96 protein-coding genes (1 of these 96 running past the window's edge) are annotated in these 115,343 nt (G+C 61.7%); 48 read left to right on the top strand and 48 right to left on the bottom strand.

Annotation, left to right across the window (positions count from 1 at the left end; all coding sequences use genetic code 11):
• A partial coding sequence (locus ACILSE_RS07930) for a plastocyanin/azurin family copper-binding protein (RefSeq protein WP_395716837.1) occupies positions 1-618 on the top strand: 618 nt, incomplete at its 5' end.
• A gap of 86 nt (positions 619-704) precedes the next feature.
• Here ACILSE_RS07930 and ACILSE_RS07935 read toward each other — a convergent pair.
• From ACILSE_RS07935 to ACILSE_RS07950, 4 genes are all read right to left on the bottom strand, one after another.
• Complete coding sequence (locus ACILSE_RS07935; RefSeq protein ID WP_395716838.1) at positions 705-1,613, bottom strand: anti-sigma factor domain-containing protein; 909 nt, start codon at positions 1,611-1,613, stop codon at positions 705-707.
• Positions 1,597-2,175, bottom strand: a complete 579-nt coding sequence (locus ACILSE_RS07940; protein ID WP_395716839.1) for an RNA polymerase sigma factor — start codon at positions 2,173-2,175, stop codon at positions 1,597-1,599. The genes ACILSE_RS07935 and ACILSE_RS07940 overlap by 17 nt, the downstream gene beginning before the upstream one ends.
• Positions 2,176-2,286: 111 nt before the next feature.
• On the bottom strand, positions 2,287-5,460 hold the full coding sequence (locus tag ACILSE_RS07945) for a UvrD-helicase domain-containing protein (protein WP_395716840.1): 3,174 nt from the start codon (positions 5,458-5,460) through the stop codon (positions 2,287-2,289).
• Positions 5,461-5,506: 46 nt separating this feature from the next.
• Complete coding sequence (locus ACILSE_RS07950; protein ID WP_395716841.1) at positions 5,507-6,388, bottom strand: DMT family transporter; 882 nt, start codon at positions 6,386-6,388, stop codon at positions 5,507-5,509.
• Positions 6,389-6,641: 253 nt separating this feature from the next.
• Here ACILSE_RS07950 and bamA point away from each other — a divergent pair, with 253 nt between their 5' ends.
• From bamA to ACILSE_RS07980, 6 genes are all read left to right on the top strand, one after another.
• Complete coding sequence (gene bamA, locus ACILSE_RS07955) at positions 6,642-8,987, top strand: outer membrane protein assembly factor BamA (RefSeq protein ID WP_395716842.1); 2,346 nt, start codon at positions 6,642-6,644, stop codon at positions 8,985-8,987.
• 63 nt (positions 8,988-9,050) lie between these two features.
• Entirely contained in the window at positions 9,051-9,680 is a 630-nt protein-coding gene (locus ACILSE_RS07960) for an OmpH family outer membrane protein (protein WP_395716843.1), read from the top strand.
• Between the two features lie 81 nt (positions 9,681-9,761).
• A complete protein-coding gene (gene lpxD / locus ACILSE_RS07965) occupies positions 9,762-10,823 on the top strand; it encodes a UDP-3-O-(3-hydroxymyristoyl)glucosamine N-acyltransferase (protein ID WP_395716844.1) in 1,062 nt (353 codons plus the stop codon).
• 73 nt (positions 10,824-10,896) lie between these two features.
• On the top strand, positions 10,897-12,123 hold the full coding sequence (trpB, locus tag ACILSE_RS07970; protein WP_395716845.1) for a tryptophan synthase subunit beta: 1,227 nt from the start codon (positions 10,897-10,899) through the stop codon (positions 12,121-12,123).
• A gap of 18 nt (positions 12,124-12,141) precedes the next feature.
• On the top strand, positions 12,142-12,765 hold the full coding sequence (locus tag ACILSE_RS07975; protein WP_395716846.1) for a methyltransferase domain-containing protein: 624 nt from the start codon (positions 12,142-12,144) through the stop codon (positions 12,763-12,765).
• Positions 12,766-12,832: 67 nt separating this feature from the next.
• On the top strand, positions 12,833-14,995 hold the full coding sequence (locus ACILSE_RS07980) for a tetratricopeptide repeat protein (protein WP_395716847.1): 2,163 nt from the start codon (positions 12,833-12,835) through the stop codon (positions 14,993-14,995).
• A gap of 63 nt (positions 14,996-15,058) precedes the next feature.
• Here the strand turns inward: ACILSE_RS07980 and ACILSE_RS07985 are convergent, their stop codons facing one another.
• The 6 genes from ACILSE_RS07985 to recF form a co-directional block, all read right to left on the bottom strand.
• A complete protein-coding gene (locus ACILSE_RS07985) occupies positions 15,059-16,645 on the bottom strand; it encodes a ribonuclease E/G (RefSeq protein ID WP_395716848.1) in 1,587 nt (528 codons plus the stop codon).
• 32 nt (positions 16,646-16,677) lie between these two features.
• Positions 16,678-18,960, bottom strand: a complete 2,283-nt coding sequence (gene mrdA, locus ACILSE_RS07990) for a penicillin-binding protein 2 (protein ID WP_395716849.1) — start codon at positions 18,958-18,960, stop codon at positions 16,678-16,680.
• The gene (locus ACILSE_RS07995) at positions 18,950-19,519 is read right to left on the bottom strand and encodes a hypothetical protein (protein ID WP_395716850.1); all 570 of its coding nucleotides are present in this window, start codon (positions 19,517-19,519) and stop codon (positions 18,950-18,952) included. The genes mrdA and ACILSE_RS07995 overlap by 11 nt, the downstream gene beginning before the upstream one ends.
• A 51-nt stretch (positions 19,520-19,570) precedes the next feature.
• Positions 19,571-20,422: a rod shape-determining protein MreC gene (gene mreC / locus ACILSE_RS08000; protein WP_395716851.1), complete on the bottom strand. Its 852-nt coding sequence runs from the start codon at positions 20,420-20,422 to the stop codon at positions 19,571-19,573.
• Positions 20,423-20,502: 80 nt separating this feature from the next.
• Positions 20,503-21,534, bottom strand: coding sequence for a rod shape-determining protein (locus tag ACILSE_RS08005; RefSeq protein ID WP_395716852.1), 1,032 nt, complete (start codon positions 21,532-21,534; stop codon positions 20,503-20,505).
• A gap of 214 nt (positions 21,535-21,748) precedes the next feature.
• Positions 21,749-22,807, bottom strand: coding sequence for a DNA replication/repair protein RecF (recF, locus tag ACILSE_RS08010; RefSeq protein WP_395716853.1), 1,059 nt, complete (start codon positions 22,805-22,807; stop codon positions 21,749-21,751).
• A gap of 105 nt (positions 22,808-22,912) precedes the next feature.
• Between recF and hisS the strand changes: the two genes are divergently transcribed.
• From hisS to ACILSE_RS08025, 3 genes are all read left to right on the top strand, one after another.
• Positions 22,913-24,202: a histidine--tRNA ligase gene (hisS, locus tag ACILSE_RS08015; RefSeq protein ID WP_395716854.1), complete on the top strand. Its 1,290-nt coding sequence runs from the start codon at positions 22,913-22,915 to the stop codon at positions 24,200-24,202.
• Positions 24,203-24,296: 94 nt separating this feature from the next.
• Complete coding sequence (locus ACILSE_RS08020; RefSeq protein ID WP_395716855.1) at positions 24,297-24,878, top strand: GNAT family N-acetyltransferase; 582 nt, start codon at positions 24,297-24,299, stop codon at positions 24,876-24,878.
• Positions 24,879-24,916: 38 nt separating this feature from the next.
• Entirely contained in the window at positions 24,917-30,400 is a 5,484-nt protein-coding gene (locus ACILSE_RS08025) for a PVC-type heme-binding CxxCH protein (RefSeq protein WP_395716856.1), read from the top strand.
• Between the two features lie 50 nt (positions 30,401-30,450).
• On the opposite strand, the gene ACILSE_RS08030 is transcribed toward ACILSE_RS08025, so the two are convergent.
• A complete protein-coding gene (locus ACILSE_RS08030; RefSeq protein ID WP_395716857.1) occupies positions 30,451-31,296 on the bottom strand; it encodes a sugar phosphate isomerase/epimerase family protein in 846 nt (281 codons plus the stop codon).
• 141 nt (positions 31,297-31,437) lie between these two features.
• Between ACILSE_RS08030 and ACILSE_RS08035 the strand changes: the two genes are divergently transcribed.
• Both ACILSE_RS08035 and ACILSE_RS08040 read left to right on the top strand, forming a co-directional pair.
• Complete coding sequence (locus ACILSE_RS08035; RefSeq protein WP_395716858.1) at positions 31,438-32,415, top strand: PmoA family protein; 978 nt, start codon at positions 31,438-31,440, stop codon at positions 32,413-32,415.
• A gap of 2 nt (positions 32,416-32,417) precedes the next feature.
• Positions 32,418-32,864 (top strand): SufE family protein, encoded by a 447-nt coding sequence (locus ACILSE_RS08040; protein ID WP_395716859.1) that lies wholly within the window; start codon positions 32,418-32,420, stop codon positions 32,862-32,864.
• 1 nt (position 32,865) lies between these two features.
• On the opposite strand, the gene ACILSE_RS08045 is transcribed toward ACILSE_RS08040, so the two are convergent.
• Entirely contained in the window at positions 32,866-33,126 is a 261-nt protein-coding gene (locus ACILSE_RS08045; RefSeq protein ID WP_395716860.1) for a hypothetical protein, read from the bottom strand.
• Between the two features lie 136 nt (positions 33,127-33,262).
• Between ACILSE_RS08045 and rpsT the strand changes: the two genes are divergently transcribed.
• A complete protein-coding gene (gene rpsT, locus ACILSE_RS08050) occupies positions 33,263-33,529 on the top strand; it encodes a 30S ribosomal protein S20 (RefSeq protein WP_395716861.1) in 267 nt (88 codons plus the stop codon).
• A 96-nt stretch (positions 33,530-33,625) separates the two neighbouring features.
• Complete coding sequence (locus ACILSE_RS08055; RefSeq protein ID WP_395716862.1) at positions 33,626-34,546, top strand: aldo/keto reductase family oxidoreductase; 921 nt, start codon at positions 33,626-33,628, stop codon at positions 34,544-34,546.
• A gap of 21 nt (positions 34,547-34,567) precedes the next feature.
• Here the strand turns inward: ACILSE_RS08055 and ACILSE_RS08060 are convergent, their stop codons facing one another.
• Both ACILSE_RS08060 and ACILSE_RS08065 read right to left on the bottom strand, forming a co-directional pair.
• Positions 34,568-35,041, bottom strand: coding sequence for a hypothetical protein (locus ACILSE_RS08060; protein WP_395716863.1), 474 nt, complete (start codon positions 35,039-35,041; stop codon positions 34,568-34,570).
• 3 nt (positions 35,042-35,044) lie between these two features.
• Entirely contained in the window at positions 35,045-35,905 is an 861-nt protein-coding gene (locus tag ACILSE_RS08065; protein ID WP_395716864.1) for an MBL fold metallo-hydrolase, read from the bottom strand.
• A gap of 148 nt (positions 35,906-36,053) precedes the next feature.
• Here ACILSE_RS08065 and gltB point away from each other — a divergent pair, with 148 nt between their 5' ends.
• Together gltB and ACILSE_RS08075 are read left to right on the top strand one after the other, a co-directional pair.
• Positions 36,054-40,640 carry a glutamate synthase large subunit gene (gltB, locus tag ACILSE_RS08070; RefSeq protein ID WP_395716865.1) on the top strand — a complete coding sequence of 1,529 codons (4,587 nt, stop codon included), beginning with the start codon at positions 36,054-36,056 and terminating at the stop codon, positions 40,638-40,640.
• Positions 40,641-40,708: 68 nt separating this feature from the next.
• On the top strand, positions 40,709-42,187 hold the full coding sequence (locus tag ACILSE_RS08075) for a glutamate synthase subunit beta (protein WP_395716866.1): 1,479 nt from the start codon (positions 40,709-40,711) through the stop codon (positions 42,185-42,187).
• A gap of 7 nt (positions 42,188-42,194) precedes the next feature.
• Here the strand turns inward: ACILSE_RS08075 and ACILSE_RS08080 are convergent, their stop codons facing one another.
• Positions 42,195-43,136 carry a ThuA domain-containing protein gene (locus ACILSE_RS08080; protein ID WP_395716867.1) on the bottom strand — a complete coding sequence of 314 codons (942 nt, stop codon included), beginning with the start codon at positions 43,134-43,136 and terminating at the stop codon, positions 42,195-42,197.
• Positions 43,137-43,305: 169 nt separating this feature from the next.
• Here ACILSE_RS08080 and ACILSE_RS08085 point away from each other — a divergent pair, with 169 nt between their 5' ends.
• Entirely contained in the window at positions 43,306-44,733 is a 1,428-nt protein-coding gene (locus ACILSE_RS08085; RefSeq protein ID WP_395716868.1) for a hypothetical protein, read from the top strand.
• A 61-nt stretch (positions 44,734-44,794) separates the two neighbouring features.
• Here the strand turns inward: ACILSE_RS08085 and ACILSE_RS08090 are convergent, their stop codons facing one another.
• Complete coding sequence (locus ACILSE_RS08090; protein ID WP_395716869.1) at positions 44,795-46,240, bottom strand: DEAD/DEAH box helicase; 1,446 nt, start codon at positions 46,238-46,240, stop codon at positions 44,795-44,797.
• Positions 46,241-46,398: 158 nt separating this feature from the next.
• On the opposite strand from ACILSE_RS08090, the gene ACILSE_RS08095 reads away from it, so the two are divergent.
• The 5 genes from ACILSE_RS08095 (at position 46,399) to xylB (ending at position 54,263) form a co-directional block, all read left to right on the top strand.
• Entirely contained in the window at positions 46,399-48,819 is a 2,421-nt protein-coding gene (locus ACILSE_RS08095; protein WP_395716870.1) for an FHA domain-containing protein, read from the top strand.
• An 89-nt stretch (positions 48,820-48,908) separates the two neighbouring features.
• The gene (locus tag ACILSE_RS08100; RefSeq protein WP_395716871.1) at positions 48,909-50,399 is read left to right on the top strand and encodes an FHA domain-containing protein; all 1,491 of its coding nucleotides are present in this window, start codon (positions 48,909-48,911) and stop codon (positions 50,397-50,399) included.
• A gap of 112 nt (positions 50,400-50,511) precedes the next feature.
• Positions 50,512-52,179: an ABC1 kinase family protein gene (locus ACILSE_RS08105; protein WP_395716872.1), complete on the top strand. Its 1,668-nt coding sequence runs from the start codon at positions 50,512-50,514 to the stop codon at positions 52,177-52,179.
• Positions 52,180-52,233: 54 nt separating this feature from the next.
• The gene (locus ACILSE_RS08110) at positions 52,234-52,689 is read left to right on the top strand and encodes a hypothetical protein (RefSeq protein ID WP_395716873.1); all 456 of its coding nucleotides are present in this window, start codon (positions 52,234-52,236) and stop codon (positions 52,687-52,689) included.
• 77 nt (positions 52,690-52,766) lie between these two features.
• Positions 52,767-54,263 (top strand): xylulokinase, encoded by a 1,497-nt coding sequence (gene xylB, locus ACILSE_RS08115; RefSeq protein WP_395716874.1) that lies wholly within the window; start codon positions 52,767-52,769, stop codon positions 54,261-54,263.
• A gap of 17 nt (positions 54,264-54,280) precedes the next feature.
• On the opposite strand, the gene trpS is transcribed toward xylB, so the two are convergent.
• The 6 genes from trpS to ACILSE_RS08145 all read right to left on the bottom strand — a co-directional run bounded on the left by trpS (position 54,281) and on the right by ACILSE_RS08145 (position 59,779).
• Complete coding sequence (gene trpS / locus ACILSE_RS08120) at positions 54,281-55,246, bottom strand: tryptophan--tRNA ligase (RefSeq protein WP_395716875.1); 966 nt, start codon at positions 55,244-55,246, stop codon at positions 54,281-54,283.
• A gap of 141 nt (positions 55,247-55,387) precedes the next feature.
• Positions 55,388-56,218 (bottom strand): metal ABC transporter permease, encoded by an 831-nt coding sequence (locus tag ACILSE_RS08125; RefSeq protein ID WP_395716876.1) that lies wholly within the window; start codon positions 56,216-56,218, stop codon positions 55,388-55,390.
• A complete protein-coding gene (locus ACILSE_RS08130) occupies positions 56,215-57,066 on the bottom strand; it encodes a metal ABC transporter permease (RefSeq protein ID WP_395716877.1) in 852 nt (283 codons plus the stop codon). Before ACILSE_RS08130 ends, ACILSE_RS08125 begins: the two co-directional genes overlap by 4 nt.
• A gap of 100 nt (positions 57,067-57,166) precedes the next feature.
• Positions 57,167-58,075 (bottom strand): metal ABC transporter ATP-binding protein, encoded by a 909-nt coding sequence (locus ACILSE_RS08135; protein WP_395716878.1) that lies wholly within the window; start codon positions 58,073-58,075, stop codon positions 57,167-57,169.
• A gap of 6 nt (positions 58,076-58,081) precedes the next feature.
• The gene (locus ACILSE_RS08140) at positions 58,082-58,981 is read right to left on the bottom strand and encodes a metal ABC transporter substrate-binding protein (protein ID WP_395716879.1); all 900 of its coding nucleotides are present in this window, start codon (positions 58,979-58,981) and stop codon (positions 58,082-58,084) included.
• Positions 58,982-58,987: 6 nt separating this feature from the next.
• Positions 58,988-59,779, bottom strand: coding sequence for a transporter (locus ACILSE_RS08145; protein WP_395716880.1), 792 nt, complete (start codon positions 59,777-59,779; stop codon positions 58,988-58,990).
• Between the two features lie 130 nt (positions 59,780-59,909).
• Here ACILSE_RS08145 and mntR point away from each other — a divergent pair, with 130 nt between their 5' ends.
• The 6 genes from mntR to ACILSE_RS08175 all read left to right on the top strand — a co-directional run bounded on the left by mntR (position 59,910) and on the right by ACILSE_RS08175 (position 66,439).
• On the top strand, positions 59,910-60,359 hold the full coding sequence (mntR, locus tag ACILSE_RS08150) for a transcriptional regulator MntR (RefSeq protein ID WP_395716881.1): 450 nt from the start codon (positions 59,910-59,912) through the stop codon (positions 60,357-60,359).
• 88 nt (positions 60,360-60,447) lie between these two features.
• Positions 60,448-60,753 carry a hypothetical protein gene (locus ACILSE_RS08155; protein WP_395716882.1) on the top strand — a complete coding sequence of 102 codons (306 nt, stop codon included), beginning with the start codon at positions 60,448-60,450 and terminating at the stop codon, positions 60,751-60,753.
• A 118-nt stretch (positions 60,754-60,871) separates the two neighbouring features.
• Complete coding sequence (locus ACILSE_RS08160) at positions 60,872-61,384, top strand: hypothetical protein (RefSeq protein WP_395716883.1); 513 nt, start codon at positions 60,872-60,874, stop codon at positions 61,382-61,384.
• A 51-nt stretch (positions 61,385-61,435) separates the two neighbouring features.
• The gene (locus ACILSE_RS08165) at positions 61,436-61,942 is read left to right on the top strand and encodes a hypothetical protein (protein WP_395716884.1); all 507 of its coding nucleotides are present in this window, start codon (positions 61,436-61,438) and stop codon (positions 61,940-61,942) included.
• Between the two features lie 99 nt (positions 61,943-62,041).
• On the top strand, positions 62,042-63,277 hold the full coding sequence (locus ACILSE_RS08170; RefSeq protein ID WP_395716885.1) for a TolC family protein: 1,236 nt from the start codon (positions 62,042-62,044) through the stop codon (positions 63,275-63,277).
• A gap of 12 nt (positions 63,278-63,289) precedes the next feature.
• A complete protein-coding gene (locus tag ACILSE_RS08175) occupies positions 63,290-66,439 on the top strand; it encodes an efflux RND transporter permease subunit (protein WP_395716886.1) in 3,150 nt (1,049 codons plus the stop codon).
• A gap of 76 nt (positions 66,440-66,515) precedes the next feature.
• Here the strand turns inward: ACILSE_RS08175 and ACILSE_RS08180 are convergent, their stop codons facing one another.
• From ACILSE_RS08180 to ACILSE_RS08200, 5 genes are all read right to left on the bottom strand, one after another.
• Positions 66,516-67,592, bottom strand: a complete 1,077-nt coding sequence (locus ACILSE_RS08180; protein ID WP_395716887.1) for a putative zinc-binding metallopeptidase — start codon at positions 67,590-67,592, stop codon at positions 66,516-66,518.
• Between the two features lie 194 nt (positions 67,593-67,786).
• Positions 67,787-69,079 carry a DUF1501 domain-containing protein gene (locus ACILSE_RS08185; protein WP_395716888.1) on the bottom strand — a complete coding sequence of 431 codons (1,293 nt, stop codon included), beginning with the start codon at positions 69,077-69,079 and terminating at the stop codon, positions 67,787-67,789.
• A 10-nt stretch (positions 69,080-69,089) separates the two neighbouring features.
• Positions 69,090-71,957 (bottom strand): DUF1549 domain-containing protein, encoded by a 2,868-nt coding sequence (locus tag ACILSE_RS08190; protein WP_395716889.1) that lies wholly within the window; start codon positions 71,955-71,957, stop codon positions 69,090-69,092.
• Complete coding sequence (locus tag ACILSE_RS08195; RefSeq protein ID WP_395716890.1) at positions 71,954-72,529, bottom strand: RNA polymerase sigma factor; 576 nt, start codon at positions 72,527-72,529, stop codon at positions 71,954-71,956. The genes ACILSE_RS08190 and ACILSE_RS08195 overlap by 4 nt, the downstream gene beginning before the upstream one ends.
• 60 nt (positions 72,530-72,589) lie before the next feature.
• Complete coding sequence (locus tag ACILSE_RS08200) at positions 72,590-73,150, bottom strand: septal ring lytic transglycosylase RlpA family protein (RefSeq protein WP_395716891.1); 561 nt, start codon at positions 73,148-73,150, stop codon at positions 72,590-72,592.
• Between the two features lie 425 nt (positions 73,151-73,575).
• On the opposite strand from ACILSE_RS08200, the gene ACILSE_RS08205 reads away from it, so the two are divergent.
• Entirely contained in the window at positions 73,576-73,827 is a 252-nt protein-coding gene (locus ACILSE_RS08205) for a hypothetical protein (RefSeq protein WP_395716892.1), read from the top strand.
• On the opposite strand, the gene ACILSE_RS08210 is transcribed toward ACILSE_RS08205, so the two are convergent.
• From ACILSE_RS08210 to ACILSE_RS08230, 5 genes are all read right to left on the bottom strand, one after another.
• A complete protein-coding gene (locus ACILSE_RS08210; RefSeq protein ID WP_395716893.1) occupies positions 73,790-77,545 on the bottom strand; it encodes a protein kinase domain-containing protein in 3,756 nt (1,251 codons plus the stop codon). The two genes, ACILSE_RS08205 and ACILSE_RS08210, sit on opposite strands and share 38 nt — an antisense overlap.
• 91 nt (positions 77,546-77,636) lie before the next feature.
• Positions 77,637-79,517 (bottom strand): formylglycine-generating enzyme family protein, encoded by a 1,881-nt coding sequence (locus ACILSE_RS08215; RefSeq protein WP_395717012.1) that lies wholly within the window; start codon positions 79,515-79,517, stop codon positions 77,637-77,639.
• Positions 79,418-81,004, bottom strand: a complete 1,587-nt coding sequence (locus ACILSE_RS08220; protein WP_395716894.1) for a serine/threonine-protein kinase — start codon at positions 81,002-81,004, stop codon at positions 79,418-79,420. Before ACILSE_RS08220 ends, ACILSE_RS08215 begins: the two co-directional genes overlap by 100 nt.
• 69 nt (positions 81,005-81,073) lie before the next feature.
• Positions 81,074-81,784, bottom strand: coding sequence for a prolyl oligopeptidase family serine peptidase (locus ACILSE_RS08225; RefSeq protein WP_395716895.1), 711 nt, complete (start codon positions 81,782-81,784; stop codon positions 81,074-81,076).
• 30 nt (positions 81,785-81,814) lie between these two features.
• Positions 81,815-82,510: a zinc metallopeptidase gene (locus tag ACILSE_RS08230; RefSeq protein ID WP_395716896.1), complete on the bottom strand. Its 696-nt coding sequence runs from the start codon at positions 82,508-82,510 to the stop codon at positions 81,815-81,817.
• Between the two features lie 88 nt (positions 82,511-82,598).
• Between ACILSE_RS08230 and ACILSE_RS08235 the strand changes: the two genes are divergently transcribed.
• From ACILSE_RS08235 to ACILSE_RS08245, 3 genes are read left to right on the top strand one after another with little or no spacing between them, the layout of a single operon-like run.
• A complete protein-coding gene (locus ACILSE_RS08235) occupies positions 82,599-83,615 on the top strand; it encodes a hypothetical protein (RefSeq protein ID WP_395716897.1) in 1,017 nt (338 codons plus the stop codon).
• A gap of 38 nt (positions 83,616-83,653) precedes the next feature.
• Complete coding sequence (locus ACILSE_RS08240) at positions 83,654-84,472, top strand: hypothetical protein (protein WP_395716898.1); 819 nt, start codon at positions 83,654-83,656, stop codon at positions 84,470-84,472.
• Between the two features lie 20 nt (positions 84,473-84,492).
• Entirely contained in the window at positions 84,493-84,885 is a 393-nt protein-coding gene (locus tag ACILSE_RS08245; RefSeq protein WP_395716899.1) for a polymer-forming cytoskeletal family protein, read from the top strand.
• Between the two features lie 54 nt (positions 84,886-84,939).
• Here ACILSE_RS08245 and ACILSE_RS08250 read toward each other — a convergent pair whose 3' ends face one another.
• The 6 genes from ACILSE_RS08250 to ACILSE_RS08275 form a co-directional block, all read right to left on the bottom strand.
• Positions 84,940-85,728, bottom strand: coding sequence for a succinate dehydrogenase/fumarate reductase iron-sulfur subunit (locus tag ACILSE_RS08250; protein ID WP_395716900.1), 789 nt, complete (start codon positions 85,726-85,728; stop codon positions 84,940-84,942).
• Between the two features lie 18 nt (positions 85,729-85,746).
• Complete coding sequence (locus ACILSE_RS08255) at positions 85,747-87,663, bottom strand: fumarate reductase/succinate dehydrogenase flavoprotein subunit (protein WP_395716901.1); 1,917 nt, start codon at positions 87,661-87,663, stop codon at positions 85,747-85,749.
• Positions 87,664-87,708: 45 nt separating this feature from the next.
• The gene (locus tag ACILSE_RS08260) at positions 87,709-88,413 is read right to left on the bottom strand and encodes a succinate dehydrogenase cytochrome b subunit (protein ID WP_395716902.1); all 705 of its coding nucleotides are present in this window, start codon (positions 88,411-88,413) and stop codon (positions 87,709-87,711) included.
• Between the two features lie 90 nt (positions 88,414-88,503).
• A complete protein-coding gene (locus ACILSE_RS08265) occupies positions 88,504-89,646 on the bottom strand; it encodes a thiolase family protein (protein WP_395716903.1) in 1,143 nt (380 codons plus the stop codon).
• Positions 89,643-91,103: an acyl CoA:acetate/3-ketoacid CoA transferase gene (locus tag ACILSE_RS08270; protein ID WP_395716904.1), complete on the bottom strand. Its 1,461-nt coding sequence runs from the start codon at positions 91,101-91,103 to the stop codon at positions 89,643-89,645. Before ACILSE_RS08270 ends, ACILSE_RS08265 begins: the two co-directional genes overlap by 4 nt.
• Before the next feature lie 68 nt (positions 91,104-91,171).
• Positions 91,172-91,930 carry an SDR family oxidoreductase gene (locus ACILSE_RS08275; protein ID WP_395716905.1) on the bottom strand — a complete coding sequence of 253 codons (759 nt, stop codon included), beginning with the start codon at positions 91,928-91,930 and terminating at the stop codon, positions 91,172-91,174.
• Between the two features lie 68 nt (positions 91,931-91,998).
• On the opposite strand from ACILSE_RS08275, the gene ACILSE_RS08280 reads away from it, so the two are divergent.
• From ACILSE_RS08280 to ACILSE_RS08290, 3 genes are read left to right on the top strand one after another with little or no spacing between them, the layout of a single operon-like run.
• The gene (locus tag ACILSE_RS08280) at positions 91,999-92,376 is read left to right on the top strand and encodes a VOC family protein (RefSeq protein WP_395716906.1); all 378 of its coding nucleotides are present in this window, start codon (positions 91,999-92,001) and stop codon (positions 92,374-92,376) included.
• A gap of 18 nt (positions 92,377-92,394) precedes the next feature.
• A complete protein-coding gene (locus tag ACILSE_RS08285; protein WP_395716907.1) occupies positions 92,395-92,673 on the top strand; it encodes a BrnT family toxin in 279 nt (92 codons plus the stop codon).
• A 17-nt stretch (positions 92,674-92,690) separates the two neighbouring features.
• The gene (locus tag ACILSE_RS08290; protein ID WP_395716908.1) at positions 92,691-92,981 is read left to right on the top strand and encodes a CopG family antitoxin; all 291 of its coding nucleotides are present in this window, start codon (positions 92,691-92,693) and stop codon (positions 92,979-92,981) included.
• A gap of 20 nt (positions 92,982-93,001) precedes the next feature.
• Here ACILSE_RS08290 and ACILSE_RS08295 read toward each other — a convergent pair whose 3' ends face one another.
• On the bottom strand, positions 93,002-93,280 hold the full coding sequence (locus ACILSE_RS08295; RefSeq protein WP_395716909.1) for an HU family DNA-binding protein: 279 nt from the start codon (positions 93,278-93,280) through the stop codon (positions 93,002-93,004).
• Positions 93,281-93,414: 134 nt separating this feature from the next.
• On the opposite strand from ACILSE_RS08295, the gene ACILSE_RS08300 reads away from it, so the two are divergent.
• Positions 93,415-93,939 (top strand): gamma carbonic anhydrase family protein, encoded by a 525-nt coding sequence (locus ACILSE_RS08300; RefSeq protein WP_395716910.1) that lies wholly within the window; start codon positions 93,415-93,417, stop codon positions 93,937-93,939.
• Positions 93,940-93,993: 54 nt separating this feature from the next.
• On the top strand, positions 93,994-94,644 hold the full coding sequence (locus tag ACILSE_RS08305) for a bifunctional nuclease family protein (RefSeq protein ID WP_395716911.1): 651 nt from the start codon (positions 93,994-93,996) through the stop codon (positions 94,642-94,644).
• Positions 94,645-94,657: 13 nt separating this feature from the next.
• Here ACILSE_RS08305 and ACILSE_RS08310 read toward each other — a convergent pair whose 3' ends face one another.
• The 3 genes from ACILSE_RS08310 to ACILSE_RS08320 all read right to left on the bottom strand — a co-directional run bounded on the left by ACILSE_RS08310 (position 94,658) and on the right by ACILSE_RS08320 (position 99,378).
• Positions 94,658-96,973, bottom strand: coding sequence for a cytochrome c3 family protein (locus tag ACILSE_RS08310; RefSeq protein WP_395716912.1), 2,316 nt, complete (start codon positions 96,971-96,973; stop codon positions 94,658-94,660).
• 51 nt (positions 96,974-97,024) lie between these two features.
• Positions 97,025-98,503, bottom strand: coding sequence for an OmpA family protein (locus ACILSE_RS08315; protein WP_395716913.1), 1,479 nt, complete (start codon positions 98,501-98,503; stop codon positions 97,025-97,027).
• An 86-nt stretch (positions 98,504-98,589) separates the two neighbouring features.
• Entirely contained in the window at positions 98,590-99,378 is a 789-nt protein-coding gene (locus ACILSE_RS08320; RefSeq protein ID WP_395716914.1) for a M23 family metallopeptidase, read from the bottom strand.
• A gap of 257 nt (positions 99,379-99,635) precedes the next feature.
• Here ACILSE_RS08320 and ACILSE_RS08325 point away from each other — a divergent pair, with 257 nt between their 5' ends.
• From ACILSE_RS08325 to ACILSE_RS08340, 4 genes are read left to right on the top strand one after another with little or no spacing between them, the layout of a single operon-like run.
• Positions 99,636-100,439, top strand: coding sequence for an undecaprenyl-diphosphate phosphatase (locus ACILSE_RS08325; protein ID WP_395716915.1), 804 nt, complete (start codon positions 99,636-99,638; stop codon positions 100,437-100,439).
• 1 nt (position 100,440) lies between these two features.
• Positions 100,441-101,010, top strand: coding sequence for a DUF2062 domain-containing protein (locus tag ACILSE_RS08330; RefSeq protein ID WP_395716916.1), 570 nt, complete (start codon positions 100,441-100,443; stop codon positions 101,008-101,010).
• Between the two features lie 27 nt (positions 101,011-101,037).
• Positions 101,038-101,571 carry a TPR end-of-group domain-containing protein gene (locus ACILSE_RS08335; protein WP_395716917.1) on the top strand — a complete coding sequence of 178 codons (534 nt, stop codon included), beginning with the start codon at positions 101,038-101,040 and terminating at the stop codon, positions 101,569-101,571.
• Positions 101,568-102,749: a serine hydrolase domain-containing protein gene (locus ACILSE_RS08340; protein WP_395716918.1), complete on the top strand. Its 1,182-nt coding sequence runs from the start codon at positions 101,568-101,570 to the stop codon at positions 102,747-102,749. Before ACILSE_RS08335 ends, ACILSE_RS08340 begins: the two co-directional genes overlap by 4 nt.
• Here ACILSE_RS08340 and ACILSE_RS08345 read toward each other — a convergent pair whose 3' ends face one another.
• The gene (locus ACILSE_RS08345; protein ID WP_395716919.1) at positions 102,750-103,631 is read right to left on the bottom strand and encodes a right-handed parallel beta-helix repeat-containing protein; all 882 of its coding nucleotides are present in this window, start codon (positions 103,629-103,631) and stop codon (positions 102,750-102,752) included.
• Between the two features lie 74 nt (positions 103,632-103,705).
• On the opposite strand from ACILSE_RS08345, the gene ACILSE_RS08350 reads away from it, so the two are divergent.
• A complete protein-coding gene (locus ACILSE_RS08350; RefSeq protein WP_395716920.1) occupies positions 103,706-103,861 on the top strand; it encodes a hypothetical protein in 156 nt (51 codons plus the stop codon).
• Positions 103,858-105,369, top strand: a complete 1,512-nt coding sequence (locus ACILSE_RS08355; RefSeq protein ID WP_395716921.1) for an arylsulfatase — start codon at positions 103,858-103,860, stop codon at positions 105,367-105,369. Before ACILSE_RS08350 ends, ACILSE_RS08355 begins: the two co-directional genes overlap by 4 nt.
• 6 nt (positions 105,370-105,375) lie before the next feature.
• Here the strand turns inward: ACILSE_RS08355 and ACILSE_RS08360 are convergent, their stop codons facing one another.
• The 4 genes from ACILSE_RS08360 to trxB all read right to left on the bottom strand — a co-directional run bounded on the left by ACILSE_RS08360 (position 105,376) and on the right by trxB (position 108,402).
• Positions 105,376-106,350: a magnesium transporter CorA family protein gene (locus tag ACILSE_RS08360; RefSeq protein ID WP_395716922.1), complete on the bottom strand. Its 975-nt coding sequence runs from the start codon at positions 106,348-106,350 to the stop codon at positions 105,376-105,378.
• Between the two features lie 72 nt (positions 106,351-106,422).
• Positions 106,423-106,767: a rhodanese-like domain-containing protein gene (locus tag ACILSE_RS08365; protein WP_395716923.1), complete on the bottom strand. Its 345-nt coding sequence runs from the start codon at positions 106,765-106,767 to the stop codon at positions 106,423-106,425.
• An 18-nt stretch (positions 106,768-106,785) separates the two neighbouring features.
• Complete coding sequence (locus ACILSE_RS08370; RefSeq protein ID WP_395716924.1) at positions 106,786-107,400, bottom strand: L,D-transpeptidase family protein; 615 nt, start codon at positions 107,398-107,400, stop codon at positions 106,786-106,788.
• Positions 107,401-107,469: 69 nt separating this feature from the next.
• Positions 107,470-108,402 carry a thioredoxin-disulfide reductase gene (gene trxB, locus ACILSE_RS08375; RefSeq protein WP_395716925.1) on the bottom strand — a complete coding sequence of 311 codons (933 nt, stop codon included), beginning with the start codon at positions 108,400-108,402 and terminating at the stop codon, positions 107,470-107,472.
• Between the two features lie 122 nt (positions 108,403-108,524).
• On the opposite strand from trxB, the gene ACILSE_RS08380 reads away from it, so the two are divergent.
• The gene (locus ACILSE_RS08380) at positions 108,525-109,754 is read left to right on the top strand and encodes an MFS transporter (protein WP_395716926.1); all 1,230 of its coding nucleotides are present in this window, start codon (positions 108,525-108,527) and stop codon (positions 109,752-109,754) included.
• 63 nt (positions 109,755-109,817) lie between these two features.
• Here ACILSE_RS08380 and ACILSE_RS08385 read toward each other — a convergent pair whose 3' ends face one another.
• Positions 109,818-111,938: a M3 family metallopeptidase gene (locus ACILSE_RS08385; protein WP_395716927.1), complete on the bottom strand. Its 2,121-nt coding sequence runs from the start codon at positions 111,936-111,938 to the stop codon at positions 109,818-109,820.
• Positions 111,939-112,065: 127 nt separating this feature from the next.
• On the opposite strand from ACILSE_RS08385, the gene gcvT reads away from it, so the two are divergent.
• The 4 genes from gcvT to gcvP form a co-directional block, all read left to right on the top strand.
• Positions 112,066-113,181, top strand: coding sequence for a glycine cleavage system aminomethyltransferase GcvT (gcvT, locus tag ACILSE_RS08390; RefSeq protein WP_395716928.1), 1,116 nt, complete (start codon positions 112,066-112,068; stop codon positions 113,179-113,181).
• Between the two features lie 19 nt (positions 113,182-113,200).
• Positions 113,201-113,581, top strand: coding sequence for a glycine cleavage system protein GcvH (gcvH, locus tag ACILSE_RS08395; protein ID WP_395716929.1), 381 nt, complete (start codon positions 113,201-113,203; stop codon positions 113,579-113,581).
• 98 nt (positions 113,582-113,679) lie between these two features.
• The gene (locus ACILSE_RS08400) at positions 113,680-114,504 is read left to right on the top strand and encodes an aspartyl/asparaginyl beta-hydroxylase domain-containing protein (RefSeq protein WP_395716930.1); all 825 of its coding nucleotides are present in this window, start codon (positions 113,680-113,682) and stop codon (positions 114,502-114,504) included.
• Positions 114,505-114,555: 51 nt separating this feature from the next.
• Positions 114,556-115,343: the 5' end (the start) of an aminomethyl-transferring glycine dehydrogenase gene (gene gcvP, locus ACILSE_RS08405; RefSeq protein ID WP_395716931.1), read on the top strand. 2,044 nt of this gene lie beyond the right edge of the window; only the first 788 of its 2,832 coding nucleotides appear in the window; the start codon lies at positions 114,556-114,558; the stop codon falls past the right edge of the window.

Raw genomic sequence — 115,343 nt, forward strand, 5'->3', positions numbered from 1 at the left:
CCGGAGGCCTTGGAGGCCGCGCTCGATCTGCTGAAGCACCCGATGGACCCTTACCTCACCTACGCGCTGCGCACCTCGCTCGACAGCCACACGCTGCAGCCGCTTTGGAAGGGCAACACCGCCTTCTTGGCGAAGCATCCCGAGCTCGAAAAGTTCCTCAAAGACAGCGAGCCCACCAAGCCCGCCCTCATGGCGAAAAAGAAGAAGCCCGAGCCGCCGAACCCCTTCGACGCGCAGCCCGGCCTGCAAACCATCACCATCAAGACCATCCCCGAGCGCCTGCTCTACGACCTGCGCGAATTCAAAGTCGCTCCCGGAGCCCCCGTGAAGCTCGTCTTCGAAAATCCCGACGTCACCCCGCACAATCTCCTCATCGTCCAGCCCGGCGCAGCGGACGAAGTCGGCCTCGCCGGCAACGAAATGGCCAAAACGCCCGACGGCTTCGCCAAAGGCTTCATCCCCGACTCCCCGAAGATCCTGCACAAGACCAAGATGCTCAACCAAGGCGACCGCGAGGTGCTGCGCTTCACCGCGCCGACCGCGAAAGGCCGCTATCCGTATATCTGCACGTTCCCGGGGCACTGGCTGGTGATGAAAGGGGAGATGATCGTGGAATGACGAAATCCGAAACCAGAACGACGAATGAAGGCCGAATGACCGAATTTCTTGTCAGTTCGGACTTCGTCATTGCGATCCAAAACGGCTCATGGCCCCATCATCACGACCGGTCCGGCCTTCTTCTCCACGCCGCCCTTGGCCTCCACGCTGATCGCGAATTTTGCGGCGCTGCTCACGGAGGCGACGGGTTTGAAGGAGGTTTTGGCCGAGCCCTTGTCATCCACCTTCACCACGCCGGCGCTGACGGGCTCAGGGCTTTTCGGATCAACGACCCAGAGCTGGTAGTCCTTCCCGGCCTCCACCTTCGGCATTTTGTCCAGCATCAGAGCACCCTGGCTGCGGCGGGCATCCCAGACCACGATCATCTCGGCACGGCGGTATTCCCAGACCTCACTTTGCAAGGTGGCGATCTGGAGCTGTGACTGAGCGTCCTGCTTTTTCATCTCCTCCGCCTCGGCGACGAGTTGGGCGATCCTGGCCTGCGCCTCCGTCTCGCGTTTGCGCAGCGTGTCGATCTCCGTGGTCAGCGCGGCCTGCTTTTTCTCAAAATCATCGCGCATGTTCTTGAGCGTCTGCTCCAGGGTTTGCACCTGTCCCTTGTTCGTGTCGGCGGCCGGCAGCACCTTGGCGATCATGTCCGAGGCGTTGGCGAGCTCGCGCTCCAGCTTGCCGCGTTCATTCCACAGCCAGACCGAGGCGACGGCCAGCGCCGCCGCCAGACCCCAGCCGAGGGCGCCGGTCATCACGCCGGGCGAGACCGATGAGAACCTGCCGCTGCGGGCGCGGATTTTCGCGCGAATCCGGCGTTTCATGTCCGCAGGCGGCTGCACATGCGCCACCAGACGCCCGAGTTCTGCGGCCGTGGCCTCCAGTTCGGCTGTAAAGGCGCGCAGATCCTTGTCCGTCACGCACGAGCCGTGGAGGACGCGTTTTTCATCGCTCTCTAGCATGCCGAGCGCGTTCAGCGCGGCCAGTTCTTCAGAGCGTTCGTCCATCGGAGCCTCCTTTCAGCAGTTCGCGCAGGCGCAGCAGCCCGCGGCGGATGTTGGTCTTCACGGTGCCGAGCGGAAGTCCGAGCGACTCCGAGATCACGTGGTGGGTCAGGCCTTTCAAAAACGCGCATTCGATCAACTGGCGTTGATCCTTCGGCAGCTCGTCCAGTGCGGAGCGCACCACGCCACGGCGCTCGTCGGCCATCACGCCCTCGTCGGCGGAGGGCGGCTGCGCGGACAGCGCCGCCTGCTCCAGCGCGGCGCTTTCCACCAGACGGGTGCGGCGGCCCAGCGCGCGCATGCGGTCGATGGCCTTGTGGCGGAACAGCATCACCGCCCAGGTGAAGGCACGGCCGCGCTCGGGATCGAAGCCACCCGCGCTTTCCCACAGATGCACAAAGCTGTCCTGCATCACCTCCTCCGCTTCCCGCTCATCGTGCAGCATCTGCCGCAGCAGGCCGTACAGCCTCGGGGCCAGCGCGTCGTAGAGCTGGTCGAAGGCGCGCGTGTCCTTGCGTGCCACACGCAGGAGCAGGTCTTCTTCGCTGAGTTCGGTTTGGGGCATGGGGATTGGCGCGCATCGCGCCGCAGGGCCGATGAGAGGCGGATTCCATGCCAGAGCCAGCGCGATCACACAAGTTTTTGCGTCGCCAAACACGCCCTGGATTCAAAAAAATCATCTAATCTCCGCCAGCCGTCCGTTGCGCAGAAAAAGCAGCGCGCACTCGATGTTTTCCGGCTTCAGGCCTGTCAGTCGCGCCAGCGCCTTCCGATAAAGAGCGATCTGCGGCCGGTAACCCGCGATTTTTTCCTCCAGCGCCGCCTCATCGGCCACCTCGTCCGTTTTGAAGTCAATCAGCCTCACCGCGTCCGGCAGCACCACCACACGGTCAAACACGCCGCTGATCCAGTTCCCCTCATGAATCAGGTCAAACGGCCGCTCCCGCCACGCCACGGCGTCCGGCCCGGGTTTTGCAAACGCGAACGCCGCCGCTTCCGAGCGCAAAACCTCGCGCACCATCGAAACGGCGGTCGCCTCGATCGCCTCGCCGCGCAGCAGCCCCGCCGCCTTCCAGCGTGATTCGAGCGCCGCGAAATCCGACCGCGTGTCCCACCACTCGACGTGTGCCAGCAGCTCGTGGACGAGGCTTCCCAGCCTGCGACCCGGCTCGCGGCCCTCGCTGAACAAAACCTTGCCCTTCATGCGGAATTCCTCCTCGCCTGAAGGCGTCACACGCTTCGCCAGCGGCTGGAACTCCCGCAGCAGCTCACCCAGCGGACGCGAGACAATCTTGATACCCGGCTGGTTTGGTTCTTCGCGAATTGAGTCCGCAAACCACGCCGGATCACCCGTCTGCCACTCGATGGAGTAGGACGGACATTCCTGTCCGGCATCCGACGCGCCCAAAGTCCTCCGCAAAAACTGCGCCTCCTTCATCGCCGCGTCCTCCTTCTTAGGCGGTGGCTGCGCGATCAGATACAGGCCGCGTTTCACCCGCGTCATCGCCACATACAACCGGCAGAGCGACTCAAAACCCGCCTGCTGCCGCGACAGCTCCAGTTCCGCGCTCAAACCTTCATGCAGTGGTGTGAATTCACTCCGCGGCGCCTGCAGCACCCACGAAATCCGCCCCGCTTCGCGGTTTACGATCAGCGAGCGACGCCGCACCTCGTTCATCGTCGTGCCATTCAGGTCCGGCAGGATCACCACGTCGAACTCCAGGCCCTTCGACTTGTGAATCGTCATCACCTGCACCGCGTTTGAAGCACCCCGCACCTTCATCGGCGTCTCGCGCGCATGCTTGATGAAGGCGTCGATGTCCCGCGAGCCGCCCGCGTCGAACTCGGCGGCGATCTCGCCGAACTGGCGCAGCCGCAGCTCGTGAAACGCGTCCATCTCCGGCAGCAAGGCGCGCAGATGCCGCGTCCAGACCTCTGTGAAGCCTACGAAGCCGTGCTCAAACACCTCATTGCGCACCTGACTCGCGGTCAGTGGCCACTTTTGTTCACCAGACTCGATCTGCGGCCACAGCGGCGTCATTTTCAGATGCTCCAGCGCCAGCGTGTCTCCCGGATGCGCGGCTAGTTGCAGCAGGGAGAGCAGGGAAAGAGTCACCGCGTTGTCCGTGGCCGGATGCTGCTGGGATTCGCACACGATCTCCATGCCCGTCTCCGCGCGCAGCTCCTCGGCGATCTCGTTCGCGTCCTTGTTCCCGCGCACCAGCACCGCGCACGACAAACCGCGCTCCAGCGGGCGGATTTCCCTTAACAACGCGACGATTGCGGGCGTGGTCGATGGGTTGCGCACGCCTTCCTCATGCGGAACACCGAGCAGCGCCGCGTAGCCCGAAAGATGCTCATTGCGCTCCGCCGCCTGATGTTTTTCAAAAGCGAAACCGTTCGTGCAGCCGGGCAGCAGCGCTTCGATCGCGCCCTTGTCCGCGAACACCGCGTTCACCATGTCCAGAACGGCCGGAGCGCTGCGGAAGGACTGGCTGAGCGTGTCCATGTGCAGGCCTTCCGCATCATGACGGGGCCAGTTTTTCTGAACTTCGTCGAACAACCCCGGCTCCGCCTGCCGCCACAGGTAGATCGACTGCTTCGGATCACCGACGGCATAAAAACTGCGTCTGCCGGAGTCGTCCTGCATCACCTCGTCCACGAGTCCGCGCACGACGTTCCACTGCACGCGGCTGGTGTCCTGAAATTCGTCGAAGAGCCAGTGGTCGTGGCGCCCGTCGAGCCGGAACCACAAATCGCCGCTCTCATTGTCGATCCACTCCGCGCTGCTGTCCGTCGCCTCGGCGAGCAGACGCTGAACATCGGCAAAGGAAAGCCTTCCGCGCGAGCGCACACGCCGCGCATACTCGGATTCATAAAGTTCCATCAGCGCTGCCATCCCGCGCGTGCGCTGCGCGCGGCAGCGAAGCTCGCGATTCAGCAGCGCGGCGGCCACGCGGACCCAGGTACGGGCCGTTTCGCCGCAGAGTTCGGTTTTTTTGCCGCGTCCCCAGGCGATCTCGGCTTTGCCAGCATGCAGTTCCTGCCAGACCGCTGCCGTCTTCTCCAAAAAATACACCACACGTTTTGGCGGCGACGTTCCCGCCTCCCATCCCGCCGCCTGGATCAGCAATTCCTCAAAAAAGCGGGCACCTTCATCCGTGCGCGGCACAAAACGATCCCTCAAATCATCCAACGCGGAGGCGAGATCGTCCTCCTTCGCGAGATCAACGCCGGGAAGCATGCCCCAGGACGAGACGCCATCGCCGTCGAGCCAGGTGGTGTGGTGTTCCTTGATCCAAGTCTCGAGGCTGCTCACCGCACTGCGTTCCTCGACGCCGAAGGTGGCCTGCTTGAAGCCTTCCAACAGGGCACGTGCGGCGGCTTCATCCCGCGAGGCGTGGATGCGCTCCAGCAGCGCGTCGAGCGCCTCATGGCGCGCCTGCGCGGTCTCATCCTCGGCCATGACCTTCGCGCCAAGCGGCAGGCCGAGCTCTAGCGGGAAGCAGGCGGCGATGTTGGCGAAAAAACTGTCCATCGTGCCCAGCCGAAGCCGGTGCAGCCGCCTTGTGACCTGCCGCAGCAACGTGGCGAACTCCGGCCACGACGCGGGCAGCGGAGCCATGCCTCCAAAATAGTTTTCCGGCTTCTCGCCGTGCTGCGAGAGCACGGAAAGCCGCTGCAGGATGCGCTGGAAGAATTCGCCTGCCGCCTTGCGCGTGAAGGTCATGGCCGCGATGCCCTCCGGCTTCTGCCCGAGCGCGAGCAGATGCAGATGCCGCCGCACCAACTGGTATGTTTTGCCCGAACCGGCGGAGGCGGAGACGAGGATGTGGCGGAGGCGGTTCACGCGTGGGCGTGATGCAAGCGCACGCGGCGCGGCGTGTCCAGCGCGGTCATTTCTCCACCCTGCGGCGCATCCAGGGTAGCGCTAGGACGACGGCGATGATGATGCCAGCGCCAACATAGAAGCCCCCGCTCATGAACTCGGCTCTGCCAAACACGAGCGCGGCGAGGAGGATGCCGTAAACGGGCTCCATGTTGTATATGACATTCACGGTGAAGACACTGACGCGGCGAAGCACGTCCATGAAGCCCGCGTAAGCCGCGACGGTGCAGATCATAGCGAGAACGAGGAGCCAAAACGCCGAGGAAGCGTCCGGCAACGCGGGCAGGAGGCCTTTTTCGAGAAAGGGACGCGATATCAGCGCGGCGAGGCATGCGCCCGACATTTGAAAAAAGCCGATGACGCTCCAGTGGGTGTCCTTGGCGACCTGCTGCTTGCTGAATGTGGCGAAAAATGCCGCAAATACGGCGGCGGCGATGGCGACTGAGAATCCGAGCCAGTAGCGGAACTCAACCTCGTAGATGAGCCACACCGCTCCGACCATGATGACACCGACCAGCAGCTCTGACGGCCGCCAGCGCCGAGAGCCGTCGATCAGCGGCTCGATGATGGAGCACCAGAGCATCGACGTGGGCATGGCGGCGAGGCAGACCGAAGCGGTGGCGAGCCGCGCGGACCAGAAGAACAAAATCCAGTGCATGCCGAGGATGGCGCCAACGCCGACCATCCCGAGCATGCGCGTTCGCGGGATGCGCAAACTTCGCCGCGAGAAGCGGGCGAGCAACGCAAAACCAAGCGCCGCCAGCGCTGTGCGTCCCACGACGAGATCCACCGGGGCGAGGATGATGAGCTTCCCCAAAATCGCGGTTAAACCCCACGCCAGCACGACAAGGTGAAGCTGGAGATAATCACGGGTGAGGATGCGGGGCATGCGAGGGGTGGGGTGATTCTCTTTTTACCCTGCAGACCCTAAACTCCCAGTGGTTTCCGAAGAAGGTTTGCTTGCTCACGCAATTTTATGAGGCGCGGAATGCTCTCAACTATGCGAAAGCAGGCAGGAATTCGGGAAGAACTTACACCTTGACGCGAAGCCCTCAGGAAGCAGTAATGCGGCTTCCGGTGCCCACAGGCTGTGACCGTCGATTTTGACGGCTGCCCCTTTTCCCAAGTCCCTACTCTAACTCATGAATCAAGGCCTTTTCTCCAAGTCGTGTCTCGCTCTTTTCGTCACGACAGCCCTCAGCCTGATGATTGCCGCTCCTTGTCGTGTTCAGGCCCAGAGCGTCATCCCGGTGGCACCGGACATGAAGAGAATCGTCAAGGATGTGCAGATCATCCTCAAGGGCGGTGTGAAGTTGGATGAAAACCGGGTGCGCAGCCAGCTTTCGACGCGTGTGGGACAGCCATTCACAGACGAGGCCGTGGAGCGCGACATCCGCGCCCTCTACAGCACCGGTGCCGTGGAAAATCTCGACATCCGCGCTGTGGACGTGGCCGGCGGGGTGAAGGTCATCGTCGAGATCACGGGTCGAGGCGGTATTGGTGACATCGCCTTCCTGGGCAACACCGTTTTTGACAGCAAGGATCTGATCAAAAAGAGCGAGATCAACATCGGCGATCCTGTGGACGATGGAAAACTCACCGCCGGACAACAGAAGATCGTCGAGGCATATGAGAAGAAGGGTTACTCCGATGTGATCGTGAGCTATGAGATCGCCCAGTCCGCACGCGAGGGTTTCTCCAGCGTGGTGTATAAAATCGACGAAGGAGCCCGCGGCATCATCCATGACATCCGTTTCGAGGGCAACACCGCCATCAGCGCCCGCAAGCTGCGCGCCAAGCTCAAATCCAAAGAGCATCACTTCTGGAATCTTTGGGGCAAAAAAGGCAAGCTGAACAACCAGGACCTTCAGGAAGACATCAAAATCATCGAGCAGTCATTCCAGGACGAGGGCTATGTGTATGCCAAGGTCACGGAAGTGCGTCGCGAGCCAGTGTCCGCGAAGGAAATCGACATTGTTTATGTGATAAGCGAGGGGGCGCGTTATGATGTGTCGGGCGTGACCCTTTCAGGCAATACCATCTATTCGCAGGACGAACTGATGAAGGGTATCCGACAGGAGGCGGGCTTTCCTTATAAGGGCAGTTTTGTGAAAGCCGACGAGAAGATGATCCAGGATTATTATGGATCGCGTGGTTATGCGGACGCACGCGTCGAAACCAGCATTCTCGAAAGCGCCCCCGGGCAGGTTGCGGTGGCTTACAGCATCACCGAGGGTGCCAAATCCTACATCAGCAAGGTCAACATCTCGGGCAACTCCGTCACGAAGGACGAGGTCATCCGCCGGGAACTGCCCTTCGCGCCCGGTGAGGAATTGAATACGGTGAAGATTGAAGCCGGCAAAAACCGCCTGCAAAACCTGAATTACTTCAGCGCCGTCGATGTGCGCAACACGCCTTCCCTCAACGAAGGATATAAGGATGTGGACATCAACGTTGTCGAGCAGAGCACTGGCACGGTGAACTTCGGTGCCGGCCTCAGCTCGATCGACAGCCTGACCGCGTTCATTGCCGTCACGCAGACCAACTTCGACATCTCTGACTGGAAGGACTTCCGTGGCGGCGGCCAGCGTTTCAATGCCAACATCCGCGCTGGTGCCTTGCGTCGTGACGCGAGCGTGAGTTGGACCGAGCCGTGGTTCATGGGGCGTCCGCTGGCCCTGACCGTCGATCTGTTCTACCGGAACTTGTTTTTCATCTCGAACAGGTTTGACCAGACCGAGGCGGGGGCTGCGGTCAGCTTGCGCAAGCAGACCGGAGAGCATTCGTTCATCGACGGAGGCATCACGTTGCAGCAGGTGCAGATCGATAACATCGACCCGGCCGCAACTGCCCTCATCAGGCAGGAGGCGGGTTCCTATATGCAGAGCAAGCTCAATGTATCCTGGTCACATGTGACGATAGACAATATTTTCCTGCCCCGCACGGGTCACAGATTCGAGGCCGGGGTCTTTGCCTCCGCGCTGGATGTGGAGGCATATGGAGCATCCGTGACCGGGCAGCAGTTCTTTAACTTGGTCGGAGATACAATCTTGAGTTTCGAGGGAAGTTTCAGAGCAGCTCAGAATTGGGGCGGCACACGGCTGCCAATCTTCGAGCGACTTTTTCTGGGCGGTGCGAACAACATGCGCGGCTTTGATTTCCGTGAGGCCGGCCCCAAGGACAACACAGGCGAGCCCCTCGGTGGAACCACTGCCATCTTCCTCTCCGCTGAGTATACGGTGCCGGTAAACATCATGGGGGCTTCGGCTGACAAGGCACCACGGGTGGCATTCTTCGGCGATGTCAGCAGCATCAGCGGAGCCACGGGTGCCTTTGTGGGCAATGGCGATATTTATTCCGATATCGGCATCGGCCTGCGTCTGTTCCTGCCCATCGGTCCTATCCGCGTGGATTATGCTATTCCAGTGGACACAGATCAGTTTTCTGATTCTGGCCGGTTCCAGTTCAACATGGGCTACAGGTTTTAATCCCATTGTGTCGGACATTTTGTTTGTCCGCCGGATCAATCCCATTCAAACTCCAATTCCATTATGATTCGTACAGCGTTCACCGCAATCTTCCTAACCACGGCATCCATTCTGGCCGCCGACCTCAAAATTGGCGTCATTGACATGTCCAAGGTCTTCCAAGAGTTTCACAAGACCAAGACTGCGGCCGAGAAGTACAAAGGAAACTACGAGAAGGCCGCCCAGGAGATGCAGGAGCGCCAGACAGTTTACAAAAACCTCGCCAACGAAGCGGCCAAGCTTCAAAAAACGGCCCAAGACCCCATCATCACACCAGAACAACGCAACAAATATGCCGCTGAACTTGGTGAGAAGGTGAAGGAAATTCGCTCGATGGAAATGGAGATGCAGGAGTTTGCCGAGCGCCGGCAGACCCAGTTGAAGCAGGAGGACATGCAGATCCGCAAGGGGCTCTATGAGGAGATTCTCGTTGTCGTGCGTGACAAATCCAAGGCCGAGGGCTTCGACCTCGTCTTTGACAAGACCGGCGTCAGCCTCTCCACCATCCCGGTTATTTTGCACGTCAAAGAAGGCGCGGCCACCGACCTTACCGACCAGCTTATTGTCGAATTGAACAAGAACGCCCCGCCTCCCGGCGCCGAACCGAAAAAGCAGGAGGCTGCCACGCCCAAGGCTGAGGAAGCGAAGAAATAAGCCGGCGCAGTTCTTTCCAAGGCACGTCGTGCGTGATTGCGGCGTGCCTTTTTGCTTTTTCAGCGCCATTTTCCAACAATCATGAGCAATTCGATCAATCTGCAAAAACTGGCCGAACTCGTCGGTGGCAAACTTGCCGCCGGATCTGCTGAAAGGCTCATCACCGGCCTGAATTCCATCACCGATGCCGTCGAGGGAGAGGTCACGTTCCTTGGCAACGTGCGCTACCTCCCGGCGCTCAAAACCACCCGTGCTACCGCAGCGCTCGTCCCCGACGATCAGGACATTTCGGAAGCGCCGCCAGATCTCGCGTTAATCCGTGTCAAAAACCCGACGCTTGCCTTCTCCAGCGTCATCCGCTTCTTCGGCCCGCCTTCCGTCGCTTTCGTGCCCGGCGTTCATGAGACCGCGGTGGTTGCCAATGATGTGTTGTTTGATCCGCAAAGGGTGAGCATCGGCCCGAATGCCGTCATTGAAAGCGGCGTGGTTATCGGCGCTGGCTGTGCCATTCACGCGGGTGCGTTCATTGGTCGGGGAGTCAAACTCGGCACGGACTGTGTCATTCACGCGAACGCGGTCATCAAAGACCGCTGTGTTCTCGGCAACCGAGTCGTTCTGCACAGCGGCTCGGTCATCGGCTCGGACGGTTTTGGTTACGAACTCGTCAAAGGCCGCCACCAGAAGATCGACCAGGTTGGCATTGTTCAGATCGACGACGACGTTGAAATCGGCTCCTGTACCACCATCGACCGCGCCCGATTTGGCCGCACATGGATCGGGGAAGGCAGCAAGATCGACAACCTCGTCCAGATCGGCCACAATTGCGTGATTGGAAAGCACTGCATCATCGTCTCGCAGACCGGCATCTCCGGCAGCACCCGCCTAGGCAACTACGTCACCATGGGGGGGCAGGTCGGTGTCGCCGGTCACCTTGAGATCGGTGACCAGGTCATGTTCCTGGCCAAATCCGGCGTCACCAAAAACGTGCTGCAGCCCGGTGCTTACACTGGCTACCCGGCCCGTCCGCTCATGGAAGGACGCAAAATGCTCAGCCTGCCCGCCCGCATCCCAGAATTGATCGAACGCGTCCGTGAGCTGGAGAAAAAGCTCGCCGCGCTCGAAGGCGGGGCCACGAAGGAGTGATCGGGAAGGTTCTGCAGGCGTATTGCAGGGTGGACGTTGCCAAAAACGGCATCCGTTCTACTTTCGCCACCCCATGACCGCCGCCTCGATCCTTCCGCTTCCTGTGATGCCAGACACCCACGGCCACTTCGGTCCGTACGGCGGCATGTTTGTGCCTGAAACGCTCATGGCGGCCCTCACCGAGCTTTCAGACCATTACGAGAAGGCCAAGGCCGATCCTGCGTTCCAGAAGGAGCTCGACCGCCTGCTCCACGAATACGTCGGGCGGCCCACGCCGCTCTACCTTGCCGAACGCTGGACCGAAAAACTCGGCGGCGCGAAAATTTATCTCAAGCGCGAGGACCTGCTGCATACGGGGGCGCACAAGATCAACAATGCCCTCGGCCAGATCCTGCTCGCTCAGCGTCTTGGCAAAAAACGCATCATTGCCGAAACCGGCGCCGGTCAGCACGGTGTCGCCACCGCCACGGTTTGCGCGCGCTTCGGCTTCGATTGCACGATTTACATGGGCAAGGTCGATATGGAGCGCCAGGCGCTCAATGTCGCCCGCATGCGCTTCCTCGGGGCCAAAGTCGTCGCCGTCACCGCTGGACAGGCCACGCTTAAAGAGGCCGTCAACGAGGCCATGCGCGACTGGGTCACGAATGTGCGCACCACGCATTATATCCTGGGCTCCGCGCTCGGATCGCATCCGTTCCCGATGATGGTGCGCGATTTTCACCGTGTCATCGGCGTTGAGGCGCGCCGGCAGATTTTGGAACGCGAAGGTCGCCTGCCTGATCTGCTCGTTGCCTGTGTCGGTGGCGGCAGCAACTCCATCGGTCTTTTCCATCCCTTCCTCAACGACAAGGACGTGCGCATGACCGGCGTCGAAGCGGGTGGCGAAGGCATCCAGCCCGAAAAACATGCCGCGCGTTTCCAAGGCGGCCGCCTCGGCGTGTTGCAAGGCACCAAGACATGGTTGCTCGCCAACGCTGACGGCCAGATCGAGCTCACGCACAGCGTCAGCGCCGGCCTCGATTACGCTGCCATCGGTCCCGAGCATGCCTGGCTGCACGACCAGGGCCGCGTGACATACAACTATGCCACGGACGACGAGGCACTCGCCGGCTTCCGCGAGCTCAGCGAGGTCGAGGGCATCATCCCCGCCCTCGAGAGCAGCCATGCCATCGCCGAAGTGCGCAAAGTCGCCCCCACGATGCGCAAAGACCAGATCATCCTCGTCAACCTGAGCGGTCGTGGCGACAAAGACGTGGCCCAGGCGGCACGCATGATCTTTGGCGAGGAATTGAAGTTCTGATCGCTTCAAAGTGTGGTTATGAGCATGATCATCCCATCATCTTCCGATCTGCCTCAGCCGCAAAACGCCATCCAGGAGGACATGGCAAAGCTCAAATCCCTCCTCCACGACTCCCTTTCACCGCATCTGCCTGCGGTGCAGAAGGACATGCGCATCCTGAATCTCGCCTGCGGACGCTGCGACGAGGCCGAGACGCTGATCCAGGTCGGTTCTGACCTCACGAAAGGCGGACCGGTCGAAATGGTCGGCGCTGACATCCGCATCCGCGAGATCCGGCAGGCACGCGAGACGCATCGCCATCTGCCCGCGCAGTTTTTGATTGAAGACGCCACCAAGATCGATCAGCACAAGGAACTGGGCGACGATTTCAACATGGTCTTCCTCCGCCATCAGAACTTCTGGCACGGGCAGGAGCTGTGGAAGAAAATTTTCGACCAGGGCATCGCCAAGCTCCGACCTGACGGCATGCTCGTCATCACCAGCTACTTCGATGTCGAGCACCAGCTGGCCCTGCGGGCGCTGGAGGCGCTTGGCATGGAGGTCGTGAGCAACAAGCGCAACAAGGCCAGTCGCGCCCTCAAGGATGCTTCGGGCAAGTCCGTGGACCGCTGGGTGGCCGTCCTGCGGCGGCGGCAGGGGTAGGGGGCCGCCAAGGCCATTGCCAAAGAGGACCGGAGGCGGTAATATCGCACCCCCTCCCGCAAACCCCATGAATCGTTTCCTTCAAGTCCTCACGTTCGTTGTGGCTTTCCTTCCGGCCGTCTCCGCAACACGTGCCCAGACCATCGACCCCAGCAGCGAGGTGGCGGACCAGTACTTCCGTGGTTTTGTACTCAACAACGAGGCCGCCAAGCTCGAGGCTGCGGGCGACTTCTCACTCGCGCAGACTAAATTCAAGCAGGCTGGCGAGATCATGGACAGCATCGCGCGCAACTACCCGGCGTGGCAGCCGGAGATGCGCGCCGCACGCCAGCAGAAGATTCAGGATTCCCTCACCCGCATTCAGACGCGGCTTGCTCAGCAGGTGGCCCCGCAGCCGGCGATGTCTCCGACACCCCAGGTTTTAACCCCTGTCTCGCCAGGCAATGTGCCCGTGGCGGCTGGAGCCGCAGGAATTCCGGCCCCCGGCATGCTGGCGCAGACCGCGCCTGCTGTTGCTCCTTCTTCCTCAGGCGGATTGCCGAGCCTGAGCGACATGCTCGGCCAGTGGGAGGCGATGTACAAGAAGCGCGTGCTCGAACTCGAGACGCAGAACAACCAGATGCAGCTCGACCTTGGCAAATGGCAGCAGTGGTACCAATGGGCTTCCGGCGAGATCACCACCGCTCGCGCGCAAAGTGAAGCGCTTGGCAAAAAGTCCGCCGCCTTGGAGCAAAACGTCCTGCAGATGGCCAGGGATGTGGAAGCGGGCCGTGCCGCCCAGGCCCAGCTCGACAAGCTCATGGAGGAGAAAATGGCCGTGGATCTCGAAGTTCGCAAAACCGGCCAGCGCCTCATGGCCGCGGAGTCCGCCGCGAAGGACGCGTTTGAAAAGCTCGCCGCTGCCTCGGCGAAAATCAATGTCATCGAGCAGGAGCGCGACAAAATCCTCAAGGAACGAGATGACGCTGTCAAACAGCGTGATACCGCGATCAAGGACAAGGAGGTGGCCGTCAAGGAGCGCGACGCCGCCAGCGCCCGCAGCCTCGGTTTGCAGGCGGAGCTCGACGAGGCGAAGAAAAAGGCCGGCAGCGCCGAGATGAAGCGCCTCATCGCCGAAAACGAGCGTTTGAAGAAAGCTTTGACCGATGCGGAGAAGCAGGTGGCCACGCTGAAGTCTGATGCGACGCGCAAGGACAAGGAGATCGCCGACCTGCGGGGACAGCTCACCGGTTTGCAGACGCAGCTTGCCGAATTGCGCAAGGAAAGCGGCGCTTACCAGACCCAGGTGGCCGAGCTGACGAAGCAGCTCAAAGAGCTTCAGTCCGGCATGGACGGGAAGATGGCCGCCACTCCCGAATTGACGCAGGAAAACGAGATGCTCCGCGCCATCATCATGCGTCAGCTCCGCGCCCAGCATCGCCAGCAGGCGGCGAAGGATCTCATGATCGCCGAACTGCAAAAGATGGAGAACGCCTCCGGCGAGCTTGTGAAGCAGGTCGAGGAAATGAAGAACGCGCGCATGATCCTGACGCCGGACGAGGAGAAGCTCTTCTCTGATCCGGTGGTGCGTGAATTGCTCGGCCCGAAAGGCGTGCAGGCCACCCTCATCGCCAACGCCTCGGCGGACAGCGACAAGAAAGCCGCTCCGCCCGCGCCCACTTCCGTCGAAAAAATCATCAACCAGGCCAACGAAGCCTACATGAGCAAGGATTTCGAAGGCTCGGCAAAGCTTTACCAGGACGCGTTGCGCGCGGAGCCCAAGAATGTCACCGCGCTCATCGGTCTCGGCATGGCGCGCCAGCGTGACAACAAGCATGATGAGGCCGAGGTCTCGCTGCAAAAAGCGCTCGCTTACGACCCGGCGAACGAGCCCGCGGCGTTCGCGCTCGGCGTCACCTACTTCAAACAAGAGCGCTGGAAGGATGCGATGACGTATTTCGAGAAAAGTCTCGCCAAGCGTCCGGACAACGCCAGCGGACGCCACTATCTCGGTATCATCGCCACGAAATTGAGCCTGCTGGAGCGCGCTGAACGCGAGTTCAAGACCGCGCTGGCGATCGATCCCGCCTACGGCGAGGCGCATTTCAACCTGGCCGTGCTTTACATCACCTGGGATCCACCGCAGTGGGACAAGGCCCGTGCCGAATACAGCGAGGCCGTCAAAAAGGGCGTGAAGCCCGACTCGAATCTCGAAAAGCTGCTCGAAGGCGGCAAAGTATCCCAGCGATGAGTGGCATGACGAACTTTGCCGTTCGTCATTCTCTCTGAGTCACCAGAAATTCCTTTTCGACCATCAGGGCCGGATTTCCTCGCCCGTGGCGGCGTTCGCTAGGGTGATCTGCTCGCGGTGGAAGGTGGGATCGCTGCGGAAGGTGAGACGGGCGTGGTATTTGCGCTCAAGATCGACAAGCAGCTCTCCATCCTCGGTCTTGAGGCGGTTCATGACCTCCGGGTGGACGATGACAAGGAGCTGGCGCTGGTCCTCCTTCGCACGCCCGAGGACGCTGACGAGGCGGCGCTGCAGCTCGACGCTCATGGTGAGCGGGGTTTTGACCTGGCCATGGCCTTTGCAGTACGGGCAGGGTTCGTAGAGCGTGGTGCCAAGGCTTTCATTCAGGCGCTGGCGGGTCATCTCCATGAGGCCGAACTGCGAGATGGGCAGCACCTGTGTCTTGGCCTTGTCGCGCTTCAAATGCTCGTTCATGGCCTTTGACACGGCCTGCTGGTCGCGGCGGTGCTTCATGTCGATGAAATCGACGACGATGAGTCCGCCCATGTTGCGCAGGCGGAGCTGGCGGGCGACTTCGGCCGCGGCTTCGAGGTTGGTTTCGAGCAGGAGCTTGTCCACGTCCTTGTGGCCCTTGTTGCGGCCGGTGTTGACGTCGATGGAGACGAGTGCCTCGGTCTGGTCGATGACGATGTAGCCGCCGCAGGGAAGCCACACCTGGCGGTAGAAGGCGTTGTCGATCTGTTTTTGGATGCCGTAGTGCTCAAAGATGGCGGTCTGGCCTTGGTAGTAGTTGATGCGGCGCTTCGCGCGGCCGGAAATGTGAGCGGCCATGCGCTGCATGCGCTCAACAGTGGCGAGATCATCGCAGGCGACTTCGTCGATGTCCTCGGTGAGGAAGTCACGCACCGTGCGCTCGACGAGATCGGGCTCCTGGAAGCAGCAGACGGGCGCGTTCTGTCCGTCGCGCTTGGCGACAATTTGGTCCCACTCGTCGAGGAGAATATTCAAATCGCGCACGATGTGGCGCGCTCGTTTGCCGGAGGCTTCCGTGCGCAGAATGATGCCCATGCCCTCGGGCAGGCTGATTTTCTCGATGATCTTGCGCAGACGGGCGCGCTCCTTCGGATCTTCGATCTTGCGGGAGATGCCGCAGGTGTCGTTGAGCGGCATCAAAACGAGCAGGCGGCCGGCGAGCGAGATGTTCGTCGTCACGCGTGGCCCTTTGTTGCCGACCGGCCCTTTGGTGACCTGAACCATGATTTCGGAGCCGACCGGATAGAGGCTGGGGATGTCCTTGGCCTCGATGCGCTTTTTCTTTTTGCTGCCGCCGCGGTTGATCTCTTCGAGGCCCGCATCCAGCGCGGCAGGAATGGCGTCCCAGAAGTGGAGGAAGGCATTTTTATCGAAGCCGATGTCGATGAACATGGCCTTGAGCCCCTGCTCGATGTTGCGGATGCGGCCTTTGAAGACGCTGCCGATGAGGCTGTTCGTGCCGACACGCTCGATGTTGTATTCCTCGACGACGCCCTTGTCGAGCAGGGCGACACGGTTCTCCAACTTCTCGCAGTTGATGACGAGGCGCACGCCGCTTTTGATGTCGCGTTTGCCGGTGAGGAGTTCTTTGATTCTTTGGACGAATGTTAATGCCATGATGGTTGGGTTCCCTGAAATGATGAAGATCTTCAGCGGTTGAAGAGCTTGCGAAAAAATCCGCCGCCTTGGGAGGGCTCGGACGGTTTGCTTTCCTGGGAGCCTCCCCGGTTGAAGATACCAACCCTGCGCACTGGCACGGCTTGAGGCACATTCTGTCCGGAGCTGCTTCCCGCCGATCCCGCTGAATCGGCCTTCCGTTTGATGTTGGGCGTCGCGTTCACACGCGGCGCGGCATCATCCACCGGCTCGGCGGAGGGCGCACCCGCGCCCGTATCGCCGTCCTCATCCGCTCCGGGCACCAAAGGCACTCCGGCGTCGGCATATTGGACCATGGGAATATGATTGAAGTGGCCTTCGGCGGGCGGCATCGCCTCAATGGCGACCTGATAGCCGTTTTCGAGGGCCAGGCATTGTTCCAGCACGCGGCGCGCGACCGGTGCCGCGCAGCCGCCTCCTGACTTGCCGTTCTGAACGAGGACGCAGACGGCGAACTTGGGATTTTGATAAGGCGCGAAGCTGATGAACCAGGTGTGGTTGTCATCCACCTTCACATTCTTCTCGTTGCGCCGCCAGTTCTGCGCGGTGCCCGTCTTGCCCGCGACCTCGACGCCGGTAATGCGCGCCGACTTGCCGGTGCCGCCGGGGTCGTTGACGACCTTCCACATGCCTTTGCGGATGATCTCGATCTCGTCCGGCTTCACGTTTTGCGAAAGGTCGCCGCGCAGGCTGGGTGGATTTTCCAGCACGACCTGGTCGTGGTCCATGACGCGTTTGAGAAGGTGCGGATTCCAAGATTTGCCACCGTTGGCGACCGTGGCGGTGACGGCGGCCATTTGCAGCGGGGAGGCGAGCACCATGCCCTGGCCGATGGATGTGTTTGCGGTGTAGCCGTCGCTCCAGCGTTCGGCGGGACGGTTGGCGCGCAGCCAGTCGGGATTAGGCAGGATGCCGCTGTCCTCGTCTTCGAGTTCGATGCCGGTTTTTTCGCCCACGCCGAGAATCTTGCCCACCTTGGTGATGTTGTTGATTCCGGCGGCGTTGCCGTAGCGGTAAAAGAAGCAGTTGCAGGACTGTTTGATGGCGTCGCTGAGGCCGAGGGTGCCGTGAGAGCCGCCGCTCTGGCGTTGAATCCAGCACTGCATGGCTGTGTTGCCGTAAGTGACCGCACCGCTGCAGTTGAAGGCGGATTTTTGAATGCCCGCTAGGCAGCCCGCGAAGGAGATCGGGATTTTGAAGGTGGAGCCGGGCGCGTGACCTTTCACGGCGCGGTTAAGCAGCGGCACGGTCTTGTTGTTGAGCAATGCATCCCAGTCCGTCTGCTGGATGCTCGGAATGAATTGGTTCGGATCATAGGACGGCACGGATACCATCGCGAGCAACTCGCCAGTGGCCGGATCGATCACCACCACGGCTCCACGGCCGATTTTGCCTTCGCGCAGGGCCTTGTCGGCGATGATCTGCATGCGGGCGTCGAGTGTCAGATGGACGTCATTACCTTTGCGCGGCTCCTGATATTCCTCATAAACCTCACCAACGGGACGGCCGCGCTGATCGCGCTGCATGACACGCACGCCGGGCTTGCCGCGCAGATAGCTGTCGAAACTTTTTTCGACTCCCGCTCCGCCGAAGTCATCCGGCACATAGTAGTCCCAGCCCTTGCGGTCGTCTGCGGACACGCGCTGATCGTCCGGCAGGCGCACATAGCCGAGGATGTGGCAGGCGAGTGACTTGAGCGGATACACGCGCGAAGCGCGCTCGGCGACGGTGACGCCGGGCAGGCCGAGATTGTGCTCGGCGATGCGGCTGAACTCGGAGAAGGTCAGGTCATCACGATAAACCCACGGCACCGCGCCGCCGAAACTGCGATAATGAACGCGCAGCGAGTCCACCGAGTATTCTTTATGTACGCCCATTTCCCGCATGCGCGCCGTGATTGTGTCCTCAAAAATTTTATAGATGTCGAGTTCAGGCTTTTGCCTCCGGATGCCTTTTTCGACGATGTCGAACGTGATTTCGGGAATGGGCGTCTTGAGCACCTTGGCGACGCGTTTGTATTCGGTGACGACCTCGGCGAGGTTGATGCGAACTTCGAAGCTGGCCTTGTTCGATGCCAGCACGACGCCGTTTCGGTCCTTGATCTCGCCACGGGGGCCGGGAATGCGAGCGCGCTCTTTCTTCGCGCCGGGAATCATCTTCGCGAACTCCTCCCGACGGTCGATCTGCAACGACCACAGGCGGAACACAAGCAGTCCGAACCCGCACAGCATCGCGAGGGTGAAGAGATAGAGGCGGAAATGGTATTTAACGACCATCGAAACGATACCTCAGGCCTTCGTATTTGATTTCATAACTCGACAGGCGGGCCAGCGAGTAAAGCAGCAGAAAAATGAGCGGCGAAGACAGCATCGCAAGCAGCGTGTCTGTGATCATCTTCGACCAGACTCCCGATGGGAACTGCAGCGAGCCGCGCAGGAACGTGATGATAAGATATTGCGAGAGCAACCAGAGAAAAGTGGCCACGCCCACCATCAGCACCGGCAGTTCCAGTCGTCCGCGCTTGAACAACGGCCGGATGCCCTGCATCAGCGTGCCCAGCATGCCGAAGAGCACGATGGAAAGGCCGAACGGCAGCGGACGGCTGCCGGCCCCAAGCTCCAGGTCCGCGCCCGTGCCGAAGACGTCTGCCGCGCCCGCCAGGCTCTCAACAGCTCCCGGCAGATGCCGGGCATCCCAAATGAAGCCCGTGATGAACGCCAGCACCAGCATCATCGAAAACGGCGCCGCCACCGACGCGCTGAAGAAAAACACCGCCGGCAAGAACAGCGTGGCAAACTGGGCGATCTCCAGCCCGGGAATGAACTCCTGCACCATGAAGGTGAATAGCAGCAGAATGATGGAGATCGGATGAAAAAGCATGACGTCTCAGGGCTTGGCGTTGGCCGATTGTGCGGGAGGCTCCGGTGCCGGTTCTGCGGCCTGCATTTCGATCACAAAGACATAATCCAGAGTGGAGAAGTCAACGGCGGGCTCAACGATTGCCTCTCCGGAGATTTCGCGGTTCTCGAAGCGCTTCACACGTCCCAGTAGCAGTCCGGGAGGAAACACACCGCCCTCGCCGGAGGAATAAACACTCGCGCCGGCGTTGATGTTCGCGTTGCGGCTCAGGAAGCGCAGGTGCAGTTCGGGGCGTACTTCCAGCGCGGCTCGCTCGCCCGCCAGGATGCCCTGCTCGAGCGTGCCCTCGACTTTCGCTGAAACGCGGCACATCTCGTCGGTCAGCAGGATCACCTTGGTCATGTGCGGAGCCAGGGTGGACGTCTTCCCCACAAGCCCGACGGAGGTGATCACCGGACTGTCCGTGCCGATGCCGTCCATCGAGCCCTTGTCGATGATCAAACTGTTCCACCATGTGCTCGACTCGCGTCGAATCACCTTCACCGCGGTCATCTTAAATGGAGCCGCTTGCTTGAAGCCGATGAGCTGCCGCAGCTTCGCAATTTCCTCGATGGACTGGTTGTGCTTCTGCTGGATGATGCGCAGTCGTTCAACCTGCACGCGCAGGTCATCATTCTCCCGTTTCAATTCAGCGGGATTGATCTGCGGTGCCACCGCGTCCGCCGCCGCCTGCTCCATGGCCGCGCTGGAATGTATGAAAGGGGACAGCAGGCTCATGACACGGGCTTGGATCTGCCGTGTAGTCGCCGTGTCGAACGTGAACACGGCGACAAGCCCTGCCACGAAGACGAGAAGCGCGAGGATGTTGAGCTTTTTCATGATCGGCCTTTCCTCCTGGGTGGACGCGGTGGTTGCTGGCGGACTTTCATCATGCCGTCACCGCATGGCCCGGAACGAACTCAAACTTCAGTTGTGCTCACTTTGCGCAGGAACTCGAGCTCGCTCAGCACGCGTCCCGTTCCTTCACCGACGGCGCTGAGCGGATCCTCCGCCACATGCACCGGCAGCGCGGTTTCTTCCTGCAGCAGCTTGTCCAGGCCGCGCAGCAGCGCGCCGCCGCCGGCCAGCATGATGCCGCGGTCCACAAGGTCGGCGGAGAGCTCCGGCGGGCAGCGCTCCAAAGTCGTGCGCACCGCGTCGATGATCGCGTTCAGCGGCTCCAGCATCGCCTCTCGCACTTCCTGGCTGGTGATCGTGATTGTTTTCGGCAGACCGGCCACCATGTCGCGTCCTTTGACTTCCATCGTTGTTTCTTTCCCCAGCGGGAAAGCGCTGCCGATGCGCAATTTGATTTCTTCCGCGGTGCGCTCGCCGATCATGAGGTTGTAGGCGCGCTTCATGTAGTTGATGATGGCCTCGTCGAGTTCGTCACCCGCCACGCGCACGCTGCGGCTGTAAACAATGCCGGAGAGCGAAATGATCGCCACCTCCGTCGTGCCGCCACCGATGTCCACGATCATGTTGCCCGCGGCTTCCTGGACCGGAAGGCCCACGCCGATCGCCGCAGCCATGGGCTCTTCGATCAGATAAACCTCGCGCGCGCCGGCCTGCTCCGCGCTTTCCTTCACCGCTCGCTTTTCCACCTCGGTGATGCCGGATGGCACTGCGATGACGACACGCGGTCCGCGCATCTTGCGTCCTCCGCCCTGCACCTTGCGGATGAAGTGGCGCAGCATCGCCTCCGTCACACGGAAGTCGGCGATCACGCCATCTTTAAGCGGGCGAATCGCCGTGATGCCTCCCGGCGTTCGGCCGAGCATGCGTTTCGCATCATCACCGACCGCGACTACTTCGTTCGAGCCGGTTTTCACCGCCACTACCGAAGGTTCGCGAAGAACGATACCGTGGTCTTTCACATAGACGAGTGTGTTTGCCGTGCCAAGATCGATGCCGATGTCTTGGGCGACAAATCCAAAAAGTTTGCCAAGCATTGAGAATAAAAGGGAAAGATGTTAAAATAAAAAAGCGCCAGAACTCAAATTCGCCGCGGGGAATTCCAACTGTTTTGAGAATCACGAAAAGCAACGCGGTGAGCGAAATTCTAACTCATATAAAGCTAAAACCGCCTGAAAACGCGTCAAGAGAAGTTTCTAAGAAGACTGGGATTGTGCACTGGCAGGGTTTTTCGCTCTCAATCGAGCGATTTTAACCCCGGATTTGCCCATTTTGGATGTCATGCACGATCCCGCTCAGCGCGTCTTTTTCCGCCCAGTCCAGATTCGTCGTCGTGATGATCTTCTGCGTGCCGTTTGGCAGCAAACTCAGCAGCGCCCGGCGGCGAAAAGCATCCAATTCGCCGAACACATCGTCGATCAGCATCAGCGGTGCCTCGCCGTGTGATTTTTCTAGCACGTGGGCTTGGGCGAGCTTCATCGACAGCGCAAAGGACCGCTGCTGGCCCTCGCTCGCGAACGTCGTCGCATCGCGATCATTCAAAAACATCGCGATGTCGTCCCGGTGCGGCCCAAAGGCCGTCGAGCGTGATTTGGCCTCCTCCTCCCGCATGCCTGCCAGCGCCTCAAACAGGCTCCCGGCTTCAAAAGTGCTCGTGAAGGCAATCCGCGTGCTTTCCGCACCTTCGCTCAAATGCGCATGCGCCGCCGAAACCTGCGGATTCAGCGCTTGGCAGAGTTCCGCCCGCCTTTGCCACAAAACCGCCGCAAAGCCGTCCATCACCCGCGCAAAGGCATCTGCCTGCTTCCACGCGATCACGGCATCTCGCTTCAAAACATAGTTCCGGCCTCGCAAAGCCCGTTCATAGCCGCGCAACGCATGCAGGTAGTCCGGAAACATCTGACTGGCCGCGAAGTCCAAAAACCGCCGCCGATGCTCCGCACCGCCGCGCAGCAGATTCATGTCGCGATGGTCCATCCACACCACCAAACCGGCCGCCGCGAGGTAATCCGCCGACTTCCCACACGTCGCGCCATCCAGCGCGAGACGTCTCGCCGTCGCACTTTGCGCATACCGCAGCCGTTTCCCGCTCCAAACCGCCTCCACGAGGCAGGTCGAGGCCTCAAAGCGCACCAGCTCACTCCGATTCGTCGTCCGCGGCGATTGCAGCCGCATCAGCACACAGGCCGCCTCGATGAGTGACGTCTTCCCCTGCGCATTCCGCCCCACCAGCAGCGTCACATCCGGGTGCAGCTCCACCTTCGCCTCGGCGAAGCAGCGGAAATCACGCACAAACAGATCGGACAGCATGGAGCGTGGAGCAGAGAGCAAAGAGCCCCAAGCCGCAACCCTGCGCAGGCATTTTCTGGCCTCTCCGCTTGATTTGAAGGCCTGCGCACGGATGAATCGCGCCCCATGTCCACCTTCCGCACCGTCAAAGGCTTCCGCGACTTCTTCCCCGAAGAATGCGCGCTGCGTAACTACATCGCCGAAACCTGGCGCGTCGTCGCCCGGCGCTATGGCTTCGTCGAGTATGAGGCGCCCGTCGTCGAGAGCACCGACCTCTTCCGCAAAAAAAGCGGCAACGAGATCACCGCGCAGCTCTTCTGCTTCCGCGACAAGGCGGACCGCGAGATCACGCTGCGCCCCGAAGTGACGCCCTCGCTCGCCCGCATGGCCACCGCTCGCCAGCGTGACTTCAAGAAGCCCATCAAGTGGTTCCAAATCGGCCCCTGCTTCCGCTACGAGGAGCCGCAGGAAGGCCGCGGGCGCGAGTTCATCCAGTTCAATGCCGACATCCTCGGCGACAGCGGTCCCGCCACCGCGGCGGAGCTCATCTCGCTGGCCATCGACACCATGCGCGAGTTCGGCGTCAGCGCCGACGACTTCGTCATCCGTCTCAGCAATCGCGAGATCTGGAACGGCTTCCTCGCCGAGAAAAACATCGCCACCGAGCACGCCACCACCTTCCTCGGCATCATCGACAAAATCGAGCGTGCGAAGCCGGACGAGACCGAGAAAAAACTCAGCGAGATCGGCCTCACCACCGCCGAGGTGCGTGCCTTCATGGCCGCTACGGATGAGAACCACCCTGCCTTCGCCGAATTGAAGGCCAACCTCACCGCCCGAGGCCTCTGGCAGCATGTGCGCATCGACGCCACCATCGTCCGCGGCCTCGCCTACTACACCGGCGTCGTCTTTGAGGTCTTCGATCTCAAGCACGGCCTCCGCGCCCTCGCCGGCGGCGGCACTTACGACAAACTGTGCGCCCTCATCAGCGATGGAAACGTCGATATGCCCGCCGCAGGCTTCGCCATGGGCGATGTCGTGCTAGGCATCCTGCTCAAGCGCACGCCCGGAGCCCAAATGAAGCTCACCAGCGCCCTCCTCGCCGCCAGCAGCATCGACGCCTTCGTCGTCATCGCCGATGAAGCCCAGCGCCCCCACGCGCTCGCCGCCATCCAGCAGCTCCGCGCCGCCGGCATCCGCATCGATTACCCCTTCGGCTCCCAAAAAGTCGGCAAGCAATTCCAAGCCGCCGAGGACCGCAAAGCCCGCTTCGCCATTGTCTTCGGAGCCGAGTATCCCGAAATCATCGTGAAGAACCTCGTCGCCAGATCGCAGACCTCCGTGCCCGCTGTGAACCTCGTCGATGAAGTGCAAAAGCTGCTCGCGGAGCCTGCAATTGGGCCGTTGATCGCGTAAACTGATCCTTCCTTGCAGTTTAGCGCGGCTATCCTGTGCATGGCTTCTTCTGGCATGTCCGATGCTGGAAGTCCGGTGAACCTCGTTCACCGCCATGATTGACTTTGCCCTCGAAAAATATCCGGTCCGTTATCCGCTCGAAACCAGCGTGCAGTGCATGATCCGTCCGTTGGAGCCTGCGGATGATGCGGGGTTCATGCGGTTCCTGCACGAGGTGCCGGAGTTTGAGCGGCTGTTCATCAAGCAGCGACTCGATAATCCGGCGCTGGTCAAAGAGTGGTGCGCGGATGTGGATTACGACGCACGGCTGCCGTTACTGGCGTTTGCGGACGGGCAGGTGATCGGTTTGGCGACGCTGGAGCAGCGCCACGGCGGCTGGAAGCGGCACATCGGCATGACGCACCTGCTCACGCATCCCGGTTATCGCGGCGTGGGGCTCGCGGGCATGCTGATTCGCGAAATCATTGACGTGGCACGGCACTGCGGCCTCTCGCATCTCCAGGCGGAGTTCAATGCGGAGCGGGAGCTGGCCATTCGCGCTTTTCGCGAATCAGGATTCGATGAGCTCATGCGGCTGCCCGGCTACGTCATGGACATGCTGGCCAAAACGCACGCCTATGTGCTCATGGGCATGAAATTGACCACCGACATCGAAAACACTGGCGCGGGAGATTGAGCAAACGGCGAACTGGAGAGCGTATGGTCTCACACACCATGAAGCTCGTTTTCACCTGCCTTTCCTTGCTCACCACGCTCGCCTCCGCGGCCACTTTCCGCGCCGGAGTGGCCACGGTGGACATCTCGCCGACGGAGTTCCCGCGCATCATCGCGGGCGGGTTTCTCGAAGGACGGGGCGAAAAGCTCGCGGACAAGCTCTTCGTGCGCAGTTTCGTGTTCGATGACGGGAAGATGAAGATCGCCTTCGCCATCGTGGACACGTGCATGATGGAGCAGTCGCTCATTGATGAGGCCAAAGGCATCGCGGCGAAGCAATGCGGCATCCCGGTGGATCGCATGATGGTCAGCGCCACGCACACGCACTCCGCGCCCGCCGCGATGGGCTGCCTCGGCACGCGAAAGGACACGGTGTATGCGAAATTCCTCACGCCCAAGATCGCCGAGGCCATCGTGGCGGCGAATGCGGCGCTGCAACCGGCCCGCATCGGCTGGGGCTCGTTCGATGACTGGGAGCACACGCACAATCGCCGCTGGATTCGCCTGCCCGGCAAGGAGATCGTCGATCCCTTCGGCCAGCCCACGGGCCGCGCCAACATGCACCCCGGCTACCTCAGCAAGGACGTCGTCGGCCCCAGCGGCCCGGTGGACCCGCAGCTCAGCGTTATCGCGCTGCAAACGCTCGATGGCAAACCGCTCGGCGTGCTCGCGAACTACTCGCAGCACTACTTCGGCACCGCGCCCGTGTCGGCGGACTACTTCGGCCTCTTCTGCAAGCATCTCGCCGCCAAACTGGGCCAGCAAGGCGATGGCAACGGCCCCTTCGTCTGCGCCATGAGCCAGGGCACCAGCGGCGACCAGATGTGGATGGACTACGGCGCGGAGAAAAAGACGATCACCATCGACCACTACGCCTCCGAGGTCGCCGACAGCGCCATGAAGGCCCTGCAAACCGTGAAATACGTCGATCACGCCCCGCTCGGCATGATCGAGAAGACCCTGGAGCTCAACTACCGCGTCCCCGACGAACAACGCCTCGCCTGGGCCCGTCCCATCGCCGCGAAGATCGAGAACGACCTGCCGAAGAACAAAGAGGAAGTGTATGCGAGAGAGGCGCTCATCCTCCACGAGCGTCAAAAGACGAGTGTGAAGCTCCAAGCCATCCGAATCGGCGATCCTAGCGTTGGTGAAATCAGCATCGCAACTCTTCCCAATGAAGTGTACGCCGCTACAGGGTTGATGTTGAAGTGGTCATCTCCTTTTGGCAGTCACTTCAACATCGAGCTCGCGAACGGTGCTGAAGGTTACATTCCGCCAGTGGAGCAACATGATCTTGGGGGGTATACCACATGGCCTGCCCGCACAGCCGGCCTGGAAGTGGGCGCAGAAGCCAAAATCCGGAATACTCTGAACGAGATGCTTCGATCACTGAACTTGTCACCGGGAAGAGGTGTCAGCGAAGACTCGAGCGAGTATACGAGCGCGGTGATTGGTTCACATATGCGGGCTATGGTCGATTTCCAGGATGAACGCAGCTTTGGTTTGCAGCGCTCGCCGTTCCCAGAAATGGAGTTCACCGTATCGGTTCAGGGTCCACATGCGCGTTGGCTGCCTGGGTTTAATGCTGGCCTAGGATATGGCGATGAGTCTGTCCTCAAAACTCAGGTCAAAGTGCCAAGTGACAAGATCAACCGATCCATACACCTAGCTGGTGGTCATATTGAAATATCTGGAGTGAAGCTCGCAGACCATGCCAGCATCGCCCTCTGGTTCTGGCTAGGGCATGAAAGCGGCGCGAGTGATCGCACGGGCGAGTTGATCAACGCGTTGGGTGTCAGCGTGAAGGCGCATCAGTTCCCGGATCACACGGTGAGGCTCGAATGGGGCGATAAAGTGGCTTCGGCTTCAGCCGACGGATCGGATTCGGCTAAAGCCGAAACTACTTTCTTTGCCGACGACTGGCATTTCGCCGTGCTCATCCGCGATGGCGAAAACGTGCGCGTGCATCTCGATGGCTCTGAAAAGCCCGTTTTGACCGGAAAGGCCGGAAAATCCGAGGATGCGGTGCTTTTCGGCCAAGGACTCGAAGGACGGCTGGACGAGATCACGATCTGGGATCGCGCCATCGAGCCTTCGCTCATCGCGAAGCTTTGGAACCTGTCGAAAGTGGGCGAGGAGAATGCGAAATGGGCCGTTTCGCGAGCGGAGCGGAAGAAGCGTGGTGCAGCCGTCTCGGCTGCTCAGAAAGACGCAGTCCAGAGGACTGCACCACATTCTGAAAACTGGTCCGCGTCGATGCGCTTCAAGAACACGAAGGCGAACAACGTCAGCGCGGTGACCGCTTACCTCATCTCACGTGGTCCGAAGGGTGATCACCAAGCCCCTGGCGATCATCTTGGCATCGGTGGCAGCTACAAGGACTCCGAACCCGGCAAGCTCTTCGTCTTCAACGGCAACGCGGCCTCCCAAATCGTGCGCGGCAAGACGATCATCGAGCCCGGCTCATGGAATGACGTGAAGCTGGAGCGCATCGGCTCGCGCGTGAAGGTCACGCTCAACGGCAAGGTCGAGATCGACGCTGAACTGCCCGTCACCGCGCCCGGCGCGAAGGACTTATTCTTTGGCCGACGCTGCGATGACTTCGCACCGCTGGAGGGATCGTTCGAGAAAGTGGAGGTGGCTGGTCTTGAGGTAGGGCGGCTGGTCCCCCAGCCGCCGCGTGAGGCCAACAGGCCCGCGAATGTTTCATCCGCGTCATCGAAGCCCAATCGGCCTGCGACGGCGCTTTCGGAGAAAGCGCCCTACCACGAGCCACCCCTCTCTCCCGAAGAGTCCGCGAAGAAGTGGCATGTGCGTGATGGCTACCGCATCGAGCTCGTCGTGGCGGAGCCGGTGGTGCTCGATCCCGTCGCGTTTGATTGGGATGAGCAGGGCCGCCTGTGGGTCATCGAGATGGCGGACTACCCGCTCGGCATGGATGGCAATGGCAAGGCCGGTGGACGCGTCGTGCGGCTGGAGGACACGGACCACGACGGTCGCTACGACAAGCGCAGCGTCATCGTCAGCGATTTGAGCTATCCCACCGGCATTTTGACGTGGCGTGAAGGCGTGATCGTCACTGCCGCGCCGGACATCTTTTTCATTTCGCCCGATGGCACGAAGAAAGTGCTCTACACCGGCTTCAGCACCGGCAACCAGCAGCTCCGCGTGAACGGCCTGCGCTGGGGCATGGACGGCTGGGTGTATTGCGCCGCCGGGGCGCATCACGGCGGCTACAACAAAGGCACGCAAATCGAGTGCAAACTCACCGGCGAGAAGATCGACCTCGGCAGTCGCGATTTCCGCTTCAAGCCGGACACGGGCGAGTTCGACCCGCAGAGCGGCCCGTCGCAGTTCGGTCGCGCCCGCGATGACTGGGGCCACTGGTTCGGCGTGCAGAACAGTTTCCCGCTCTGGCACTACGTGTTGCAGGATCACTACCTGCGCCGCAATCCGCACGTCATCCCGCCGGACCCGATCCATCAGCTCTTCCCGCGGAATCCGCCCGTCTATCCCGCCAGCAGCATGGAAAAGCGCTTTCACAGCTTCGATCAAGCCGGACGCTTCACCAGCGCCTGCGGCATCGAGGTCTATCGCGATCAAGTGCTCTTCACCGACGGCAAAACGCACGCCTTCACCTGCGAGCCCTTCCACAACGTCGTGCAGCATCACATCCTCGAAGACGACGGTGTCACCTTCAAAGCCGTGCGCGATCCCGCCGAGTCGAAGATGGACTTCCTCGCCAGCGAAGACCGCTGGTGCCGCCCCGTCATGGTCCGCACCGGCCCCGATGGAGCGCTGTGGGTCGCCGACATGTATCGCTACATGATCGAGCACCCGCAGTGGTTGCCGCAGAACGGCAAAGAGGAGCTTCTGCCGCATTATCGCAAAGGTGACGACAAGGGGAGGATTTGGCGGGTGGTGAAAAGAGAGGTTAAAGAAGAGAGTGGAGACTTCATCAGAGTGGTCCGAAGCAGTGGTTATGGCCGCGACAAAATGCAGATGATCGATCAGTGGAAGGGCAAGGATAAGGCCTCGAAGTTTGGGAGGGTCGCATCTGGCATCGAAACCGTGCAGTTAGCCTGGACGGCTCTTAATCTGGACAAGTTCAGTGCCTCTGACTGCCTCACTCTTTTTACTGACTCCTTTGACGAGCAGTCGCGGGTCCGTGAACAAGCACTGCAAATGGCTGAAAAGCTCGAATGGAAAGCGGACGAGGCGTCCGCACTCCACAAGGTGCTGGCGAAGCTCGTGAACGACGAAGACGCCAAAGTGCGGCTCCAACTGGCCTGCACGCTCGGTGAACTGAAATTCGAGTGGGCGGGAGTTCTGCTGGCGGAACTGCTGAACAACGCGGAGCCGGGTTCACCGCTGCAAGGCGCGGCATTGAGCTCGGTGCTGCCGCATTTGGAGCGGGTTTGCGAGCGGACGAACGCGAAACTCTTCGCGCTGCTCATGCGCTGCGCTTTGGCGACGAAGAACGAAAAGGCCATCGCGGCGCTAGTAACGCGTTTGGAGGCTCAAAACGGGCTGGAGGAGCTTCTGGCCGTGCTGGACGAGAAAAACCTCTCACTGACCGAGTTCGCGAAGCAGGTCACGGATGCGAAGGCGCGGGCGGCGGTCGATCAAATGGCGGCGAAGCTGCAACAGGCGGCGGAATCCCTCAAAACGGCTCCGACGATGGAATCGCTGGCCTTGCTGGCGACGGATCGCGGGCATCGCGAGACGGTGAAAGGCTTGCTGCCGGAGCTTTGGGCCAAAACGGGAGGTGCGGAGGTGCTGCGGCTCGTCGCGAAGCTGCAACCGAAGGGTGGCGAGCAGTTTTTGCTCGAAGGCTGGGACCAGCGCACGCCGGCGCTGCGCACGCAGATTCTCGAAACGCTGCTCTCGAATGACGATTGGGCGCTCGCGCTGCTGAAACGGCCGGAGGCGAAGGCTTGTGACGCGGCGACGCGGGCGCGGCTGATGAAGCATCCGAAGAAAAACATCGCCAATCTCGCAGAGAAGGTCTTCGCGGATGCCACCAGCGCCACACGCGCCGCGGTGGTGGAGAAGTTCAAACCCGCGCTCAAGCTCCAGGGCGATGCAGCACGCGGGAAGACCGTTTTCGCGAGTGTGTGCATCAGTTGCCACAAACTCGACGGCGTGGGCCTCGAGCTCGGCCCGGACCTTCGCAGCGTAGCGCAGCACGATGCCGAAAAGCTCCTCAACTCCATTTTGGACCCCAGCGCGATCATCGAGCCCGGTTTCATGGCCTACCACTGCACGCTGAAGAGCGGCGAGCAGCTTTATGGGGTGATCGCCACCGAAACGAGCGCCAGCCTCACGCTGAAGATGGCCGGAAACATCACCAAATCCGTGCTGCGCAGCGATGTGGCGTCTTTGAAGAGCGCGGGCATTTCGCTCATGCCCGAAGGTCTCGAAGCCGCGATGACGCAGCAGTCGCTGGCGGATTTGATCGCCTATTTGAAGGTGGTGCGGTGAGGGCACAAAAAGCGGGGCTTGGCAAGCCCCGCTCCTTGAGGGAATCGAGATTAATTCGCGGGCTTCCAGTTCTTCACGAACTCGAGGCACTGGGTGATCTCTGGTACGCTGGTTTCCCAGTTGTGCTCGTATTCGCAGTGCAGCGGGCCGGGATAGCCCTGGGCGGCGTATTCGGCGAGGACGCCGGCGATGTTGCTCTTGCCCTGACCGAAGGGGAGGTCGTGGGCCTTGACGTTGCCGAACTCGTTGAGGTCCTTCATGTGGCTGTCAAAGATGCGGCCTTTGAGCTTCTTCACGCACTCGACGGGATCGAGGCCGCTGCGGACCCAGTGGCCAATGTCGGCGCAGGAACCCATGCGCGGATCGCGATCTTTGACGAGGCCGAGGACGTAATCCGGATCCCAGAACATGTAGGCGCGGTCGAGCGGGCGCTTGGGATGGTTGTGGATGGCCATCTTGATGTCGAATTCCTTCACGAGGGCTTCGATCTTGTCGAGCGCGGTGACGTCAGGTTCGGTGACGACAACGCCGATGCCGAGCTTTTTGCAGAACTCGAAGATCTTGCGATTGCTCGCGTCATCCTGACCGAGTTTGACGACACCGTAGCCGACGGCGGTGAGGCCTTTGGCTTCGAGGTGCATCATGACCTTGTTGATCATCTCGGGCGTGGAGTTGTGGTCCCACTTGGCGGTGTCGTCGAACTTCTGGCCGGGATAGAATTCGATGGTCTTGCCGCCGCATTGCGCGGTTTTGTCGATGGCCTCAAAGACGGTGTAGAGGCGGAAGCTGTAGGCCTGGCAGCCAGCGTAGAACTGGCCGACTTTGGCGGCCTCGGGGATGGTGGCCGCGAATGTGGACGCGGCGACGAGGAGGAGTGAGAGAAGCGTTTTCTTCATGATTGAGGGCGGTTGGAACGAGGGGAATCGGCGATTCCTTGCGGCGGGATGATGGAGGGGAAATGGCGAATGACGAATGCAGAATGATGAATGAATGGCGAAGCCCGAAGGATCGCGGTTTGGATGCGTATGGAGAAGATCATGCGAGTTTTCACTCTTCTTGGCATCCTCACGGCGACTGCGGCGGCACAATTGCCATCGGCGAAACCGATTCCGCGTGTGCAGGCGGTGCCGATGCCGCATCACATCACGTCGTTTCAGCTCGATGGGCGCGAGCTGACGGCGATGCACTTTGATCCGCTGGACATGCGGCCGTTTTGTTATCCGATCCGGGCTTCGCGGGACGTGAGCCTGACGCGCATGGGGCATCCGCATGACCCGCTGACGCATTCGCACCACAACAGCGTGTGGGTGACCCACAACTTGGTGAACGACCTCGATTTCTGGGGGGATTACGCGAAGAAGCAGGGGCGCATCGTGAATGTGGAGGTGTCTCGCGAAGGCTACGAGGACACGGATGAGTTCGCGTCGATGCGGATGGTGAATCACTGGCTCAGTGAGGCGGACAAGTCGATCCAGCTCGTGGAAGTGCGGCGCACGGAGGTGCGGCCGGAGGATGGCGCGAAGAGCTGGTTCATGATCGTGGACATGGAGTTCACGCCGCCGAAGGGCAAGACGACCACGTTTGGTGCCACAGGCTTCGGTTTGATTGCGGTGCGGATGGCGAAAAGCATCGGTGTGCATGATGGCGGTGGACGCATTTTGAATTCGGAAGGCCAGCTCAATGAGGAGCAGATCTTCCGCAAGCCGGCACGCTGGTGCGACTACAGCGGGCGCATCACGAATGAAGCGGACGGCTTCGGCGGCATCACCTTGATGAATCACCCGATGAATCCGCACAACCCGACGGCCTTTCACGTGCGGAACGACGGCTGGATGGGCTGCTGCCTCAGTCTCGACACGCCGGTGGAGGTGACCGAGGAGAAGAAGCTGCGCGTGCGCTACGCGCTGTGGGTTCACGATGGCGTCGCGACGCAGGAGCAGAGCGAGGCACGCTGGAAAAAGTTCGTGGAAATGCCGGTGATTGATTTGAATCCGCCAAAACCGGTGAAGAAGTGAGCATGCAGGCTTACCCCGCCGCTTTGGATGAACTGATTGGCTTTTTTGAAGCGCTGCCGGAAGGCGAGCGGCGGGAGAATCTGATCGATCTGGCCGCGCAGGCGGCGAAACACGCGCCCGGGGCGGGGGAGCCTTTCGATTTCGAGGACGTGCGGAAGGACGCGGAGTGCACAGACACCGTCGGCGTGCATGTGCGTCGAAAAGAGGATGGGAGCCTGCATTTCGCGATCAGCCTGGGGCCAAAGGTGCAGACGCTCACCCGGGCGCTGACGACCATTCTTTGCCGTGGTCTGGATGGATGCACAGCTCAGCAGGTGATCGATGTGCCGGCGAATTTTGTGCCGCGCATCATTGGTGCGGACTTGGTGCGATTGCGGAGCCAGACGGTGTATTACGTGTTGGGCCGGATGAAGCAGGCCACAGTGGCGCTGCTGGAGAGACAAGCGTGACCTACACGAGCTTCGTCGTCTGTCCTGTGCGCAGTTCCTCCGGGATCTGGCCGACAAAACGTGGCACCAGATCGATGGCGTCGAAGATTTGATGAATCTCCTGCTGGTTGATGTCGCCGGGGCGGTCGATCTCGAAATAAACGATGTCGTGGCGGGCATCGACCTTGTAGCGGACACGGGGGAAGTGGTCCATCTGGTTGCGGAGCTGCATCATGGCGGCTTCCGTGCGCACACCGGGGGCGTAGATTTCGACTTCGATCATGGCTGGTTTTGGCTTTTGTTTTACCGGATCAGAACAGAGGAGCCAAGGAAAAACCGGGACGCGGCGGCAGGCCAGGATTCTAGTTTGACAGGGTGGGGGTGGCGTCCTATTCTCGCCGCCCTTTCCCCCGCCCCCTATGGCCAACATCCGCTCCGCTGAAAAGAACATCCGCAAAACCACGGCTCGCACCGCTCACAACCAGACGGTGAAAAGCCGCATTCGCACACTTCGCAAGAAAGTGCTCGCCGCTGTGGAGAAGAAGGACGCCGCTGCCGCCAGCGCCAGCCTGAGCGAGTTCGCCTCCGCCGCTGACAAGGCCGCCAAGACCAAAGTCCTGAAGAAGAACACGTCCTCCCGCCTCAAGAGCCGTCTGGCGCTAAAGGTCGGTGCTCTCACGAAGTAATCGGTTCTTCTCGAAATTCCTTTTTGGAACGGCATCTCGCAAGGGGTGCCGTTTTTGTTTGTTCAACGCGATCCAGCCGTCCAAAATCGACTTCCCATGATCACCCGCCACCGCATCGCTCCCAACGGCCCTGAGTTCTCCCGCCTCGTCTATGGCACCTGGCGCATTTTGGACGACGAGGACAAGGCCAACAGCACCCCGCAGGCACTCATCAATCGCTTCAAAGCCTGCGCGGACTTGGGGATCACGACTTTGGACACGGCGGAGATCTATGGCACCTACCACGTTGAGGAAGCCATCGGCGGCGCGTTGAAGCTGGACCCGGCTTTCCGCGGCAAGATCGAGATCGTCACAAAGTGCGGCATCTACATCCCGTGCGAGTTCCATCCGGGGCGGAAGGTGGCGTTCTACAATTTGACGGCGGAGCGTATCATCAAGAGCACGGAGAAATCCCTGCGGCTGATGGGCATCGACCACATCGACCTGCTGCTGGTGCATCGCCCGGACTGGCTCACGAGCGCCGATGAAACCGCCGCCGGGCTGAACAAGCTGCTCAAAGACGGAAAAATCCGCTCCGCAGGCGTCTCGAACTACAACGTGCATCAATTCGAGTTGCTGAACTCCCGCATGGACCAGCCGCTGGTGACGAACCAGGTTGAGTTCAGCCTGCTGCACATGGACCCGATCTACGACGGCACCGCCGACCAGTGCCAGCGTCACCGGATCCTGCCGATGGCGTGGTCACCGCTGGCCAAAGGGGCGCTGATGTCAAAGGAAGACCCTGCCGCGGCACGCCTGCACGCGAAAGCGGCCGAACTCGGCGCCAAATACGACGGCGCGACGCTGGACCAGCTCGCCTACGCCTGGATCATGGCGCATCCGTCGATGCCGCTGCCGATCATCGGCACGAACAAGCTCGACCGCATCCAGGCGTGCGTGAAGGCGACGGAGATCAAGCTGGAGCGCGAGGACTGGTATGCCCTCTGGGTGGCGGCCAAGGGGCATGGTATTCCGTGACGCGAAGGCCGCGGTCTGTGCTCAGCGCACCTGGTCGTTGTGAATCATGTTCACCTGCCAGTTCCACGGCCAGGGCGTGGGATTGCTCCAGTGGAAGAACCATGGTTCGGCGAGCTGGTTCACGTGGCCGAGCACGAGCTGGCTGTAGCCGATGCCGTTGCCCTCAAGCCGGATCATCATCGAAACCATGCCCTGGCCTTTCGCGGCACGCACGGTAGCCATGTCGGTCTTCAAAGTCAGCGTGTAGAAGCCGCTGAGGTATTTCTTTCCGTCCTGGATCGCTGTTTCGCGCGTGTGGGCGTAGGCGTCTGTGTAATTTTCGGCGAGGAACTCCTTCACCGCGTCCCAGTCGCGTTCTTCGACGGCCTGGATGAAATCCATTTGTGCCGCACGCACCTGGGATTCCGGGGATCGACCGAAAACCCACCATGCAAACCAGAGTCCGGCGATGAGAACGAGCGCCAGAACGCTGCGGATGATCAGACGCGTATCCATAAGTCAAAGCAGCGCGAGCTGGCCGGAATCATCAGCGGCGGTGAAGCAGAAACTCACGCTGGCTGTGCTGCGACGGCGAACGACCTCGATGGTCGGCGTCGGTTTGTGGCGTTCGGCGCAGATGACGCGTGCCCCGTCTGCCCCGGCCGCGTCGAGCGCCTGCCGGATGTGGCGCGAAGCGGTGGCCGGGTCGTTGCAATCGTCGCTCAAATGGCCGAGCACGACATGGCTGAGGCCGGGATGTGCCACCTCACGCACGAGTTCGGCCGCCTGCTCGTTCGAGAGATGCCCGTGGCGCGAGCTGATGCGTTGTTTTGTGGCCCAGGGACGCTTCGTGTCGTTTTCGAGCAGTTGCGTGTCGTAATTCGCCTCAATGAAAAGGCTGTCTGAGCTTTTGAGGCGGTCCTTGATCAGGTTCGTGACGAAACCGACGTCGCTGAGCACGCCGAGGCGTGACTCCTGGTCGGCGATGACAAAACCCACGGGATCCACCGCGTCATGCGGCACGGGGAAGGATTCGATGCGCAGATCCTGGAACTCGAAGGCCGAGCCGGTGGTCATGAGGCGCCAAGGAGGGGCTTTTTTGAAGCCAAGGCTGCTGGCGAGCACCTCCTGGGTCAAAGCGGTGCAAAACAGCGGGATGGAGCGCTTCCGGCTGAGCACCTCGATGCCGCCGGTGTGGTCCTGGTGCTCGTGGGTGAGCAGGATGCCGTCGAGCATGTCGAGGGAGAAACCGCAGGCGTCGAGCCGGAGGCAGATCTGCTTCGCGCTGAGGCCGGCATCGAGCAGCAGCGTGGTGTTTTCCGTCGAAATGACGGCACAGTTCCCTGAACTGCCGCTGCCGAGAATCGTGAGTCGCACCATGGAGGCTGTTTTTAGCGGCTGGATGCGGACTTGCAATGCCTCAATCCGGCCTCCGCATTCGTAAAATAGGGACCAGACTTGGCAGGTAGAATGCTGGTTGATTTACCCCCCGGGCTGGCCTAAATCCCGCCCCCCTTTTGTAGCAAAAATGAGAAACCACGGACTCCCCTCGAAGCAAGGCCTCTATGACCCGCAGTTCGAACACGACGCCTGCGGCGTCGGATTCGTTTGTCACATGAAGGGGAAAAAATCGCACAAGATCGTGGCGGATGCGCTGCAGATCCTGGAGAACCTCGACCATCGCGGTGCTTGCGTGGAGGAGAATACCGGTGACGGGGCGGGGATTTTGATCCAGACGCCGCACGCGTTCCTGGCGAAGAAGGCCAAGGAGGCGGGTTTTGAGCTGCCGGCGCAGGGTCAGTATGGCGTGGCGAACATTTTCACCACTCGCGGCGGCGATTCGTGGCCGAAGGCGAAGGCGGAATTTGAAAAAGTGGCCGCGGCGGAAGGCATGCCGGTCCTCGGCTGGCGTGAGCTGCCGGTGGATAACTCCACGCTCGGCAAGTCGGCGAAGGCCAGCGAGCCGCTGGTGCGCCAGGTGTTTGTGAAGCGCCATGCGTCGGCGCTGGATGATCTTTCCTTTGAGCGGAAGCTCTACGTGCTGCGCAAGGTGGCGCACAATGCCATCCGCGTCGCCAAAGTGGACCCGGTGTGGTATGCGCCGAGCTTTTCCTGCCGCACACTGGTTTACAAAGGCATGCTCACCCCGATGCAGGTCGGTGGTTACTACAAGGATCTCAGCGATCCGGATATGGAGTCGGCGCTGGCGCTGGTGCACAGCCGTTTCTCGACGAACACCTTCCCGAACTGGGAGCGCTCGCATCCGTATCGCTACATCGCCCACAACGGCGAAATCAACACGCTGCGCGGCAACATCAACTGGATGCTCGCCCGTCAGTCGCTGTTCGCGTCGGAGCTGTTTGGCGATGACATCAACAAGATCAAGCCGGTCATCAATGTGGATGGCTCGGACTCGACGATCTTTGACAACTGCCTCGAACTCCTCGTTCTGAGCGGCCGCAGCCTGCCGCACGCGATGATGATGATGATTCCGGAGCCGTGGAGCGGCCACGAGTCGATGAGCGAGGCGAAAAAGGCCTTCTACGAATACCACAGCTGCCTCATGGAGCCGTGGGATGGCCCTGCGTCCGTCGCTTTCACCGATGGCACGATGATGGGCGCCACGCTGGACCGCAATGGTCTGCGTCCTTCCCGTTATTATGTGACGCATGACGATCTGGTCATCATGGGCTCGGAAGCGGGCGTGTTGCCGGTCGATCCGGCGAATGTGAAGCTCAAAGGCCGTCTGCAGCCGGGCAAGATGTTCATCGTGAACATGGAAGAAGGCCGCATCGTGCCGGACGACGAGATCAAGGAGAAGATCGCTGCCGAGAAGCCTTACCGCGAGTGGCTGGACAAGAACCTCGTGAAGCTGGCGGACATCGCTGATGGTGCTCCTGCGCCATTGCCGGATCACGATACGATGCTGAAGCGCCAGCAGGCCTTTGGTTACACTTGGGAAGACCTGCGCATGCTCATGGTGCCGATGGCGCGTGATGGCGTGGAGGCTGTGGGCTCGATGGGCACCGACATCCCGATCGCCGTGCTCTCAAACAAGGCGAAGCTCCTTTATGACTACTTCAAGCAGCTCTTCGCGCAGGTGACGAACCCGCCGATCGACTGCATCCGCGAGGAAATCGTCACGTCGCCCATCACGACCATCGGTCGCGAGGGCAACCTGCTCGATCCGAAGCCGGAAAGCTGCCATTTGATCGAGCTCAAAACGCCGATCCTCAGCAACGAGGAGCTCGCGAAGCTCAAAGGGATCGCCAGCGGCGAATTTGCCTCCGCGACGCTCGACATCACCTTTGACCCGAAAAAGGGCGCGAAGGGCCTCGAAGCCGCGATGGACGCACTTTGCGCCCAGGCGGACGATTTGATCAAACAGGGCCGCAACATCCTCATTTTGACGGATCGCGGTGTTTCGGCCGAAAAGGCTCCGATCCCGGCTTTGCTGGCCGTGGGCGGTCTGCACCATCATTTGATCCGCAAGGGCACCCGCACGCAGTGCGACATCGTGCTCGAGTCCGGCGAACCGCGTGAAGTGCATCACTTCTGCACGCTGATCGGCTTTGGCTGCGGCGCGATCAATCCTTACCTTGCCTTTGAAACGCTCGACGACATGATCCGCCAGGGTCTGCTCGTGAACGTGGACCACAAGAAGGCGGTTTATAACTTCATTAAGGCCGCCACGAAGGGCGTCATCAAGGTGGCGTCGAAAATCGGCATCTCCACGATGCAGAGCTATCGCGGGGCGCAGATCTTTGAAGCCGTCGGCCTCAGCAAGAGCGTGGTGGACAAGTATTTCACGTGGACCGCCACCCGCGTGGAAGGCAGCGACATCAATGTCATCGCCGAGGAGTGCATCCAGCGCCACATGCGCGGCTTCCCGGATCGCGATTCGCAGGTGCATGCGCTCGACGTGGGCGGTGACTACCAGTGGCGCAAAGAAGGTGAGGCTCACCTCTTCAACCCGCTGACGATCCACACGCTGCAAAAGGCGGTGCGCACGGGCAATTACGACACCTTCAAGCAATACACCGCGCTGGTGAACACGCAGGTGAAGCAATTCTACACGCTGCGTGGCCTGCTCGACTTCAAGTCGCAGACTCCCGTGCCGATCGAAGAGGTCGAAAGCGTCGATAGCATCATGAAGCGCTTCAAAACGGGCGCGATGAGCTACGGCTCGATCTCCAGCGAGGCGCACGAAGCTCTCGCCATCGCCATGAACCGCGTGGGCGGCAAATCGAACACCGGTGAAGGTGGCGAAGACCCTGCCCGCTACACGTGGACGAATGAGAAAGGCGATTCGAAGAACAGCGCCATCAAGCAGGTCGCCAGCGGCCGCTTTGGTGTGACGAGCCTTTATTTGAGCCAGGCCCGCGAAATCCAGATCAAAATGGCCCAGGGCGCAAAGCCCGGTGAAGGCGGCCAGCTTCCTGGATCGAAGGTGTATCCCTGGATCGCCAAGGTGCGCGGCTCCACGCCGGGCGTCGGCCTCATCTCGCCGCCGCCGCATCACGACATCTACTCCATCGAGGACCTTGCCCAGCTCATCCACGACCTGAAAAACGCGAACCGCGCCGCACGCATCAGCGTGAAGCTCGTTTCCGAGGTCGGTGTCGGCACCATCGCCGCGGGTGTGGCGAAGGCGCACAGCGATGTGGTGCTCATCTCCGGTTACGATGGCGGCACGGGTGCCTCGCCGCAGACCAGCGTGAAGCACGCGGGCCTGCCATGGGAACTCGGCCTTGCCGAAACGCATCAGACTTTGCTCCTGAACAACCTGCGCTCGAAGATCGTCGTCGAGGCCGATGGCCAGATGAAGACCGGCCGCGATGTCGTCATCGCCGCGCTGCTCGGTGCGGAGGAGTTTGGCTTTGCTACTGCTCCGCTCGTCACGCTGGGCTGCATCATGATGCGCGTCTGCCACTTGAACACCTGCCCCGTCGGTGTCGCCACGCAGAATCCTGAACTGCGTGCGAAATTCAGCGGCGATCCCGAATACGCCGCCAACTTCATGCGCTTCATCGCTCAAGAAGTCCGCGAACTCATGGCGCAGCTCGGTTTCCGCAAGCTGGAGGAAATGGTGGGCCGCGTCGATGTGCTCGAACCTCGTCAGGCTGTCGATCATTGGAAAGCTCGCGGCATTGACCTCAGCAACCTGCTTTACCGTCCGAATGTCGGCCCTGAAGTCGGCACCTTCTGCACTGAGAAGCAGGATCACGGCATCGACCGCAGCATGGACATCACCACGCTGCTGCCGCTTTGCCAACCGGCCATCGAGAAGGGCGAAAAAGTCACCGCCACGCTGCCGATCCGCAACGTCAACCGCACCGTCGGCACCATCCTCGGCAACGAGATCACCAAGAAGCACTGGCACGGCCTGCCGGACGACACCGTGCATCTCAAGTTCAACGGCAGCGCGGGTCAGAGCTTCGGTGCCTTCATTCCGAAGGGCGTCACGCTCGAAATCTCCGGCGATGCGAACGACTACGTCGGCAAGGGCATGAGCGGTGGACGCATCATCGTCTATCCGCCGGAAGGCAGCACCTTTGCCGCCGAAGAAAACATCATCGCGGGCAATACCGCGCTGTATGGCGCCACGGCCGGCCAGCTCTTCCTGCGCGGTGTCGCTGGTGAGCGCTTCGCGGTGCGAAACAGCGGCGTCGATGCCGTCGTCGAAGGCGTGGGCGACCACGGCTGCGAATACATGACCGGCGGACGCGTCGTCGTGCTCGGCACCACGGGCCGCAACTTCGCCGCGGGCATGTCTGGCGGTATCGCCTACGTGCTCGACGAGAAGGGCGACTTCGCCACCCGCTGCAACACCAGCATGAGCGACCTCTTTGCCCTCGAAGACCAGGCCGAGATCGACAGCCTCTACGAGCTCATCAAGCAGCACGCCGAGGCCACGAAGAGCCAGAAGGCCTTCAAAGTGCTCGCCCTCTGGGAGCAGAGCGTGAAGCAGTTCGTCAAAGTCCTGCCCCGCGACTACGCCCGCGTGCTCAAAGCCCTCGACAAAGCCAAAGCCGACGGCCTCACCGGCGACGATGCCCTCATCGCCGCCTTTGAAAGCAACTCGAAGGACGCCTCCCGCGTCGGTGGAGGTTAATTCCCGGTCTGAAAACGCCCACCCGAGACAGACTCACGCATCACTCCTCACGCATCATTTTTTAGACCATGGGAAAACCAACCGGCTTCATCGAATTCGAACGCGAACTTCCTTCTGACCGCGATCCGCTTGAGCGTATCAAGGACTGGAAGGAGTTTCATCTCCATCTGCCTGAAGACCGCCTGAAGAAGCAGGGCGCACGCTGCATGGACTGCGGCATCCCCTTCTGCCACAGCGGCACGCTCATCAGCGGCATGGCCTCCGGCTGCCCGATCAACAACCTCATCCCCGAGTGGAATGACCTGATCTTCCGCGGCCTTTGGAAGGAAGCGCTCGATCGCCTCCACAAGACCAACAACTTCCCCGAGTTCACCGGCCGCGTCTGCCCCGCTCCGTGCGAAGGCTCCTGCGTGCTCGGCATCAACAATCCGCCCGTCACGATCAAGAACATCGAAGTCTCGATCATCGACAAAGGCTGGGAAGAAGGCTGGGTGAAGCCCGAGCCGCCTGAAAAGCGCACCGGCAAAAAAGTCGCCGTCATCGGCTCCGGCCCCGCCGGCCTCAGCGCCGCCGCGCAGCTCAACAAAGCTGGTCACACCGTCACCGTTTTCGAACGTGCCGACCGTCCCGGTGGCCTCCTCATGTATGGCATCCCCAACATGAAGCTCGACAAGAAGGAAGTCGTCCTCCGCCGCGTGAAGTTGCTCGAAGACGAAGGCGTCACCTTCAAGTGCAACGTCAACGTCGGCACCGACATCACCGCCGAGCAGCTCCGCAAGGACTTCGACGCCATCATCGTCGCCACCGGAGCCACCAAACCGCGTGATTTGCCGATCCCCGGCCGCGAATTGAAGGGCATCCACTTCGCCATGGACTTCCTCACGGCGAACACCAAGGCCGTGCTCGATCCGAGCGGCAAATACATCACCGCCGACGGCAAAGACGTCGTCATCATCGGCGGTGGTGACACCGGCACCGACTGCGTCGGCACCAGCGTCCGTCACGGCTGCAAAACCGTCACGCAGCTCGAAATCATGGCCAAACCGCCCATGACCCGCGCCGCGAACAATCCGTGGCCCGAATGGCCCAAGACCTACAAGATGGACTACGGCCAAGAAGAGGCCGCCGCCAAGTTCGGCGACGATCCGCGCGTCTATCTCACCACCGCCACCCACTTCGAAGGCGATGAAAACGGCAACGTGAAGGCCGTCCACGTCGTCGATGTCGAGTGGAAGAAAGACGACAAAGGCAACTTCGGCCCACAAAAGGTCGCCGGCACTGAGAAAGTCCTCCCCGCGCAGCTCGTGCTGCTCGCCATGGGCTTCCTCGGCCCTGAGCAGCCCCTCGTGGAGGCCCTCAAGCTCGAAACCGACCCCCGCAGCAACATCAAAGCCGAGCACGAGAAATACACCACCAGCATCCCCGGCGTCTTCGCCGCCGGCGACTGCCGCCGTGGCCAATCCCTCGTCGTCTGGGCCTTCAACGAAGGCCGCGGCGCCGCGAGAGAATGCGACCGCTTCCTCATGGGCGCGACGAGCTTGCCGTGAGTAAGGCTTAATCAGGCTTCTTTGGGTTCTTCGCGGCGTCGGTCTTCTTGGCCTTCGCCGCGAAAATTTTGCGGTCCCAATTCTTAGCGATGTGTTCCGGTGTGGTTTCTGAGGACACGCCGTTCGCCGGAACGTCGAGTTTGGCGCACCAAAGGATGCCGTTGAGCAGCAGGCAGCGCTGATTGGCCTCGGCCCAGTTCGCATGCAGGTCACAGCCGGTGAAACCGAAGCTGCGGCCGCCGTCGGGACGCTCGTAGCTCCATGCGACCGTCTCAGCGCGACCTGCATGAGCCTTGGCGTCTGCTGTTTTGCGACTGCTGTCGGGCATGGCGCATTGCAGCAGGTGCGTGACGCCTTTGTCGGCGAAGTGGAGGTTGTAGAGCCAGCCGTCCTTGAGCAGCGGAAAGGGTTTCACGCCTTGGAGGATCGGATGCGTCGGTAGGGTCGTGAAATCGACATCCCAGTGACCACGGCAGCCGATGTCGCTTTGGAACGCGGCTCCAAATATCGCTTTGAAAGCGTCTGCACGCTCTGGTTTGCAGTCCACGCCTTGATGCAGGATGACGAAGCCGGTGCCCGCCTTCGCAAGTGCCTGCATTGTGGCCCAGCGTGATGGTTCGAGGAAGGAATGCTTGTCACCGCCGTCCATGAACAGCAGCACGCAGCGTGCGCCATCGAGCACGGCTTCGTTTTTCGGCCAGCCTTCAGCGACCATCACCGGAGCGACGCCCGGAACGGCCTTCAACCACTCATGGAGCAAGGCACAACCAGCGAAATACTCGTGCTGTCCCGGTTTGTTGCTCGGCATTCCGGCGATCAGCACGATCTTCGCGGCCTTCGCATCGGCGGGCGCTTGTTCCAGCGGCACCTGCTGTTGTTCGGCGGTGAGTTCGGCCTGGAGAGACGCGGTGGCGAGCAGTGGGAAAAGCAGGGCAAGGAAGCGTGACATGATCTTGAAGCGTGACGGGTTGGCGTGAGGAACACAAGACGAAAAGCCCGCAGGCGCTCTTGCAGCAGGCTCAGGCCGATGAATGAAAGCCTTTTTATCTGACACCTGTCTTTTCGCGATCAGACTCGGATGAATCCAAACCGCGAAGGCGGTGTTCAATGCCCTTACCATGAAGACAACCATCCTCCTCGCCCTGGTCTCCCTCCTCGGCGCAGCCACACTGCGCAGCCAGTCGTCCGACGCGTCCGTCGATTTTGACAAGGCGCGCCAGCTTTTCGAGAAACACCAGAGTGGCGGCACGCTCACTGCCGATGAGGAGGCTTACATCGAGAGGGCACGGGCCGCGCACGATGCGCAGATGAAAAAGCAGGGCGGCGGTGGCGATCTCCCACCGCAGGGGCAGGACGGCATCGACTGGGAGCGGGCGCAGAAACTTCATCAGCGCGACAGTGCGGGTGAGAAGCTCAGTGAGGAGGAAAAAGCGTATCTCGACAAAGCACGCGCCGCTTTTCCGAAGCGAAATGGCGGCAGTCCACCGCCATCCAGCGCAAATGCACCTTCCTCGGATGGCATCGACTGGCGGAAGGCCCAGGATCTTTTCCGGCGTGAGCAAAGTGGCGAGAAACTGAGCGAAGCCGATCAGAAGTTCCTCGATCACGCGAAGGAGGTCCGTCGCGGTGGTAGTGGCAGTGCAGGAGGTGGCCGCGGAGGTGTCGCAAACCAACGCAAAGCCCCGTCATCGCTCACGCCACTCACCGACATGTCTGCGGACGACAAGTACGAAGGTGAAGACGGCGGCCTGTATGGCAAAGGCAGCAATGAACCGCCCGAGGCACTGAAAAAATCCGCGGCCGAAGCCCTGGCGCAGATCCAGCCGCTCAATGCCGACGGGAAACCGTCCGGCAATGGCAAGATCGCGTTCATTTCGATCAGCATGTCGAACGCCACGCAGGAATTCTCGTTCTTCAAAAGCATCGCCGATGGCGACAAGCGTAAGTCGGACAAGCTCACGATTGTCGATTGTGCCCAGGGCGGCCAGACCATGGCCGCTTGGGCGCGTCCTGAGGGCCGGAACTGGGACGAGGCCATGAGCCGCCTGCAACGCGCCGAGGTCACACCGCAGCAGGTGCAGGTCGCTTGGGTGAAGCTTGCCAATGCCGGTCCCGCTGGCTCGAAGTCGGATCATCTCGCCACTCTTGAGGCCGATACGATCCAGGTGCTTCACAACCTAAAGCAACGTTTCCCGAACCTGCGCATCGCCTACCTCGGCAGCCGCATTTACGCGGGTTATGCGAGCACCGGCCTCAATCCCGAGCCTTACGCCTATGAAGGTGCCTTCGCCGTGCGCCACCTCATTCAGAAGCAGATCGCCGGCGATGCCGACCTCGCGCTCGATAAATCACCGCTGCTCTTGTGGGGCCCGTATCTCTGGGCCGAAGGTGAGAAGGGCCGCAAGTTCGACGACCTCAAATACACCCAGGACGACTTCGGCAGCGACGGCACGCATCCAAGCAACAGCGGCCGCGAAAAAGTGGCGAAGCAGTTGTTGGAGTTCTTTGCGACGAATCCGTATGCGAAAGGGTGGTTTGCGAAGTGATCGCGGTCGGCACGCCTTTCACACAATGACACAGAGCGCTGGCGCGAATATCCCCGCGCTGTTACTTCCTGCCCGTCAGTCGATTCCAAAGGCCCCGAACGCCTGCCTTGGGTTTTTCATCGCGTTGCGAGCGGTTCTGTGAATCGCGACGCTGACCGCCACCTTGACTTTGAGGGCGATTGTCATCGCTCCGGCGCTGGCGTTGGTCACGTGGGCCGCGTTGATCATTCTGACGACCGCCACCTTGGCCTGACGGGTGTCCTTGGCGGTTTCCGCCTTGGTTCTGCTGCGGGCGGCGTTGCTGAGGCTGGCGTTGGCGGGGACCTCGGGGACGATCGGCAAACTCATCGCCGAAAGCACCAGGGGTGGCGTTGTAGTTGAAGCCTTCGGCCTTTTTGCGCACCAGGCCGCGATTGATGAAGCGTTCGAGTTTTTTCAGATCGCTCATTTCATCTGGCGAGACAAAGCTGATGGCATCGCCGATGGCCTGGGCACGACCCGTGCGGCCGATGCGGTGCACGTAGTCCTCCACGATGTGCGGAAAGTCGAAGTTCACGACGTGCGAGATGCCATCGACGTCGATGCCGCGTGCGGCGATGTCCGTGGCGACGAGAACGCGCACCGCGCCCGACTTGAAGTCGTCGAGTGCACGCAGGCGCTGGTTTTGCGAGCGGTTGGCGTGCAGCGTGGCGCATTTGACGCCGCCCTGCTCGAGCTTGCGGGCGATTTTGTCCGCGCCGTGCTTCGTGCGGCTGAAGACGAGCACCATCTGCATTTTTTCGTCTTCGAGCAGATGGGCGAGCATCGCCATCTTGAGATGCTTTGGCACCTCATAGACGAGCTGGGTCACGGTCTCGGCAGGATTCGAGCGTTTGCCGATCTGCACGATCTTCGGGCTGTGCTGGAACTCATGCGTGAGCTCCTCGATCTCCTTCGACAGCGTGGCGGAGAACATCAGCGTCTGGCGCTTCTTCGGCAGTTGATTGATGACACGGCGGATGTCTGGCAGGAAGCCCATGTCGAGCATGCGGTCGGCCTCATCGAGCACGAGGTATTCGAGCTGGGAGAAGTCCGCGCAGCGCTGGCCCATGAGATCAAGCAAACGGCCGGGGCAGGCGATGACGATGTCGCTGCCAGCACGCAAGGCATCCTTCTGCGGCTTTTCGCCGACGCCGCCATACACCTTCGCGATCTTCAGCGGCAGATGTTTGGCATAAGCGAGCACGTTTTCCTCGATCTGCGCGACGAGTTCACGCGTGGGCGCGAGCACGAGCACTCGGGTGCGACGGCGCTGGCCTTGGGGGATTGGATGCGCCGTCAGTCGGGTTAGGATCGGCAACGTAAAGGCGGCGGTTTTGCCGGTTCCGGTCTGTGCGATGCCGATCACATCTCCACCTGCGATGACCACTGGAATCGCCGCAGCCTGGATCGGCGTGGGCTCGGTGTAACCGGTTTCTTGAATGGCTTTGAGGATGTTCGGGTCGAGGCCGAGGGCTTTGAAGGGCATGACCGCCCATAAGGTAGGCTCGAGGCAAATGCGAGAGGTTTAACTGCAGGGAAGAAAGCCGGGGAGAGCTTCTTTTTCGCATCTGGCAAAAGCCTGATTGATTCGACGCCCGTATTCGAGTTTGCTTTCAAAACTGCCGCAGCCAGCAGCGCGCAAACATGGCAAAACTCACCTTTGTTCTCGAAGACGGCCAGGAGATCGTGGTTCCGCTCACGGAGCGGGTCACCCTGGGGCGTGGGGAGGACAATGACGTGGTCGTGGATGATGAACGCATCTCCAAGCATCACGCCGAACTGGTGCGCAACGCGGACGGCAGCTTTCAAGTGTTCGACACGGACTCCGCGGCGGGGACGTTTGTGAACGGGGAGCGTGTGCGCAGCCACACCGCCCGTCATGGCGACAAGCTTGCCTTCGGGCCGCTGTCCGCCGTTTTGGACCTTGAAGGCAGTCCGTCCAACAGCGTCTCAACGGCTCGCGCCGACCTCAAATCGTCAAATGGCGGCAGGATCGGCCCGCGAAAGAAGGACCGGGGGGCGAAACAAAACTCCGTCGCCGAAAAACAGACCGCGCTGCCGCCGGATGAGATGCTGGCCCGTCTCAACGCGGCTCATCAAAGCGAGATGGCGCGGCTAGAGTCTGAGAAGTCGCGTCTTCATGCGGAGGTCGATGCTTTGCAAAAAGATCTGCGGGACTGGCAGCAGCGCTCGGAAAAGGAGCGCGCGCAGCACAATGCGCGCGTGGAATCTCTGCGTGCCGAGGAAGAGAGGCTCATGCCCTTGAAGGCCGCGGTCAAAGAGGCGGAGTCCACGCGTGAGGAGTGGGTGAAATCCATCCACGAGCTTGCGGTCCGGCATGAGGAGAAAAACAACGCGCTTCAGCGTCTCATTTCCCAGCATGATCAAAAGGCGGCGGACTTGCAGCTCCTTCGGAATGACGTGGCTTCAGCGAGAAAGGAGCTTGAGGGCTTGATCGCCCACCGGGACCAGACTTTGGCGCATCTCGAGAAAATCCGGGCCGAGTGCGCGCACGACGAGGCTGTTCTCGATGATTTGCGCCGTGAGCTTGCCGAAACCAGGGAGCGTGCCCAGGAAAGCAGGGCACTGGCCGAGGTGCGCGAGGACCAGGTCAAGACGGCGGAGAAAAAGCTTGAGCAACTCGCCCAACGCCGCGCGCAGATCGAGGCGCACATCAAGGAACTCGCCGGAATGGAGGAAAAGCTGGCTCATGCCCTGGCCCGCTGCCGCGAGGCTGAGGCGTCGCATGCGGTGCTTTCCAACACGATCGCGGCGCTGGTGGAGGAGCAGCGGAGTGGTGAGACTTTGGTGAAGGAACTCGAATGCCGCGTCGCGGATTTGGAGAAAGCCCGTGTGAAGGCCGCCGCTGAAAAACAGAGCGGCGAGGAGGCTCTGCAAAACGTCCGCAATGATCTCGCCTCCTGTGAGAAGGCTCTCGCCGAACGCAAGGGCATGCTCGAGGCCGAGGTCCGGAGCCTTGAAGAAACGAAGGTTCGGAGGGCTGATATCGAACGGCAGTGCGTGGAGCTTGCCGGTGCGGAGCAGAAACTGGTGGATGTGAAGGATCGTCTCGATGGTGCTGAAAAAAGGCTCGCGGAGGCAAAGTCGGCCGTTGCGGACTGCGAGACGCGGATTTCGACGCATGAAGCCTCCATCAAGAGCCTGGGTGGAGAGGAAAGCGCTGCGAAGGGCAGGCTTGAGGTGCTGCTTTCCCGCGAGAAGGATTTACGTGCCGAGTTGACATCGCTTGCCGCTTCCGAGCGTGCTGAGCGCCTCCGTTTTGAGGAAGTGCGCCAGCTTGCCGCCGAGGCGGAGAAAGAGCACACGGCGCAGAAGCAGCGGCTGGACGCCAGCCTCGAGACCACACGCCGTGAGCTGGACGATCTCGTTTCCAAACTCACGCCGCTGCGGGACTGGAAGGAGGCGATGGACCAGCTTTACGCGCGCCTCGCCATGCTGCCGCAGGATTCCGTCGAGGCGCGTGACCTGTGGCATGAGATCGAGAAAGAAAAGGCCGGGTTGCATGATTTGATCACCACCGCGCGCACGCAGGCCGGGTCGGAACAGCCGCAGCTTTCCCGCGTGGCCATCCCCGTGCCACAGGCGCGCCCAGGAAGGGGCACGGGCAGTGTTTTGCTCCCCGGTGGTTCGCAGGAGACGACCTTGCGCGCGCGTCTCGCGCATCTGCGGGAGAGCGTGCAGCGCGAGGAGGCCCGCATCGAGCAACTGCGGCTGGAACGCATTCGTCACGAGAGTCCTGGCCGCTCCAGTCCTGCCGCGGACGCCATGCTGCGGGAGCAAACACGCCATCTCGAGACGAAAATGCGCCAGGAGGAGGAGCGCTACCATGCCTTGCAGCGCACCATGGAGATTTCCCAGGCGGAGGAGGAAAAACGCCGCGAGAGGCTGGCTGAAATGGAGCGCAAGCTTGCCGAGTTGCGGGCCGACATTGTCGAGGCTGAACGCCAGCGCAGCACGTTGCGCAAGCAGGCCGACCTGGCCCAGACGGAGCTGAAAAACTACGAGTCCGCGCTTGAGCGTGTGACCAAAAAGCCGGCGGAGTAAAATCCCGCCGCGCTTTTCAAAAGCCCGATTGATTCCGCGCCACTCATCGCTTTTGCTGGCGGTGTTCCTGAAGAATCAAGCTCATCCACATGGCGAAAATCACCTTTGTTCTCGAAGACGGCCAGGAAGTGGTGGTCCCGCTCACGGAGCGCGTCACCATCGGTCGCGCTGAGGATAATGACGTGATGGTGGATGACGAGCGCATCTCCCTGCAGCACGCCGAGTTGCTCCAAAACGCGGACGGCAGCATCCAGGTCTGCGATTTGAACTCCGAGTCCGGCACCTTCGTCAACGGCGTGCGCCAGAAAAGCTGCACGCTGCTGCACGCTGACCAGCTCGCCTTCGGTCCGCTCGTTGGCCGGCTGGACATGGAGGATCTGGAAGCCCCTCCGGAAACACCCGCAGCAACATCACCTGATGACAAGGCGCACGCGGAGGATATGGCGCGCATGGAGGCGGAGAAGGCACGCCTGAAGGCCGCGGTGGACGCCGTGGCGAAGGAATTGCGCGATTGGGAGAAGCGCGCGGAAAAGGAGCGCGCCCTGCATCTCGCCCGCATCGAGTCGCTCCGTGCCGAGGAGCAGCAGCTCGCCCCGGTGCAGGCCGCTGTGCGCGAAGCGGAGGCAGCGCATCGTGAATGGACGGAGTCTGTCAGTGCTCTTTCAGTCCAGCATCAGGACAAGACCGCCGCGTTGGAGAGCCTGAACGCCCAGCATGTCGAAAAAGCCGCCGAGGTGAAACGCCTCACCGCCGAGTCCGCCACCATCACGCGTGAGGTGGAGGCCCTCACGGCCCGCCTCAAGCAGGTGCGTGACGAGTGCGAGCAGGACGAGGCCCTGCTGAACTCCCTGCGCCAGCAAATCATCAAGCTGGAGGAGAATGTGAAGGAGGAGGAGGAGGCCCGGCAGTCCGCCCTGACCGCTTCTAGTGCCGAGCTTGCCAAAAAAAGGCAAATGGACGAGTCCGCCGTCAAAGACCTCGAATCCCTCCTCATGAAGCTGGAGCAGCAGGCCGCGGCGTCAGAGGGAGCTTTGCAACGCAGCAATGAGGAACTGGCCGCATGCCAAAAAAAAATCGCCGCGCAAAAAAGCGCGCTGGAGGCTGAAAACCGCCGTCTTGAGGAAGCCACGGCCCGCCGGACCGAGATCGAGCGGCAATCCGAGGAGCTTGCGGATGTGACGCGGCAGCTCGCAGACGCGCGGCAGCGCCTTGCGGCCGTTGAGGAGCGTCATCGCGCCGCGCTGGCCGCGGAGTCCGTGCCGCAACTAGCCGTGTCCAAACGCAAAACATCGAAAAAAGACACACCAACGCCTGATGCGGCAGCCAAGGAGCATCAGGAGATCATGGGCAAGGTCGAGGCGGCCCGCCGGGAGTTAAACGAGCTCCAGGCAAAAATCACCGCGCTGCGTGACGCCAAGGCTCCCGCGCCGCACATTCCGGGAGAAGCAGACAGCGCCGCAGGTTCATGGGCCGCCGCCGTCTCAACGCCGGTCATCGTGCAGGTGGAACCGGTGAAACTGGCCCCCGTTTTGATGAAATCAGAGCGTGCCAAGGCGGCACCGTCACCGCCGCCAAAGTGAAATCGCGGAAGGAATGACGAGCACGCCTTCCGGCCTGGCGGGATGAAAATCGCAAAAGGTGGGCTGTGAAGCGTGTTGTCATCCGTGCCGATGACGCTGAGATTGCACGGCCATGAAGATCGACGCACTGTCCCGACTCGAGCGCCATGCAAAGCGCATCGCGGAAATCGCCACGGTGCTCGGCAAGTACGGGCTCGCGGACTTGTTCGGAGGATTTCAATACGCCTGGCTTCAGGACCGCCTCAAAAGCTCCGACGGGCACGCGCTCATCGGCGATGTGACCACAGCAGCCCGTGTGCGCATGGCGCTCACCGAGCTGGGCACCACTTTCATCAAACTGGGGCAGATGCTCAGCACGCGCTCGGACCTGCTCGGCCCGGAGCTGACCGACGAGCTGGCGCAACTGCAATGCAGTGTGCCCGCCGACAGCGCGGAGATCGCACGGACGACGATCGAAAAGGAGCTCGGCAGGCCGGTGCATGAGATGTTCTCGGAGTTCGACGACACGCCGCTCGCGGCGGCCTCCATCGCGCAAGTCCACGCCGCTCTGCTGCCCACCGGCCGCAGTGTGGTGGTCAAAGTGCGCCGCGCCGGTGTGGCCGAGCAGGCGGCGACGGATCTGGAGATCGTGCAGGCGCTCGCGGAGCTGCTGGAAAAGCACTCGCCCGCTCTGCGAGCCTACCAGCCCGTGGCTGTCGTGCGGCAGTTCCGCCGAACGCTCTTGCGCGAGCTCGACTTCACCTACGAGCGCCGCAATCTGGAGGAATTCGCTCGCAATTTCGCCGACGAGCCGACGGTGTGCATTCCCGAGGTGTTCGGAGATTATTGTTCGCATCAGGTTGTGACGATGGAGCGCCTGGAGGGGATCCGCGGGACGGAGATCGACGCGCTAAGGCAGAGCGGCGAGGATCTCGGCGAGTTCGCCCGCCGTGGCGCGAACATGTATCTCGAAATGGTCTTCCGCGACGGCTTCTACCACGCCGATCCGCATCCCGGGAATCTCATCCTGCTGCCGGGCAACATCGTCGGCGTCATCGACTGCGGCATGGTGGGCCGTATCGACGAGGATTTGCGAGATGAGGTGGAATCCCTGCTCGTCGGCATCGTCGAGAATGATTCCTCGCTCGTGTCCGAGCAGGTGCTGCGTCTAGGCGCGGTGCCTCCCACCTGCTCGCGTGAAAAACTGCGCTCTGATCTTCAGGACTTCATGGCGGACTACACCGGCCATCCGCTGAATGAAATCCATGTCGGCGCGGCGCTGTCGAGTCTCGTCGAGATCATCCGGCGCCACCACATCGTGCTGCCGCCGGCCTTGGCGTTGCTTTTGAAGACCATCATCGTCCTGGAGGGCACCTCACGGCGTTTCAGCCCGGAAGTGAGCCTCACGGAGCTGATGCAGCCTTATTGCTCGCGTCTGCTGCTGCGGCGTTTCTCGCCGGGGCGCGTCGCCAAACGCGCGCGGCGGGCCTTCCGCGCCTGGGATCACCTGCTGAAGGCGCTGCCGCGTGATCTGGCCGACCTGCTGGCGCGTTTTCGCGACGGCACGCTCACGGTGCATCTCGACCACCGTCATCTGGATCCCATCGTGAACCGCCTTGTGCTCGGCATCCTCACGGCGGCGATTTTCCTCGGCTCCAGCGAGTTGTGGAGCCGCGAGGCGCCGCCGCTGCTCTACGGCGTGTCCGTTTTCGGCGCGCTGGGCTATGTGCTATCGCTTTTCCTCGGCTGGCGGCTCCTGCGGGCCATCCGCAAGTCCGGGAACATCCAGTCGAAGGATTGAGATTGCAGCGCGGCGGGATTTTTCAGACACTCGTCACATCTCACCCTGCCAGCCATGCAACCACCGCCCATTCCCAGCAAGGACGCCGAGCACCTGCGCACGCTCGTGATCTGCCATTACATCAAGGCCGGCCTCACGCTCATGATGTCCGCCTTCATCCCGCTGCACTATGCGATCATGCGCATGGTGTTCACGAATCCCGAGTTCATGAAGGAAATGCAAAATGCGCAGAAAAGCGGCCAGCCTTTCCCCTTCGATCCGCAGCAGTTCTTTGGCATCTTCCAGTGGTTTTATGTGATCGCCGGGGTGTTCATGCTGGCTGCCATCGTTTTGACGGTGATTTCCGGACGCTTCATCCAGCGCCGGGTGAACCGTACCTTTTCCATCGTCGTTTCAGGCTTCCTCTGCTTGTTCTTCCCGTTCGGCACGATCCTTGGCATCTTCACGCTCATCGTGCTGACGCGGGAGTCCGTCATCCGGCTGTATGCGGAGGCAAAAGCCCCCGCCTGAAACTTTGAACTTGGAACTTGAAACCATCTGGTCGAAAAACTTCCGACTTATTCAACCATCCACCTTCAAGTTCACTCATGTATTTCCTCGGCATCGACAGCGGCACCCAGAGCAGCAAGGCCATCGTCCTCGACCTCGAAACGGGCAAAATCCTCGCCTCCGCCCACTCGACGTATGATTTGATCGAGGGGCTGCCGCCCGGGCATCTCGAACAAGATCCGCAGTTCTGGCTCGATGCCGTGGACGCCTGCGTGCGGCAGTGCCTTGAACAAATCGGCCACGACAAGGCGAAGATCGCCGGCATCGGCGTCAGCGGTCAGCAGCACGGCCTCGTGGCGCTCGGCGCGGACGACAAGCCGGTGCGCGCGGCCAAATTGTGGTGCGATACTTCCACGCAGGCGCAGTGCGCGGAGATCGCGCATCATTTCGGCGGCCAGCCGGGTGTGATCGCGCTCGCGGGGAATGCCATGCTGCCGGGCTACACGATTCCGAAGCTGCTGTGGCTGAAGCAGAACGAGCCGGACAACTTCGCCAAAACGAAGACCATCCTGCTGCCGCACGATTACATCAACTTCTGGCTTACCGGCGTGAAGCGCATGGAATACGGCGACGCCTCCGGCATGGGCATCCTCCACGTGAACACGCGTCAGTGGGCGTATGAAATCTGCGACTTCATCGACCCGCGTGTGCGCGAGATGCTGCCGCCGCTCGGCTCGTCGAAATCCATGCATGGCACCATCCGCAAGGACTTGGCCGTGAAATGGGGCCTGAACTTCGATGTCGTCGTCAGCGCCGGCGGTGGCGACAACATGATGGGCGCGATCGGCACCGGAAACATCAAGCCCGGTGTCGTCACCGCCAGCTTCGGCACCAGCGGCACGCTGTATGGCGTGGCAGATTCTCCTGTGGTCGATGGCCAGGGCGAGGTGGCCGCTTTTTGCGACAGCACAGACCAGTGGCTGCCGCTCGTCTGCACGATGAACGTCACCGTCGTCACCGAGCAGGTGCGCGAGATGTTCCGCTGGGATTTGCGCCAGCTCGAAGCCGCCGTGAAGTCCGCGCCTGCAGGAGCGGACGGCGTGATGTTCCTGCCCTATCTCAATGGCGAGCGCACACCGAACCTGCCGAACGGCACCGGCGTCATTCACGGCCTGCGTCCGACGAACATGGCCCCCACCAACATCGCCCGTGCCGCCGTGGAAGGTGCCACTCTCGGTCTCGCCTACGGTTTGAAGCGTTTCCGCGATCTCGGCATGAACCCGACCGAAATCCGCCTCACCGGCGGCGGCAGCAAGAGCAGCGTGTGGCGTCAGATCGCCGCCGACTGCTTTAACGCCGAAGTCGTCACGCTCAACACCAGCGAGGGTGCCGCGCTCGGCGGCGCGATCCAGGCCGCTTATGTGCATGGCAATCAAACCGGCAAGGTCACCTACGACCAGCTCTGCGCCAAGCTCGTCACCCTCGACGAATCCACCCGCTGCCGCCCGAATGCCGAACGCGCCGAGCTTTACGCCGCGCAGCTCGAAAAACAGATGGAACTGACCGGACGCCTGAACCAGACCGGCTGGCTCTGACCAACTAAATCAAGTCGTTAACCCAAGCCCACAGCGTCACGCACGCGTGCAAGAGTCTTGCGTGCGACGGCGCGGGCTTTCTCGGCGCCTTGGGCGAGAACTTTGTCCACGTAGCCTTTGTCGGCGAGGATCTCGTCGCGGCGGGCGCGGAAGGGGGCGAAATAGTCGGTGACGCCTTGCAGGAGGCGCTTTTTGAAGTCGCCGTAGCCGACGCCTCCGTTGAGGTGGTCGTTCACCATCACGTTGTAGTCGGCTTCGGAAGCGACGAGTTTATAGAGCGCGAGAATGCTGCTGCCCTCGACGGGTTTTGGCGCCTCGACGGGAGTGGAGTCGGTCTTGATGCCCATGATCTTCTTTTTGAGCGGTCCGGGTTCTTCAAAAAGCGGGATGGTGTTGCCATAGCTCTTGCTCATCTTCTGGCCGTCGAGTCCGGGGACGACGGCAGTCTCCTCCTTGATGCGCGGATTGGGCAGCTTGAAGAGGCCTTCGCCGTAAAGCTCGTTCATCTTGACGGCGATGTCGCGGGTGACCTCGACGTGCTGCTTCTGATCGCGGCCGACGGGCACCACATCGCTGTCGTAGATGAGGATGTCGGCTGCCATGAGCACAGGATAAGCGAACAGGCCGTGCGAGGGCTTGATGCCGTTGGCGATCTTGTCCTTGTAGCTGTGGCAGCGTTCGAGCAGGCCCATCGGTGTGACCGTGCTGAGGATCCATGAGAGCTCGCAGTGCTCCGGCACGTCGCTCTGGCGGAAGAAGACGCATTTGTCCGGATCGAGGCCGCAGGCGAGGAAATCGACGGCCAGTTCGCGCACGTATTCGCGCAGCGCCTTGCCATCGTGGACGGAGGTGAGCGAGTGGTAGTCAGCGATGAAGTAGTAGGCGTCGCCCTCGTGCTGCAATTTGAGCGCGGGCTCCATCATTCCGAAGAAATTGCCGAGATGAAGTCTGCCGCTGGGTTGGAGGCCGGAAAGGATGCGCATGGTCTTGAAAGGTGTCTGGGAGATGGAGGCGGAGTTTGAATGACGAATGCGGAATGTCGAATCCGTTCTCCGTAGCAAAACTGCGAAGGATGAATGCCGAATGAGAGGGCCGAAGGGGCGCTGCTGGCGAAAATCTGCAGGTCAGGCCAGCCGGCGTGCTGCGAGCAGGCCGTGTTTCGGCCCGAAGACGAAGGCCAGCGCGAACAGCGCGGCCTGGGCGAGCACGATGCAGGCTCCGGTGGCGCCATTGATGAAGAAGCTGACGTAAACACCGAGGCAGCTTGCGAACACGGACGAACCGGCGGCGATGAGCAGCATGCGATCACAACGATCCGTGAGCAGCCGGGCGGTGCAGCCGGGCGTGATGAGCATGGCGACGACGAGGATGATCCCAACGGCCTGGAGCGAGGCGACAATGGTGGCGGCGAGCAGGCTGAGCAGCACGTAGTAGAGCAGCTTCGTGTTCAAGCCAATGGCACCGGCATGGGCGGGATCAAAGCAGAAGAGCAGCAGGTCTTTGCGCATGAGCAAGATGACCAGCAGAGTCAACAGGGAGGCGGCGATGGTCTGGATCATGTCGTCACGTTCGATGCCGAGAATGTTGCCGAAGAGGATGTGATTGAGGTGGGCCTCCGTCTCGACCTTCGTGAATAGCACGAGGCCAAGGGCGAACAGGCCAGTGAAGACGATGCCCATGACGGTATCCTCCTTGATGCGTGTGTTGGATTTGATCCAACCGGTGGCCGTGGCGCAGAACAGGCCGGAGACAAAGGCTCCCACGGCCAGCGGCAGGCCTAGCATGTAAGCACCGACCACGCCGGGCAGGACGGCGTGCGAGATGGCGTCGCCCATTAGCGACCAGCCTTTGAGGATGAGATAGCAGGAGAGCACCGCGCACACCGCCCCGACGAGAGCGCCGACGAGCAGCGCCTCGATCATGAAGCTGTATTGAAAGGGGGCGAGCAGGTTCATGCGGATGCGGCGGCGCGGCGTTGCGCACGGGCGGTAAGAAGGCCGTGTTTGGGCGCGAAAATGAGTGCGACGAGGAAGACGAGGGTTTGCAGCACGACGATGCAGCCGCCAGTGGAGCCGTTGAGAAAGTAGCTGGCGTAAGCGCCCGCCACGCCGCAGAAGACGCCGGTGAGCGAGGCGATGGCCAGCATTCTGCCAAAGCGATCGGTCAGCAGATACGCGGTGGCTCCTGGCGTGACGAGCATGGCGACGACGAGGCATGCGCCGACGGTCTGCAAGGCGGCGACGGCCGTGGCGGAGAGCAGCGCGAGCAGCAGGAAGTGCAGGAAGCGTGTGTTGAGGCCAAGGCTGCGCGCATGGCCCTCATCGAAGCAGTAGAGGAGCAGGTCACGCCATTTCAGACCGAGCACGAGGAGCGAAACGGTGGAGATGATGAGCACCTGGAGGATGTCGGGATCGGAGATGGCGAGGATGTTGCCAAAGATGATCGTGCGCAGGTTCAGATTGCTCGGGAAGAGCGAGAGTAGCAGCAGGCCGAGCGCGAAAAAGCTGGTGAAGACTACGCCGATGACCGCGTCCTCGCGCAGTCGTGAGTTGTTTTTCACCCACCCCATGCCCAAGGCCGCGAGGATGCCCGCGACGAACGCGCCGAGCGAAAACGGCAGTCCCAGCAGCCATGCGAGCGACACGCCAGGTACAACCGCATGCGAGAGCGCGTCTCCCATGAGCGACCAGCCCTTCAGCGTGATGAAGCACGATAAAAACGCGCACACGCCGCCGATGAGGCCGCTCACGAGGATGGCTTTCACCATGTACTCGTACTCGAAGGGAGTCAGGAGGCTGGACATGGTGAAATGACGAATGATGAATGGCGAATGACGAATAAATAGCGAAGCGCGATTGGCGGGAAGGAGGGCCATTCGTCATTCGCCACTCTGGTTTCGTCATTCATTCTCCGACCTCCTTGGCTCTCACCTTGACCAGCTCCTCGCGCCCCTGACGCTCCGTGTATTCCAAATGCCCGTCTTTGCCGAACACGAGCGGGCGCTCGTCGTCGGTGAACAGCTTCACGGTGCGGCCGTCGTGCTCCTGGATGGTGGATTCCTCGAAGTGGAACTGGCGCAGCACGCCACCGAAGGCGCGGGAGAGGTTTTCCTCGGTGAAAACACGCTCGGTGGGGCCGAAGGCTAGCACGGTGCGGTTCACGAGCACGACCTGGTCGCAAAACTCGGGCACGCTGCCGAGATTGTGCGTGGAAACGAGCATGATGTGGCCCTCGGAGCGCAGGGAGCGCAGCAGCTCGATGATGGCGGTCTCGGTCTGCACGTCCACGCCGGTGAAGGGCTCGTCCAGCAGCATGATGCGGCCGCGCTGCGCCAGAGCGCGGGCCAGGAAGACGCGTTTCTTTTGCCCGCCGGAGAGTTCGCCGATCTGGCGGTCTTTGAAATCGCTCATCCCGACGCGTTCGAGGCATTCCTGTGCGACTCGTTTGTCCTCGGCACGCGGGATGCGCATGAAATTCATGTGGCCATAGCGGCCCATCATTACCACGTCCCAGACGCTGACGGGGAAGGTCCAGTCCACTTCCTCGCTCTGTGGCACGTAGGCGACGAGTTGGCGCTTCCGCGAAGCTTCGACACCGAGACCGGCGATTTTCACGCCGCCTTTGACCGGGCGCAGGAAGCCCATAATGGATTTGAATAGCGTGCTCTTGCCACTGCCGTTCACGCCGACCAACGCGCAGATCGTCCCGGCTCCAAGGGTGAAGGACGCGTCCCGTAGCGCGATGTGGCCGTTGTTGTAGGCCACGGTGACATCGGCGACTTCGATCGAGAGCGGCGGGGTGGTTGCGGGCATTCTTCGTCAGGGATGGGTGAACGCCTTCACGATGGTGTCGGCGTTGTATTGCAACAGCTTCAGAAATGTCGGCGCGGGGCCGTCATCCGCTGTGAGCGAGTCCACATACAACACGCCGCCGTAACGCGCACCCGTTTCCTTGGCCACTTGCAGCATGGCCTTGTCACTGATCGTGCTTTCGGAGAAGACGACCGGGATTTTGTTCGCGCGCACGGTGTCCATGACCTTCCGCACCTGCTGCGGCGTGCCTTCCTGGTCGGCGTTGATGGGCCAGAGGTAGAGTTCCTTCATGCCGTAGTTGCGGGTGAGGTAAGAAAACGCCCCCTCGCAGCTCACGAGCCAGCGTTGATCGGCGGGAATGGCCTCCAGCTTCTTGCGCACGGGTTCGTCGATGGCGCGGAGTTCGGCGGTGTAAGCGGCGGCATTTTTGGTGTAGGTCGCCTCGTTCGCGGGATCGAGCTTCACCAGCGCCTTGCGGATGTTTTCGACGTAGATGACGGCGTTTGCGGGCGACATCCACGAATGCGGGTTCGGCTTGCCGGTGTAAGGGCCTTCGCCGATGCCCATCGGCTCGATGCCTTCGGTGAGCACCACGCTGGGCACGTCCTGCACCTGCTGGAGAAATTTTTCAAACCAGCGCTCCAGCCCCATGCCGTTCCACAGCACGAGATCGGCGTCCTGCGCCTTCACCAGGTCGAGCGGAGTCGGCTCGTAGTCGTGAATCTCCGCGCCGGGCTTGGTGATGGATTCCACGATCGCCGCCGTGCCCGCGACATTCTGCGCGATGTCCTGGATGATCGTAAACGTCGTCAGGATGCGTTTCGGGCCGGTGCGGGTCTTTTCTGGCGTTTTGCCGCAGGAAACGAGCAAACCGCAGAGTAGCAGAAGGAAGGTCAGTTTTTTCATGATGGATCAAAAACGAAAGCTCACGCCGCTGAAGACACCGAAATCAGGCGCCGGGCGGTTCATGCCAATACGAACGCCAGCGTCAAAGATCAGCGAATCAGTGACGGCAAAGGTCACGCCGGCGTCGAAAATCCCGATGTAAGCGGTGTCCTGGCCGGCGATGCCGACGAGTTCAAGATACATGCCGAGTTTTTCGGTCAGCCCGACGCCGAGCGTGGCGGAGTGCAGCCATTCAAGGTCGTGGCCGTTGGTTTCGCTGTCATGAACGATGTCAACCTCGGCCATCAGACCGAGGGAAATCCGGTCGGAGAGTGTGATGGAAAGCGGCATGATGAGGCCGCCAGCCCAGGCCTCGTCGCTGACGTTGGAATGTGTGGGAATGGTGATGTAAGGCATCAGGGCAAGGGCCGCCGGTCCGGAGTCGTTGCCAAACAGGTTCTTTTTCAGGCGCACCGTGATGTCGCCAAAACCCGACGTGGCGGTTTCGTCTCCACGTTCGGACTCTCCGGCGACGGCGTGGCTGTTGAGGATCACCTGCAGGTCTGTGCTGCGTGTGAGCCCGGCCTTGAGGTTCGCCTGGCCGTAGAGCCAGGTTTCGGAGGATCTGCCCTGGACGGCGTCGGCGTCGCGGCTGTAGTCGAAGAAGCTCATTTCCACCTGAAACATCCCGGCGGGCACCGTGTAGCCGGATTCGGTCGTGTCAGGCCGGTCGGTGCTCATCTCGCGGACAGGCTCGGCCGCCGGCGAGGAGCCGAGGAAAGGTGGCAGGAGCGCGAAAAGCAAAAGATTGATCCGCATGAGAAAGTTAGTCTGGACTAAGAACATCAGCCCTGGCTGACAGGCAAGCGCAAATTTTAGCCTGGGCTAACATTGTCAGCCCGGGAAATTGTGCTTTGCCTCTCCCGCGGTCTTGGCTACTGCTCGCTTGATGCCAGCCAAGCGCCAGGAAACCACCGCACATGTCCATTCCCCCGCTATCGAGGACTACCTGGAGCAGATCCACAATCTGATCGCCTTGAAGGGCTACGCTCGTGTGGTGGACATTGCCAAAAACCTCGAAATCTCCCAGGCCAGCGTCACGAATATGATCCAGCGGCTGGATGCCGAGGGATTTGTCGTTTACGAGCGCTACCGTGGGGTCGTGCTGACCGAAAAAGGCGGGAAGGTGGGTTCTGAAATCGCGCGCAGGCACGAGGTTCTCACGCGCCTGCTCGCCGGCTTCGGCCTCGATCCGAAAACCGTCCATGAGGACGTGGAAGGCATGGAGCACCACATCAGCCGCCAGACGCTCGATGTGCTGACGCTGCTGATGGAGGAACTGGAGGGCAATTCAGAGCTGATGAGGAAGCTCAAACGCAAGCTCGCCCAACGAACGTGACAAAATACGGCGCGCGGTCACCAATTCTCGGGTGATAGACCAGAGATTGATCGACGTTCAAGGGCTTGTGAAAGTATTCTGGAATAGAATGATGCTCATTCTTGCTCTTATGCTGGCGCTGCCGGTCGGGCTGGAGGCATGCTCTGTTCCAGGCACTTTGGATGAAGCAGACCAGCCTCACGCGCTGATCGGGGCCGACGACGACATGTCGCACATCGACGCGCAGGCATCCGATGTTCCTTCGGATTTCTTGGGACTGGCCGACTTGCCTGCAGCAACATCCGTTTACTCGGTCGTTGCTGCCAGCATGAACCGCGCGGAGACGCGGTGGAACGTAGCCCGGGCGGAGCGCGGAACGCGTCTGCACCGCAGGCTTTGCAGGGAGTTGTGTTGATAAGCGGACAGCTTCGTCATTGAACCACGGCCGCGAAGGACAGGGATCTTCTCCTGCGTCAGGCCGGGCTCCTCGAATCACGGAAGATCCATGTCCTCTTAAAGCCACACATCATCTCATGAAAACCATCCTTTCCTTTGCCAGTCTGCTTGTCTTCTCCACCGCCGCTTTTGCCGGCCCCCAAAAAGTCATGCTCCAAGTCCGCGTCGAAAGCGAGCGCGGCTCCAAAGGCGCCAACGACTCCAAGTCACCCGACGAAAGCCGCGCACGCTGGTTGGTCGTGCGTGTCACCAACCCTGCGCCCGTGAAAATGGAGGGGCTCACCCTCAAATGGAACTTCTACGCCGATGACCTGAAACGTGGTCATGATGAAGTCGTCCTCCATAAGTCGGGCGATGAGAGTTTCAGCATCGAGCCCTCCGGACGGTCCACGGATGTGACCACGCCCAAGGTGGTCTTTGAATGGACGCCCCAGCATTCCGTGCGCTCTGGCAGCGGGCGTCGCGTGAGCTACAAGAAGGTGGATGAGACTGGTCATCGCTATCATGGTTATGCCGTGCAGGTGCTCCAGGGGGGCGAGGTCATTGCTGAGGCCAGCAACGATCCGAAGCTTCTCAAAGCCTCTGAATGATTTCGCGATGGCATCCAACGTGCCCGTGCGTTATTAAAGCATCCTTCCGTCATGAGTCCGCGCTCCCGTCACACCGAGCACACGCCGTTTTCGCGGCTTGTGCATCTGCTGCTGCTTGCCGGCTGGATGCTGTCAACGCAGGGGGGCGCCCCGGCGCTATGTCTCGCTGCCGCTGTCATGGATGGCGAGCATGCGGTCAAGGTGCGCGCCTCGCAGTCGGGTGATGTCAGCGTGGTGCTGTCGCACGAAGGGGGGCTGGACGCCGCCATCTCGCACCAGCATGATCCGCTTGGCGCATTGGTCGTCGCCTTCTCTCAGAAACCCGCCGAGGGCGAGCCGGATCATGTCCTCTCGTTCAAGTCGGTCGAGGATGCCTCGCGCACACTCCGCCGGGCTTCCATTCAAGTGAGCCTTCCCGCTTTCGTGCTGGTGGTTTCCCCTGGATCACCCTGCCTGTCGCCAAAAAGGGTGCGTGTGTCGTCGAGCGCGCAGTTTCAGGCGCCCGCATGGTCCCCCGGTCTCGAAATCAAGAAGAGCAGGATGATCATGCGTTGTTGAGTGCTTGGGAAAGCCACGTTGCTCCGCGCTTGCGGAGATCATCGCATCATGACCGCCACGCGGTGATGCAAGCAATCCCCCTCATTCAATCAACGCGCCATGAAACCGCTCACCTTTTTCTTCAGCCTCCTTTTCCTCTCGCACGCCTCAGCAGATCCGTTTTCCGTCAATTCACTCGTCCAGAAAGCCCTCGCCACGCATCCTGAGCTTCGTTTTTACGAGGCGCAGATCGATGTCGCCTCCGCCGGCAAGACCAAGGCCGGAGAAATCAAAAATCCCGATCTCATGACCGGCGTCGGCAACTGGCGTGTGCGTGACCTCGCCACCAACAACGTCACCGATGGACCCACCTGGGCCGTGCAGCTCACGCAGACCTTTGAGTGGCCCGGACGTCTCTCGCTGCGCAAAGCCATCGCGCAAAAGGACATCGAGCTCGCGCAGCTCGGCCTCGAGCAGTTCCGCGCCGCGCTCGCGGCCAAGGTGCGCACCATCTCGTGGAAGATGCTCGCCGCGCAGGAGAAGACCAAAGCCGCCGATGAAGTCGCGAAACGCTTCCAATCGCTCGCCGAGGTTCTTTTGCAGCGCGATCCGGCTGGCGCCGCACCGCGTTTGGAAGCTCGCATCATTCAAGCCAGCGCCCTCACACTCGGTGCTGAGGCCACTTTGGCCCGCAACGAGCTCGCTTCGGCCCGTTTTGAGCTGAACCAGCTTTTGGGCGAAAAAGCCGAGCATCCGCTCGAGCTGAAAATGGAGAACCTCACGCTCAATCCGCCTCCCGCGCTCGAATCCCTGCTCGTGAACGCACGCAAAAAGAACTTCGACCTTCGCGCCCGCATCATCGATGTGCAGCAGCAGGGCTATGAGGTGAAACTTGCTGAAAACGAGCGCTGGCCCTCCATCACCGTGCAGCCCTACATCCAGCGTCAGCAAAACGAGACGCGTGAGACTCAGGTCGGCATCGGCGTGTCTATTCCGCTGCCGCTTTGGAACCGCAACAAGGGTGCCATCGACGCCGCCAAAGCCAAGGAGGTGCAGGCCGAGGTCATGCTCACCGCACAGATGCGCCAGCTTGAGCGCGATGTCGCCGCGCAGGCCAGCCATTACAAGATTCACGTCGAAGAGCTCGCCAAATGGCCTGCCGACACGCTCGACAGCTTCCGCAAAGCCGCCGCCGAGGCCGATGAGCACTACCGCCTCGGCGCACTGCCGCTTTCGACCTACACCGAGCTTCAGCGCCAATACATCGACAGCGTCAAAGCCGTCCTCGAGTCCCAGCTCGGTGCCGTCGATGCACGTCTCCAGCTTGAGCAGCTCACCGGATCGAAACTCAACTAATCCAACACGACCATGCTCAATTTCCTGTTGGAGTTCTCCGTCCGGCAGCGCGCACTCGTGCTGCTCGGCGCCTTCTGCCTGCTTGGTGGAGGGTTGTATTCACTCATGCATCTGCCCATCGATGCGGTGCCGGATCTCACCGGGCCGCAGGTGCAGGTGAATGTCGCCGTGCCGGCGCTCGCGCCCGAGGAATCGGAACGCGCCATCACGCGACCGATTGAAATGGCGCTCAGCGGCATGCCCGGCGTGCTCGACTCGCGTTCCATCACCAAATTCGGCCTCAGCCAGGTCACCGTCGAGTTTGAGGACGGCACGGACATCTTCCGCGCACGGCAGCTTGTTACAGAACGCCTCACCGCCGTCATGCAGGATCTGCCGCCCGGCAGCGAGCTCAGCCTCGCGCCGATCAGCACCGGCCTCGGCGAGATCTTCTACTACACGCTGCATTGGAAGAAGGATGCCAAGGAGAAGCCCGCCGATGAACGCGAAGGCCTCATGCGCCTCTGGGAAACGCACGAGTACATCGTCAAACCCATGCTGCGCACCGTGCAGGGCGTCGCAGAGATCAACAGCAACGGCGGCCATCAGCGCCAAGTCACCGTCGAGCCCATGCTCGACAAGCTCAAGGCCGCCAACATGACCGTTGGCGAACTCGCCGACATCATTCGCGGCAACGTCGAAAACGCCGGTGGTGGCATCATCAACCGCGATGGCGAGCAGCTCACCATCCGCAGCGTCGGCCGCGTGAGCACCGCGGAGGAAATCGCCAAGTTGCCGATCAAATTCGGTGCCGCCGTGCAACCGATGAAAGTCGAAGACGTCGCCAAAGTGCAGTGGGGAGCCGGATTTCGCGGCGGTGCGGCCACGATGGATGGCGAGGAGGTCGTGCTCGGCACCGTCATGATGCTCATGGGGCAAAACGCCCGCATCGTTTGCCATCGCGTGGCACCGCGACTCGAGGAAGTGCGCGAAAAACTCCCGCCGGGCATGGATGTGACCATCGTTTATGAACGCAGCGACCTCGTCGAGGCCACCGTGAGCACGGTGGAGAAAAATCTCGTCGAAGGTGCCATCCTCGTCGTCGTCGTGCTGCTCGTGCTGCTGGGAAACTGGCGTGCGGCGCTCATCGTCGCGCTCGCCATCCCGCTTTCCTTCCTCTTTGCCATCAGCGGCATGGTGCAGGGCGGCTGGTCCGGCAATCTCATGAGCCTTGGAGCAGTCGATTTCGGCCTCATCATCGACGGCGCGGTCGTCATGGTCGAAAACATCGTCCGCAGGCTTGGCATCAAGCAACACCACCTCGGCCGAGTTTTGACGCGTGAAGAGCGTTCACGCGAAGTTTTGGCCGCGAGCAAGCAAATGGCCTCGCCGATGTTTTTCGGCGTTTTGATCATCACCATCGTCTATCTGCCCATTTTGACGCTCACAGGCATCGAAGGGAAAATGTTCCGCCCGATGGCGGTGACGGTCATTTTCGCCCTCGCAGGCGCTTTGCTGCTCGCGCTGACGTTGATGCCCGCCATGTGCTCGTTCTTCCTCGGCGGAAACATTGCCGAGAAGGAGAATTTCATCATCAAAGGCCTCAACGCCATCTTCCAGCCGCTGCTGCGCATCTCGATGAAGCTCCGCTGGCTCGTCGTGCTCTGCGCCGTCGGCTTCTTCGCCTTCTGCGGCTGGAAATTCACCACGCTCGGTGCCGAGTTCGTGCCAAAACTCGATGAAGGCAGCATCGCAGCCATGATTTACCGCAAGGTCGGCATGAACCTCAAGGAGTCGCTCCACGAGGACCTCGAGCTCGGCAAAATGGTGCGTGAGAAGTTCCCGATGGTGACGCGCTTCTTCACCCGCAGCGGCACCAGCGAGGTCGCCACCGACCCCATGCCGCCGAACGAGACCGACTTCTACGTCTTCTACAAACCGCTCAGCGAATGGCCCAAAGGCCCCGGCCTGCCGACGACGAAAGAGGAACTCTGCGCCGCCATCGAAGAAGAAGCCCTGCGCGAACACGACGGCCAGACGATCGAGTTCGGCCAGCCCATCGAAACGCGCTTCAATGAGATGATGGAAGGCACGAAGGCCGAGCTCGCCGTGCGCATCTACGGCACTGAATTCGACACGCTCGAAAAACTCGCCAATCAGGTCAAAGACATCATCAACGATACGCCCGGCGGCGAGGCCGAGCTCGAAACCGACGGCCGTCCGAGCACCGTGGTGCTCCAGGTGAAGCGCGATGTGCTCACCAAATACAACGTGCCGCTTTCCGAAGTGAACCGCGCCGTCTCTGCCGGTCTCGGTGGCGAGGTCGCCGGTCAGGTCGTCGAAGGCAACCGCAAGCGCGACATCGTCGTGCGTCTTCCCGAAGAAGATCGCTCCAAGGAAGAGATGATGAAATCACTGCCACTGCGTGTCGGTGATTACGGCATGATTCCACTTGGCGATGCCGTGGACATCCGCACCGAAAAAGCCGTCGATCCCATCCGCCACAGCCGCACGCAACGCCGCGCTGCCTTGCTCGTCGGCGTCAAAGGCCGCGACATGGAAGGCTTTGTCAACGAAGCCACCGCCCGCATCAAAAAGGAGGTCAAATTCCCCGAAGGCTACGACTTCGAGTTCGGCGGCACCTTTGAGAACCTCCAGGAAGCCCGCGCCCGCCTCGCCATCGTCGTGCCGACGGCCTTGGTGCTCATCTTGATGCTCATCTTCTTCGCCTTCGGCAGTGTGCGGCAGACCCTGCTCGTTGCCACCGGCATCCCGCTCGCCCTCACCGGCGGCATCATCGCCCTCGGTCTGCGCGGCATGCCCTTCAGCATCACCGCTGCCGTCGGTTTCATCGCCCTCAGCGGCGTCGCCGTGCTCAACGGCCTCGTGCTCGTGAACTACTTCAACGAACTGCGCGAGGAAGGCATGAACGTCCGCGATGCCGTGCTCAACGGCGTCGCCACGCGACTGCGCCCCGTGATGATGACCGCCCTCGTCGCGGCCCTCGGCTTCGTGCCCATGGCCCTCGCCCACGGTGCCGGCGCCGAAGTCCAGCGCCCCCTCGCCACCGTTGTCATCGGCGGCATCATCAGCTCCACGATCCTCACGCTGATCCTGCTGCCGGTGCTCTATGACTGGATCGAGCGGGCGGTGAAGAAAGAGGCAGAACTGTCCGCAGGTTGAGCCCGCATCTGAGCGGGTCTGGCCGTCATTGCGCGGATCACCGGCGGTAATCACTGCCGGTGATCCTGACCGGATGTCAGGAGTCGATGAATTCCGATCCGCTGGTGCCGGCACGGCTACCCCACACGCCGGCGAAATGATGCGCGAGGCGGAGCTTCCGGACGGCGGGGGGTGAGATGATGTAGGGATACAACAGAGGAGCGCCGAAACTTCGGGAGACTTCGTTCATCACGGTGACGAGGGAGAGCCAGCGCTGAAGCAGATCGTGAAAAGCGCTGTCCTCGCGTTGCGTGGATGAGGCGAGCGCCGTCGGAAGCGTGCAGGAGTCCGGCAGCGGGGCGGGGGAAACCGCGCCGCTCCGGATGCCAAACTGCCCGCCCGTCTCCAGGCCATCGACGATCTGGAGGTAATGCGCCCAAGTCTCCGCCCAGTCTTCCCAGGGATGCGCGGCGGCGTAAGGCGTGATGAAACGTTGCTGCCAGTCGGCGGGTGGGCCTTGCCGGTAGTAGCGCTGGAGGGCGTCGCTGTAGCTGAAGGACTCGTTGCCGAAGACCTCGCGGAAGGCGAAGCGCGCGGGGTTCATCCACTCGAGCCGGGACAGAAAACGATCCCACAAATAGTGGCCGCTTTCATGGCGGAAGTGGCCGAGGAGCGTGCGCGAGGCCTCGCCGAGCTGCTGGCGGTTGATCTGTCGCCAGGTGTCGTCGGCTTCTTCGAGGCTGACGGTGATGACACCGCCGAGATGCCCCATGGTGACACGGGGATCGAGCGTCGTGCTGACGATGTCAAAGGCGAGGCCGTTTTGCGGATCTTCCGCCAGTGAAGGAAGGGGGATGCGCAGGGCATGCAGGGTGTGGATGAGACGCCGCTTCGCAGCCTCCATGAGGCCCCAGTGCCTGCGGTTTTGCTCCGTGCCCAGGTCGGGAATGGTGCGGGTCAGCCGGCAGGAGCGGCAGAACGCCGCGCTGGAGGCGGCGGGCAGCAGCCAGTTGCACACGCCATGCCGCGCGCCGTTGGCGCAGCGCTTCAGATGGGCGTCGAGAGGACGCATGAGGTCCTGCATGGGATCGTAGCCCACCTCGAGACCGCAGCGCAGGCACTGGGAGCTTTCAAAGTAAAGCGCGTTGCCGCAGGTGCAGTGAAAGGACTTCATGCCCGTCCTCCCTCCACCGTCATGGAACCAAGCGCGAGCGTGTCGAATGTGTCATTGGCGCGCATGTCACGCCGCCGAGGTATAGCCGCCCGTCTCACAAAGAAGGGCAGGGGTTTGCTCGCATGACGCAGCAGACACCGTCCGCATCGCAAAAGCAAACGACGAATCGCCGCGACAATGGTGCAGGGATCGCCTCAGACGAAGGCCGGAATCGGCACCCCGCGCTTCGCGCCTGTGCCGCCGTAGATGTTGAAGCTGCCGCTGCCGGCGGGAATGAGGTCGTGCGGGGAGACGCCCATGAGTTTTCCGATCGTGGCGTGGAAGTCGAGCACGGTGACGGGGTTCTCGACGACGCGAGTGCCGGTCTCGTCGGTCTTGCCATACGTCTGGCCGCCTTTGACGCCGCCGCCGGCGATGAACGATGAAAACGCGATGGGATGATGATCGCGGCCGCTGCCGTTGATCTTGGGCGAACGCCCGAACTCGGTGGTGAGCACCACCAGCGTGCTTTCCAGCAGGCCGCGTGCTTCGAGATCTTCGAGCAGTGTGGAGACGGCATTGTCCACGACCTGGGCGAGCGCCTCGACGGTGGCGAAGTTGTTGGAATGCGTGTCCCAGCCACCGAGCTCGATTTCGACGAACTTCGTGCCGCGCTCGACGAGCCTGCGGGCCAGCAGCACGCCCTGGCCGAAGTAGTTTTCGCCGTAGTCGCTAACCAGCCTGCCTTTCTCCTGCGTGATGTCGAAGGCGTCGAGATCCTTGCTCGTCATGAGCTTGATCGCGTCGGCAAAGACATCCGCGTGCGCCTTCACCTCGGCCATGGGGTAGCGCTTGAGAAAGTCGTTGTTGAGCTTGTCGGCGAGTCCGGTGCGTTTGCGCAGATTCGCCATGGAGTCGCCTTGCTGAAGCTGCGTGTGCTCCAGTCCCTTGCTGGCATCGAGCACGGGCACGGGCGCAAAGCGCGCGTCCATGAAGCCCGCGCCGGGATGGCCGGCGAGATCGGCGAGACGGATGTAAGGCGGCAGCGTGGAGGCACCTTGCGTGACCTGCCGCGCCACCCAGGAGCCGAGCGCGGGATGCCTCATGGAGGGGGAGACCTCGTAGCCGGTGAGCACCTTGTACATGCCCGGTTCGTGCGCGCCCTGCGTGTGGTGCATGGAGCGCACGACGGCGATCTTGTCGCCATGCTCCGCGAGCTTCGGGAAGAAGCCGGAGATCTGCAGATCAGGCGACTTCGTCTTAATGGTGCGCGTGGAGCCTTGATAACCGGCGGGCGCGTCCGGCTTCGTGTCAAAGGTGTCGAGGTGGCTCATGCCGCCGCGCATGTAGAGGTAGATGACATGACCGGCGAACTTCGGCGCGCTCGTCTCCACGGCGCGCGCGAGCATGGCGGGCGGCAAGAGGCTGACTCCGAGGCAGGTTTTGGCCATGCGCGTGATGAATTCACGGCGTGCGAGGTCATCGAGCTGGTTGAGGGGATGTTTCATGGTGTGGCGGTTACTTTTGAAAGATGAACTCGGCGGTGGAGAGCAGCATGCGGGCGAGCGCCTTCGCGTTGCGCGTCTCGCCCAATGTTTCCTGGCACGCGTCGGTCTCCTCCTTGGTGGGTTCGCGTGTCAGCACGGCGAGGAAGGCGGCGCGGGCGGCATCGCGGATGTTATTGGCGTTCCGGAGGCTTTCAGCGAGCGGACTGCCGGAGCGGGCGACGTGATCAAAGAAGCTGCTGTTCAGCATGAGCAGCGCCTGCGGCACGGTGGAGGCGCTCCAGGCGTCGCCGATGAAGTCGCGGTTGCCCTGGCCGAACATGCGCAGGAAATGGCCGTCCGGCGTGGGCTGCGGCAGCTCCGAGGCACGCTCCAGGCCGCCACCGGCGAATTCCTTCGCCATTTCCTTGCGCAGACGTGCGCGGCGGTCCTCGGCCTTCATCTCGCGCTCCTCCTCGCCGGCCATCTTGCGCGCCACGCCGGTGACATCGCTGGCCTTTTTTGCATCCACGGCGGCTTCGAGAGCCTCGACCCCCGGCGGGTCGAAATTGAGCTTCACATCGAGGTCTTTGACCGCGAGCGCCATCATCGAGTCCCACACCTGCTCCGCGCTCAAGCGTCGCACCACGGGGCCGGGGAAGCGATACACCGTCTCGGCGTCCTGCGGCGGCATTCCGGCCTCGCGTTGATAGGCTTTAGTCAGGCAGATGACGCGCAAAATCTGCCGGATGTCGTATTTCGACTCGCGCACAACATGCACGAGGTATTGCGCGAGGTCGGGGTTCGCGCAGTCGGCGATTTCCCGCACTTGATCGACGCGTCCGGCGAAGGGCAGGCCGAAAAGCTTCGCCCAGAGCCGGTTTGCGAGCGTGAGGCTGAAGCGTGTGTTTTGCGGCGAGGTGACCCACGCGGCCAATGTTTCCGCCGGACGCGCGCCTGCGGGTGGTGCCTCGCCATAAAGCACGGCGGCGCGAATGACATCGCCGGGCTTGGCGTCGGGATACTGGTAGTCATCCGGCAGCGTGGCGGGGATGCCCATGTCGTTCACGACACCAGCGCCGCCGGCGGCGCGCTGGAGCGCGAGCAGGGCGTTTTTGATGCGCTCGTATTTCTGCTGCCGTTCATAGCTCATGCCGGCCATCGCCAGGCGGTCGTAGCGCTCCGCAGCTTCGCGGATTTTGTCCGCTTCCACGGTGCCGACGGTTTCCTCCTTCGACGCGGTGCGTATGCCGGAGGTCCAGGCGAGGAACTGGTGGTAATCCTTCCGCGTCCAGCGGTTGTAGGGATGGTCGTGGCATTGCGCGCAGGAAATCTGCGTGCCGAGGAAGAGCGTGGCCGTGCTCTCGATGTTCGCGGCGTGGTTCTCGCCATCGCGCAGGTAATAACCTGCCGCGGGCGCCCGCCAGCCGTAGCCCTCAGGGCTGAGCAGTTCACGCGTCCACACGTCGAAGGGTTTGTTGTCCCGCACGCTCTGCTTGATCCAGGCGAGGTAAAAATCTCCCTGCACACCCTCGGCGAGGTCGTCCTTCGCGCGCAGCAGGTCGCACCAGTAGTTGAACATGTGGCTGACGTGGCCGCTGGAGGCGAGCAGCTCGTCGATCAGGCGGGAGCGTTTGTCCGGCTCCTTCGCGCTCAGGAAGCGTTTGGCTTCGTCGCTGGTCGGAATGCGGCCGACGAGGTCGAGATAGACACGGCGCAGCCAGGTGGCGTCGCTGGCAAGCGGACGCGGCTCCTGCGCGTGCCTGGTGAGGTCGGCTTCGATGAGTTGATCAATGCGCGCGGCCACGGCCTGCGATTTGGAAATGTCCACGGCCTCGTTTTGCGTCGCGATGATGACCTCCTTCGCCCGCGTCGAGGTCCAGGAGCCGAAATTCGCGCCTTCATCGACCCAGCGGCGGATAAGGGCGATCTCGTCGGCGCTGAGCGGCTTGCCCTCGTTCGGCGGCGGCATGAGATCGTCGTCGTCCTTCTTGAGGGAGATGGATTTCACCAGCGTGCTTTTGTCCGGCTTGTGCGGCAGCACGAGGTTGTCCGAGCGGCTCTTGTCCCGGATGAGCTCGAGGTCGTCGAGCCGCACGCCGCCCTTCGGCTTCTTCAGCTTGCCGCTGTGGCATTCAAAGCACGAGCGCTCGAGGATGGGCAGCACATGCTTCTCGAAATCGACTTTCGTGGAGGCGTCGGGGATGACCACGGCCAACTCGCCTGTGGATTTGGAGGCGAGGTTCATCGGCGCCGGCAGCGTGGACTCGGCCATCGCCGGAGGCGCGGGCTTCGCTTCCGGCGGTTTCACCGGCTCCGGCGCTTTTTCTACAATCATGGGTGGCGGGGCAGGGGGCGTCACGTTCGCCACAGGCTGCGGCTTGGGCTTCTCAGGGGCCGCCGGTGCTGCCGGGGCGGCGGGTTTGAGCGATGGAAATGAAAAGGTGATGACCGGGGCGGGCTTCGGCGGCTCGGCGATGATGTGGCCGTGCAGGATGACGCGTTTGCCGGTGCGCTGGGCGACGGTGGGGCCGAGATCGAGCCAGAGAAACACATCCGGCCACGCGAAACTGCCGCTGAGGAGGCCGATGAGCACCGCGGCGGCGGCCGTGGTCCATTTCGGCAGCGCGGTGAACCAGCGCCGCCGCTTGCGCGTGCCGATGGTGGTCGCCTCGATGCTGAGCATCAGGTCCTCGACGGGCGACACGCCCACGCTTGCCTCGATGGCCTCCGCCAGCGCCTCGGGCGTGCCAATTTTTTCCAAATGCACACGCAGCAGCGCGTCCATGCCGAGCTGCTGCTCCAGTTCCTTGAGCGTGTCAGGATCGGCGGCCAGCGCCTGCCATTCCTCGTTGGAAAGCACGCCCTCAAGGGCCTTGTCGATGGCTTCGTCGTGGTTCATGCCGGTTTTTGCTGCATCTGGGATTCAATGCAATGGCGCAACTGCTGCCGCACGCGCATGAGCAGCGTGCGCACGGCCAGCACGCTGCGTCCGGTGCGCTGGGCGATCTCCTCGCTGCTGAGCTGCTGCTCGTAGCGCAAGTCGAGGACGGTGCGCTGGTGGTGCCGCAGCTTTTCCAGGCATGTGGCGAGATGATCGGACTCATCGCTCACCGGCTTCTCCGCGGCCTCCAGCGCCATCTCCCAGCGCACCATCTCGGAGTAGCGCTCGTGCTTGATGGATTCGCGGGCGTAAGCCTTCAGGCGGTCGCGTAGCAGGTTGTGCGCGATGCTGCGCAGCCACGGCTGCATGTTTCCTTCCGTGAAATCAGCGATGTTTTGATAGGCGAAGACAAACGTGTCATGCGCCACCTCGTCGATGAGGTCCGGAACCGGAGCGCGCAGCGCGAGGAACGAGCGCAGACGCTGCAGATGCCGCTCCATGAGTGAACGAAACGCCTGTTCGTGACCCTGGCTGACCTCTCTGGCTAGCTCAGGATCGGTGGGGGCGTGGGAATCGATCGGCAGTGGCATATGCTGATGATATGGACTGCCACGAAGGTAGTGTGGCGGAAAATTTTACCACACAGGCATTTACCGCAGGTCCGGCGGTGTGCTGGTGCCGTAACCCGGTGGTGGCGGTGGGATTCCCGAGGGCGGAGCCGTAGTGCCGTAGCCTGCCGGCGGGGCACCATAACTCGCCGGAGGTGCTCCATAGCCAGCGGGAGGCGGGGCGCCGTAGTTCGCCGGGGGCGCTCCATAGCTCGGCGGCGGAGGCGCCGGCGCGTTCTGGCTGAATCCGCCGGAGGACTGCGGCTGCTGGCCGGGAATGGTCTTCGCCGTCACGGTCACATCCGCCATCTGCATGTAGGGGATCTGGATGTGCTCCGCCGCGGCGCGGGAGAGATTGATCACGCGGCCCGGATAGTGGGGGAAGCGGTCGTTCACGATGACCTTCACGCTGCGGCCGCTGTAGTTGTTCTTCACCTTCACCTCGGTGCCAAAGGGCAGCGAGTTGTGCGCGGCGGTCCAGCCTTGCGGGGAATACACCTGGCCGGAGCTGGTCATGTGGCCCGCGTAATGATCCGCCACATAGGAGGCGTATCCGCGCGCCTCGTAGGCGGGCTTGGCGCAGCTCGCCAGCAGGGCGGCCATGGCGGGGAGGACCAGTCGGGAGAACGCGTGATGATTCATGTGCGGCTGGACGGAGATATACCCGCGATTGGCAGGCGGCACAATCACCGTCTGAGCTCTGCGGAAAAGAGGATGCGAAAGCCGGCCGCCGCCCCGGAGCCGCTGTTCGCCCGTTAGGATCCGTTGCCGGTCATGACGAGCCGAGTCAGAAAGCACAGACAAAGCCGCGCCAGCGTCCTGGAGTGCGCTGGCCCTCCAGCGCTTTCGCGGGCGTCCTTGGGATTGCGCAAGCTCCCACGCCGTCGGGCAGGCCGTCGAGGTTGATGACTTCGATGTCGCTGACGGGTGCGTCGCTGGTGCATAGCCTGGACCGCAGGTCACTCGTCTTTTACGTGATTCCCCGACTCCTGGCTTGCCCGTCGGCTGAATGGATGAACCTTGGTGTCATGTCAGCCGTCATCAGCATCTCCAAACGTGGCACGCTCACATTGCCGAAAGAATTCTGGACGCAGCTGGGCCTCTTCTCCTCGGGTCGCATCGTGGCGCAGGAAACAAAGCACGGCATCTTGCTCCGCCCTGAATCCAGCCCGGCCACCAAAACCTACAGCAAGGCCAAGGTCGCGCGCATCGCCAGGGCCGCCGTCCAAAGGCGGTCCCCGCTCACTTCGCTTCCAGCACGACGCGGAAGCCGTGGTTGAGGAAGCGTGCTTCGGGCAGGTAACGGTTGCGGTAGGTGATGTGCAGCGTCTTGGGATCGCTGTCCTGGGAGGAGCCGCCGCGCAGGACGCGGGTTTTTTGCGAGGCATCCGCCCAGTCCTCGCACCACTGCCAAACATTGCCCGTCATGTCGTGCAGGCCCAGGCGGCTGGCCGGGAAGCTGCCGACGGGGGAGGTGTTCACAAAGCCGTCCTTGTAGCTTGCGATCACGGCTTTGACGTTGGGGTATTTCCCGGCGGCCAGGGCGGGCTGCATCTCCTCCCCGGCGAAGTTCCCCGCGTCCTTCGGCGGCGGCCATTGCGTGCCCCAGGGAAAAAGCCCCGGGATGCCCAGATGCTTCTCCGCCGGGGGCTTGTTCACATCCTCACGCGCCCCGATCTCCAGTGCGCAGCTCCATTCATGATCCGAGGGCAGGCGATAAGCCGCCTCCGCGCCGAGTTTCCCCGCCGTGCGCTCCCGCGTGGTCAGCCAGGCGCAGAATGCCTGTGCGTCGAACCAGTTGATGCCAATGGCGGGATGCGCGGGGCCTTCCTCAAAGCCCGTCTTCGGCCGCGTCTGGGCCTGTTCCTTCAAAAAAGCGTCAAAGTCCTGCGCCCGCACCGGCCACACGCTGAAGAGCACCCGCTTCCCAGTCGTCGGCCCGCCGGTGATGGGCACCGGCACGAACTTCATGCCGAGGGAGTTGGTGAAGGGGGCGTCTTTCGTCGCTGTTGCGGCGGAAGACTTGGACCCGCCCGCATCGCTACGCGAAGCGTTGCGGGCGGGGACAGGGAGATTGGGAGAGGAGGAGACGGCGGCAGGCTCGTCCAGCGGCACATAGACGATGTCACGGAAGTAGGCGTTGGCCGTGGCCCCGAAGTGCGTGAGGCCACGGTTCGGCAGCGTGGCGTCATGCACGGTTTCCAGCGGCTGGCCGTCCAGAGACACGGTGAAGTCATCGCCGACCGAGCGCAGTTCCACGCGCAGCCATTCCTCCGGCGCATACGGACGCGGCAGCGGTTTGGACAACAACACCCGTTCCGTGTCGCCGTTAGCGACCAGGAACTTGATGACGCCGGTGGGTGGATGGATGCTGAGCTTGTATTGCCGGGGAGCGGCCGGGGTGCCCGCGTCACGCACAATCACGTTGGCCCATTGCGCGTCGCGATTCATGCGCAGGGAGAAGCGGACGATGGAGTCGCGGTGGGTCAGCGGCTTGTTGTCCACCCGCACGGCCATCACCGAGGAATGAATGAGGAGCGCATCATCCTTCCAACTGATGCCCTTGGGAGTGCTGGTGAGTTTCTCCGGCGCATCCCAGAGGCGGATGGCACCGGGTTCGAGGGGGGCGGCTTTGGTTGCAGACGAAGGAGAAGAGGAGACCGGGAGACTTGGAGAGGGGGGGACGGCACCAGTCTTCCCTCTCAAATCCTTCACCTTCTCATCCACGCCCAGCAGGCGCAGGGCCTCAGCCTCGGGCAGGCCGTCGAGGTTGAGGACTTCGATGTTTCGGACGCTGCCCGCGCCAGTGAACGCGACACCGCCAGCCTGGAGGACTTGAGTGCTGGTGCCTGCCGGGAACGGCACGCCACGCACCTTGCCAAAAGACCGCTCCCCGATCACGGCAAACTCGACCGGCACCCACTCGCCCGGCTGAATGAGCTGCTTCGGAAACTGAAGCAAGGCCAAGGTGGGCATTTGATTCTGGGCCGGGAGTTGGATCTGGAGCCGTGCGTCGTTGGCAAAGAACTCCATCTGACGGCTGCCTTCCTTGCTCCAGCGGAGCTTGGCGGGAAAGAATTTACCCTCCGCTTTCCTCATTTCCGCCCGGACGGCGATGTTGCGCGCCTGGATGCCAGGCAGGTTGAAGGCACCGTCAATGCTCACACTTCCGTCGGCCTCCAACTGTGCTTTCTGGGAGGATGCTTCTGCAGCTGTGAAGAGAAGTTTCTGCCATGTGGGCTGAGCGGTGGAGGCGAGAGCAGCCGCTGGGAGCGGCTGGACTTCGACGGACTCGAACCAGGCGTCAGTCGCGTGGATGCCCCATTCACCAGCGACCTCGATTTGTTGGTCTTTCGCCTCGATCACGGTTTTGCCATCAAGCAAACAGGTGAGATTGCCGCCTTGGATGCGCAGTTCGAGCCGTAACTTATCGCCCTCCTTGAGCGGTCGTGGCAGGTTGTGCAGACCCAGTCGTTTCGGTGCCGAGGTGCCGCCTCCTGTATAGTAAAGATGAACGGCCTTTGCATCCGCAGCGGGACCAAACTTATAGTAGGTGCCAGCCTTGGCGGAGCGCATGATGACACCGCCGGTATGACTGTGCTGCCGAATCACAACCACCGAGCGGATGGCACCATCTGGACCAGGCTGCGGGCGTGTATTGGCCCAGTTGGTCATATGGACAAGCCCGTCTTTGAACTCACGCATCACCCCAGGTGATGGACCTTGCGCACTGTTTTCCCATTCCTGCTTCGCAAACAGCGGCTTCCAGCCAGACTCGGGGAGCGGCGGGGCAAGGAGCGGCGTGTTTTGAACCGCCGGGGTGGGGGCTGGCGGGGCAAAGCCTGGGGTGGGGGCTGGCGGGGCAAAGCCTGGGGTGGGTGATGATCCTGGGGAGGTGGCGGCAGCCTGGGACGGCGGTTGCAAACCGCCGCTCCTTGGGGCGGTGTCGCGCAGCATGTAGAACGCGCCGACAGCGATGACGACCGCGCCGCCGATGAGGACGAGGAGGAGCGGGGTGCGGGATTTGGGTAGGGCGCTTTGTCCCAAAGCGCCGGACGGGGGCGTGGCGGGTGACGGCTGCTTCGGAGAAGCAGCCCTACCTGAATGCAGTGGAATACTGCTGAGCTCGGTCTTCACCTCGCTGGCCTTTTGATAGCGCTCCGCGGGATCGTTCTGCATGGCGCGGCTGACGACGGCGTCCCACTGCGTGGAAACCGGGGCGCGCTGCGAGGGCGGACGCCAGACGCCGCGTGGCAGGGCACCGGTGATCATCTGGTAGATCATGACGCCAAGCGCATAGATGTCGGCGCGGTGGTCCACGGGCGTGGTGGGGTCGAACTGCTCGGGCGCGGCGTAGTCCGGCGTGCCCATGCCGGTGCCGGTCTGGGTGCGGAAGCCGGTCTCCGCGTGGTCAAAGTGCTTCGCGAGGCCGAAGTCGGCCATCTTCACGCGGCCATCGCGCGTGAGCATGATGTTGCTGGGCTTGATGTCGCGATGGACGATGCCGTGGTCGTGCGCGAACTGGAGCGCATCGCATATCTGCGGCAGCAGCGTGAGCGCCATCTCCTGCGTCATCTGCTTGCTGCGGATGACGTCCATGAGGTCGGTGCCATCGACCAGCTCCATGACGATGAAGAGGTAGTCCGGCCCGGCCTCGCCGAAGTCGATGACGCTGATGATGTTCGGGTGGTTCAGCTTCGCCATGGCCTGCGCCTCGCGCTCGAAGCGGGCCTCGAAGTCGTGGTCCTTCCCGACATCACGCCGCATGATCTTGATGGCGACGGGGCGCTTCAGCCGGACCTGCATGCCTTTGTAAACCGCGCCCATGCCGCCCGCGCCGAGGAAGTCGGTCACTTCATAAGCACCGGCGGGCAGCAGCTTCGCCAACTCCTCCGGCAGTGGCAGATCGACATTGCCGCCGGACAAGGTCGGCCGCGGACCCGAAAGCGGGATCGTGGCGGAGTCGGGATCGAAATTCGGATCGGGGGAGTCCGGCATGCAGCGGGATGTTTAACGCGGAGTGGACGCAGGAGTCAAGCTGCGTGGAATCAGTGCCAGGCTTGTGGATGAATGGAGAGGCGGTGCTCGTTTAGTTGTGGGGCGCTCCAGTTGAGACTTCGAGGGCGACTCGCATGCCTCTCATTGGGGCACGGTTGTTGGGAGTGTCGCTGCTGCGGGCTCCGATCTTGACTCTGGCAGCGGTGACAAAAGTGCTGCCACGGAAGGTGCGGCGTTGTTTGTCTCCCGGTTCGTCGGTTTGGTAGTAAAGGTCGTCACACCATTCAGCCACATTACCCGCCATGTCATAAAGACCGAGCGGGTTCGAAAGGAAGGATGCGACGGGGGCTGTGTACGGGTGGTCGTCGCGGTGGTTTTCCATCGCCATTTGATTTGCGAACATCTTTTTGTCAGCCGTCTCAGCCCCGCTGAAATTTGCGGTGGCGGGTTCATCGGCCAGTGCGTGCGCGCCCCGGTTTTTGTAGCTTGGGGACTTGGAGCCGTCCTCCAAGCCGCCAATTCCTGCCGCGCAGCTCCATTCGTGATCACTTGGGAGGCGATACTTGTCCTGCGGGCCGATCGTCCCGGCCGCGCGCTCTTTGTTGGTGAGCCAGGTGCAGAAAATGCCAGCATCTTGCCAACTGATATTGACGGCCGGATGCGCCGGCCCTTGCTCGAAAGGAGTCTTGGGCCACTCGTGCTTCCTCTCCTTCACAAACACCTCGTAATCCTGCACCCGCGTCTCCCACACGCTGAAGAGCACGCGCTTTCCGTCCGCCGGTCCGCCGGTGATGGGGACGGGGACGAACCGCATGCCAAGAGAGTTTACGAAGGGGGCTTCTTTCGTGGCGGTGGCGACGGAAGACGATGAGACTTGCTGACTTGGAGGGGGAGAGACGGCGGCGGTAGAACCTGAGGGCGCAATCACGCAGCGAAAACCCAGGATGATGTTTTGAAAGCTGGGCGGGTGTTTGTCGCGAAAGGCCAACGACAGCTCATTGCGCAAATTTTTGCCCCAGGAGGCTCCTCTCGTGACCCGGCTTTTCTGCGTCGCATCATACCAGTCCTCGCAATACTCCGAGACGTTTCCACTGAGATCGAAAAGACCCAGCGAGTTGGGCGGAAAAGATCCTGTCGGTGCCGTCCGGGCAAAGCCATCCCAGTAGCCCTTCAGAATCCCCTGAGTCTTGAAGAACAGGACCCCATCCATTTCTTCGCCGTGGAAATTGCCCGCTCCAGGAGGAGGGGGCCATTCACTACCCCAAAGAAAAACATCCGCCAGATTGTGGGTTTTTTGCTGGGGTGGACTCGCCGCGTCCTCACGCCCACCCATGCCCGCCGCGCAGCTCCATTCGTGATCGCTGGGAAGACGATAGACCTCTTGCGTGCCGAGTCTGCCCGCTGTGCGCTCGCGCCCTGTCAGCCAAGCGCAGAAAGCGACCGCATCCAGCCAGTTCACGTTCACCGCAGGATGCGTCAGGTCTTGGTCGAAGGGCGGCTTCATCCACGTGCGTTTCGTTTCTTTAACAAACATCTCGTAATCCTGCACCCGCGTCTCCCACACACTGAAGAGCAACCGTTTCCCATCCGTCGGCCCTCCGGTGATCGGCACGGGAACGAACTTCATGCCGAGGGAGTTGATGAAGGGAGTGTCTTTGGTGGCGGGTGTGGAAGCAGATGCGGATGCATTGGTTTCGCTGACGCGCCGCATCTCGATGCTGTGGAAAGTGGCGTGGCAGTCGTAAACACCGACGCCAAAAATCGTCTCGCCGGTCAGGTCGCCGAATCGCATCTTTCCGATGCCGCCACCCTGGCCCAGCCGCGACCAGTCCGCTGGAGTGCGGAAGACCTCCTCGTCATCGAGAAAGACGATCACTTCCTTGTCGCGCACCTGGAGGAGCACGGTGCAGGTCTTGCCTCGCGGCAGCCACTCCTTGCGCTTGGCCTTGAGGTTTGCGGGGTTGCCTTCCATCCTGAGCCACCGCTGGCCGTCGGCAAATTCAGGCAGTGCTGGATTGATGTAATCGATTGCGACATTAGCGCCGGTGTCTCCTTTTTCGAAGAAGAAGAACATCGCCCGGTGGTCTCCCTCACCACGGGTGATGCGGTAGCGCAGGTCGTAGTCGGTGCCGGGATCCTGCACCGGAAGGCGGCAGACGGCCCACGGAGCACGCTGAGGCTGCCGCCATCCATCGTCCACTCTCCGCGCATGGCATCGCGCTCCGGTTTGATGTGGGGGATGATGTCGGTCCACTCGGTGCCGATGGCGATCGCGGGTGTGGACCAGGTTCGCAACCCAGCAGCGTTTGAACTGGTGATCGGAGCCGGCTTGAGCTTGTCCCACGCCAAATAACCGCCCGCGAGCAGCACGCACGCGGCGGCGACGAGCAGCGGTGCGCGGCTCCGACTGTTCTTGCCTGGCTGAACGTCATCCTGTGAAGCGGATGACTTGATTTTCGTCACCGGTCGTCCTCCCGCCTGCGTGAGCGCCGTGGTCGAGCCTTTGGCGACGGTCATGCCTGCTGTTTTGCCGACCTGGGTGCCGTCTGCGGCCAGACGCGGCGCACCGATCGTGGGCGTGATGCCGCCGAGGTCCGTTTTGATCTCGCTGACGCTCGCGTAGCGGTCATGCGGGTCGGTTTGCAGCGCGCGGGCCACGATGTGGTCCCAAAACGCATCCACCGCCGCCTTTTCCGATGGCGGCTTCCACGCGCCGCGTGGCAGCGTACCGGTGATCATCTGGTAGATCATCACGCCCAGCGCATAAATGTCCGCGCGATGGTCCACACTCGCGTCTCCCATGAACTGCTCCGGCGCGGCGTAGTCCGGCGTGCCCATGCCATAGCCGGACTGTGTGCGGTAGCTGTTCTCCGCGTCGAAACGCTTCGCCAGGCCAAAGTCGGCCATCTTGATGCGGCCGTCGCGAGTGAGGAGGATGTTCGCCGGCTTGATGTCGCGATGCACGATGCCGTGGTCGTGCGCGAATTGGAGCGCGTCACAAATCTGTGGCAGCAGCTTCAGCGCCGTCTCCTGCGTCATCTGACCGCTGCGGATGACGTTCACCAAGTCGGTACCGTCAATGAACTCCATCACGATGTAGAGGTAATCCTGCCCCGCTTCGCCGTAGTCGATGACATTGACGATGTTCGGGTGGTTGAGCTGCGCCATGGCCAGCGCCTCGCGGCGGAAGCGCTCCTCGAAGCCCTGGTCCTTCGCACGGTCGCGCCGCATGATCTTGATGGCCACCTTGCGTTGCAGACGCACCTGGGTGCCACGATACACCGCGCCCATGCCGCCCGCGCCGAGGAAGCTCTCGACGGTGTAGTTGTCGCCCGGCAGCAGCGCGGCCAGTTCCTCCGGCTGCGGGATGTCGGGCTCCTGTCGGGTTCCCGTGGCCGGATTAGGGGCCGCCACCCGGATGGTGGCGTCGAGATCGGGCGCGTGATCAGGATCCGGCATGCGGTGGAAGTTTTAGCCCGGGAGCGACACAGGCGTCAAGCTGCGCGGCGAGGAATGCGCCGCGGTTTTCTATGAAGCTCGCTTCTGCTCAAAGAGCCACTTCCAGAATTCGGGATTCGCATATGTCTGCGTCCATGAATCGTGGCCGACACCGGGATAGATGGTGAGTTTGACCGGAGCGCCGATCTTCTTGAGCGCGTCGTGGATCTTGTGGCTGTTTTCGACCGGCACCGCGCCGTCCTTATCGCCGTGGAAGATCCACGCGGGCAGATGCTGGATGCGTTTGGTCATGATCCAGCGCACGCCGGCGCCGCCGCAAATGGGCGCGATGGCCGCGTAGGTGTCCGGGTACTCAAACGCGGTGTCCCAAGTGCCGAAGCCGCCCATGCTGAGGCCGGTGAGATACACGCGGCTGGCGTCGATGCGCTCCGTTTTGATGAGATGATCAGTGACGGCCTTCACGCCGTGCGGATTCCACAGATTGTCCGGCTCGCACTGCAAGCTGGCGATGACGGCGGGAAACTTCTGCCCGGCGGCGATGAGTTTTGGCGGGCCGTGCTTCTTCAGCATTTCGAGGTCGTTGCCACGCTCGCCGCTGCCGTGCAGGAAGATGACGAGCGGCCATTTCTTCTTTGCATCGGCTTCGTAGCCCTCGGGTTTGCTCAGCAGGTAGCTGTAATTGACCTTGATGACAAAATCACCGCTGAAGTTCTGCGGCGTCTGCGTATCAGCGAGAGCGAAAGCGGCGGTGGCGAGGAGAAAAGCAATCGTTTTGACCATGCGAGCCAAACGAAGCGCGTGAACGAGCACTTACGACGGTCGTGATTTTCCGGTGCCGGGCAGGGCGCTGAGGAAGAAGTAGCGCGGGGAGCTGAGCAGGTCGCCGGTTTCACGCAGGGCCATGCAGAAGAGCAGTTCGTTGATGCGTTCGTGCGCTTGGCCGTGGTTTTTGAGGTGATCTTCGAGGAAGTGGCGCAGACGTTTGTTGGCGTTGAACTCCGTGGGCACGCTGCCGAGGTTCAGCAGTAAAATGAGCAGCAGGACTCCGGCGGCGATGAAGATGGCGTTGCGCGGGATGAGGATCTTGAACGCCGTGAGCGCGATGATGACCAGCACGGCGAGCGTGGGCAGGTAGCGGCTGATGCGGATGCAGCTTTGCCGCCACTTCAGCTCGCCGAGACTGTCGCCGGTCTGCAAGGCGTGCGCGGCCTCATGCAAGGCGATGGCCCAGGCGCTGAGCGTGGTGTCTTTGGCGATATCACTGCGCAGAAACAGGCGGCGGCGCACGGGATCGAAGTAATTGGTGACGAGGGCGTCGTGCTCGACGATCTGCACGTCCTCGATGCCCTCGGATTTGAGGAAGATGAGGGCGATCTCGCCGCCGGTGTGCGCCGTGGGCGCGTTTACCCGCGAGCCTTTGCTCATCATGCCGTCATGCCGTCCCTGCGCCCAGCGGACGAGGGCAAGACCGGCGAACAAGACGACTCCGATGAGCAGGAACGGCATGCGTGGACACTGGCAGCCAATCGAGCGTCAGGCAAATCGTGTGTGCGGTGTTCTTGCGGGAGGCGTGGGCGCATGGTTGGATGGCTGCATGAGCCGTTTCGCCGTCCTGTCCGCCGTTTGTCTTTGGAGCACCACCGTTCTTGCCGAGGACATTCTCGGGCAGGGTGAGTTCCGCTATCGCGTGGTGCCAAACTGGGGACGCGAGGCTTTGGCGCAGGTGAGCGTGAAGAACGGCCACGCCGTCGCGATTGATGCTCAAGGACGGCTGCTCTTCCTGACCGACGATGCGCGGAACAATGTGGTCATTCTGGATGCGAAAAGCGGTGCGTTGATCAAACACTGGACGGCCCGCATGCCTGGAGCACACGGGATGAGTCTCGTGAAGGAGGGGGAGCGCGAGGTATTGTTCATCACCGACACGCAACTGAATGAAGTGCGCAAGCTGACGCTCGATGGCGAGGAGTTGGCGGTGTTTCCCTGGCCTGCAAACGCGAAGCTGCATGCGGATGCGAAGGAATACCGGCCCTCGAAGACGATTCACTTTCCAAATGGCGAGTTCGCGGTCTTCGACGGCTACGGGAAGGATTACATCTTCCATTACAATGCCGATGGCACGCTGATCCGCGCCTGGGGTGGCAACATCGGCGATCCAAAGGACCAATTGAAGCACTGGGGGCCGCATGGCGGCGCGTTTGATGATCGCGACGGCACGCCGCGTGTGGTCATCGGCATGAGCGATCAGCAGGAGATCAGACGCTTCACCCCGGAGGGCCGTTTCATCGACCAGAGGCCGTTTCCCGGCGGCAATCCGCGCGACATCGTTATCTTCGGCAAATTCACAATCATCCCGCATCTCGGTGATCAGTGGCCCAAGGACAAAAACGCGCCAGGATTCATCTCCATCCTCGATTCGCAGTGGAAAGTCGTCTCAAACATCGGCGCACCGCCCGCAGTGTATGCAAACGGTGCATTGCAGCCGATGAGGAGTGATGGCAAAACATTCATCCATCCGCATGGCGTGGCGGCGGATGCGACTGGGAATCTTTATGTGGCACAGTTTGCCTCGCCTGCGGCCCCGTTGCTCAAGCTGGAGCGGGTGAAGTAGCTGCAACTTCCCGCCTGCAGGCTGGTTATTTAAACCCGATGAAAACAGAGCCCAGCCCCAAGGTTGCCAAACCAGCGCAGCAGCGGAAAATCCCCGCCATGCGCCTCCTGGCCCTTGTCTCCGTCCTTGCCGTCACCGCCGCCGCCCAGCAGCCGGAAGGTGACAAGCCGCCGCCGCCCAAGCCGGGCGAGGGTGGCCCGCCAAGGCGTGAAGGGGAACATCGCGGTCCTGGTGGACCGGGAATGCTGCCGGGCATCGGTGGCAAGCCACGAGGTTTCGATGGCTTCGAAAAACTGTCCGAGGATGAGCGTGCCAAGGTGCGCGCCGCTTTTGAAAAGGCCTGGCAGCGTCCTGAAGTCATCGAATCTCGCGACAAGGCGATGAAGGCCAACGAGGACATGCGTGAAAAACTGCGTGTGGCCGTGCAGGAAATCGATCCCGAGGTGGCGAAGATTCTCGAAAAGGTGAAGCCGCCGTTTCCGATGGACCAGCGCGGCCTGCCGGAGATGCCAAAACCCGACTCTCCCGAGTTTGCGCGCATGGCGGCAATCCGCCTCGGCGCGGAGATGTTGTCCATGTCGAGGCCGGAACGCCGTGAGGAGACGCGTCGTTTTCATGACCGCATCATTCAACTGCCGCGTGTGAAGGAAGCGCTGGCCAAGCTGGAGCAGATGCCGCCCGCCGAACGTCTGGAGGGTCTCAAGAAACTGCGTGAGGTCTATCGCGAGGTGACCGGCGAGGAGTTCAGGAAGCTGCGCGAGAAGTTCACAGAACCCAGAGAGGGCAAGGATGGAGGCGGTGGATTCCGTCGTCCGCCAGTGGACGTCCCCCAGCCGTCTGAGCCTGTGAAGAACTGAAACGGGTGCGCATTCCCTTCATGCGTCTGTTGGCTTTCATCCTGCTGCTCGTCGGCGCGGAAGTTTTTGCCGGAGACTTTCGCGTCCACGGCTCTATTGCAGGTCGTGTTGAAAACGACGGCACCGTTCGTGTCGGCGGCAGCATCGCCGGCAAGTTCGAAAACGGCGGAGACATCCGCGTGCGTGGCAGTCTCACAGGCCGCATCGAAAGCGACGGCTCGATCCGCAAGAACGGCAGTTTGATCGGCAAGGTCGAAAACAACGGCGATGTCCGTAAAAGCGGCAGCATCGTCGGGCGCATCGAGTCGAATGGGGATGTGCGTGACCACGGCAGCATCGTGGGGCGCGTAGAGGGCATGACGAAGGAGCAGGCGGCTGCGCTGTTCTTCTTCGACTTCTTTGACATCCGCTGACAAAAAAGCCCGGCTTATTCGGCCGGGCTTTCTCAGTCAATCAACACGCGAGGCTCAATCCCCGCCACCAGCGACCTTCGGCGAGTTGCCGAGGGCTTCTTTGACGGCGGCGACGGCGTAGTCGCGGTTGAGCTTGGTGATCCAGCGGACGCTGATCTCCTTCGGGCAGGCGGCTTCGCACTCGTATTGGTTGGTGCAGTTGCCGAAGCCTTCCTTGTCCATCTGGCGGACCATGCCGAGCGTGCGGCGGTCCTTCTCGGGCTTGCCTTGGGGCAGAAGGTTGAGTTGACCAGCTTTCGCGGAGACGAAGAGCATGGCGCTGGCGTTTTTGCACGCGGCCACGCAGGCGCCGCAGCCGATGCACGCCGCAGCGTCCATCGCAGCGTCGGCGACTTCTTTGCCGATGGGCAGGGCGTTCGCATCCTGCGGGGCACCGGTGCGCACGGTGACGAAACCACCGGCCTGCTGGATGCGATCAAAGGCACCGCGATCGACGACGAGGTCTTTGACGACGGGGAAGGCCTTCGCACGGAAGGGCTCGATCCAGATCGTGTCGCCCGTGCGGAACTTGCGCATGTGAAGCTGGCAGGTCGTGGTGGCCTTTTCGGGGCCGTGCGGGACGCCGTTGATCTGCATGGAGCACATGCCGCAGATGCCTTCGCGACAGTCGTGGTCAAAAGCCACGGGTTCCTGGCCCTTCGAGATGAGGCGCTCGTTCACGATGTCCATCATTTCGAGGAAGGAGGCATGATCCGGAATGTCCGGAGCATCGATGTCCTGGAAATGACCGGGCTGGCCTGCGTTCTGACGCCAGACTTTGAGGTGAAGATTGAGTTGGGACATGGGACGTTGAAAAAGGCGTTATTTGTAGCTGCGGACGGCGAGGTGGACTTCTTCGAAGGTCAGCGGCTCTTTGTTGAGCGTGGGCTTGCTGAAGTCGCCGGTGTATTCCCAAGCGGCGGCGTAGCAGAAGTTTTCGTCGTCGCGTTTCGCCTCGCCATCGGGGTATTGGTGCTCGGTGCGGAAGTGGCCGCCGCAGCTTTCCTCGCGGTTCAGGGCGTCGATGCAAAGCAGCTCGGCGAACTCCATGAAGTCGGCCACGCGACCGGCTTTTTCGAGCTCGGGGTTGCAGGCGTCACCGCTGCCGGGGACGACGACATTCGTTTTGAACTCCTCGCGCAGCTCGGGGATGCGCTTGAGCGCCTCGGTGAGGCCGGCGCGGTCGCGGGCCATGCCGCATTTGTCCCAGACGAGGAGGCCGAGCTCGCGGTGGAAGCTGTCCACGCTGCGTTTGCCCTTGCTGTTGAGGAAGCCCTTCGTCTGCGCGGTGCAGACTTCGAGCGCCTTCTTGAACTCCGGATGCTCGGCGGTGACGCTGCCGGGCTTCTGATGCACGAGATAGTTCGCGATGGTCGTCGGGATGACGAAATAACCATCCGCGAGACCCTGCATGAGCGCCGAGGCACCGAGACGGTTCGCGCCGTGATCAGAGAAGTTCGCCTCGCCGAGCACGTGCAGGCCAGGGAGGTTGCTCATGAGGTTGTAGTCCACCCACAGGCCGCCCATCGTGTAGTGCACGGCAGGGTAGATGCGCATCGGCTGCTTGTAGGCGCTCTCGCCGGTGATGCGCTCATACATGTCGAACAGATTGCCATAGCGCTCGGCGATGGTCTTCGCGCCGAACTGCTGGATCGCCTCCGCGAAGTCGAGATACACGCCGCGACCACCGGGGCCGACACCGCGTCCGTCATCGCAGGCTTCTTTGGCTGCGCGGGAGGAAATGTCGCGCGGGGCGAGGTTGCCGAAGCTTGGATATTTGCGCTCCAGGATGTAGTCGCGGTCCGCCTCGGGGATTTGCGCGGGCGGCTTGCCGATGTCGGCCTTGTTTTTAGGCACCCACACGCGACCGTCGTTGCGGAGCGACTCGGACATGAGCGTGAGCTTGCTCTGGTAATCGCCGCTCACCGGGATGCAGGTCGGGTGGATCTGCGTGTAGCAGGGGTTCGCGAAGTAAGCGCCCTTTTTGTGCGCACGCCACGTCGCGGTGACGTTGCAGCCCATCGCATTGGTGGAGAGGTAGAAAACATTGCCGTAGCCGCCGGTGCAAAGCAGCACTGCATCGCCCGCGTGCGCCTCGATTTTGCCGGTGACGAGATTGCGCGTGATGATGCCCTTCGCGTGACCATCGACGGTCACCACATCGAGCATTTCCGTGCGCGGATACATCTGCACGCCGCCTGCGGCGATTTCCTTGTTCAAAGCCGAGTAAGCACCAAGGAGCAATTGCTGGCCAGTTTGACCGCGAGCATAAAAAGTGCGGCTCACCTGAGCGCCGCCGAAGGAGCGGTTCGCCAGCATGCCGCCGTATTCGCGGGCGAATGGCACGCCCTGCGCCACGCACTGGTCGATGATGTTCACGCTGACCTCGGCGAGACGATGCACGTTGGCCTCGCGAGCGCGGAAGTCGCCGCCTTTGACCGTGTCATAAAAGAGGCGATGCACGCTGTCGCCGTCGTTTTGGTAGTTCTTCGCCGCGTTGATGCCGCCCTGGGCCGCGATGGAGTGCGCACGACGAGGCGAGTCCTGAAAGCAGAAGCACTTTACCTTGTAGCCAAGCTCCGAGAGCGTCGCCGCAGCCGAGGCACCGGCCAGGCCGCTGCCCACGACGAGCACGGTGAACTTGCGCTTGTTCTTCGGATTGATGAGCTTCGAGTCCTGCTTGTGCTTGGACCACTTCATGGCCATTGGGCCGGAGGGAATGTGGGAGTCGAGTGGCATGGCGAGAGTAAAAGATCGAATGGCGAATGCAGAATGACGAAGAAATCAGCGGCCGTAGCCGAAGAGCCAGATGGAGAGGACGATGGCGGCGTTTCCGGCGAAGATGAGGCCCGCGAAGGCATAACCGGCCTTTTTGAAGAGCGGCTCAGACTTGTCCGTGCTGATGCCGAGCGTCTGGAAGAGGCTGGAGAAGCCGTGGCTCAGGTGGCTGCACAGCAGCGCCATGGCGATGAGGTAGAAAATGGACGCAGGGGTCCAAGAGAAGCCTGCGATGACCATGCGATACACGTCATGCACTGTCTCGCCGTGGAGCGTGGTCTTGTAAGTCGCGTAGTCATTGCCTGCGCGCACGGTGAAATGAAGCAGGTGGTAAACGATGAAAGCCAGGATCGTCAGGCCGCTCCAGATCATCGTGTGGGAGGATTTGCTGCTCACCTGGGCCTTGTGGCGACCATACTTTTCCGGGCGGGCCGCGTTGTTCTGTTTCGTCAGCGATACCGTCGCGACGATGTGGATCAAAACCGCCGCCAGCAGGCCGATGCGTGCGATCCAAACCCCGCCGCCATGCAGCGCGGTCTGGAGCATGTGGCCGTATTCGTTGATCGCATCCTTGCCTGCGAAAATCAGCAGATTGCCGATCATGTGGCCGAAGACGAAGCCGATCAGCACAAGGCCCGTCAGTGCGACGAGGATCTTCTTGCCGATGGAGGAGGCGTAAAACCGTGAAAAGGAGTCAAAAACAGCGCTCATGTGGGGAGTGATCGTTCATCATGGACATACGCTGCCGACACGCAAGCCGGGCGTGCATTTTTCCTGCCGGATCACTGCTGCGATCTTGTCTCAAGCCCGCTCCACCGCCATCGCGATGCCCATGCCGCCGCCGATGCAGAGGCTGGCGATGCCGCGCTTCAACCCGTGATCTTCGAGGTGATGCAGCAGCGTGACTAAAACTCGGGCACCGCTGGCTCCGATCGGGTGCCCGAGGGCGATAGCTCCTCCACGTGGGTTAACCTTGGCCGTGTCGAGGCCGAGTTCCCTCAGGCAGCCGAGGGTTTGGACAGCGAACGCCTCATTAATTTCGATGGCATCGACCTCATCGAGACTCCAACCAGTTTGAACGCACACTTTCTGAATCGCACCGACAGGACCGAGGCCCATCAGCGCCGGATCGCAGCCGACTGCGGCGCTGGCGATGATGCGGGCCTTCGGTTTCATGCCGTGACGCGAAACGGCCTCTTCGCTCGCCAGCAGGACCAAGGCAGCGCCGTCATTGATGCCGGAGGCATTTCCAGCAGTCACCGTGCCGTCTTTGCGGAAGGCGGGCTTGAGTTTGGCGAGCGATTCGACGGTCGTGTCGGCACGCGGGTGCTCATCTTCGGTCAAATCACCTGCGGGGATGATTTCGCGGCTCAAGGCGGCACGACTCGCGGCGACACGGCTTTGGCTAAGTGCTGCGAAGATGTCTTGCTCCTGACGTGTGATGCCGTGTTTGTCGGCGACGCGCTCGGCAGTCTCGCCCATGCCGATTTTGAGCAGGGGATCGGTGAGGCCATCGACGAACATGGCATCTTGAAGGGATGAATCGCCGAGTTTTTTGCCGAAACGCAGATCCATCGCATAATGCGGGGCCCGGCTCATCATTTCGACGCCACCGGCGAGCACGAGATCGTTTTCGCCACTGCGGATGGCATCGGCGGCGAGTGCGACGGCTTTCAGGGAAGAGCCGCAGGCCATGTTCACGGTGAAGGCGGGTATTAACTCAGTTTCACCGAGCTTGAGCAGAATCTGGCGTGCGACGTTCATACCGCTTCCCGCCTGAAGCACTTGCCCGATGATGACCTGGTCTATCTTTGTTCGCAGTTCCCAAGGAACGATGGCGTCGGCAACTGCAAAGCCGAGTTCAGCAGCGGTGAGGGCCTTCAAGCCGCCGCCGAACCGGCCGATGGGGGTGCGCTTGGCTTCGATGATGTAAACAGGTCTCATGGGATGTTGCGGATGGTTTCGGCGAGTTGCGGGGCGAATTGCATGTGATCGAGCACGTCGCGCTGCAAATCGAGCCCGGCGGCGATTTCGATGAGGCGCAGGCCTCGCGGCGTGAGTTCAAACACGGCGCGTTCGGTGACGTAGATCACCTGCTGGCCGTTTTTCAGCGCGGTGGGACCGTGGAAGCAGACGTGCTGGAGTTTGCGAACGAATTTCGCATTCCCCTTTGCCTGGAAGGTGCAGCAGAAGACGAGGCGGCGGGCGCTTTGAGCGATGTTCACGAAACCACCGACGCCAGCGAAGCGATCTGCGAAGCTGGCGACGTTCACACTGCCCTCGGCATCAATTTCGACGGCACCGAGCACGGCGATGTCGAGGCCGCCGCCGTCGTAGAAATCGAATTGCGAGGGCTGGTCGATGACGGCTTCGGGGAAGTGGCTGCATCCGAAACTGAGGCCCGATGCCGGCACGCCGCCCGTGGGGCCGCTTTCGACGGTGAGTGTGAACTCCTGCAAGCGTCCAGTTTCTGCGGCGACCATCGCCACCGCCTCGGGCAAACCGATGCCGAGGTTCACGATGTCGCCTTCACGGATTTCGCGCAGCGCTCGTGTGCCGATGCGTTTGCGCTCGGACTCAGGCATGACGGGCAGTTCGAAGTTCCCGTCGCCAGTGACGACGAAGTCCTCGTTAAAGACTTCTCCGAAGGTCTGGTCATGCTGCACACCTGATGACGTGACGAGGTAATCCACGAGGATGCCCGGAACTCGAACGGCCTTCGGATCGGGCAGTTGATCGACTATGCTTTCGACCTGTGCGATGACGATGCCGCCGTGGTTTTTCGCCGCCTGGGCCATGGGCAGCACCTCGCTGATCAAGCCTTCGCATTCCATGCTCAGGTTGCCGCCGTGGTCCGCATATGTTGCACGGATGAGTGCCACATGGATTGGCATCGGCTTGTAGCGCAGCCACGTTTCGCCATCCAGCTCGATGCGCTCGACGAGCGGCTCGGTGGTGCGCGCGTTGAGTCTGCCGCCGCCGTGGATTGGGTCGATGAAGGTGTTCAAGCCGACCTTGGTGATCAAACCGGGCCGTTTGGCCGCGATTTCACGCGTCAGCACGCTCAGCACACCCTGCGGCAGGTTGTAAGCCTCGACTTCATTCGCCAAGGCGAGTGCGCCGAGTTTCGGCGCGAGGTTCCAATGTCCGCCGACGATGCGTTTGAGCATGCCGCGATGCGCGAGGTGGTTCATGCCGCGCTCAGCGCGATCCCCCTGGCCCGCACAATAATAAAGCGTGAGATCGGTGGGCGTGCCGGTTTGAAGAAAACGGCGCTCCAGAGCGGCGGTGAGCATCTCCGCATGCCCGGCACCGACGAAGCCGCTTACTGCCACCGTGGCACCGCTCGGAATGGCGGCGACGGCTTCGTCGGCAGTGGCGATGATAGCGGAGGAACGCATAATTCTTTGTGGAGGGCGGACGATTCGTCCGCAGTCAAAAAATGCCGACGAATTGTCGGCGCTCCATGTTATCCGCGCCAACCACCATTGATCTCAATCGTCTGCCCCGTCACGTAACTGGCGAGCGGCGAGCAGAGGAAGAGCACGACGTTCGCAACCTCCTCCGTGGTGCCGAAGCGGGCGAGGGGGACGTTTTTGAGCATCTCGGCGCGGACGTTTTCGGGAATGGTGGCGGCCATGGCGGTGTCGATGACGCCGGGGGCGATGGCGTTGGCGCGGATCTGCTTGCGGGCGGCTTCGCGGCTGAGGACGCGCATCATCGCCTGCACGCCGGATTTGGCCGCAGCGTAGTTCGCCTGGCCGAAAAAGCCCTGAATGGCGGCGATGCTCCCGAAGCTGACGATGGCTCCGTGATCGCGCATGATTTCGAGCGCGTATTTGCAGCAGTAGAAGACGCCGGAGAGGTTCACGTTGATGACGGCGTCCCATTCATCGAGTCCCATCTTCGCGATGGTGCGGTCCTTGATGATGGCGGCGTTGTTGATGAGGTGATCGAGGCCACCATGGCGTGCCTGAATTTCGCCCATCATGGTTTGGACCTGCTCAGGCTGCGAAACGTCGGCGGCGATGAGGCTGGCGCTGTCGGTGCGGGCGAGATTGAGCTCGTCTGCGAGTGATTGTGCATCCACCGTGGTTCCGGGCGTGCCGAGGTGATTGAGCACGACCGTGGCTCCAGCACGGTGAAATGTTCGGGCGACTTGAGCGCCGATGCCCTGCGATGCGCCGGTGATGAGGGCGACTTTGCCTTTGAGGTCGATGTTGATCATGGATGGATGGTTAAACGGGCATTCGCTGTTTGTCATTACCGGCGGGCTGTGGCATAGAAAACGCAGCCATGGTCAAAAAACTCCTCCACACCCGCTACCGGGTGAATGATCTCGAAAAGACGATCAACTTTTACACCCAAGTGCTCGGCCTGAAGGAAATCCGCCGCCACAAGTCGCCTCGTGGTTCGGAACTTGTGTTCTTGCAGACACCGAACAGCGACGAACTCATCGAGATCTGCAGCTATCCCGCCAGCGGGCCGGTGACGTTTTGCAGCGACCTGACGCATCTGGCCTTTGAGGTGGAGAGCATCGAGGAGTTTGCGAAACACTCCGCCGCGCTGGGCTATCCGCTCTCCGACGGACCGACTCAGAGTTCCAGCGGAGTGTTTGCGTTTATTGACGCTCCCGAGGGGTATGAGATAGAACTGATCGAATACCGGAAATAACCCACCCAACACGACCTCATGGACTTCGACTGGATCGGCGCTGCCTTTGACCTGACGCAACTTCCGCCGAAGGACATCGAGGAATCGTTTGAGGATCCGTTTTCGATCAAGCTGCTGCCGGACGGCCAGCACGAGGAGGCCGAGGCCCGCTACTACAACCTGGGCAAATCACTCCAGGGCAGGCCGGTTTTCAGCGTTTTCTGGACAGACGGTAAAAAATACCGCGTCATCTTCGCGCGGCTCATGACCGCCTCAGAGCACGACTTTTTCGAGCGCAAGAAGGCGGAGGACATCTGAGTTTTCTCATCACGACCATGGAAACCCCGCCCGCCGACCTGAAACCGATCCGTCATTGGCGGGAAGTGCCCGCCTTCGAGTCCGACGAGGCGGAGGTGCGCTTCTGGAGGGCGCATCAGATCGACCCGCGCCTGATGCAGTCGTCGATTCACCGGGCGGACGTTCGTGAGTCCACCACGATCACGCTGCGTTTCGACCCGCGCATGCTCAGCCGCATCAAGCGCGTGGCACGCCGCCGCTACCTCAATTATCAAAGCATGATCAAGCAGTGGCTCAGCGAGCGGATGGAGCAGGAGCTGAAGGACTGAGCCGCCGCGGATAGCTCACGTCACAGCGTCTTCTTCAAAACCTCAGCGGCGGTGAAGCGCATGGTGTTCGAGGCGGGGATCTTCACCGCGATTTCCGGCTTCTTCGGGTTGCGGCCCATGCGCTCGTTCCGGTGCGCCAGCTTGAAGGTGCCGAACCCGACGATGAGAACGCGCCCGTGTTTTTTCACGCCCTGCGTGATCGATTCGAGCACAGCGTCGAGCGCCTCGCCCGCGGCGCGCTTGGAGGTGTCTCCACCGAGCTTCTTCTGCACTTCTTCGATGAGCTGGGCTTTGTTCATGGCAGGATGGGATTCGTTGCTGGTGAAAACGTGGTTTTGTTCCAAACTGAGGTCGATGCCTTTTTATGGCGTCGTCCCCGCGTTTCTCAAACACAAAACTCAGCACCGAATCCATGGACATTCTGAAAAGATTCTTGATTCCGGATGAAAATCCGTCTCTGGCGGAAGGCGTTTTCATAGCGCCGGGTGCCGTGGTGATCGGCGCGGTGGAGATGGGCGCGCAATCGAGCGTCTGGTATGGGTCGGTGCTGCGCGGCGACATCAACCGGATCGTGATCGGACCGCAGAGCAATGTGCAGGACGGCAGCGTGCTGCATGTGAGCGATGATTTTGCCTGCATTCTCGGCGAGCGCGTGAGCGTGGGGCATCGCGCAGTGGTCCACGCATGCACCGTGGACGACGAGGTGCTCGTGGGCATGGGGGCCATCATCATGGACGGCGCGCAGGTCGGTGCGCGCAGCGTCATCGCCGCAGGGAGCCTCGTGACGAAGGGAATGATCATTCCCGAAGGATCGCTTGTGGTCGGGGCGCCTGCGCGCGTGGCGCGCATGCTTACTCCGGAGGAGCGAGCGGCGAACGCCCGCCTCGCGCTCAAATATGTGGAGATTTCGCGGCGCTACCTGGCTCTTGGCCTCGGTGGCGCGCCGGTTGTCGTGTAAAATCAGCTTCGTGCATCTTGCCAGGGCCGCGCGGCGGCATTTATTCCAAGCATCATGAACAAAGATGTCGTCGAAGTGCAGGTGCGCGCGGTACTGCCGCTGGAGGGAAGCTTTGCCGTGTTCCTGGGCGATGAGGAGAAGGTCTTCGTCATCTACATCGACGAGTCCGTCGGCACGGCGATCTCCATGTTCATGCGGGGAGTGTCGAAGGAACGTCCGCTCACGCATGATCTCGTCGGTCATCTCCTCATGGCCTTCGGCGCGAAGGTGGAGCGCGTCATCATCAACAACATCAACGGCAGCGTCTTCCACGCCCGGTTGATCATCTCCGCCGAGAACGAGCTGCACACCTCGCGCAAAGTCATCGAGCTCGACGCACGGCCCAGCGACAGTATCGCGATGGCCGTGCAGCAGGGCGCGCCGATCTTTGTGGCGAAGAAAGTGTGGGACGAGGTCGAGGATGTGAGCGAGACGCTCGCGCAGATCGAAAAACGCGGCCTGGAGGCCCAGCAGGCCGCCGAGGCGACCAAAATCGAGGGGGAAGACGAAGAGGATGACGAACTTGAGGAGTTCAGCGATGAAGACATCAACTCCATCGCGGGCATCCCGGATGGTGATACCGAGGACGACGAATACGACGACGGTTTCGGCGGCGACGATGATGATGAGGAAGGCGAAGAGTGGAAAAAAGCCGACGACAAGTGACCAAGGTCCTCGTTCAACGACGCATCAAGGCGGAACGCAGTTGCAGTGCCTCTCCATAGCCGGGAGCGACAGCGAGAGCGCGGTCAATCGCCGCGATGGCTTCCTCGCGGCGGCCTTGCTGCGCCAAAATCGTGGCGCGGGCATAAGGAATGCCTGGATCGCGTGGATTGGCGAGTTCGCCGCGCTGGAGGGCCTCAAGCGCACCGGGAATGTCCTTCTGGCCGTTTTTGGCGAGGCCGAGATTGTACCAGGCACGTGCGAGCGAGGGATCGAGGCGCACCGCTTCTTGCAGTGACGCGATTACGCCGGCCATGTCGCCGGTTTCGGCGAGCGCGAGCCCGAGTTCATAGTGATACTCGGCGTGATTGGGGGCGAGCTTGATCGCGTCGCGCAATTTACGGATGGCGAGCGGTGTCTGCCCGGTGGCGCTGAACATCATGGCCAGATCGTGGTGGAATGGCGGCGAGTTTGGATCCCACTGAATGGCCGTTTCCATGTGCTTGATGGCCGCGGAGGTGTTGCGGCGGGAGAATTCAAGCTGCGCGAGCTGCATCTGGCCGCTTGGCTGGTCGGCGTTAAGCTCGAGCATGTGCCGCAGATCTTTTCCGGCGGCGGAGTCGAGATGGAGGGTGTCGCGAAGGGCCCATGCGGCGGCAACTCGCACGCCGCGCACCGGGTCGTTGAGAAGCGGCTCGATGCTGGAACGGATGGTGCCGTCCTGCAGCATCGGTTCGAGCGTTCGGACAGCGCTGGTGCGAACGATCGGGTGCGCGTGCTGCAATTGCGCCGTGACAGCGGCTTGAACTGACGGCTGGTCGATCCAGCGGTCGAGCAGCAGTGTGGCGCTGGCCTTCCAGTGCGGGATTTCATCGCTGCCGAGCAGATCGACGAGGCCGTCGCGCGCATCCGTGTCGCCCCGGCGTGCTTTGGCGATCAGCGTGGCCCGCGTGCGTGTTTTGCGGTTCATTTTGTCGCCCCACCACTTCTGGGTGGCTTCCAGCGCCCAGTCGGTGGTTTTGTCGGTGTGGCACTTGTTGCAGGCGTTCGGGACGTTGAACTCCTTCGTGAGCAGCGGATCGGGAATGGTGAAGCCGTGGTCGTGGCGCGGGTGGCGCTGCATGTAAACGGTCTGGGGCATGTGGCAGTTCACGCACTGGTTTCCTGTGCTGGTGGTTTGGTGGAAGCTGTGCGCCTCCGGCATGATGACCGGCGCGTTCGGGAAGCCGCCCTGCGTGTGGCAGCGCATGCAGAGCTGGTTGCCCGGCAGGATGGTTTTCATGCTGTGCATGTCGTGGCAGTCCATGCAGCGCACGCCGGCGTGGTGCATGCGGCTGCTGAAGAAGCTGCTGAACTCGTAGTTCTCGTCGCGAATCTGGCCGTCGGGATAAAACGTGTCGCTCTGGTCGGTGATGGTGAGGTGGTAGTGGTCCCAGAAGGACTCGCCGGGCACGAAGTCGCCGGTGATCTCACCGCGCCGTGCATGACAGCCGGCACAGTTTTCGATTTGCTGGTCACGCGACCATTTCACGAGCGTGGGATCGCCTTTGACGCCGCGATTGGCTTTCTGCCACTCGTTGTGTGATTTCATCGGGCCGTGGCAGGCCTCGCAGCTCACGGTCATCTCAGCCATCGTCGTTTGGTAGCCGTCCTTCGCGGCGTCGTAGTTTTTGCGCAGGCGTGTGTTGTGGCAGGTGGCGCACATCTGGTTCCACACCATGCCCCGGCCGGTCCAGTGACCCCATTCGCCGGGTTTGCGATCTTCGCTGCCATAGACGTTGAACCACTCGCCTTTGTGCGGATCAAAGCAGGCTTCCATCGCCTGGAGACGGCCATTGCCGCCATCGACGAGGAACTGCCGCAACGGATCGTGGCCGATCACGCGCTCGACCTTGTAAGGCGCCACCTTGTTGCCAAAGCCGAGCGCGGTGAGGATGTAATCCGCGTCTTGTTTGGCCGCCGTCGTGCTCTGCGAGCCGTGAGCGAACGTTTTGGCGGGAACGAACGCGGTGTCATCGTGTTTCGCGTCCGGTTTGCGTTCCGCGAGGCCATGGTGAGAGCTCTCCCACTTGGTGAACTGCTCGGGGTGGCATTCGCGGCAGGATGCCGAGCCGGCGTATTGCGCGAAGACGGCTTTTTCGTCCGGCAAGAGGAACGGCTCGGCCTTGGCCAGTGAAACGACGGCCGGGGCCGGCAGCGGAGTGAACGATCTGCCCGGCCACATGAACTTCACAAGCAGGGCGACCATGCCGAGGGCAATCGTCCCCATGATCACAGCTGCCTTCCACGATGACGCTGGCGGTTCAGGTGCTGGCGGGGACTTTTTCTTCATGCGTGCGCCAGACTAGGCGGACGCTGGAACGGCGCAAGACAGGCTGAAGAATCAGAAATCGAGGTAGATCTCCGCGCGGCGGTTGTGGCTGCGGCCTTCGGGGTCGTCGGAGCCGTCCGATTTTTTGTTCGGGCTGAGCGGCTGGGCTTTGCCGAGCGCGGCGGTTTCCACCTGCGTTTCAGGAACGCCGAGGGCGACGAGCTGCTTTTTCACGGTTTCAGCGCGGTTGCGGGAGAGGTTGATGTTGTAGTCGTCGGCGCCTTTTTCGTCGGTGTGGCCGGCGATGCGGAGTTTTTTCGACGGGTCGGCCTTCATGAGCGCGGCGATGACATCGATCTGCTTTTGCGCGCGCGGATGCAGTTCGGCGCGGTCGTATTCAAAGTAGAGCGCGAGCGATTCGCCGCCTTTCGGGTTCTTCACGATGGGCGTGTAGGGTACGCCGAGTTTCGAGGCGTTTTTCGCAAAGGAGCCGAGGATATCGGAGAGGTTGAGGCCGGCGACCTTCCAGGACTGCGCGATGTCGGCGCGCTTCAATTCGACGCCGAACTCGGTGTTTTGCTGGAGCGTCTCGGACTGCACCTGGGCGATGACCCAGGAAACTTCGGGATTGGCAATGGTGACGATGAGCGGCTTGCCGGGGTTGAGGGAGTACTGGCCTTCCTCGAAGACAATGCAGAGGCCGACGAGGCGCTCGACAGGCACCTTGGTTTCATCCACAAACTTGCGGGCGGCCGTGAAATCGTGCTTGAGCAGGTGGCTGACGAAGTCGCTGGCGAAGGCGAGCGCGTCGGTGCCCTCGTCCACTGCGAAAAGTTGCTTCATCGGCGCGAGCGTGCCTGGGGCGGGCGGCGTGGTGCCCGGCGCGGTTGGCGCGGACGGGGCGGCGGGCATGGCGGCGACGGCGCTGCTCATTTCCTTGGGGAAGGTGGCTTTCGCGATCTTCCAGCCCATGCGTTCGTCACGTTCCAGGTCGAGTTGGATGCGGACGGACTCGCCCGTGCCGGGTTTCGTGAAGGGGATGGCGATGCGGGTGCGGTTCTCGACGAGGCCGAGCAGCGCCACCTGGTCCTCCGCGCCCGGCTTGAAACCCATTTCGGCGAGTTTTTGGAAGAGCTTGGCGGCGCTTTCAGACTGCGCGGTGTCACCGGCGGCGGCGAGGCGTCCCGCATTTGCAAAATCGCCAGTGGTGAGGCTGCGCACGAGCTGACGGCCCAAGTCGATGGGCCGTGCAAAGGCGAAGGAAACAGGCGGCGGGGCAGGAACGGGCGGCGGCTCGATTTTCGGCGACGGGGCGGGCGTTGCCGGCATCGGTGCGGCAGGTTTGGTGGCCGCCGTTTCGCTTTTGGCCTGATTGTCGGCAGTTTTTACGGTCTCGGAGGCCGCTGCCTGCTCCTGAGCCATCATCTTTTTCTTGGTGAAGAGGAAAAAGATCGCGGTGCTGAGGGCAAGGGCTGCGACGACGATGAGGATGGGTACGATGCTGCCGCCGTGAGTGGAACGGACAGGGTGGGGACGGGGCGGAGGATGCATGGCCGGGAGGAGGCTGTCCTGTGACAGCAGCAAAGATGCCACCACGGGCGGTGTTGAATCAAGGCTTATTATGCGTCCCGGTTTGCTCAGCGTTTCTCCTCGGTGCCGGGAGTGACCTGGCCGCCACGCATCTTGGATTTCAGGCGGGACCAGAAGTCGTCGCCGTCCTTGGGCTCGTCCTTGGTGCCGGAGGTGGTGGTGTTGAAGGAAGGCACATCGACGCTGGCGGTGCGCGTCCCATCGCTGCTCGTGTCGGCGAGGGCGCGGCCGTAGGGGGCGAAGTTGTTCACCGGCACGTCGTATTTTTGCGTGCTGGAGGAAAGGACGCGGCGCGCGTTGATGAAGGCGGTGGGGCTGTAATAATTCGACGAATCGCGGGCGAAGGAGCTGCGGTTCATGCCGATGTGGAGGTTTTTGCGCACCTCGAAGTGCAGATGGACGGGATACATGCCGTTGTTGCCGCCCATCGTGCCGACGAGCTGTCCTTTTTCGACCAGTTCATGCAATTTGACCTTCCGCTCATGCAGATGCGCGTAGAGGGAGTCCACCATGGCGAGCCTGCCGTCGGCTTCGCGGAAAATGTGGCGCACGAGGATGCAGTTTCCCCAGCCCACACCGATGTTTTGGGAAAAAATGACCACGCCGCGTCCCATCGCATAAATCGGAGCGCCGAGGTCGCTGTCACCACCACCGCGGCCGTTCCAGTCCTCGCCGAGATGGCCGTTGGGCCAGTAACCACGCGCCTTGTAGTAGCCGTCGGCGTCCGGTTTGCCGACTGGGAAGTCGAAACCGTCTGCCAACCGCACGCGGATGGTGGAGCCGGACTGCGCGCTGACACCGGAAGGCAGGAGCAGGGCGGCGCAGGCGCAGGCCATGACGGTTCGCCAGGCGGAAGAGACGCGCCGTGAGGTCAGGGGTGGGTTGGAGGCATTGGCTGGCATGCCGGAAAGGGCAGGGATGGTAGCCGAAATCGTCGCAAAGGCCAGCTTGAAAACCCTTCGCATGCAAGAGATGTCCGTCAGGGCTCGAAATTTCCACAGTCAATGCAGCGACTGAAGTGTGACCGCTTGCAAAGCAACACACCGCGTCCGACAGTCTTTTTTTTCCGCTCACTACTTTCTCCAACCTGCTCATGCCTGACTGGCTCGCGATCATCCTCCTCGGCATCATCGAAGGTGTCACCGAATTTCTGCCCATCTCCTCCACCGGGCACCTGCTCATTCCGCAAAACCTCGGCCTGCTGCCTGCGAAGAGCGATTTGTTCAACGTGGTGATCCAGAGCGGCGCGGTGCTCGCCGTGCTGGCTGTTTTCACCGAGCGAGTGAAGCAGCTCGCCACCACGCTCGGAGATGCCAGCACGCGGGATTATCTCGCCAAGCTGGCCGTTTCCTTTTTCATCACCGCCGTCGGCGGTCTGGTCGTCAAAAAGCTCGACATCGAGCTGCCGGAGACCATTCCGCCCGTGGCCTGGGCCACGCTGGCCGGCGGCGTGATCATCCTGGTGCTGGAGTTTTTGCACAAGGACAAGCCCGGCACGCCGGACATCACCTGGACGGTGGTGGTGGCCGTGGCGCTGGCGCAACTTCTCGCCGCGGTGTTTCCCGGCACTTCACGATCCGGGGCTAGCATCCTGATGGCGATGGCGTTTGGTGTGGCGCGGCCTGCGGCGACTGAATTTTCATTTCTGCTCGGCATCCCCACGCTCATGGCGGCCGGCGGCTTCAAAATCCTCTCCGCCATCAAGGACGGCGAGGCCGGCAACGAAGACTGGGCCATGGTCGTCCTCGGCACGGTGGTTTCCGCCGTCTCCGCGTTCATCGTGGTGAAGTGGCTCATCCGATTCTTGCAGGGGCACACGTTCAATGGCTTCGCCTGGTATCGCATCGTCCTCGGCGTGGCCTTGCTGGCCTGGGCGGGCACCGGAGGAGGACGTTGAGATGATGGCGATGCTCCAGGGCTGGTTCCGGCGCACGGTCTTCAAGACCATCCGCTTCCTCAAGCATCCGCGCAAACTGCGGGAGAGGCCGGTCATGCGCTGGTTTGCTCGTCACTTCCTCGACAAGCGCGTGTGGAAGCCCACGCAGCACACGCTCGCCGGCGGCATGGCCGTCGGCACCTTCATCACGCTGCAACTGCTGCCCATCCAGATGCCCACGGCCACGATCCTGGCCGCCATCTTCCGTGTGAACATCCCCGTGGCCCTGGTGCTGTGCTGGTTGAGCAATCCCTTCACCATTCCCTTCATCGCCTGGCTGGAGTACACCATCGGGAAGTGGTTCCTGGCGCTCTACACCAAAGTGCCCGCCACGCCTTTTCCCACCGAGCTGCCTGAGTCGATGGTGGATGCCTGGCTGGTGCTCAAGGAGCATGCGCCCGTCATGCTCGTGGGTGGCGTCATTCTTGGCGCGGCCGTTGCTCTGGCCGGCTACATCGCCACGTGGGGTGCGTGGGAGGTCACCGCGCGCGTGGAGGCGGCGAAAAAATTGCGGGCTGCGCGCCCGGCGTGATCTTTTGGAAGATCACGGCTGGAAGGCATGAAAAACCTTGTTCAGGCGCGTGCTTTGCGTTCTCATGGGCGCATCAAACGCAAAATGACCGAGGCTGAACGCAGAATCATCGCCGCCCAGGGCTATGTGGAGCTGGGGCTCTTTGACGAGGCCCGGGAGGAGCTCGCTCCGCTCCCGCCGGAGATGCATGATCGTGTGGATGTCATCGAGATCACGCTGCTCTGCCTCATGGGCGGGCACCGCTGGGCGGAGGCGCTGGCGCTGGCCACAAAACTCTGCGCACAGGAGCCGGGCGGTTACATTCACGCGGCCTTCTGCCTGCATGAGCTCGGCCGCACCGCCGAGGCGGTGGACGTCCTCTCCCGCGGACCGGCCACGCTGCGCACGAAATCCGTCTATTACTACAACATGGGCTGCTATCACGCCCGCCTCGGCCTGCATGACAAGGCGCTGGCTTACCTTGACCGCGCTTTTCAAATGGACGGCGAGCTGCGGCACCATGCGAAAAAGGACCGCGACCTCGACTGCCTCCGCGCGCAACTAGAGACCCACCCCGCATGAGCACGCCGGCCAGTCCTGCGAACCTCCAGGCCGTGCGCGCCTGGTTTGAGGAGAGCTTTCGCACACGCTGGGAGATGGGCGCTTCGGTTTCCATCTGGCAGCATGGGCGCGAGGTCTTGAGCCTGGCGCATGGACATTGCGACCGCGCCCGTTCGCGCGTTTGGAATGAAAACACGCTCGTTCCTGTCTGGTCCGCCACCAAGGGCCCCGCCGCCGTGTGCTGCCTCCTCGCGCTGGAAGAGGCGGGCATACCGCTCGAGTGCCCGGTGGCCGAGGTGTGGCCAGAGTTCGTCGGCGGTGGCAAATCGAACGTCGCCTTCATCCATCTGCTCACGCACACGGCGGGTTTGTGCGCCCTCGACCAGCGCACGCCGATCTACAACTACGAGGCCGTCGTCGAGGCGCTGGAGCGCCAGCATCCGCTGTGGGAGCCGGGCACTCGCCAGGGCTATCACGCGCGCACCTTCGGCTTTCTGCTGGATGAAATCGTGCGCCGTCTCACCGAGGCGGAGTCGCTCGGCGAGTACTTCCGCGAGGTCTTCGGCAGTCCCATGGCGCTCGATTTCTGGATCGGCCTGCCCAGCGCGCAGTGGGACCGTGTTTCGCCGATTTATCCTGGCAAAATCAGCATCGCCAACAGCGACCAGCCGTTCATCAAAGCCTTCAACACCGCCGGCACGCTCACGCAGCGCACGTTCACCTCGCCCTTCGGTCTGAACGCGGTGAGCGACTTCAACCAAAGCGAAACATGGGCGCGTGGCTATGCCAGCATGGGCGGCGTCGGCAGCGCGCGCGGACTGGCGCAATTTTACAGCATGCTCGCGCAGGGCGGGCGCTGGAACGGCGCGCAGATCATTCCTGAATCGGTCACCCGGCGCTTTGAGCAGACGCTCACCCAGGAGAACGACTCCGTGCTGCTCACCCCCGTCGCCTTCTCCAACGGCATGATGCAGGATCCGATCGATGAAGATCCGGAGTCCGCGAACCATGGGGGCAAGCTGCGCCAGCTCTACGGTCCGAGCTTGAAAGCCTACGGTCATCCCGGCGCCGGCGGCAGCCTCGCCTTCGCCGATCCGGAGAACGGCATCTCATTCGCCTACGTCATGAATCAAATGGAAGTCGGCGCTCTTCCCGGAGAACGCGTGCAGGGGTTGGTGAAGGCTCTGTACGGCGGCTGATCAATCGGCGACGTCGTGTTTGCCCTCGATGACGGCGATGTTTTTTCCGCCGCTGCCGGTGATTTTGTTTCCTTTCACCACATGCGCTTCGCCCAAGAGGTGAATGCCATCGTCGGCGCTGCCGCTGATTTCGTTCTGAATCACGGAGTTCTTCTGCGTGCGTGCGTTGATCTGAACCGCGTTTTTCAGGCTGCCAGTGATGGCGTTGAGCGCCACCACGTTGCCTTGCTCGATGATTTTAACCTCCGTGGCGGCGGTGATGAGCACGCCCGTGCCACAGGCGCTGATTTCATTGCTGGCGACGAGGCAGCGCTGCGAACCGGCAAGCTCGATGCCAGTCTGGCAGCGCGTCACATGGTTGTGCGTGATCGAGCAGCCGCTCATCCTTTCTCCAAACACCACCACCGTGCCTGCGATGTCACGAAACGTGCAATCCTCGATCTCCAGCGCCTCGATGGCGGCCTTTGGCAGCAGAACGGCAGAGCGACGTTGATTTTGGAAAAAGCAGCGCCCCACACGCACCTTCGCCAGCTTGTTCGCCAAGCCCGTCTCCGCCATTTCCGACACAGCATCCTGACCGCCGTCGAGGGTTAGCTTCTCAATCCGCACTTCCTCGCAGGTCCCGCCCAGCAAAAACAGCGAGACCGCCTTCGGGGCGGCCTTCAGCACCGTCTCCTCCGCATCCAGGCCGACAATCCGCAGCTTTTTGGCATCTTTGATCATCAGACCGCGCTCGATCACATGCACTCCGTGCGGAATGACCACCTCGCCGCCACCCGCCTTGATAGCGTCATCGATGAACTTCTGAATCGCCGCCTCAGGGAGGGCATGAGCGGGTTGGCTGAGCAAAAGGAGCGGTAGGAGAAGCAGGAGCCGGTTCATGAAGGAGTTGTGTTTGATTGAATCGCTCCGCTGCTGGCTTTTTTCGCCTTCTTTCGTTTCTTTCCGCCACTCTCATGAAGTTTCTATCCCGCCCCGGCTTCTACATCATCGCGCTGCTCATCGCCGCGATGGCGCTGCTCACGCTGTGGATGCAGTGGAAGCTCGATTCACTGCCCAAACGCAAACTGAAACAAGAAACGCCTCCCGCTGCCGTTCCCACCTCGCCATGAAGCTCCTGACCAGCCTTTTCATCCTTGCGTGCGCTCTCGCCGCCCACGCCCGCGAGCCGAACGTCATCTTCATTCTCGCCGATGACCTCGGCCCCGGCGATCTCGGCTGCTACGGCCAGAAGTACATCAAGACGCCTAATCTCGACCGCATGGCGGCGGAGGGCATGCGCCTCACGCAGCATTACACTGGCAACGCGGTCTGTGCTCCCTCGCGTTGCGTGCTCATGACCGGCCTGCATCCTGGACACGCCTTCATTCGCGACAACCGCCAGGCCGACAACGCCAAGGGACTGCCGAAAATGGGCAAACCGGAGCATGAAGGTCAGTTTCCGATTCCAGACGCCGCCATCACACTCGCCGAGGTCTTCAAGTCGATGGGCCACACCACCGGCGGTTTCGGCAAATGGGGCCTGGGCGGTCCGGGATCGACCGGCGAGCCGCTGAAGCAGGGGTTTGACCGCTGGTTCGGCTACAACTGCCAGGGCGTCGCGCACAATTTCTATCCCACCTATCTGTGGGACAACGACAAGACCATCGAGCTGAAGAACCCGCCGTTCCCCTCCAACGACAAGCTCAAGCCCGACGAGGACCCGAACAAGCCGGAGAGCTACCGGCGCTTCCAAGGCACCGAATACTCCGCCGACCTCATCGCGGAGCAGGCGCTCAAGTTCGCCCGCGACAACAAGGACAAGCCCTTCTTCCTCTACTGGCCCACCACCGCGCCGCATGTCGCGCTCCAGGTGCCGGATGACTCGTTGCAGGAATACCTCGGCAAGTTTGACGATCCGCCCTATCCCGGCGGCAAAGGCTACCTGCCGCACTTCAAGCCCAAGGCCGCTTACGCCGCCATGATCACCCGCATGGACCGCGAGATCGGCCGGATGATGACGCTCATCGCCGAACTCGGTCTCGATGAGGACACCATCTTCGTCTTCACCAGCGACAACGGCCCTGTCAGCGGCACGCATCAAGGACTCGCCGGCACTGACTGCGCCTTCTTCAATTCCAACCAAGGCCTGCGCGATGGCAAAGGCACGCTCTACGAAGGCGGTTTCCGCTCCCCCGGCATCGTGCGCTGGAAAGGAAAGATCAAGGCCGGCGCGACCAGCGACCGCGTCACCGGCTTCGAGGACTGGATGCCCACGCTCGCCGAACTCATCGGCGCGAAGGACAAAACACCGAAAACCGACGGCATCAGCTTCGCGCCGACGCTGCTCGGTGAGAAGCAACCGGCGCGTGAGTTCTTGTATCGCGAGTTCCCCGGCTACGGCGGCCAACAGATCCTGCGCATGGGCGATTGGAAGCTCGTGCGCCGCCAACTCAGCGGCAAAGGCGCGAAAGCCAGGGCCTCCGCTCCAAGCGAGGAGCTCTTCAACATCACCACCGATCCCGCCGAGACAAAAAACGTCGCGGCTGAGCATCCTGACATCATCACCCAGATGAAGACCATCATGGCCGCACAGCACACCACCAGCGCTGATTTTCCGATGGCGGCGCTGGATCAGTGAGCTAAATCACAGCAGCCGCTTGCGCTTGAAGAACCAGATCGGCAGCACAGCGGAGAGCACGATGACCACCATGACGATGAAGAAGGCCCAGCCGTGGCCCTGCGCGGGCAGGCCGACGTTCATTCCGTAGATGCTGGCGATCAAAGTCGGCGGCATGAAGAGCACGCTGGCGACAGTGAAGATCTTGATGATCTGGTTCTGCTGGATGTTGATGAGGCCGAGAGTGGACTCCAGCAGGAAGGTCATCTCCTGCGTCTGCTGGTTGGTGTAATCGTCCAGGCTCTTGATGTCGCGCATGACGCTGCGGAACTGCGCGGCGAGATCCCCGCGCATCCAGGTGGCGGCGTTGTTGAGGAAATACTGCAGCATGCGGCTGAGGCTGAGCAGGCTCTCGCGCAGGTTCGCGACGAGGGCGCTGCGGCGGCCGAGGAGCTTCACCACGTCGCTGAGATCCTTTTCCACGCGGGCGTGCGCCTTGTGCGGGTCGAGGCTGAAAATGTCACGGCAGATTTTTTTCATGTCGCCCTCGACGCTTTGCAGCGCGTCGGCGATGCGGGCGACGATGAGCTCCAGCAGCAGGAGGAAGACCGCGTCGCTGCTCAGCGGCATGCTGCACTGGCGCTTCGCCTGATCCACGAGCACGCGGAAGGCCATCGGGTCGGCATAGCGCACGGTCGTGAGACAGTCGGGCGCGATGACGAATGAGATCGCGGTGCTGTCGGGATCCGGCGTGTCGAGACCGACGGGCAGCCACGCGGTCATGTAAAGCGCGCCTTTCTCCATATACAGGCGGCTGGATTCCTCGATCTCCTGCATTTCCTCACGCGTGGGGAGCTGGTATTCGAGCCACTTTTCCGCCTCCAGCTCTTCGCCACGTCCCGGATTCAGCAGGTCGAGGAAGACAAGATTGTCCGGGAACGGATGCGATTTCTCGTCGTTCCAGTCGATGAGTTGTCCTTGCTGGGTGAGAAGGCGGACCATGCGTGCGGTTTGAGGGCGTGCATGGTAGTCGTCATGCATCAACGTGCCACCGCAAAGTCCGCAGCATGTGATTTAATAACGCGGCATTTCAGGATCGACGAGGTCGGCCCACGCGTCGATGCCGCCGCGCATGCTCTGCGCGTGAATGAAGCCATATTCCCGCAGCCACTGCGCCGCACGGAGGCTGCGCATGCCATGATGGCAGTAGATGATGAGATGCTCCTGGGTGTTCGCGAAAACCTGCGGCGCCAGCTCGCCGAAACGGGAGAGCGGGACGAGCTGAGCGTCCGGCAGATGGCAGACGTGCCATTCGCTTTCCTCGCGGCAGTCGATCAGGCGGAAGGTGCGCTCGCCAGGGCGTCCCATGAGATAGCTGACATCGGTGGGGCTGATTTCAATCGGCGTTTCCGGTGTCATGACGGCGGCGGGCTGGGATCAGGGACGCACGGTGACGGGCGTGCCTTTGACGACGTTGTGGTAAAAAATGGCCGCCATGTGGCCGGGCATGCGCACGCAGCCGTGGGAGGCGGGATAGCCGGGCAGGAAGCCCTCATGCATGCCGATGCCGCCGGTGAAGCGCATGAAGTGATGCATCTTCGAGCCCTCGAAGCGTGTGCCGGGCGGCGGCTTGTCCTTGGTGATGTCGATGTTCGCCACGACCACGTTTCCGGCGTAGTCCACAAAGTCGCCGTACAGGTTGGATTTATGCCACTGGTCTTTTTCGATGACCTTGAAGTTTCCGGTCTTGGTCGGGTGTTTTTCGTCACCCGTCGAAAGGGCGGAGACGCCCGCCAGCGTGCCTCCCTTGTAAAAGTAGGCCTTCTGATCACTGAGATCGATGGTGATGCTGGCCGCGCCGCTGATGCCGTCGCCGTCCCAGTAGGAGACCTGGTCGGCGTTGTACATCGCGGAATGCGGCACGCTGCCGGGATTGAAGGCTTCGAGGTACTGCGTCTGTCCGCGTGAAGCGACATTCTGGCAGGACACCAGCAGGGCGACGGCGGAGAAAAGGGCGAGGCGGATGATCTTTGAGGTCTCCAGATGGCTCATGCGTGGGGAAATCGGGCGCGTTTTTTCGCCGCGACACATGCCGTGCCACGGGCATCTGTCCAGCGTCAATCAATGCACGCCTTTGTCCGCGAGATAGCGTTCAGCCTCCAGCCCTGCGGCGCAGCCCTGGCCGGCGGCGGTAATGGCCTGGCGATAGACATGATCCGCCACGTCACCGGCGGCGAAGAGGCCCTCCGTTTTCGTGCGTGTGCCCTGGGTTTGCAGGATGTAGCCGTTCTCATCGGTATCGACGAGATCGCCGAGGAAGGCCGCGTTCGGAATGTGGCCGATGGCGACGAAGACGCACTTCAGCTCCAGTTCGCTCTTTTCGCCGGTGACGAGGTTTTGCAGCGTCACAGCACGCATCTCGCCTTTTTCATCGGTCAGGTACTCGCTGACGGTACTGTTCCAGACCGGCTTGATCTTCGGATTGGCGAGTGTGCGGTCGGCCATGATCTTCGAGGCGCGGAGGGTGTCGCGGCGGTGGATCAAATAGATCGTGCTGGCGAATTTGGTGAGGAAACCGGCCTCCTCGCAGGCGCTGTCACCGCCGCCGATGACGCAGACGGGCACGTTGCGGTAGAAAGCGCCATCGCAGGTGGCGCAACTGGTCAAACCGTGGCCGATGAGGGCTTTTTCGTTCGGCAGGCCGAGATGCTTCGGTGAGGCACCGGTGGCGATGATGACGCTGTGCGCCTCATAGACCGTGCCGCTTTCTGTGACGACCTCAAAATGGCCCGCAGCGGTCTTTTTGACGCTGCTGACGAGCGAGTACTCGATGCGCGCGCCGAATTTCTCCGCCTGCGCCTGCATGTTCATCATGAGCTCGGGGCCCATGATGCCGTTCGGGAAGCCGGGGAAGTTTTCCACCTCGGTCGTGGTCGTGAGCTGGCCGCCGGGGAGGTTGCCGGAGAGGATCAGGGGCTTCAAATTCGCGCGGCCGGTGTAAATCGCTGCCGTGTAGCCGGCGCAGCCGGTGCCGATGATGATGACGTTTTCCATGGGAGAAAGGGGTTGGGCGGGAGAAAGGTCGCGGAAGATGGAAAGGCGGACCGGAGGCGCAAGGAGCGCTTTTTCCAATCCCGCGATTGGAGTTTGAGGAAGTCGCGTTTATTCCAAGAACGATGCCCGCCCCCGACCCGGACGCCAAAGCCAGCCGCCGCACGCTCGCGACGCTGTTTTTCTGCACGGCGATGCCGATGGGCATGTGGGGCGTGCCGCTGGCGAACGTCTTCACCGCGCACGGCCGTGGTCATCTCGTGCCGCTGGTGTTTTCCACCACGGCCGTCGCCGCCTTCATCTCGCCGCTGTTTGTCGGGGCGATGGCGGACCAGAAGCATTCGCCGGTGCTGCTGCTGCGCTGGCTCACGGCGGCCACCAGCGCCGCGCTGCTGCTCACCTGCGGCTCGCTGGCATGGGGATGGAGCGACACAGCGGTGCTGGCCTGCGCGCAGGTGCAGGCGCTCGTTGCCACGCCGGTGTGGAGCGTGGCCAGCAGCATTGTTTTCTCCCAATTGCATGATGCGAAGCGGCAGTTCGGCCCGTTACGGGCCTGGGCCACGGGCGGATGGATGGTGGGATGCTGGATCATCAGCTTTGTGCTGAAGGCGGACGCCTCGCTCCTCGGTGGTCTCACAGCCGCGTGCCTGTGGCTGGTGGTGATGACCCTGACATGGCGTCTGCCGGACATTCCGCCCGGTGAAGTTGTCCAGCATCGCACCTGGCGGCAGATTCTAGGCCTGGATGCGCTCGAGCTGCTCAAAAACCGCGATCACCGCGTCGTGTTCATCACAGCGGCGCTGTACTGCATCCCGCTGGCAGCATTTTATCCCTACACCTCGCGGCATCTCGGTGATCTCGGTGTGAAAAACATCTCCGCCGTGATTTCGCTCGGGCAGACGACGGAAATCCTCGTCATGATGGTTCTTGCGGGCGTGCTGGCCCGTGTGCGTTTGAAATGGGTCTTCCTTTCAGGCATCGCGATCTGCGTGGTGCGCTATTCCTTCAACGCGCTCGCCACCACGGGCTGGGTGATGTTCGGCACGCTGATGCATGGATTTGCATTCACGCTCTACTTCATCACCACGCAGATTTATCTGGAGGAACGCATCGATCCCAAATGGCGCGTGCGCGCCCAGGCCTTGCTGGCGCTGCTGATGAGCGGCGTGGGGAACTTGTGCGGCTATCTCGGCGGCGGCTGGTGGTACGATGCCTGCACAAAGGACGGCGCCACCGACTGGTCGCGCTTCTGGTGGGGCGAGACGGCGCTCACCGCGGCGGTGTGCGTGTTCTTTGCGCTCGCATATCGCGGACGCCGGCACCATGAGGAAACCAGAATGACAAATGCAGAATGAATGACCAAGTCCGAATGATTGGACCATCCGTCATAAGCCATTCTGGTTCCGACATTCCTGCCGTCAGGCAAGCCCGGCGCGCACGAGCAGCGCCATCGCGTCGGGATCGCGGCCCATGAAGTCGTGGTAGAGCTTCGCGGGGTCCTCGGAGTTGCCTTTGCTAAGGATGGTGTCGCGAAACTCACGGCCGACGGCGGGATTGAGCACGCCTTCCTTCTGGAAACGCGTGAACGCGTCGGCGTCGAGCACCTCGGCCCACTTGTAGCTGTAGTAGCCGGCGGCGTAGCCGACAGGATTGCTGAAAAGATGGCCGAAACGGCGCGCCATCGTCGGCGGCTCGGTTTTCAGCGGCATGACGTAACCTTCGAGCAGCTTGCGGGCGAGCTTGTCGAGGTCCGCGCCCTCGTCGGTGGAGTGGTGCATGTGCAACTCGAGGTCCAGCTTTCCGAAGGCGAGCTGACGCATGATGTCGCTGGCGCTGCGGTAGTTTTTCGCGGCGAGCATCTTCTTGAAGAGCTTCGCGGGGATCGCCTCGCCGGTCTCGTGATGGCGCGCGAAGAGATCGAGGCTTTCGCGCTCCCAGCAGAAGTTTTCCAGCAGTTGCGAGGGCAGCTCGACAAAATCCCAGTAAACGCTGACGCCGTTGAGCGAGGGGATTTCTACATTGCCGCAGATCTGGTGCAGCAGGTGGCCGAACTCGTGAAACACGGTGCAGACCTCGTCGTGCGTCAGCAGAGCGGGCTTGCCGTCGACGGGCGGTGTCATGTTGCCGCAGATGAGGCCGAGGTGCAGGCGGCGGTCACGCTCGCCGCTCGGCGGCACGCCCATCTTGAGGTAGTTCATCCACGCGCCGCCGCGTTTCGAGTCACGCGGATGCCAGTCGGCATAGAAGGAGCCGATGTGGACATCCTTCTCATTGCGCACCTCATAAAATTTCACCTCGGGGTGCCAGACCTCAACAGGGCCGGCTTTTCCGGGCTGGGGGCTGACGTTTGCGGGAGCCTCCGTGCCTGGCGCGACGTAAACGACCTCGCGCGGCGTGATGCGCAGGTCGAACACCTTCTCCGCGAGCTGGAACATGCCGGCGAGCACCTTGTCGAGCGGGAAGTAAGGGCGCAGCTCCTCCTCGTCGAAGTCATACTTGGCCTTGCGCTGTTTTTCGGCCCAGAAAGCGACCTCCCACGGCTCGAACAAATCGACGGGCTGATGACCTGCGTCGGCGCGGTATTCCTGCAGTTCGATCGTTTCGCGCTGGAAGGCCTCCTGAATGCGCGAATAGAGATCCTCGATAAAGCGCAGCGCGCTGCGGCCGGTCTTTGCCATGCGATGGGCGAGAATGTGGTCGGCGAAGTTCGCCTTGCCCATGATTTGCGCCTTTTCATGGCGCAGGCGGAGGATTTTCCAGACAAGTTCCGTGTTGTCGTGCTCGCCGCCGCGCCCGATGCTGCCGGTGCCTTCCCAAACCTGTTTGCGGATGGACTCGTCCTCCAGGTATTCCATGACCGGGATCATGGAGGGTGCTTTCAACGTGAAGCGCCATGCGGGCTTCTCCGGAGTGCCGTGATTTTTGGCCGCGGCATCAGCACGGGCTGACTCGATGGCCGAGGGCGGCAGGCCTTGCAGGCGGGCAGGGTCGTCAATGATGAGCTCCCACTTGTTCGTCGAGTCGAGCACGTTCTCGGAATACTTCTGGGTGAGCTGTGAAAGCTCGGTGGAGAGTTCCTCCATCCGCTTCTTCTGCTCCGGCGGCAGGTCGGCACCGGCCTCGATGAAGCCCTGCATCTCCTCTTCCAGCGCGCGTTTGCGCACTGGTCCGAGTTTTTTCGCATCCTCGGTGGTGCTGTAGGTGACGAGCAAGTCCCACAGGTGCTCGTTGAGCGGGATTTTGGCGAAGAAGGCGCTCACTTCAGGCAGCATCTTGTTGTGCGCCTCGCGCAGGGCGGGGGAGTTGCACAGCGAGTCGAGATGCGTCACGAGGCCCCAGGCTTCGTTCAGGCCGCGTGTGACCTCGTCGAGGCCGAGCACGACGGATTCAAAGCTCAATTTGCCGCGGTCCTGGTCGATGAGCGCGTCGAGATCCGCCTGGGCCTTTTCAAGGGCGGCGCGGATGTCGGCTTCGATGTGATCCGGGGTCAGCGATGACCAGCGGATGTGAAAATCCTGGGTGAGAAATGGTGCTGCCATGGTGGGGGTTGGCGGGCGCGACTATGGAGGGTTTGAGTGGCGAGGCAAACGACATCACCGCGTTGTTCTTCGCTCAAAATGGCGCGTGCATTGACAAAGTGGCGGTGCTTCACACCATGCGCGCACCATGTCCGACTCCGCTCCCCTCCGCCGCACTCCGCTGCACTCCGTGCATGTCGAGATGGGAGCGCGGATGGTGCCCTTTGCAGGTTGGGACATGCCGGTTCAATACACGGGCATCGTCGAGGAGCACAAGGCCGTGCGTCAAAGCGTCGGCGTGTTCGACATCTCGCACATGGGGCAGTTCATCGTGAGTGGAAAGGGCGCGGAGGCCTTTCTGAACCGCATTTTGACGAACGACATCGCCAAGCTCGCCCCTGGACAAGGCCAGTACACGCTGCTGCTGAACAGGAATGGCGGCGTGATCGATGATTTGATCGCCTACCGCACGAGCGAGCGCGAATTCTTCCTCGTGGTGAACGCCTCGCGCATCGACGCCGACTGGGCGCACATCGAGTCGCTGCTCACGAATGAGGACGACGTGATGATGGCCAATGCGAGCGACTTCACCGCCGGTCTCGCCATCCAGGGGCCGAAATCACGCGAAGTCGCCGCCGCGATCTTCGGCAGCCACGATTCCTTCCCCGCGCACAACACGATCCTCGTCACCATGACCGAAACAGGCCCGATGTGGCTCTGCGGCACCGGCTACACAGGCGAGGAAGGCTTTGAGTTCTTCATGCCGATGGAAACGGCCGATACGTGGTTCCGCAAGATCGTGGATGCCGTAAAAGCCGCAGGTGGTCTCCCATGCGGCCTCGGCGCGCGTGACACGCTGCGTCTCGAAATGGGCTACCCGCTCAATGGCAATGATCTGTCTGAAACCCGTACGCCGCTGCAGGCTGGGCTTGGCTTCTTTGTGGCTCTCGAGAAAGACGGTTTTGTTGGTCGTGAGGCGCTGCTGGCGCAAAAAGCCGCAGGGTTGTCCGACAAATTGGCGGCCTTCCGCATGACCGGAACCGCGCCGCCGCCACGTCCGCATTATCCTGTGGTGCATGACGGTCAAATCGTCGGCGAGGTGTGCAGCGGCACGCAATCCCCCAGCCTCGGCACCGGCATTGGCATGGCCTATCTGCCGTTGGACGCGGCGAAGATCGGCGCGACCATCGAGATCGAAATTCGTGGCCGACGTTTTCCTGCGGAGATCGTGAAGAAGCCGTTTTACCGCAAGCCCGTCGATTGATTTCCAACCAAGCATTCCCATGAGCAACGTTCCCGACAATCTCCGCTACCGCGAATCCCACGAATGGATCGACCCCATGCAGAACCCGTCCCCCGTGGGCATCACGGACCACGCGCAGGCCGAGCTGACGGATGTTGTCTTCGTTGATCCTCCCAAAATCGGTGCGCAGGTCAGCGCCGGGCAGCAGGTGTGCGTGATTGAGTCGGTGAAAGCGGCCAGTGACATCTACGCGCCTGTTTCGGGCGAGATCGTCGAGGTCAATGAGACGCTGAGCAACGATCCCGGCCTGCTCAACCGCGATCCCTATCTCGGCGGCTGGATTTTCAAGATCAAGGCCTCGAACCCGGCCGAGGCGGACGCGTTGATGAACGCTGAGGCGTATCGCAAGCACATTGGTTGAAGCTCCGCGTCTTGCAGGAACGCCGCACGCAAGATTCGCACGCAGTTTTTGGCTGCATCAGGTGACGGATTCGTTACTCATCACGGACAATTCGAGCCATGCCCCCCGAAGCATCTTCTCCAGTCGCCACTGTCCCCGCCGGTTTTCAACTCAAGCCCATCGACGCCTACCACAGGCGTCATCGCACCTTTCCAGCCAAAGGGTTGGCCGAAAAAATCGTCAACAAGCTGCAAGATGTCATCGAGGCCGCGATCGCCCACTGCTCGGTGCATGGTGATCCGCCGATCTACGACTCGAAACATTTCCCATGGGTCACGCAGATCGAGGCGGACTGGAAGAAAGTGCGCGCCGAGCTCGACGCGGTGATGAAATACCGCGACGCCATACCCAGCTTCCAGGACATCGTGAAGGAGGTCGGCATGATCCAGGGCGACGATCAATGGAAGACCTTTTTTCTCAAAGGTGTCGGCATGGACTGCCAGGAGAACGCCCGTCACTGTCCGGAGACGATGAAGGTGCTCGACATGATCCCCGGCTGCACCACGGGCTTCTTTTCGATCCTTTCGCCGCGGAAGCACATCCCCGAGCATCGCGGCCCCTGGGCGGGCGTGCTGCGCATGCATCTCGGCCTGCTCGTGCCCGAGCCGCGTCATCAATGCCGCATCCGCATCGCGAACGAAGTGTATGCCTGGGAGGAGGGAAAAGCGGTCATCTTTGACGACACCTACAATCACGAGGTCTGGAACGACACCAATGGTTACCGCGTGGTGCTGTTTGTCGATTTCGCGCGTCCGCTGCGCTTCCCCTTCAATCTGATCAACCACTGGATCATGAACCTCGCCGCGCTCGCGCCCTTCCTCCGCGAGGCCAAGGGCAAGCAGAAGGCGTCCGAGAAAAAATTCTGGGCGCTCTTTGGCAAGTGACACCCGCTTCCGGCTGGCTAGCGTACGGCTTCCAAAACCGCCCCGCTAGCGATGCCCACGAATTTCTCCCGCCGCCACATTGGTCCATCCGCCGTCGAGGCGGAGAGCATGCTGCAAACGCTCGGTTTCAAAACACTCGACGCGCTGATTGACAAGGTGGTGCCTGAAAGCATTCGCATGCGCGAGGAACTCAATCTTCCCAATCCTTTGAGCGAGGAGCAGGCGCTTCGCCGCATGCGCCAGATCATGAGCCGGAACAAGGTCCTGCGCTCCTTCATCGGCCTTGGCTTTCACGACACCTTCACTCCTCCGGTCATCCAGCGGAACATCCTCGAAAATCCCGGCTGGTACACGGCCTACACGCCGTATCAGGCCGAGATCGCGCAGGGCCGTCTGGAGGCGCTGATCAATTTCCAGACGATGATCCGCGATCTCACCGCGCTGGATGTCGCGAATGCCTCGCTGCTCGATGAAGGCACCGCTTGTGCCGAGGCGCTGGGGCTGGCCGTGGCGCAGGTCACCGGTTCCTCGCGAGTGTTTGTCTCTGACAAATGCCATCCGCACTGCATCGAGGTCGTGCGCACGCGCATGGACGCGCTGGGCATCCGCGTGGAGGTCGGCGATGTCATGAAATGGAAGCACGATGGCACCAAGGGGCTCGCTGCCGTGCTTGTGCAGTATCCGGACACGCTCGGTGTCATCCACGACTACTCCGATCTCGCCAACGAGGTGCATGAGGCTGGCGCGCTGCTTGTGGTGAGCGCCGACCTGCTCTCGCTCACCGTGCTGCGTGCTCCGGGCGAGTTTGGGGCGGACATTTGTGTGGGCAACAGCCAGCG

The sequence above is a fragment of the Prosthecobacter sp. genome (genome assembly GCF_044236155.1).
Taxonomy (GTDB): domain Bacteria; phylum Verrucomicrobiota; class Verrucomicrobiia; order Verrucomicrobiales; family Verrucomicrobiaceae; genus Prosthecobacter.

Bases quoted from the DNA above. Each gene is read 5' to 3' on its own strand.
- ACILSE_RS08285 (WP_395716907.1), top strand. From the start codon at position 92,395: ATGGACTTCGACTGGATCGGCGCTGCCTTTGACCTGACGCAACTTCCG.
- ACILSE_RS08370 (WP_395716924.1), bottom strand. From the start codon at position 107,400: ATGAGCCATCTGGAGACCTCAAAGATCATCCGCCTCGCCCTTTTCTCC.
- ACILSE_RS08035 (WP_395716858.1), top strand. From the start codon at position 31,438: ATGCGAGTTTTCACTCTTCTTGGCATCCTCACGGCGACTGCGGCGGCA.
- bamA (WP_395716842.1), top strand. From the start codon at position 6,642: ATGAATCAAGGCCTTTTCTCCAAGTCGTGTCTCGCTCTTTTCGTCACG.
- ACILSE_RS08210 (WP_395716893.1), bottom strand. From the start codon at position 77,545: ATGCCGGACTCCCCCGATCCGAATTTCGATCCCGACTCCGCCACGATC.
- ACILSE_RS08025 (WP_395716856.1), top strand. From the start codon at position 24,917: ATGAAGCTCGTTTTCACCTGCCTTTCCTTGCTCACCACGCTCGCCTCC.
- ACILSE_RS08170 (WP_395716885.1), top strand. From the start codon at position 62,042: ATGAAACCGCTCACCTTTTTCTTCAGCCTCCTTTTCCTCTCGCACGCC.
- gcvH (WP_395716929.1), top strand. From the start codon at position 113,201: ATGAGCAACGTTCCCGACAATCTCCGCTACCGCGAATCCCACGAATGG.
- ACILSE_RS08005 (WP_395716852.1), bottom strand. From the start codon at position 21,534: ATGCTTGGCAAACTTTTTGGATTTGTCGCCCAAGACATCGGCATCGAT.
- ACILSE_RS08030 (WP_395716857.1), bottom strand. From the start codon at position 31,296: ATGAAGAAAACGCTTCTCTCACTCCTCCTCGTCGCCGCGTCCACATTC.
- ACILSE_RS08205 (WP_395716892.1), top strand. From the start codon at position 73,576: ATGTCAGCCGTCATCAGCATCTCCAAACGTGGCACGCTCACATTGCCG.
- ACILSE_RS08255 (WP_395716901.1), bottom strand. From the start codon at position 87,663: ATGCCACTCGACTCCCACATTCCCTCCGGCCCAATGGCCATGAAGTGG.
- ACILSE_RS08230 (WP_395716896.1), bottom strand. From the start codon at position 82,510: ATGCCGTTCCTGCTCATCGGAGTCGTCTTGTTCGCCGGTCTTGCCCTC.
- ACILSE_RS08400 (WP_395716930.1), top strand. From the start codon at position 113,680: ATGCCCCCCGAAGCATCTTCTCCAGTCGCCACTGTCCCCGCCGGTTTT.
- ACILSE_RS08085 (WP_395716868.1), top strand. From the start codon at position 43,306: ATGAAGACAACCATCCTCCTCGCCCTGGTCTCCCTCCTCGGCGCAGCC.
- ACILSE_RS08105 (WP_395716872.1), top strand. From the start codon at position 50,512: ATGAAGATCGACGCACTGTCCCGACTCGAGCGCCATGCAAAGCGCATC.
- ACILSE_RS08185 (WP_395716888.1), bottom strand. From the start codon at position 69,079: ATGAAACATCCCCTCAACCAGCTCGATGACCTCGCACGCCGTGAATTC.
- ACILSE_RS08360 (WP_395716922.1), bottom strand. From the start codon at position 106,350: ATGGTCCGCCTTCTCACCCAGCAAGGACAACTCATCGACTGGAACGAC.
- ACILSE_RS08060 (WP_395716863.1), bottom strand. From the start codon at position 35,041: ATGGATACGCGTCTGATCATCCGCAGCGTTCTGGCGCTCGTTCTCATC.
- ACILSE_RS08225 (WP_395716895.1), bottom strand. From the start codon at position 81,784: ATGGTCAAAACGATTGCTTTTCTCCTCGCCACCGCCGCTTTCGCTCTC.
- ACILSE_RS08330 (WP_395716916.1), top strand. From the start codon at position 100,441: ATGATGGCGATGCTCCAGGGCTGGTTCCGGCGCACGGTCTTCAAGACC.
- ACILSE_RS08335 (WP_395716917.1), top strand. From the start codon at position 101,038: ATGAAAAACCTTGTTCAGGCGCGTGCTTTGCGTTCTCATGGGCGCATC.
- ACILSE_RS08055 (WP_395716862.1), top strand. From the start codon at position 33,626: ATGATCACCCGCCACCGCATCGCTCCCAACGGCCCTGAGTTCTCCCGC.
- ACILSE_RS08065 (WP_395716864.1), bottom strand. From the start codon at position 35,905: ATGGTGCGACTCACGATTCTCGGCAGCGGCAGTTCAGGGAACTGTGCC.
- ACILSE_RS08040 (WP_395716859.1), top strand. From the start codon at position 32,418: ATGCAGGCTTACCCCGCCGCTTTGGATGAACTGATTGGCTTTTTTGAA.
- ACILSE_RS08190 (WP_395716889.1), bottom strand. From the start codon at position 71,957: ATGAACCACGACGAAGCCATCGACAAGGCCCTTGAGGGCGTGCTTTCC.
- ACILSE_RS07985 (WP_395716848.1), bottom strand. From the start codon at position 16,645: ATGGCATTAACATTCGTCCAAAGAATCAAAGAACTCCTCACCGGCAAA.
- ACILSE_RS08165 (WP_395716884.1), top strand. From the start codon at position 61,436: ATGAGTCCGCGCTCCCGTCACACCGAGCACACGCCGTTTTCGCGGCTT.
- ACILSE_RS07975 (WP_395716846.1), top strand. From the start codon at position 12,142: ATGAGCATGATCATCCCATCATCTTCCGATCTGCCTCAGCCGCAAAAC.
- ACILSE_RS08080 (WP_395716867.1), bottom strand. From the start codon at position 43,136: ATGTCACGCTTCCTTGCCCTGCTTTTCCCACTGCTCGCCACCGCGTCT.
- ACILSE_RS08315 (WP_395716913.1), bottom strand. From the start codon at position 98,503: ATGCATCCTCCGCCCCGTCCCCACCCTGTCCGTTCCACTCACGGCGGC.
- ACILSE_RS08245 (WP_395716899.1), top strand. From the start codon at position 84,493: ATGCGTCTGTTGGCTTTCATCCTGCTGCTCGTCGGCGCGGAAGTTTTT.
- ACILSE_RS08290 (WP_395716908.1), top strand. From the start codon at position 92,691: ATGGAAACCCCGCCCGCCGACCTGAAACCGATCCGTCATTGGCGGGAA.
- ACILSE_RS07960 (WP_395716843.1), top strand. From the start codon at position 9,051: ATGATTCGTACAGCGTTCACCGCAATCTTCCTAACCACGGCATCCATT.
- ACILSE_RS08345 (WP_395716919.1), bottom strand. From the start codon at position 103,631: ATGAACCGGCTCCTGCTTCTCCTACCGCTCCTTTTGCTCAGCCAACCC.
- ACILSE_RS07980 (WP_395716847.1), top strand. From the start codon at position 12,833: ATGAATCGTTTCCTTCAAGTCCTCACGTTCGTTGTGGCTTTCCTTCCG.
- ACILSE_RS08200 (WP_395716891.1), bottom strand. From the start codon at position 73,150: ATGGCCGCCCTGCTGGCGAGCTGCGCCAAGCCCGCCTACGAGGCGCGC.
- lpxD (WP_395716844.1), top strand. From the start codon at position 9,762: ATGAGCAATTCGATCAATCTGCAAAAACTGGCCGAACTCGTCGGTGGC.
- ACILSE_RS08310 (WP_395716912.1), bottom strand. From the start codon at position 96,973: ATGAAGAAAAAGTCCCCGCCAGCACCTGAACCGCCAGCGTCATCGTGG.
- ACILSE_RS08260 (WP_395716902.1), bottom strand. From the start codon at position 88,413: ATGAGCGCTGTTTTTGACTCCTTTTCACGGTTTTACGCCTCCTCCATC.
- ACILSE_RS08195 (WP_395716890.1), bottom strand. From the start codon at position 72,529: ATGCCACTGCCGATCGATTCCCACGCCCCCACCGATCCTGAGCTAGCC.
- ACILSE_RS08280 (WP_395716906.1), top strand. From the start codon at position 91,999: ATGGTCAAAAAACTCCTCCACACCCGCTACCGGGTGAATGATCTCGAA.
- ACILSE_RS07950 (WP_395716841.1), bottom strand. From the start codon at position 6,388: ATGCCCCGCATCCTCACCCGTGATTATCTCCAGCTTCACCTTGTCGTG.
- ACILSE_RS08220 (WP_395716894.1), bottom strand. From the start codon at position 81,004: ATGCCGGATCCTGATCACGCGCCCGATCTCGACGCCACCATCCGGGTG.
- recF (WP_395716853.1), bottom strand. From the start codon at position 22,807: ATGCTGTCCGATCTGTTTGTGCGTGATTTCCGCTGCTTCGCCGAGGCG.
- ACILSE_RS08180 (WP_395716887.1), bottom strand. From the start codon at position 67,592: ATGAAGTCCTTTCACTGCACCTGCGGCAACGCGCTTTACTTTGAAAGC.
- mrdA (WP_395716849.1), bottom strand. From the start codon at position 18,960: ATGGTCGTTAAATACCATTTCCGCCTCTATCTCTTCACCCTCGCGATG.
- ACILSE_RS08270 (WP_395716904.1), bottom strand. From the start codon at position 91,103: ATGCGTTCCTCCGCTATCATCGCCACTGCCGACGAAGCCGTCGCCGCC.
- ACILSE_RS08075 (WP_395716866.1), top strand. From the start codon at position 40,709: ATGGGAAAACCAACCGGCTTCATCGAATTCGAACGCGAACTTCCTTCT.
- ACILSE_RS08135 (WP_395716878.1), bottom strand. From the start codon at position 58,075: ATGCCCGCAACCACCCCGCCGCTCTCGATCGAAGTCGCCGATGTCACC.
- ACILSE_RS08125 (WP_395716876.1), bottom strand. From the start codon at position 56,218: ATGAACCTGCTCGCCCCCTTTCAATACAGCTTCATGATCGAGGCGCTG.
- ACILSE_RS08325 (WP_395716915.1), top strand. From the start codon at position 99,636: ATGCCTGACTGGCTCGCGATCATCCTCCTCGGCATCATCGAAGGTGTC.
- ACILSE_RS08215 (WP_395717012.1), bottom strand. From the start codon at position 79,517: ATGGAAGGCAACCCCGCAAACCTCAAGGCCAAGCGCAAGGAGTGGCTG.
- mreC (WP_395716851.1), bottom strand. From the start codon at position 20,422: ATGAAAAAGCTCAACATCCTCGCGCTTCTCGTCTTCGTGGCAGGGCTT.
- ACILSE_RS08355 (WP_395716921.1), top strand. From the start codon at position 103,858: ATGAAGCTCCTGACCAGCCTTTTCATCCTTGCGTGCGCTCTCGCCGCC.
- rpsT (WP_395716861.1), top strand. From the start codon at position 33,263: ATGGCCAACATCCGCTCCGCTGAAAAGAACATCCGCAAAACCACGGCT.
- ACILSE_RS08305 (WP_395716911.1), top strand. From the start codon at position 93,994: ATGAACAAAGATGTCGTCGAAGTGCAGGTGCGCGCGGTACTGCCGCTG.
- ACILSE_RS08175 (WP_395716886.1), top strand. From the start codon at position 63,290: ATGCTCAATTTCCTGTTGGAGTTCTCCGTCCGGCAGCGCGCACTCGTG.
- hisS (WP_395716854.1), top strand. From the start codon at position 22,913: ATGTCCACCTTCCGCACCGTCAAAGGCTTCCGCGACTTCTTCCCCGAA.
- ACILSE_RS08240 (WP_395716898.1), top strand. From the start codon at position 83,654: ATGAAAACAGAGCCCAGCCCCAAGGTTGCCAAACCAGCGCAGCAGCGG.
- ACILSE_RS08095 (WP_395716870.1), top strand. From the start codon at position 46,399: ATGGCAAAACTCACCTTTGTTCTCGAAGACGGCCAGGAGATCGTGGTT.
- ACILSE_RS08140 (WP_395716879.1), bottom strand. From the start codon at position 58,981: ATGAAAAAACTGACCTTCCTTCTGCTACTCTGCGGTTTGCTCGTTTCC.
- gcvT (WP_395716928.1), top strand. From the start codon at position 112,066: ATGTCCGACTCCGCTCCCCTCCGCCGCACTCCGCTGCACTCCGTGCAT.
- ACILSE_RS08340 (WP_395716918.1), top strand. From the start codon at position 101,568: ATGAGCACGCCGGCCAGTCCTGCGAACCTCCAGGCCGTGCGCGCCTGG.
- ACILSE_RS07940 (WP_395716839.1), bottom strand. From the start codon at position 2,175: ATGCCCCAAACCGAACTCAGCGAAGAAGACCTGCTCCTGCGTGTGGCA.
- xylB (WP_395716874.1), top strand. From the start codon at position 52,767: ATGTATTTCCTCGGCATCGACAGCGGCACCCAGAGCAGCAAGGCCATC.
- ACILSE_RS08045 (WP_395716860.1), bottom strand. From the start codon at position 33,126: ATGATCGAAGTCGAAATCTACGCCCCCGGTGTGCGCACGGAAGCCGCC.
- gltB (WP_395716865.1), top strand. From the start codon at position 36,054: ATGAGAAACCACGGACTCCCCTCGAAGCAAGGCCTCTATGACCCGCAG.
- ACILSE_RS08130 (WP_395716877.1), bottom strand. From the start codon at position 57,066: ATGTCCAGCCTCCTGACTCCCTTCGAGTACGAGTACATGGTGAAAGCC.
- ACILSE_RS08275 (WP_395716905.1), bottom strand. From the start codon at position 91,930: ATGATCAACATCGACCTCAAAGGCAAAGTCGCCCTCATCACCGGCGCA.
- ACILSE_RS08265 (WP_395716903.1), bottom strand. From the start codon at position 89,646: ATGAGACCTGTTTACATCATCGAAGCCAAGCGCACCCCCATCGGCCGG.
- ACILSE_RS08160 (WP_395716883.1), top strand. From the start codon at position 60,872: ATGAAAACCATCCTTTCCTTTGCCAGTCTGCTTGTCTTCTCCACCGCC.
- ACILSE_RS08380 (WP_395716926.1), top strand. From the start codon at position 108,525: ATGCCCGCCCCCGACCCGGACGCCAAAGCCAGCCGCCGCACGCTCGCG.
- ACILSE_RS07995 (WP_395716850.1), bottom strand. From the start codon at position 19,519: ATGGTGCAGGAGTTCATTCCCGGGCTGGAGATCGCCCAGTTTGCCACG.
- ACILSE_RS08020 (WP_395716855.1), top strand. From the start codon at position 24,297: ATGATTGACTTTGCCCTCGAAAAATATCCGGTCCGTTATCCGCTCGAA.
- ACILSE_RS08365 (WP_395716923.1), bottom strand. From the start codon at position 106,767: ATGACACCGGAAACGCCGATTGAAATCAGCCCCACCGATGTCAGCTAT.
- ACILSE_RS08320 (WP_395716914.1), bottom strand. From the start codon at position 99,378: ATGGCCTGCGCCTGCGCCGCCCTGCTCCTGCCTTCCGGTGTCAGCGCG.
- ACILSE_RS08090 (WP_395716869.1), bottom strand. From the start codon at position 46,240: ATGCCCTTCAAAGCCCTCGGCCTCGACCCGAACATCCTCAAAGCCATT.
- mntR (WP_395716881.1), top strand. From the start codon at position 59,910: ATGCCAGCCAAGCGCCAGGAAACCACCGCACATGTCCATTCCCCCGCT.
- ACILSE_RS08155 (WP_395716882.1), top strand. From the start codon at position 60,448: ATGATGCTCATTCTTGCTCTTATGCTGGCGCTGCCGGTCGGGCTGGAG.
- trpB (WP_395716845.1), top strand. From the start codon at position 10,897: ATGACCGCCGCCTCGATCCTTCCGCTTCCTGTGATGCCAGACACCCAC.
- ACILSE_RS07935 (WP_395716838.1), bottom strand. From the start codon at position 1,613: ATGGACGAACGCTCTGAAGAACTGGCCGCGCTGAACGCGCTCGGCATG.
- ACILSE_RS08350 (WP_395716920.1), top strand. From the start codon at position 103,706: ATGAAGTTTCTATCCCGCCCCGGCTTCTACATCATCGCGCTGCTCATC.
- ACILSE_RS08385 (WP_395716927.1), bottom strand. From the start codon at position 111,938: ATGGCAGCACCATTTCTCACCCAGGATTTTCACATCCGCTGGTCATCG.
- trxB (WP_395716925.1), bottom strand. From the start codon at position 108,402: ATGGAAAACGTCATCATCATCGGCACCGGCTGCGCCGGCTACACGGCA.
- ACILSE_RS08110 (WP_395716873.1), top strand. From the start codon at position 52,234: ATGCAACCACCGCCCATTCCCAGCAAGGACGCCGAGCACCTGCGCACG.
- ACILSE_RS08100 (WP_395716871.1), top strand. From the start codon at position 48,909: ATGGCGAAAATCACCTTTGTTCTCGAAGACGGCCAGGAAGTGGTGGTC.
- trpS (WP_395716875.1), bottom strand. From the start codon at position 55,246: ATGCGCATCCTTTCCGGCCTCCAACCCAGCGGCAGACTTCATCTCGGC.
- ACILSE_RS08295 (WP_395716909.1), bottom strand. From the start codon at position 93,280: ATGAACAAAGCCCAGCTCATCGAAGAAGTGCAGAAGAAGCTCGGTGGA.
- ACILSE_RS08145 (WP_395716880.1), bottom strand. From the start codon at position 59,779: ATGCGGATCAATCTTTTGCTTTTCGCGCTCCTGCCACCTTTCCTCGGC.
- ACILSE_RS08250 (WP_395716900.1), bottom strand. From the start codon at position 85,728: ATGTCCCAACTCAATCTTCACCTCAAAGTCTGGCGTCAGAACGCAGGC.
- ACILSE_RS08235 (WP_395716897.1), top strand. From the start codon at position 82,599: ATGAGCCGTTTCGCCGTCCTGTCCGCCGTTTGTCTTTGGAGCACCACC.